The 90,439-nt window shown below is 63.4% G+C and carries 92 protein-coding genes and 4 pseudogenes; 48 read left to right on the top strand and 48 right to left on the bottom strand.

Going from position 1 to position 90,439, the window contains the following annotated elements; translation table 11 throughout:
• Nucleotides 1–54: 54 nt before the first annotated feature.
• Nucleotides 55–339 carry a hypothetical protein gene (locus QJT78_RS12755; RefSeq protein WP_249169964.1) on the bottom strand — a complete coding sequence of 95 codons (285 nt, stop codon included), beginning with the start codon at nt 337–339 and terminating at the stop codon, nt 55–57.
• An 895-nt stretch (nt 340–1,234) separates the two neighbouring features.
• A pseudogene (locus QJT78_RS12760) lies at nt 1,235–2,671 on the bottom strand (IS1182 family transposase).
• A gap of 381 nt (nt 2,672–3,052) precedes the next feature.
• Here QJT78_RS12760 and QJT78_RS12765 point away from each other — a divergent pair.
• From QJT78_RS12765 to QJT78_RS12805, 9 genes are all read left to right on the top strand, one after another.
• Nucleotides 3,053–3,316, top strand: coding sequence for a helix-turn-helix domain-containing protein (locus QJT78_RS12765; RefSeq protein ID WP_157791179.1), 264 nt, complete (start codon nt 3,053–3,055; stop codon nt 3,314–3,316).
• Nucleotides 3,317–3,731: 415 nt separating this feature from the next.
• Nucleotides 3,732–4,601, top strand: coding sequence for a helix-turn-helix domain-containing protein (locus tag QJT78_RS12770; protein ID WP_038944135.1), 870 nt, complete (start codon nt 3,732–3,734; stop codon nt 4,599–4,601).
• A 663-nt stretch (nt 4,602–5,264) separates the two neighbouring features.
• Nucleotides 5,265–5,891, top strand: coding sequence for a hypothetical protein (locus QJT78_RS12775; protein ID WP_157790272.1), 627 nt, complete (start codon nt 5,265–5,267; stop codon nt 5,889–5,891).
• A gap of 83 nt (nt 5,892–5,974) precedes the next feature.
• Nucleotides 5,975–6,232, top strand: a complete 258-nt coding sequence (locus QJT78_RS12780; RefSeq protein WP_038953482.1) for a hypothetical protein — start codon at nt 5,975–5,977, stop codon at nt 6,230–6,232.
• 12 nt (nt 6,233–6,244) lie between these two features.
• A complete protein-coding gene (locus QJT78_RS12785) occupies nt 6,245–6,646 on the top strand; it encodes a hypothetical protein (RefSeq protein ID WP_049807800.1) in 402 nt (133 codons plus the stop codon).
• Between the two features lie 11 nt (nt 6,647–6,657).
• The gene (locus QJT78_RS12790; RefSeq protein WP_038944138.1) at nt 6,658–6,870 is read left to right on the top strand and encodes a hypothetical protein; all 213 of its coding nucleotides are present in this window, start codon (nt 6,658–6,660) and stop codon (nt 6,868–6,870) included.
• Nucleotides 6,871–6,907: 37 nt separating this feature from the next.
• Nucleotides 6,908–7,408 carry a hypothetical protein gene (locus QJT78_RS12795; RefSeq protein WP_049807801.1) on the top strand — a complete coding sequence of 167 codons (501 nt, stop codon included), beginning with the start codon at nt 6,908–6,910 and terminating at the stop codon, nt 7,406–7,408.
• A gap of 733 nt (nt 7,409–8,141) precedes the next feature.
• A complete protein-coding gene (locus QJT78_RS12800) occupies nt 8,142–8,660 on the top strand; it encodes a hypothetical protein (protein ID WP_038937352.1) in 519 nt (172 codons plus the stop codon).
• The gene (locus QJT78_RS12805) at nt 8,653–9,885 is read left to right on the top strand and encodes a biotin/lipoyl-binding protein (RefSeq protein ID WP_038937351.1); all 1,233 of its coding nucleotides are present in this window, start codon (nt 8,653–8,655) and stop codon (nt 9,883–9,885) included. The genes QJT78_RS12800 and QJT78_RS12805 overlap by 8 nt, the downstream gene beginning before the upstream one ends.
• A 423-nt stretch (nt 9,886–10,308) precedes the next feature.
• On the opposite strand, the gene QJT78_RS12810 is transcribed toward QJT78_RS12805, so the two are convergent.
• The 3 genes from QJT78_RS12810 to QJT78_RS12820 form a co-directional block, all read right to left on the bottom strand.
• Entirely contained in the window at nt 10,309–10,500 is a 192-nt protein-coding gene (locus QJT78_RS12810; RefSeq protein WP_157790274.1) for a hypothetical protein, read from the bottom strand.
• Between the two features lie 119 nt (nt 10,501–10,619).
• A complete protein-coding gene (locus QJT78_RS12815) occupies nt 10,620–10,967 on the bottom strand; it encodes a hypothetical protein (protein ID WP_157790276.1) in 348 nt (115 codons plus the stop codon).
• A 63-nt stretch (nt 10,968–11,030) separates the two neighbouring features.
• Nucleotides 11,031–12,422 (bottom strand): site-specific integrase, encoded by a 1,392-nt coding sequence (locus tag QJT78_RS12820; protein WP_080586693.1) that lies wholly within the window; start codon nt 12,420–12,422, stop codon nt 11,031–11,033.
• Between the two features lie 601 nt (nt 12,423–13,023).
• Here QJT78_RS12820 and QJT78_RS12825 point away from each other — a divergent pair.
• Both QJT78_RS12825 and QJT78_RS12830 read left to right on the top strand, forming a co-directional pair.
• On the top strand, nt 13,024–14,526 hold the full coding sequence (locus QJT78_RS12825) for a multicopper oxidase family protein (protein ID WP_240537671.1): 1,503 nt from the start codon (nt 13,024–13,026) through the stop codon (nt 14,524–14,526).
• 48 nt (nt 14,527–14,574) lie between these two features.
• A pseudogene (locus QJT78_RS12830) lies at nt 14,575–14,704 on the top strand (transcriptional regulator); the annotation flags it as partial.
• Nucleotides 14,705–14,724: 20 nt separating this feature from the next.
• On the opposite strand, the gene QJT78_RS12835 reads toward QJT78_RS12830, so the two are convergent.
• Genes QJT78_RS12835 through QJT78_RS12860 form a run of 6 tightly spaced genes read right to left on the bottom strand, consistent with a single transcriptional unit; the run spans nt 14,725 to nt 19,574 of the window.
• Complete coding sequence (locus tag QJT78_RS12835; protein ID WP_028147819.1) at nt 14,725–15,414, bottom strand: MarC family protein; 690 nt, start codon at nt 15,412–15,414, stop codon at nt 14,725–14,727.
• A 24-nt stretch (nt 15,415–15,438) separates the two neighbouring features.
• Entirely contained in the window at nt 15,439–15,573 is a 135-nt protein-coding gene (locus tag QJT78_RS12840; RefSeq protein ID WP_264653542.1) for a hypothetical protein, read from the bottom strand.
• 16 nt (nt 15,574–15,589) lie between these two features.
• Nucleotides 15,590–15,766, bottom strand: coding sequence for a hypothetical protein (locus QJT78_RS12845; RefSeq protein ID WP_014495244.1), 177 nt, complete (start codon nt 15,764–15,766; stop codon nt 15,590–15,592).
• A 49-nt stretch (nt 15,767–15,815) separates the two neighbouring features.
• Nucleotides 15,816–16,166 (bottom strand): phasin, encoded by a 351-nt coding sequence (locus QJT78_RS12850; protein WP_028147820.1) that lies wholly within the window; start codon nt 16,164–16,166, stop codon nt 15,816–15,818.
• A 27-nt stretch (nt 16,167–16,193) separates the two neighbouring features.
• Nucleotides 16,194–17,057, bottom strand: coding sequence for an alpha/beta hydrolase (locus QJT78_RS12855; protein WP_028147821.1), 864 nt, complete (start codon nt 17,055–17,057; stop codon nt 16,194–16,196).
• Between the two features lie 9 nt (nt 17,058–17,066).
• Entirely contained in the window at nt 17,067–19,574 is a 2,508-nt protein-coding gene (locus QJT78_RS12860) for an alpha/beta hydrolase (protein WP_038944142.1), read from the bottom strand.
• A gap of 132 nt (nt 19,575–19,706) precedes the next feature.
• Here QJT78_RS12860 and QJT78_RS12865 point away from each other — a divergent pair, with 132 nt between their 5' ends.
• The 5 genes from QJT78_RS12865 to QJT78_RS12885 all read left to right on the top strand — a co-directional run bounded on the left by QJT78_RS12865 (nt 19,707) and on the right by QJT78_RS12885 (nt 23,094).
• Nucleotides 19,707–20,633: an alpha/beta hydrolase gene (locus QJT78_RS12865; RefSeq protein WP_028147823.1), complete on the top strand. Its 927-nt coding sequence runs from the start codon at nt 19,707–19,709 to the stop codon at nt 20,631–20,633.
• A complete protein-coding gene (locus tag QJT78_RS12870) occupies nt 20,630–21,226 on the top strand; it encodes a hypothetical protein (RefSeq protein WP_028147824.1) in 597 nt (198 codons plus the stop codon). The genes QJT78_RS12865 and QJT78_RS12870 overlap by 4 nt, the downstream gene beginning before the upstream one ends.
• Before the next feature lie 93 nt (nt 21,227–21,319).
• Nucleotides 21,320–21,967: a CoA transferase subunit A gene (locus QJT78_RS12875; RefSeq protein ID WP_038944143.1), complete on the top strand. Its 648-nt coding sequence runs from the start codon at nt 21,320–21,322 to the stop codon at nt 21,965–21,967.
• A gap of 4 nt (nt 21,968–21,971) precedes the next feature.
• Nucleotides 21,972–22,622, top strand: a complete 651-nt coding sequence (locus QJT78_RS12880) for a 3-oxoacid CoA-transferase subunit B (RefSeq protein WP_028147826.1) — start codon at nt 21,972–21,974, stop codon at nt 22,620–22,622.
• Between the two features lie 13 nt (nt 22,623–22,635).
• The gene (locus QJT78_RS12885) at nt 22,636–23,094 is read left to right on the top strand and encodes a MaoC family dehydratase (RefSeq protein WP_028147827.1); all 459 of its coding nucleotides are present in this window, start codon (nt 22,636–22,638) and stop codon (nt 23,092–23,094) included.
• A 6-nt stretch (nt 23,095–23,100) separates the two neighbouring features.
• On the opposite strand, the gene fabI is transcribed toward QJT78_RS12885, so the two are convergent.
• From fabI to QJT78_RS12905, 4 genes are read right to left on the bottom strand one after another with little or no spacing between them, the layout of a single operon-like run.
• Complete coding sequence (fabI, locus tag QJT78_RS12890) at nt 23,101–23,889, bottom strand: enoyl-ACP reductase FabI (protein WP_028147828.1); 789 nt, start codon at nt 23,887–23,889, stop codon at nt 23,101–23,103.
• Nucleotides 23,886–25,100 carry an acetate/propionate family kinase gene (locus QJT78_RS12895; RefSeq protein ID WP_028147829.1) on the bottom strand — a complete coding sequence of 405 codons (1,215 nt, stop codon included), beginning with the start codon at nt 25,098–25,100 and terminating at the stop codon, nt 23,886–23,888. Before QJT78_RS12895 ends, fabI begins: the two co-directional genes overlap by 4 nt.
• 5 nt (nt 25,101–25,105) lie before the next feature.
• Nucleotides 25,106–26,068, bottom strand: coding sequence for a phosphate acetyltransferase (locus QJT78_RS12900; RefSeq protein ID WP_028147830.1), 963 nt, complete (start codon nt 26,066–26,068; stop codon nt 25,106–25,108).
• Between the two features lie 29 nt (nt 26,069–26,097).
• On the bottom strand, nt 26,098–28,320 hold the full coding sequence (locus QJT78_RS12905) for a DUF3141 domain-containing protein (RefSeq protein ID WP_038944144.1): 2,223 nt from the start codon (nt 28,318–28,320) through the stop codon (nt 26,098–26,100).
• 130 nt (nt 28,321–28,450) lie between these two features.
• Here QJT78_RS12905 and QJT78_RS12910 point away from each other — a divergent pair, with 130 nt between their 5' ends.
• Entirely contained in the window at nt 28,451–28,972 is a 522-nt protein-coding gene (locus QJT78_RS12910; protein WP_028147831.1) for a GNAT family N-acetyltransferase, read from the top strand.
• Nucleotides 28,973–29,323: 351 nt separating this feature from the next.
• On the opposite strand, the gene QJT78_RS12915 is transcribed toward QJT78_RS12910, so the two are convergent.
• The 4 genes from QJT78_RS12915 to QJT78_RS12930 all read right to left on the bottom strand — a co-directional run bounded on the left by QJT78_RS12915 (nt 29,324) and on the right by QJT78_RS12930 (nt 33,538).
• Nucleotides 29,324–29,647, bottom strand: coding sequence for a hypothetical protein (locus tag QJT78_RS12915; RefSeq protein WP_014495230.1), 324 nt, complete (start codon nt 29,645–29,647; stop codon nt 29,324–29,326).
• Between the two features lie 223 nt (nt 29,648–29,870).
• Nucleotides 29,871–31,721, bottom strand: a complete 1,851-nt coding sequence (ilvD, locus tag QJT78_RS12920; RefSeq protein WP_028147832.1) for a dihydroxy-acid dehydratase — start codon at nt 31,719–31,721, stop codon at nt 29,871–29,873.
• Nucleotides 31,722–31,922: 201 nt separating this feature from the next.
• The gene (locus QJT78_RS12925) at nt 31,923–32,792 is read right to left on the bottom strand and encodes a VOC family protein (RefSeq protein WP_240537672.1); all 870 of its coding nucleotides are present in this window, start codon (nt 32,790–32,792) and stop codon (nt 31,923–31,925) included.
• 383 nt (nt 32,793–33,175) lie between these two features.
• Nucleotides 33,176–33,538, bottom strand: coding sequence for a hypothetical protein (locus QJT78_RS12930; RefSeq protein ID WP_157790278.1), 363 nt, complete (start codon nt 33,536–33,538; stop codon nt 33,176–33,178).
• 180 nt (nt 33,539–33,718) lie between these two features.
• Between QJT78_RS12930 and QJT78_RS12935 the strand changes: the two genes are divergently transcribed.
• Together QJT78_RS12935 and QJT78_RS12940 are read left to right on the top strand one after the other, a co-directional pair.
• Nucleotides 33,719–35,965, top strand: coding sequence for a TOMM precursor leader peptide-binding protein (locus QJT78_RS12935; RefSeq protein WP_028147834.1), 2,247 nt, complete (start codon nt 33,719–33,721; stop codon nt 35,963–35,965).
• Nucleotides 35,966–36,060: 95 nt separating this feature from the next.
• Nucleotides 36,061–37,437, top strand: a complete 1,377-nt coding sequence (locus QJT78_RS12940; RefSeq protein ID WP_049807803.1) for a SagB family peptide dehydrogenase — start codon at nt 36,061–36,063, stop codon at nt 37,435–37,437.
• Nucleotides 37,438–37,484: 47 nt separating this feature from the next.
• Here QJT78_RS12940 and QJT78_RS12945 read toward each other — a convergent pair whose 3' ends face one another.
• The 9 genes from QJT78_RS12945 to pncA form a co-directional block, all read right to left on the bottom strand.
• On the bottom strand, nt 37,485–38,345 hold the full coding sequence (locus QJT78_RS12945; protein ID WP_028147836.1) for an ABC transporter permease: 861 nt from the start codon (nt 38,343–38,345) through the stop codon (nt 37,485–37,487).
• The gene (locus tag QJT78_RS12950; protein ID WP_028147837.1) at nt 38,342–39,271 is read right to left on the bottom strand and encodes an ABC transporter permease; all 930 of its coding nucleotides are present in this window, start codon (nt 39,269–39,271) and stop codon (nt 38,342–38,344) included. Before QJT78_RS12950 ends, QJT78_RS12945 begins: the two co-directional genes overlap by 4 nt.
• Nucleotides 39,271–40,263, bottom strand: a complete 993-nt coding sequence (locus QJT78_RS12955) for an ABC transporter ATP-binding protein (protein WP_028147838.1) — start codon at nt 40,261–40,263, stop codon at nt 39,271–39,273. Before QJT78_RS12955 ends, QJT78_RS12950 begins: the two co-directional genes overlap by 1 nt.
• Entirely contained in the window at nt 40,260–41,246 is a 987-nt protein-coding gene (locus tag QJT78_RS12960; protein ID WP_028147839.1) for an ABC transporter ATP-binding protein, read from the bottom strand. Before QJT78_RS12960 ends, QJT78_RS12955 begins: the two co-directional genes overlap by 4 nt.
• Nucleotides 41,247–42,884 carry an ABC transporter substrate-binding protein gene (locus QJT78_RS12965; RefSeq protein ID WP_028147840.1) on the bottom strand — a complete coding sequence of 546 codons (1,638 nt, stop codon included), beginning with the start codon at nt 42,882–42,884 and terminating at the stop codon, nt 41,247–41,249. It abuts the gene before it with no gap.
• 30 nt (nt 42,885–42,914) lie between these two features.
• Entirely contained in the window at nt 42,915–43,730 is an 816-nt protein-coding gene (locus QJT78_RS12970; RefSeq protein ID WP_028147841.1) for a sugar phosphate isomerase/epimerase family protein, read from the bottom strand.
• Nucleotides 43,731–44,209: 479 nt separating this feature from the next.
• The gene (locus tag QJT78_RS12975) at nt 44,210–46,243 is read right to left on the bottom strand and encodes an NAD(+) synthase (protein ID WP_038953486.1); all 2,034 of its coding nucleotides are present in this window, start codon (nt 46,241–46,243) and stop codon (nt 44,210–44,212) included.
• Nucleotides 46,244–46,394: 151 nt separating this feature from the next.
• Nucleotides 46,395–47,510, bottom strand: a complete 1,116-nt coding sequence (locus tag QJT78_RS12980) for an alpha/beta fold hydrolase (RefSeq protein WP_028147843.1) — start codon at nt 47,508–47,510, stop codon at nt 46,395–46,397.
• A 16-nt stretch (nt 47,511–47,526) separates the two neighbouring features.
• Entirely contained in the window at nt 47,527–48,153 is a 627-nt protein-coding gene (pncA, locus tag QJT78_RS12985) for a bifunctional nicotinamidase/pyrazinamidase (RefSeq protein ID WP_038943562.1), read from the bottom strand.
• Between the two features lie 257 nt (nt 48,154–48,410).
• Here pncA and glk point away from each other — a divergent pair, with 257 nt between their 5' ends.
• The 3 genes from glk to QJT78_RS13000 all read left to right on the top strand — a co-directional run bounded on the left by glk (nt 48,411) and on the right by QJT78_RS13000 (nt 50,054).
• Nucleotides 48,411–49,397: a glucokinase gene (gene glk, locus QJT78_RS12990; RefSeq protein ID WP_028147844.1), complete on the top strand. Its 987-nt coding sequence runs from the start codon at nt 48,411–48,413 to the stop codon at nt 49,395–49,397.
• A 152-nt stretch (nt 49,398–49,549) separates the two neighbouring features.
• Nucleotides 49,550–49,753, top strand: coding sequence for a hypothetical protein (locus tag QJT78_RS12995; RefSeq protein ID WP_038943564.1), 204 nt, complete (start codon nt 49,550–49,552; stop codon nt 49,751–49,753).
• A gap of 145 nt (nt 49,754–49,898) precedes the next feature.
• Nucleotides 49,899–50,054 (top strand): hypothetical protein, encoded by a 156-nt coding sequence (locus tag QJT78_RS13000; protein WP_193375948.1) that lies wholly within the window; start codon nt 49,899–49,901, stop codon nt 50,052–50,054.
• Nucleotides 50,055–50,149: 95 nt separating this feature from the next.
• Here QJT78_RS13000 and QJT78_RS13005 read toward each other — a convergent pair whose 3' ends face one another.
• Together QJT78_RS13005 and QJT78_RS13010 are read right to left on the bottom strand one after the other, a co-directional pair.
• Nucleotides 50,150–50,527 (bottom strand): response regulator, encoded by a 378-nt coding sequence (locus QJT78_RS13005; RefSeq protein ID WP_014495213.1) that lies wholly within the window; start codon nt 50,525–50,527, stop codon nt 50,150–50,152.
• Nucleotides 50,528–50,638: 111 nt separating this feature from the next.
• Entirely contained in the window at nt 50,639–51,460 is an 822-nt protein-coding gene (locus tag QJT78_RS13010) for a Spy/CpxP family protein refolding chaperone (protein ID WP_028147845.1), read from the bottom strand.
• A 481-nt stretch (nt 51,461–51,941) separates the two neighbouring features.
• On the opposite strand from QJT78_RS13010, the gene QJT78_RS13015 reads away from it, so the two are divergent.
• The 6 genes from QJT78_RS13015 (at nt 51,942) to QJT78_RS13040 (ending at nt 58,078) form a co-directional block, all read left to right on the top strand.
• Nucleotides 51,942–53,282 (top strand): extracellular solute-binding protein, encoded by a 1,341-nt coding sequence (locus QJT78_RS13015; RefSeq protein WP_028147846.1) that lies wholly within the window; start codon nt 51,942–51,944, stop codon nt 53,280–53,282.
• Nucleotides 53,283–53,414: 132 nt separating this feature from the next.
• Nucleotides 53,415–54,353: a sugar ABC transporter permease gene (locus tag QJT78_RS13020; RefSeq protein ID WP_028147847.1), complete on the top strand. Its 939-nt coding sequence runs from the start codon at nt 53,415–53,417 to the stop codon at nt 54,351–54,353.
• Complete coding sequence (locus QJT78_RS13025; protein WP_028147848.1) at nt 54,353–55,264, top strand: carbohydrate ABC transporter permease; 912 nt, start codon at nt 54,353–54,355, stop codon at nt 55,262–55,264. The genes QJT78_RS13020 and QJT78_RS13025 overlap by 1 nt, the downstream gene beginning before the upstream one ends.
• 20 nt (nt 55,265–55,284) lie before the next feature.
• Nucleotides 55,285–56,385 carry a sn-glycerol-3-phosphate ABC transporter ATP-binding protein UgpC gene (gene ugpC / locus QJT78_RS13030; RefSeq protein ID WP_028147849.1) on the top strand — a complete coding sequence of 367 codons (1,101 nt, stop codon included), beginning with the start codon at nt 55,285–55,287 and terminating at the stop codon, nt 56,383–56,385.
• Between the two features lie 34 nt (nt 56,386–56,419).
• The gene (locus QJT78_RS13035) at nt 56,420–57,409 is read left to right on the top strand and encodes a hydroxyacid dehydrogenase (protein ID WP_028147850.1); all 990 of its coding nucleotides are present in this window, start codon (nt 56,420–56,422) and stop codon (nt 57,407–57,409) included.
• A 168-nt stretch (nt 57,410–57,577) separates the two neighbouring features.
• Complete coding sequence (locus QJT78_RS13040) at nt 57,578–58,078, top strand: hypothetical protein (protein WP_038943566.1); 501 nt, start codon at nt 57,578–57,580, stop codon at nt 58,076–58,078.
• Here the strand turns inward: QJT78_RS13040 and QJT78_RS13045 are convergent.
• On the bottom strand, nt 58,075–58,578 hold the full coding sequence (locus QJT78_RS13045; protein ID WP_038943567.1) for a DUF1993 domain-containing protein: 504 nt from the start codon (nt 58,576–58,578) through the stop codon (nt 58,075–58,077). The genes QJT78_RS13040 and QJT78_RS13045 overlap by 4 nt on opposite strands.
• Before the next feature lie 113 nt (nt 58,579–58,691).
• On the opposite strand from QJT78_RS13045, the gene QJT78_RS13050 reads away from it, so the two are divergent.
• The 3 genes from QJT78_RS13050 (at nt 58,692) to QJT78_RS13060 (ending at nt 61,153) form a co-directional block, all read left to right on the top strand.
• Nucleotides 58,692–59,474 carry a transporter substrate-binding domain-containing protein gene (locus tag QJT78_RS13050; protein ID WP_038943568.1) on the top strand — a complete coding sequence of 261 codons (783 nt, stop codon included), beginning with the start codon at nt 58,692–58,694 and terminating at the stop codon, nt 59,472–59,474.
• Nucleotides 59,475–59,734: 260 nt separating this feature from the next.
• The gene (locus QJT78_RS13055; protein ID WP_028147854.1) at nt 59,735–60,616 is read left to right on the top strand and encodes a DUF2147 domain-containing protein; all 882 of its coding nucleotides are present in this window, start codon (nt 59,735–59,737) and stop codon (nt 60,614–60,616) included.
• 180 nt (nt 60,617–60,796) lie between these two features.
• Nucleotides 60,797–61,153 carry a hypothetical protein gene (locus QJT78_RS13060; RefSeq protein ID WP_028147855.1) on the top strand — a complete coding sequence of 119 codons (357 nt, stop codon included), beginning with the start codon at nt 60,797–60,799 and terminating at the stop codon, nt 61,151–61,153.
• A gap of 142 nt (nt 61,154–61,295) precedes the next feature.
• On the opposite strand, the gene QJT78_RS13065 is transcribed toward QJT78_RS13060, so the two are convergent.
• Both QJT78_RS13065 and QJT78_RS13070 read right to left on the bottom strand, forming a co-directional pair.
• On the bottom strand, nt 61,296–61,700 hold the full coding sequence (locus QJT78_RS13065; protein ID WP_014495201.1) for a cupin domain-containing protein: 405 nt from the start codon (nt 61,698–61,700) through the stop codon (nt 61,296–61,298).
• An 18-nt stretch (nt 61,701–61,718) separates the two neighbouring features.
• On the bottom strand, nt 61,719–62,417 hold the full coding sequence (locus tag QJT78_RS13070; RefSeq protein WP_008129640.1) for a ribonuclease activity regulator RraA: 699 nt from the start codon (nt 62,415–62,417) through the stop codon (nt 61,719–61,721).
• Between the two features lie 258 nt (nt 62,418–62,675).
• On the opposite strand from QJT78_RS13070, the gene pxpB reads away from it, so the two are divergent.
• Genes pxpB through QJT78_RS13085 form a run of 3 tightly spaced genes read left to right on the top strand, consistent with a single transcriptional unit; the run spans nt 62,676 to nt 65,244 of the window.
• The gene (pxpB, locus tag QJT78_RS13075) at nt 62,676–63,407 is read left to right on the top strand and encodes a 5-oxoprolinase subunit PxpB (RefSeq protein WP_014495199.1); all 732 of its coding nucleotides are present in this window, start codon (nt 62,676–62,678) and stop codon (nt 63,405–63,407) included.
• On the top strand, nt 63,404–64,441 hold the full coding sequence (locus QJT78_RS13080; protein WP_038943575.1) for a biotin-dependent carboxyltransferase family protein: 1,038 nt from the start codon (nt 63,404–63,406) through the stop codon (nt 64,439–64,441). The genes pxpB and QJT78_RS13080 overlap by 4 nt, the downstream gene beginning before the upstream one ends.
• A gap of 32 nt (nt 64,442–64,473) precedes the next feature.
• Complete coding sequence (locus QJT78_RS13085) at nt 64,474–65,244, top strand: 5-oxoprolinase subunit PxpA (RefSeq protein WP_028147857.1); 771 nt, start codon at nt 64,474–64,476, stop codon at nt 65,242–65,244.
• Here QJT78_RS13085 and QJT78_RS13090 read toward each other — a convergent pair whose 3' ends face one another.
• From QJT78_RS13090 to QJT78_RS13115, 6 genes are all read right to left on the bottom strand, one after another.
• Nucleotides 65,245–65,397, bottom strand: a complete 153-nt coding sequence (locus QJT78_RS13090) for a hypothetical protein (RefSeq protein WP_014495196.1) — start codon at nt 65,395–65,397, stop codon at nt 65,245–65,247.
• A gap of 331 nt (nt 65,398–65,728) precedes the next feature.
• On the bottom strand, nt 65,729–67,336 hold the full coding sequence (locus QJT78_RS13095; protein WP_028147858.1) for a sulfite reductase subunit alpha: 1,608 nt from the start codon (nt 67,334–67,336) through the stop codon (nt 65,729–65,731).
• Nucleotides 67,333–69,114 carry a NirA family protein gene (locus tag QJT78_RS13100; RefSeq protein ID WP_028147859.1) on the bottom strand — a complete coding sequence of 594 codons (1,782 nt, stop codon included), beginning with the start codon at nt 69,112–69,114 and terminating at the stop codon, nt 67,333–67,335. Before QJT78_RS13100 ends, QJT78_RS13095 begins: the two co-directional genes overlap by 4 nt.
• Nucleotides 69,115–69,447: 333 nt before the next feature.
• Nucleotides 69,448–70,611, bottom strand: a complete 1,164-nt coding sequence (locus QJT78_RS13105; RefSeq protein ID WP_028147860.1) for a CmpA/NrtA family ABC transporter substrate-binding protein — start codon at nt 70,609–70,611, stop codon at nt 69,448–69,450.
• Nucleotides 70,608–71,198 (bottom strand): ANTAR domain-containing protein, encoded by a 591-nt coding sequence (locus QJT78_RS13110; RefSeq protein ID WP_027559205.1) that lies wholly within the window; start codon nt 71,196–71,198, stop codon nt 70,608–70,610. The genes QJT78_RS13105 and QJT78_RS13110 overlap by 4 nt, the downstream gene beginning before the upstream one ends.
• Nucleotides 71,199–71,334: 136 nt before the next feature.
• A complete protein-coding gene (locus QJT78_RS13115; protein WP_028147861.1) occupies nt 71,335–72,339 on the bottom strand; it encodes a LysR family transcriptional regulator in 1,005 nt (334 codons plus the stop codon).
• Between the two features lie 155 nt (nt 72,340–72,494).
• On the opposite strand from QJT78_RS13115, the gene QJT78_RS13120 reads away from it, so the two are divergent.
• The gene (locus QJT78_RS13120; protein WP_244433421.1) at nt 72,495–72,866 is read left to right on the top strand and encodes a DUF1330 domain-containing protein; all 372 of its coding nucleotides are present in this window, start codon (nt 72,495–72,497) and stop codon (nt 72,864–72,866) included.
• A gap of 168 nt (nt 72,867–73,034) precedes the next feature.
• Nucleotides 73,035–74,354 (top strand): 30S ribosomal protein S12 methylthiotransferase RimO, encoded by a 1,320-nt coding sequence (rimO, locus tag QJT78_RS13125; RefSeq protein ID WP_028147863.1) that lies wholly within the window; start codon nt 73,035–73,037, stop codon nt 74,352–74,354.
• Nucleotides 74,355–74,510: 156 nt separating this feature from the next.
• On the opposite strand, the gene QJT78_RS13130 is transcribed toward rimO, so the two are convergent.
• From QJT78_RS13130 to QJT78_RS13145, 4 genes are all read right to left on the bottom strand, one after another.
• Entirely contained in the window at nt 74,511–74,645 is a 135-nt protein-coding gene (locus tag QJT78_RS13130) for a hypothetical protein (protein ID WP_272481408.1), read from the bottom strand.
• 17 nt (nt 74,646–74,662) lie between these two features.
• Complete coding sequence (locus QJT78_RS13135) at nt 74,663–75,082, bottom strand: carboxymuconolactone decarboxylase family protein (RefSeq protein ID WP_028147864.1); 420 nt, start codon at nt 75,080–75,082, stop codon at nt 74,663–74,665.
• Nucleotides 75,015–75,446, bottom strand: a complete 432-nt coding sequence (locus QJT78_RS13140) for a MerR family transcriptional regulator (RefSeq protein WP_028147865.1) — start codon at nt 75,444–75,446, stop codon at nt 75,015–75,017. The genes QJT78_RS13135 and QJT78_RS13140 overlap by 68 nt, the downstream gene beginning before the upstream one ends.
• A 169-nt stretch (nt 75,447–75,615) precedes the next feature.
• The gene (locus tag QJT78_RS13145; protein WP_038943578.1) at nt 75,616–76,563 is read right to left on the bottom strand and encodes a hypothetical protein; all 948 of its coding nucleotides are present in this window, start codon (nt 76,561–76,563) and stop codon (nt 75,616–75,618) included.
• A 358-nt stretch (nt 76,564–76,921) separates the two neighbouring features.
• Here QJT78_RS13145 and QJT78_RS13150 point away from each other — a divergent pair.
• The 4 genes and pseudogenes from QJT78_RS13150 to QJT78_RS13165 form a co-directional block, all read left to right on the top strand.
• Nucleotides 76,922–77,154: pseudogene (locus tag QJT78_RS13150) on the top strand (tetratricopeptide repeat protein); the annotation flags it as partial.
• A gap of 48 nt (nt 77,155–77,202) precedes the next feature.
• Nucleotides 77,203–77,343 (top strand): annotated as a pseudogene (locus QJT78_RS13155) (tetratricopeptide repeat protein); the annotation flags it as partial.
• 87 nt (nt 77,344–77,430) lie between these two features.
• On the top strand, nt 77,431–77,844 hold the full coding sequence (locus QJT78_RS13160) for a tetratricopeptide repeat protein (protein WP_240537610.1): 414 nt from the start codon (nt 77,431–77,433) through the stop codon (nt 77,842–77,844).
• A 285-nt stretch (nt 77,845–78,129) separates the two neighbouring features.
• On the top strand, nt 78,130–79,320 hold the full coding sequence (locus QJT78_RS13165) for an acetylornithine transaminase (protein ID WP_028147867.1): 1,191 nt from the start codon (nt 78,130–78,132) through the stop codon (nt 79,318–79,320).
• Between the two features lie 115 nt (nt 79,321–79,435).
• On the opposite strand, the gene QJT78_RS13170 is transcribed toward QJT78_RS13165, so the two are convergent.
• The 3 genes from QJT78_RS13170 to pcsA all read right to left on the bottom strand — a co-directional run bounded on the left by QJT78_RS13170 (nt 79,436) and on the right by pcsA (nt 81,984).
• Nucleotides 79,436–80,410: a quinone oxidoreductase gene (locus tag QJT78_RS13170; protein WP_014495182.1), complete on the bottom strand. Its 975-nt coding sequence runs from the start codon at nt 80,408–80,410 to the stop codon at nt 79,436–79,438.
• A gap of 75 nt (nt 80,411–80,485) precedes the next feature.
• A complete protein-coding gene (locus QJT78_RS13175) occupies nt 80,486–81,220 on the bottom strand; it encodes a TerC family protein (RefSeq protein WP_028147869.1) in 735 nt (244 codons plus the stop codon).
• The gene (gene pcsA, locus QJT78_RS13180) at nt 81,217–81,984 is read right to left on the bottom strand and encodes a phosphatidylcholine synthase (RefSeq protein WP_281460246.1); all 768 of its coding nucleotides are present in this window, start codon (nt 81,982–81,984) and stop codon (nt 81,217–81,219) included. Before pcsA ends, QJT78_RS13175 begins: the two co-directional genes overlap by 4 nt.
• Before the next feature lie 87 nt (nt 81,985–82,071).
• Here pcsA and QJT78_RS13185 point away from each other — a divergent pair, with 87 nt between their 5' ends.
• Nucleotides 82,072–83,256: a UbiH/UbiF family hydroxylase gene (locus tag QJT78_RS13185; RefSeq protein WP_028147871.1), complete on the top strand. Its 1,185-nt coding sequence runs from the start codon at nt 82,072–82,074 to the stop codon at nt 83,254–83,256.
• A 6-nt stretch (nt 83,257–83,262) separates the two neighbouring features.
• Here QJT78_RS13185 and QJT78_RS13190 read toward each other — a convergent pair whose 3' ends face one another.
• Nucleotides 83,263–84,216 (bottom strand): AEC family transporter, encoded by a 954-nt coding sequence (locus QJT78_RS13190; RefSeq protein ID WP_028147872.1) that lies wholly within the window; start codon nt 84,214–84,216, stop codon nt 83,263–83,265.
• A 106-nt stretch (nt 84,217–84,322) separates the two neighbouring features.
• On the opposite strand from QJT78_RS13190, the gene hspQ reads away from it, so the two are divergent.
• The gene (hspQ, locus tag QJT78_RS13195; protein WP_014495177.1) at nt 84,323–84,655 is read left to right on the top strand and encodes a heat shock protein HspQ; all 333 of its coding nucleotides are present in this window, start codon (nt 84,323–84,325) and stop codon (nt 84,653–84,655) included.
• A gap of 97 nt (nt 84,656–84,752) precedes the next feature.
• On the opposite strand, the gene QJT78_RS13200 is transcribed toward hspQ, so the two are convergent.
• Nucleotides 84,753–85,577 (bottom strand): invasion associated locus B family protein, encoded by an 825-nt coding sequence (locus tag QJT78_RS13200; protein WP_028147873.1) that lies wholly within the window; start codon nt 85,575–85,577, stop codon nt 84,753–84,755.
• Between the two features lie 177 nt (nt 85,578–85,754).
• On the opposite strand from QJT78_RS13200, the gene QJT78_RS13205 reads away from it, so the two are divergent.
• The 6 genes from QJT78_RS13205 to QJT78_RS13230 all read left to right on the top strand — a co-directional run bounded on the left by QJT78_RS13205 (nt 85,755) and on the right by QJT78_RS13230 (nt 89,800).
• Nucleotides 85,755–87,104, top strand: coding sequence for an integrase family protein (locus tag QJT78_RS13205; protein ID WP_038943579.1), 1,350 nt, complete (start codon nt 85,755–85,757; stop codon nt 87,102–87,104).
• Between the two features lie 302 nt (nt 87,105–87,406).
• Entirely contained in the window at nt 87,407–87,757 is a 351-nt protein-coding gene (locus QJT78_RS13210; protein WP_038943580.1) for a helix-turn-helix domain-containing protein, read from the top strand.
• Between the two features lie 254 nt (nt 87,758–88,011).
• Entirely contained in the window at nt 88,012–88,395 is a 384-nt protein-coding gene (locus QJT78_RS13215; protein ID WP_049807671.1) for a helix-turn-helix transcriptional regulator, read from the top strand.
• Complete coding sequence (locus tag QJT78_RS13220; protein ID WP_038943582.1) at nt 88,392–88,655, top strand: hypothetical protein; 264 nt, start codon at nt 88,392–88,394, stop codon at nt 88,653–88,655. The genes QJT78_RS13215 and QJT78_RS13220 overlap by 4 nt, the downstream gene beginning before the upstream one ends.
• Entirely contained in the window at nt 88,655–89,002 is a 348-nt protein-coding gene (locus QJT78_RS13225) for a hypothetical protein (RefSeq protein ID WP_281460247.1), read from the top strand. Before QJT78_RS13220 ends, QJT78_RS13225 begins: the two co-directional genes overlap by 1 nt.
• An 18-nt stretch (nt 89,003–89,020) precedes the next feature.
• Nucleotides 89,021–89,800 (top strand): hypothetical protein, encoded by a 780-nt coding sequence (locus QJT78_RS13230; RefSeq protein ID WP_049807672.1) that lies wholly within the window; start codon nt 89,021–89,023, stop codon nt 89,798–89,800.
• Nucleotides 89,801–90,439 lie beyond the last annotated feature (639 nt).

Genomic DNA, 90,439 nt, shown 5'->3' on the forward strand with positions numbered 1-90,439 from the left:
GTTCGAACGCTCAGGTCAACCAAGCCGTTCCGATGACACTGCTGGGGCCCGGCGTCACGCGACGCCGCGGCCAGCCGCGCGCGTAGCCTGTGCGGTAAAATACGCGCTTACGTTTAAGTTGCCACCGGCATTATGACGGACTGCAGCGCGCGCTACAGGTCGAGGCCTAAGCACGACACCGGCCCGCGCGACGCAGCCCGCCGGATAACCAACATACGTGCAGTAAATCACCGCGTGAGCCGGTTCCGCGGAGAGAGAGAGACCTGCGAGCCCCAACAGAGCGCTGGCCGCAATCCCTGCAACTGTGCTCGATCCAATCCATAGACGCTTCCCATTCATGGTAATCCTCCCAGCTGACATTGCATGAGCGTCGAGGAATAGTTGACGTTGATCTGGATCAAGGGCGGATGTGAAGCCAAGTCGCCGGTATCGGGGTGCTCGCCTAACGTCGCGTCACTCCAACGGGAGACACGCCGTAGCTATGCGCGTGCATGCCGGGCGGTGTCAGCCTGAGAGTGCTGCCGCCCAATGACATAGATCAAGACGAAGGCGGCAAAGGCGAGTAGACTTTTGAACTTGGGGCAGTCCAGCAAGGGAGGCAGTCATGATTTCTCGACGAAAGCTTCTTTCTTCCTTGGGCTTGGCGACCACAGTAGCCGCGCTCCCGAGTATGCTGATGGTACCCGACGCCGAGGCGCAGACCGCTGGCATGGAGAGGCGTCAAGATCGACGTGAGGGACGCCACGAGCGCCGCGAAAATCGTCGTGACGCGCGCCAAGTGCGCCGGGAGGGTCGCCGAGACGCGCGCGACGTGCGGCGAGGAGGCGCACCGGGGACGGCAGACACGACTGCGACAGGAGTTACGACGGGAACAGCTAAGTAGCTGAGCCTGGTGTACTGCCAGGTCATCATCTTGCTCACAGTCCCCGCAGCCTCGCTGAGTAGGTCGCGTGCGTGAAGGGAATCTGGTCGAGACGAGTGGCACGCTGCTTGCCCTTTACCCAGCGAGCCGCGCTCGCTTCGCCGTGAACCTTTCGGCGCGCGCTCCGCACGGTCGTTGGGGACTGTGGAGCGTATGAGACCAGCGGGTACCGAACGACCGCTACCCACTAATCGAGAATGGCTCAAGTTCCGCGTTCTTAGTGAAATGCTCTTCTTGAGTCCGGTAAGGGTCTTGGTCGTGTAAAAACACCGTTCCTGGGGAAGTCGGTGAGAAGCCAAGATCGGTTCGGGCTCAGGCCACGATCGCCGCCATCAGCGGCTTTGTCCCGACGATGTTGATGACCCGCGTCAGATTATAGGCCAGGACCGAGAGAGCCATCTCGGCGGCTACTTTTGGAAGCGTTTTGGTGAGGAAGTGCGTCGCCCCCATGCGGGCTTCATCGTGCCGAACGGATGCTCGACCGTCTCGCGACGCAGGCGCATGGCTTGTGGGTTTGCATCAAGGCGCTGCTGCACAGCTTCGAGCAGATGCTCATGCTCCCATCGCGGAATCCGTCGCTCTGGTCCTGTCGTACACTGTGGTTTAAGCGAACAGTCTTGACAGGCTGTGGTCCAGTAGCGCCGTAGCCGCTTGCCGTCCTCCTCGCTCGTAAAGCGATATGGCAATTGCTCCCCGGCTGGACAGCGATAGGCGTCCTCCTCTGGCAGATAGAAGTCCTGCTTGCCGAAGCGGCCATCCGACTTGGCACCCGACGTCTGGGGCTTGGGCAGAGTTACCGTGATCTCCAGCCTCGTGACACGCGAGGATCTCCAGGCTGCTGAAGTAGCCGCGATCGGCAACGGCCTCGAGCGTCGCGCTCTCGAGAACAGCCTTCGCCTGCCTGGCCATATTGGCCAGCTGAGCCCGATCCGAGCCGCTGTTCGTTACCTCATGCGTGACAATCAGATGGTGCTCGGTATCCACGGCGACTTGCACGTTGTATCCGACAACGCCGGACCCGCGGCCGCTAGTTGCCATCGAGCGGCTATCGGGATCAGTCAGGGAGATTTGCTGGTCGGGCGAAGCCAGCATCTGCTTCTCGTAAACAGCAAGCTTGCCCATTTCCTCCTTCAGCTTCGTCAGTTTCTCGGTCAGCCTCGTCACCTTCGCGGCCAGTGCCTCTGTCGGCTCTTGCCGGTCGGCCGTGTCAAGTTGGCTCAAATAGCGCGCGACGCTCTCCTCCAGCTGGGCACGCCGTCGTTGCACCTTCGCCCGCGTGAAGTTCTTGTCTCGGTTGTTCACGGCCTTGAACTTGCGGCCATCGATGGCAACGCTCGCCGTCGCGAGGAGGCCCATCTCGCGGCAGAGTTCGACGAAGCGAGCGCATACCCTGCGCAGCGCCAGGCTATTGTCTTTGCGGAAGTCCGCGATCGTCTTGTGATCAGGGGCGAGCCGACCCAACAGCCACATGACCTCGACATTGCGTCCGGCTTCTCGTTCGAGCCGCCGGCTCGACTGCACCCGGTTCAGATAGCCGTAGATATAAAGCTTGAGGAGAACTGAAGGATGGTACGACGGCCGACCAGTTGCCGCCGGTTCCACCCCCTCAAAGCTCATCTCAACCAAATCGAGCGCATCGGCAAACACGTCGATCACGCGAACAGGGCTGCTCTCGTCAATGAAATCATCGAGGCATTCCGGCAATAGCGCGCATTGCCCACGATCCGCCTGCTCAACGAAGCGCCTCATCAGCTTCCCCCGCAGAATCACGAGGGAATCACAGCAGCACGGCGTTTTCACACAGCCAGGGTCACAAGCCGCCGATCACGCTCAAGATGGCAGACTTCCGCTTTGCGTTCGTAATCCGACCTTTATGAGTACGCGCTCTCGACGATCCCAGAACCGTTGACATTGCGAAAGACCTCGCCACAAGTTTTTTGCTTGTTACCGACTGGCGCGCGCTCCAATTTTATGGTTGTTTGTCCCCGTCCGAAAAGCAGTGTGCTGATAATCATGAGCCGCCGGTTTTGGCCGCGCGGCGGAGGCAATGCTATGGACAACCAACCGAAGCGATCAATATCGCGGCGCATTGCGCCCCTAGCATCGCAGCACTTAGTACCTATGGCGCTCATGATCGACGAAGCCTGCGTGGTTGCGAGGGTTGGGCGAAACAGCCTTTATCTCGCACTTCAGGGAGGCGCCCTGCGTGCGCGCAAGCTCCGCACAAAGACCGTGATATTAGTCGACGACTTGCGCGCCTGGCTGGAAAGCCTTCCGCTCGCTTCATTTAGCAATGCCTGCGAACCCCGAAAAACCTTTCCCCGGGAAAGCTCGCCCCCGGTTAGAACGGCCGCCGCGCCTTCGCCCAAGCGTCGACTGATCGCCGCCGAGTAAAGTCGTGACCAGTTGCAACCTAGTCGCGCAGCTGAATGCGCGCTGGCGCGTCGTCATGGCGCGCGACCATCGTTCGGGAATTAGAGCAAGCGCAGTGCTGCATGACCCACGCACCCTCTCTATGTTGGGGCATAAGTTGGGGCATAAGTTGGGGCAGGATCATCAGACATGCGATTTGCTGCGGGATTTCGCAGCTTCGTGGCGGAGACAGTCTCCGCCGCGCCATCCTTGCGACCCAGAAACCGCCGCGTCGGGAGCGGCACAAAGAGAAACGCCCGCCCCGCTGTGAACCGGGACGGGCGCGAAACAACGAGGAGCAAACCCCTCTCACAAGTGGGTTGCACCATGCCGGACACGCTGATGAAAAGCAAGAGTCGCGTTCGTTGCTCCTCGACAGATCTAGGAGCCAAGCGAAATGACCATCGCGAGCTATACCCCTACCAGTAACTTCACCATGATCGCTAACGACTGCTTCCGCGATGAGCGCCTTAGCTACGAGGCGCTGGCCATCTTTACCTATCTCCGGAGTAAACCGCGCGACTGGAAGGTGATGCAGACCGAGCTAGCGAAGCGGTTCAAATCCGGCCGGGACCGTGTTCGCAACGCAATCAACGAATTGGTCGCGGCCGGCTACATCCGGAAGGTTCAGGAGCGCGTAGCCAAGACGGGGCGATGGAGCACGGTCGACTATGACGTGCTCGCCCTGCCCGATGCGCCGTCGCCTGAGCGACCGATGCCTGAAGCACCGCTGCCTGAAAACAGGTCACTACTAAGTACTGATCTTCTACCAAGTACGGATTCAACCAAGGAACAATCTAACATTCGTCTCGCAGCTGACGCTGCGGACGCAAGCGCGGTTGATGAACCGCAGAAGGCCGCGCCAAGCCCGATCACTGCCAACCCCCTTCCCGCGTCCAGCGATCGCAGCCCGCGGATCTTCCGACAGAGCCAAGTGGAGGCGGCACAAGCGTGGGAAGAACTGCGGCGCATGGACTGGCAAAGCGTTTGGGGTGATGACGAGTTGCCCCATTGGCACGCGCTGCTTCGCAAGGGGCATGCTGCCGACGACATCGTCAACACGGCGGCCGCCTTTCTCCGCGAGACTCCCTTCCCCGACGTGCCATCGCTTGGTGACTGGCTGGCATGCTTCGAGAGCTATCTGGAGGACGAGGCCGGCGGCGTGACAGCGCTGCGGCCGATGCCGCGCGTGCCCGTCACCGCACCATACTCAGGATCAATGGAGATTCACGCAAATGGCCGGCGTAAAGCAGATCGCGTTCAATGATCTGATCGGTCAGCCCACGTGGATTCAGGCACCGTCGATCGCATTCAAAACCATGACGCGCGGACCTGAAAATCGGTGATGAAATCCAGATGCCGAAGACGCTGATCAACAACTCGCAGCAGGCTATGTCGTCACTGATAAAACCAGAACGCCGCGCAGCAAGGCACCTTCATTGTGACGTCGGTACACCACATCGGCAATTATAGGCAGCCGGACGGTTATGCCTGGATAAGCGAGTTCAACGCCGTCCCGAAAACAATACAGAGCGCGTCGCAATGACGCTGGGGCCGATGCGCCACGAGTCGTAGACGTCGACCCCAGCGCGCATCGGCACACGCGCCGGGGCCGTGGCTGATCGAGTACATCCGTCGCTCAGCCGTACAAAAAACCGCCCACCGGTTTTTGGGAACGCGGTGGGCGGTCTCGACGCTGACCACCACTGTCAGGAGATTTCCAGCGCGATGATCATAACAACATGTGCGCAGAGAGATCAACCTGCGAGGGTAACAAGGGATGTTCACAGCCAAACTTTGGCTTTCCAATAATCCGATGTAGGTTCAATCCGTCAGGGACGCCCACAACACCACTAAAGGGAAAAATCAGATGACCCCCGAAGAACTCCTGAAAGCTATCACGGAAGTCGCCGACGGCCTGCGCACCGACATGGCGGCGATCGGCAAGAAGTGCGACGCGATCGGCGCGAGGCACGACGAGCTTGCCGGCGAACTGAAGCAGCTCAAGTCCGACGCCAAGAAGGACGACGATCGGACGATGGCTGAGCGCGTCGCAGCGGACAGTATCGACGATTTCCGACACGATGTCCGCGCGCTGACGTCGGCCGTCGCCGATCTGCGGAAGAACCAAACGAGACCGATGGCTGATCTCAATAAATTTGCCGATGTCCAAAGCAAGGCCGACTCCGTCATGCGCGCATTGGGTAGCGCGGCCGAGCCGCCCATGGCCGGTGAAGACCTCGTGGCGTACAAAATTCGGACGCATAGGAAGATGCAGCCCTACTCACCGCGTTGGAAGGGAGTGGAGTTGCAGATCATTGCAGCGGACCAAGCCGCGCTCGACATCGCGCTCGACGGCATCCGCGCCGACGCGATGGCAGCAGCTACGAGCCCGGTCGGCATGCCGGAGTTTCAGCACCGGATGATCACCAAAACGATGCCCGGCGGCCATATCTCTCGCGAGTTCATCGGCAACGGTACGATCTTCAAGCAGCTCTCGCGCCCCGTCCGTCACGTCCAGAGCATTGGTCCAAGATGGGCCGGCGCTGGAGCGTAACCGAGCGGCGATGACGAAACGTTCCGCCGCTGCAACGCAGTGGCGGAACAGGCAGGCGCGAGAAAAGACACCCTGAGGCGAAAATGAATGATGAAGCGCTGGAGCTGGATATCTCGATAGCCCGCGACTGCCTCGATCGCACCTACATCCAGCGCGGTCGTCGAATGCGCGACTTGAGCGACGCGGACCTGTGTGACGCCTGGGTGCGCGGAATGCTGAAGTGGCTCAATTGCCGCACGGACTGCCGGTTGCTGGACGATGCCGGAAGCGAGCTTCGACTGCGCCGACTTGAGCCGCCTCACCAGCAGGCAGGGTCAACGATCCTCGCCAGCCCCGGTTGAAAAAGAATCAACATGGCGCACGGCGGCAAGCGGCCCGGCGCTGGTCGCAAGAGAGGAATTCCCAACAAAGCCAGCGCGGCGCGGGAGTTGGAAGCCCAGGCGAGCGGCGAGACACCAGCCGACGTATTGCTGGGCGCGATGAGGGAGTTTTGGCGGCTCGCCAACAAGAGCACGAGCGCTCGAAAGCGGAGCGAACACCTTCGGGCAGCCGCCGCCATCGCACGGGATGCGGCGCCCTACTTTCACGCCAAACGCCTTCCGACCACGGACGCCCCGGCGGAAAGAACGCACATCACCGTTGAGGTCATCGGTGGATTGCCGCGTGGTTCGACACCTGAGAAGCCCGAGGGTGACGAATACGCGGACGTTCCGGAAGAACAGCCGGCCTGGACCACATCGGCCTGCCGCGATTGAGAGGCGCAATCATGCTCAAAAAGCCTGGCCATATTTTCAGGGACCCTGGCGCACCAATCGTCGAGGCCGACTTCAGGCCGATCGCCGTCCAGAGGGACCCGGAGGAGATCCTCGCTCTGATCTTCGCCCGGCTTGGCCGCGACTATGGCGGCCCATTGGTCGACCCGTCGCCGGTTGTGGGGGCAGCCGCTAGGGCACCGATGCCGCCCCGTCAGAATTGCTGATTGATTTCATTGTCCTGCGGTCAAGATGCGGCGGAGAGTGGATCCGCCAAGCCCAAGAGAGCGCAGCGGGATCATTTGCAACCGCTTCCAATCGAGCAAGACGCACTGCCCCCAAGGCCACGCATACACGCCAGAAAATACGAAGCTCGCGAAATCGACGAAGCCGGGCCACTTCAAGCGGCAGTGCCGGAAGTGCCAGTCGGAGGTAGCAAAGCGTCTGCGCGCCCGCGACAAGCTGGCCAAGCTGGTAGCATCGGGCGTCGCGCACCAGGCACACGACCGGGCGCCCGCCGCGGCCTTCAGTGAGGTCGCCAGCCAGCCCGGCGCGAGCACACCTCCAGCCGCCGCCGATCTCGCGCAGCTCAGCGACGCGCTCGCCAGCGCCGCCGGCGAAGCAGTCACCGCAGCCACTGCGCCGGCCGAGGCCGCGGCAATCATCGCGCCGCCGGTCACTATGGTGCGCGCACCGAACGCGCCGCGCCCCTTCCAGCAATTGGCACTCCGATTCCTCAAATATACCGGGCGACTGCGACCTTGACCGCATGCATCACCAGCCTGGCTGCCAAATAGATCGCGCAAAAGCATCAAATCCGGATACGAGGGCGTTTCTTGGAATCGGCAGCGCAATAAGTGGACCGCCAAGATCAAAATCGGATCGAAGCGCCGCCATGTTGGCCTATTCGATGATCCCGCTCATGCTGCCCAGGCGATCGAGCAGGCCCGCGCCCAACCTGAAGCTTACTTTGAAAATCGCCGTCGTCGCGTCCGGCGTCGCCAACGATCGCGCCAGCCGGCGAGTGCTGTGGCAGCCATTGGGCACGGGCACCGTCGGATCTGAGCCGCGCGGGTACTTCCGCTTTTGGCGGCATAGCGGGCCCGGCCGGACTTGCTACTGGCTCGACCCGGTCGCGAATGACCCATAGCGGCCCTCCGTTCAAACGGCCCCGCCTAATGGCCGCGAGATTGTTTCGGCCAGTGCCGCCTCTTTCCAACCCATCCAGATTCGGATCTTCTTTTATTGACTTATCTCAAAGGCGTCCTCTTGGTTCACCCCCACCGTCAGGGCAAGACATCGTCCGAAGAGAAACCGAACCAGGACAAAGAGGCGGCGAAGGCCACACTGTCACACTCACGGAGATTCGAAGCCCGCTAGTTCCTAGCGAACCTCCGGCAAGGTCGTTGCCCCTGCGCTGCAAGCCGGGCTTGCCAAGTTCCTTCATTGTGCAAGGATGCAGGGAACCAAGCCCGGTGTTCGGGAGGAGGAGGAGTACGTGAGCGACCTGCATCCGGCCGGACCCCATCACCTACCCGGCTTCATCACTGCTCCCAGCGACACAGATCCCCTTATGGTGGGCGTCGGCATTTTTCTGATCTTCGCCGTTCTCATGGTCGGTATCTTCTATTTGCACCTGCACTCGCTGCCCGAGCGGATGGCCCACAAGTCGCAGAAGTTCCAATTTGAAATCGTGGCTGTGTTGTGCCTGCTGGCGCTGTTTACGCACAACCACCTTTTTTGGGTGATCGGGCTTTTTCTTGCCATGGTTGACCTGCCGGATTTCAGCTCGCCGCTGCGCAGGATTGCGGGATCGGTCGAAAAGATGGCGGGCGTTCCGCCTGAGGAAGACCCGACTGAGCCGCCAAGTGAGACCGCTGCTCACGCTGGTACCGGCGTGCCTGACGCGACGAAGCCGGGCGCCGCCAACAGCACACTGAAGACCACCGCTGCCGTGGACGAGATCAAGAGCAAGATCCAGCGCGATCTTAAGCGAGGGGGACCCGGCCATGCTTGAACTTCTCCTCTGCGCCACCCTCACGATCCTTCCGGACTATCTCTATCGCCGCTATCGGCAGGGCAAGCGGATCGGCCACGAGATCACGCTCTATTCCGTCTGGTACGAGCTGCGATTTGGCATCGTCGCTTGCCTGATGCTCACGGTCTCGCTGATCACGATGATCTTCTACTTTCATCCGTCGACTACGTCGGCGACGTTGTACTATCGGACCGTCCCGATTATGTCCGAAGTAACCGGCCGGGTCGCTGAGGTTCACATCGATGTCAACGGGCCCGTCAAGCAAGGCGAAGTGCTTTTCCGACTTGACAGCACCAAGCAGGAAGCAACGCTGTCGACAGCCAAACGAAAAGTCGCCGAAATCGATGCCGCCATGCTGTCGGCGCAGGCCGATGTCATGAAGGCGGAAGGTCAGCTTCAGGAGGCAAAAGGCTCGCTGCAGCAGGCGCAGGACGAACTCGACACCAAAAGCGAATTGCAGAAGCGTAATCCCGGCATTGTTCCTCAACGCGACATCGAAAAGCTTGGTGTGGCCGTCGCGGGTCGCCAGGGCGCTCTCGACGCTGCGACTGCTTCCAAACAATCCGCGATGACGCGGCTGAGCGCTCTACTGCCGGCGGAGAAGGCGACCGCAGAGGCGGCACTGGCCGAAGCGCAGGTTGATCTGGACAAGACCTTTATTCGCGCCGGTGTCGATGGGCGGGTCGAGCAGTTCGGACTGAGGCCGGGTGATATCGTCAATCCAATGATACGGACGGCCGGCGTTCTGATTCCGGAGGGCGCGGGACGGAGGGCTCTCATGGCAGGGTTTGGGCAGATCGAGGCTCAGGTCATGAAGGTCGGAATGGTGGCCGAGGCCACCTGTATTTCCAAGCCGTGGGTCGTTATTCCGATGGTGGTTACCAACGTGCAGGACTACATCGCGGCGGGCCAGTTCAGGGGCGGCGAACAACTGATTGAGGCGCAGAACAATGTGCGTCCGGGCAGCATTCTCGTTTTCATGGAGCCGCTCTACAAGGGCGGCCTGGAAGGCGTGACGCCCGGCAGCAGTTGTATCGCCAATGCCTACACCAGTAATCACGAACTGATCTCGTCTGGGAAACTCGGTTCGTTCAAGAGCTTCGCGTTGCATGTCGTCGATGCGACCGGATTTGTCCACGCGTTGCTGTTGCGGATTCAGGCCCTGGTGCTGCCGATCAAGACGCTGGTGTTGAGCGGACATTGAGTTTGTGTATGAACGCTGCTGGCAACAACGTAGCCGCGATCTGCAAAATCAGTCTGATTTGAGTGGTGGTAATGCGACGCAATTAAAATTGCGTCGTTTATGACGCGTTTGCGCGGTGGATGTCTGGAAATGGCCCATCGCGTCATTTAGCTGCGCTGCAAACTTTGGTCGCTATCGGCGCATAGCGGACTCCGGCAAGCCCTCTGAACGGCAGATATGGAGTCGCAGCCCAAATGAGCGCGGCAGAGCGGCCATCAGTCGGCGCTAGGACAGCCGTTAGGGCGGCGGTGCGCTGTCGACAGGATTATCGATCGAATTCAGTAGCCTGGGTCTCCGCTGCGGCGGATGGAGCGTCCGCCCTCAGGGAGTGACCGCAAGAACGAGGCGCTGTCTGAACCCGGTTGGATGCCCCGTTCCTCACTTCTACGACCTCGAAACTTCGGCGGTCGGCGGCGCGAGCGAGAAGCGTGCACGCTGGCCGCCGTAGCTCGCCAAAAGCCGTTTGGCGCGGACCACCGTGTCATCGTTCGCCCGCATGGCTGCCAGCTCGCGCTCCAGCCGGTCGTAGATCGGCGTGAGGCGATCGCCATATTGCACGATCAAGTATGCACACACCGCGAGCGCTCGCTCGAGGCGATCGATGGTCAGAGGCTCGTGCTGTCTCGCTGAGCGGGCGCTATTCGGCGCGTGCCTCTTCGTGGGGGCCCAGCCCTTCGGGGGACGATACGACTTTGTCACCCTCCCCGGCTCCTTTTGGAAATGCGCTCGTCCTTCTCCGAGGCGATCGCGTCGACCAAGGCCGCATTGTAGGCGCGACGAAATTCCGGCGTCGTCGGATTGCTGGGCAGCGGAGTGCGCGGGCTGCCTGGGTACACGCGAAACGCCAGCTTCCCATTACGAGGGTTCCGCTCGACATACCTCGGCAATCGCCCAGTCGCCGACGCGCGCCGTCTGATCGGTGCGCGCTGGCGGGCGAGAAGCTCATTGCGGAATGAATTCAGAAAGACGAACAGGGAGAGCACCGGTCGAATGGGTGGATAAAACGGGTGTTCGTCCGTATTGTCGTCGGCAGCTTGGGTCATGATCACCTCATGGTTTGAGCTAGGGCCCTGGCCGGTGTTGCAAGCGCCGGCCGGGCCCGCCGTTCATAGCGCGGATCGCGCGCAATCCAAAATTTCGACGTCCAACACGACTCCCCGACCGTCAGCGGTCATTTTCTTGCCGCTGAACTGCACCACTTTGCTGGCCTTCGGCGTTGAGCAAAACGTCGCCCAGGCCGCCATCATTTGCCGGCGCTTCTCCCGCATGTCGCCGCGCCGATAGGCAGCTTCGACCTTGTCGGGCAGCGTGTGCGACAGCGCCATTTCGGACATGTCGTTAGGATACGACGTCACCTCGCTGCACCAATCCTTGAAGGTCGAGCGGAAGCCATGAGGGACAACCTCTCGATTGCCTTGCTGCGGATCGACCCATTTAGGTAACCCCGCCTTGGCGCGGTCTTCGTTCATGCGGTCGATAACAGCGGCCATAGCGGCGTTGCTCAGTGCCTCGCCCTGATTACCACCCGGAAACAGGTAATCGGCATCCGTGGGCAGATCGTCGAGGATCGCGATGGCCTGACGGGTGAGTGGGACGACGTGATCGCGCTTGCGCGCTCCCTTCTTGCCCTTCATGCGCTCCTTGGGGACCGTCCAGAGCTTTTCTTTCGGCTCAATCTCGGTCCGTGTTGCGCCGACCGTCTCGCTCGTCCGGGCGGCGGTCAGGATCGTGTATTCGAGTGCGCGCGCGGCAATACCCTCGCGCTGGCGCAGCTCCGTCATAAACTCCGGCATCTGCTGATAGGGCAGCGCCGGGTAGTTCTTGACGGGCGCGACCTGAGACTTCTTCGGCAAGAGCTGATCGAGATGCCCAACCCACCGTGCCGGGTTCTCCCCCGAGCGCAGCTTCAAAGCCTTGGCCCGGTCGAGCACCTTTTCGATCCGTCCCCGAATCCGGTTTGCGGTCTCTGTCTTGGTGTTCCAGATCGGTTGCAGGATCTTCATCACGTGAACGTCGGTGACCGCGTCAACGGCAAGGCCGCGGATCGACTTGCAGTAGTCGTTTTTCGCCGGCTCCCCCTTGGGTCCGATGCCCAACAATGTCATGCGCCACTGGTCGAGATGCTTGTCATTCTTCCAGCCGGCTCGGTTGGCCTCGATGTAGTCCTCGGCGCACTCACCAAATGTAGAGCCTGCGGTGGCCTTCCGCGCGTCCTTTGGATTGACACCTTTCGCCAGCTGCGCGCGTGCCTGGGCGGCAAGCTCCCGCGCATCCGCCAGCGTGACGCCGGCACGCGCGGGAACGTCAGGCGCGGCCGCGCGAGGGGCCGATCCGAAGCCGATCTCAGTCGGCTTGCCGTGCCAGCGATACAGGAACACCCACCGCCGGCCACCGTTCGGTGAGATCGACAGGTACAGGCCGCCACCGTCGGCGTGCCGTCCAAATTGGTTCATAGTTGCCGCTGATCTGGCGTTCAGCCTGTTGATTTTCCGCACCATCGCTCCCCTAACCTGCCCTAGCACCTGCCCTAGCACTTGTGCCGGATTGTAGCGGACGACAGCAAACGGAGAAAGACCGTAGCAACAAGAATACCCTATAAAATAAGCGCCGCCGCAAACATCTACGGACCCAGGCAAACCGCCTTAAAGGCTAGTTCGGCGGACACCCCTTCCGCCAAACCTTAAGCACAATCAACAAGTTATACCGACAGTTTCGATCCGGTCCCCCGGCTTGGCACCGGGCGAGGAAAGTCGCGCGCCAAGTGCTGCATCTGGCGGGCAAGAAGACATGGCAAATGGCGAGCGCCCAGAGATTGGAAGTCGGTGGAAGCCGGCGTCCAGTAAAGAGGCGTGCTGCTTTGCGGCCGAAATTGTTGATGTCCGCTTGTCCCCCGTAACGGCGCAAAAGCAGACGTGCGGGTCCCAGCAAGGCCAGGGCAAATTGCGAGGGGAGGCTACAAGAAGCTGTGACAAGCGGTAAGTCTCGGCACGTGCTAACTGGCCACCGCCATCCGGCTCACACGCAGATGGCAGAATACAATTTGGCCCGATAGAGACCTAAGATCGTCTTCCGGTAGCCATGCGCGTGATGAGGGACGCAATGCGCCAGTCCTCGACGCTCGACCGCCGCCTGTTCATCAAGACCGCCGGTCGTTTCTTTGGCGCGACGGCTGCGGCCGGAGGTCTGCTATCGCTTGGCCCATCGATGCCGGGGGCGCGTTCGCAGCCTAGAGCGCCAACGCCCGAGCCGCTCATCCAGCCGCCCGAGATGCACAGCGTCAACGGCGTCCTCGATACGACGATTGCGGCAGCGCCCGGATCGGTGCAACTCGGCGATCGCGCGTTTACCGGACTGCTCTACAATGGTGCTTATGTGCCGCCGACGCTACGCGCACGCCTGGGCGACACGCTGCGGATCTCTTTCCGTAACAATTTGAACTCCGAGCTCGATCGCCCTGGCTATCTGGGTCCTATTTGTGCCGGTGTCGGCACCGCGTCGAACCTGCACTTTCACGGCATGAGCGTCTCGCCGCAAGGCAACAGCGATAATGTATTCGTCCACGTTCAACCCGGCGAAACATTCCAATACCAGGTGCGCATTCCGGCGTTCGGCCGGCAAAGTCCGGGCTTGTTCTGGTACCACCCCCATGCGCACGGGTTCGTCAATAATCAAATCATTGGCGGCATGTCCGGTGCTCTGGTCGTCGATGGCATTGACGAACTTTTCCCGCTGCTGCACGGATTGCCGGAACGCTTCCTTCTGATCAAGCACTTCAAGTGTGACGACGAAAGCGAAATAGTTTCGATCAATGGTCAGATCAATCCCGCCATCTCCATGCGCGCCGGCGAAATGCAGTTTTGGCGCATTGCGCACATCGGAGCATCGGATTTCTACAAATTGCGTATTGAGGGCATGCCGCTTTACGTCGTGGCAACCGATGGGCACGCCTTGTCGCAGCCACGCAAGATGACCGAACTTTTCATTGGCCCCGGCGAGCGGATTGACGCCATTGTCATCGGTCCGTCCGCAGGCGAATACCCGATGCGAACCATTTCTTTTCAGAACGAAGCCTGGCGGCCGCCGGAACCGGTGCGGCAACTGGCAGTCATCCATTCCAGCGGTTTGTTGCAGAGTGCGAAGATCGACGATGATATCTTTCGCCAGCGGGGCACTGGGCCGCAATGGATCAACGACGTTCGTATCGCGTCGATCGCGCGGCGCCGAACGCTATCTTATTCGCGCACCACCGACCGCAAGATATTCATGATTGATGGCCGCGTTGTCGACGAGGCGCGCACCGACCAAACTGTCAAGTTCGGCGATACCGAAGAGTGGACGGTGATCAACACGGATCAGCAGTATCACAGCTTCCATATTCACCAGACACCCTTCCTGGTGACGGAAGTAGGCGGCGCTTCCTGGCACGATGACAGTCTGCGCGACACTTTTTCGGTGCCGCCAGCAACGGACCAGAGACCTGGCACCCTCAAGGTCGTCATTCCGTTCACCGATCCAGCAATCGTCGGCCGATTTGTCTACCATTGTCATGCAGTCGATCACGAAGACAAGGGCATGATGGGCGTCATCGAAGTCGTCGCTTGAAAGCCCGGAATTCGGCGATTAGGTCACCAACACATCTTCCGTTTCGGGGCCAACTATCTCGGCCTGACCTTGGAGACTGTATCGCGCGCCCGGCATTCTCGACTTCGTCGGCAATACCCAGCGTCAGATCGTGCTGCTCAACCGGCGCCAGTTGGCGGGCCTCGACCTACAGGCTTAACCTGCAATCTTGAGCAGCGCCTATTGGATAGCGCGCGGAGCGCTGTCCAATATGGACCGCGCGACCTCGGAAACGCCGGTGAGGATGATCTGCACGCCGATGCAGATCAGCAGGAAAGCTGACAGTTTCGTCACCACGCTGGTGCCCTCCTCGCCGAACAGGCGCGCCATTGCGCTCGATTTCCGGTAGGCGTGGTAGATCGCCGCGGTGACGGCGAACGCCACCAGAAGCGAAACGATCGATGACTGGAACATCGCATCGAGGCTGCTGGTCCGGCTAATCCCGATCGCGATGGCTGTCGCGATCGTTCCCGGCCCGGTCGTCAGCGGAATTGTGAGGGGAAAGAAGGCCATGCGTTTCATGGTCGCATGATCTGGGGACGAGACCTCGTGAGGTCCGGCCGGGCCCGAGGGCGCGTGGAGCATGGACCAGCCTGTCGCTGCGACTACGAGGCCGCCGGCAATCCGAAGCGCCGGGATGGTCACGCCGAAGAAGTTGAGGATCTGGCTGCCCAGAAACAGCGACACCAGCAGGACCGCGAAGGCATACCCGGCAACCCGCAGCGCAAGGCTCGCGCGCTCGTCTTCCGAAAGACCTCTCGTCTTGTCGAGGAAGATGAAGGCCAGTCCATAGGGATTGATGATCGCGAACAGCGCGCCGAAGCCGAACAGGAAATCGGCAACGAGCCTCGATGTGGCGATATCACGCATGCTGCGCCCGCTCCGCTCTTCGGCTTACGGGCATGTGAAGCCGGGCGCTTTGAAATCGGCCAAATTGTCGAGCGTCTTGCGCAGAACCTCGAACAGCACGGCCACCGACCAGCGGTTGGCGACACTGGCCAGCATGCCGACGAAAAACCGGGACATCATCCGATCAAACCGGATCTCACTTGCCCTTGCCGGGTGATCGCTCAAGACGCGATCTCTGCGCGCGCATGCGCTTGATCTCCTCCCTGAGCGCCTCGGCTTTTTCGTCTCGTTGCTCGCTCGCCGTTTCCAAGGGTTCGTCGCGAAGCAACTTCTGGAGTGCCTTTTCGACAGAAAGCTTGTTGGTCTCGGCCATACCAGACCTTTCTGACGCTACCGCGTCTGTCGGTACCGTGGTTGCAGTCTCAGCTCTTCGGACTGAACATGCCGCCGGCCGCCTTCATCGCCGCCTCACCCATGGTCTTGGTCTGGTCGGTCAGGGCCCGCATCTGCTCCTGGAAGAAATCGGCTTGAAGCTTGAGCGCGTCCTGTACGTCCTTGGCATGGATCAGCTTGTCGCTGAGGTCCAGGGTCGCTGTGACATTGCGCTGCATGAAACTGCAAAACTCCTTCGCCTGGTTCGCGATCGGCAGTGGCGACGAACTGATCCCTTTCTCAAGCATCTCGAAATAGTCGGCGTTGGCCTTGCGCAGGCGGCCAAGTGCCTCGGTCATCGCCGCACGGACGTTATCTGCCGATAGATTGATGTCTGCCATGACGTCTCTCCCTTCAGGTGTTAGCAGTTATGCGGTAAGTCCTCCGAACCAGGCGCCGAAATAGCCGGCGTAGAGCGCGGGTACTTCGAGATTCATCGAGTGCCCGACGCGAGGCACGATCACGAGGCGGCAATCCGGCATCGCATCGGCCATGACGTGAAGATCGGCTGGCAGAATCCAGCCGTCCCATTCGCCCCATAGCACCAGATGCGGATGCTTCAGCTCCGGCATGCGGCGCTCGAGCTCTCTGCTCTCTCTTTCCTTCGTGAGGTTGACCGGCGTTCCGATCCAGATGCCCTCGGAGACGCCAAAGGTCTGCTCGATGATGCGGTCGAACAACGCCTGGATGTCCTTCAATCCGTCCCGAAATCGAGGCACGGCGTTCGGCGCCATGCTCTCGGGCACGAACAGCGAGGACGCCGCGGTCGCCATGATCGTCCGTGTCAGGTCCTTGCTCGCCATCATTGCCCGAAACAGGCCGATCTGATCGGCATTGAAAGACATGCCGAGCGGCGTCACCGGATCGAGCGCGAACACGCGCCCGAAACGCTGCGGCTGCATCAAGAGCATGCGGGCGGCGATGATGCCGCCGGTCGAATGCGTCGCGAGATGGCAATAGCCGATGTCGAGCCTGTCGAGTGCCGCCAGCATGTCCTCGGCATGCTGCTGCATGGAGTAGTTCGAATAATCGGCGGCAGGCTTCGGCCGGTCGCTGTCCCCGCAGCCGCGCCAGTCGATGGCGATGACGCGCAGGCCCGTTGGAAACAGCGGCGCGGCGAGCTCGATCCAGTCCTTGCTGGCGAGATTGCCGTGGATGAAGACGACGGTCACTTCGCCTCGGCCCCACTCCCGCCAGCCAAGCTCGATTTCACCCGCCTGCACCCGTGGCATAGACCGATCCTATTTGTTGAGACCGGCGGTTGGTGCCGCACCGGGAGGTGTCGGCGCCACTGGCAGGGCGGATACCAAGGACCCCTTGATCATGCGATCTGTGCCAAGGGGCGAAGAGGTATCGACCGTTCCCTTCGTGACGAAGTCCACGACATCGGCGGAATATTCCACCGGATTGTCGGTATGGATGAAGTGCCCGGTTTCCGGATAGATCTTGAGCATCGGCCGGTTGCCGGCATTGCTCATGCGCGTCATGAACGGCGTGATGACGTCGCGTCCGAGATCGGTCAGCCCGTTGAAAGCGGGCGTCGGGATGAACGGCTCCTTGTCACCGAAGGCGAGGAAGATCGGCGCCTTGATCTGGGTGACCCGCTCGTAAAGGTTCTTCGGATCATCCTGCTGGAGCTCGGCCCCGATCGTGTAGATGTCGAAGATGAAGACGTTGCACCACTGTTCGAGCTCCTTGGGGTTGCCCTTGGTAAGCCCGACGCGCTGCTCGGTATGGAATCGCGCATATTCGCTGTCGCTGAAGAAGTAGCCGCTCTTCGCCGCCGACACCACGCCGGTGTCGGGGTCGCGCTTCTTGAAATAGAAAAAGTCGCGAATGTTCTGCTCGTCGCGGGCCTTCTCCGCCGCCAGGATGCCGGTCTGGTCCCAGATCTGCTTCCACTTGTCGAAGTCGCGACCGAGTCCCGGTTGGAACAGAGGTGCCTTCTTGTCTTTCGCGATCGTAATGTCGCGCGGGTATTCCTCGAGTCCGGATGGTGCTTCGAGCGCGAGGCCCTGCACCGCATCCGGCCAGGTCAGGGCGTACCCCGTGACGAACTGACCGCCCAGCGAGTGGCCGAGATAATAGGCTTTCTTGACGCCAAGCTGGTTTACGACGAGGTCGTAGATGACCTCGCGCATATCCTGCATGGTGCGCGCCGGGCTCTTATCGAGATTACCGGGCCCGGACATGCCGTAGTTCGGCAAGTCCGGCACGATCACACGCAAGCCACTCCGCAGCGCATATTGCATGATGTTGCCATAGTGCCCGCCGAATGCGCCCTTGCCGTGGATGATGACGAGGACCTTGGGATCCTTGTCGGCGCCGGCATACTCATCCATGTAACCGATCTGCCAGGTGTTGCCGATCTTGTCCTTGGCGTTGGCGTATTTGACCGGATAGGGATAGGTCACGAAGTCCTTCCAGAAGGACTTGCTCGGATCGATGTTTTGGGCGACGCCCGGCACGCGATAATTCTTGTCGACGAACATCCCCGCGCGATCGAGAGCCGCGACGTCGTCCATGAAAGCGACGAACTTCGGATCGTTCTTGCGCTGGTTGATGATCGGGAACACGCCGTAATGGGCGACCGGGCTCTCCTGCGCGATCAGATCCGCGCCCGGCACGCGATCAACGGCTTCTTGGGCCAGCTTGAAGTTCAGCCAGAGATCGTTGGTGATGTGCATCACCAGCGTACGCGACTGGATGCGGCCGAGATAGGGATTGACGTTATGGGTCTCACCGACCCGGTTGCGCCAGACGAGATCAACGGCGTCGTAGATCTTGGCGCGATTGATGACGTTCAGTCCCGCCTTCTCGTTCGGCGCATCCCAGTAAAATATCTCAGGCTGCACTGCGGCCCAATTCTGGGTGGTCCGGTAGGCAAAGTCGTAGCCTGTCATTCCGAGGATCGACCAACCGAACGCCACGCCCGGCACCGGATGCTTCTCTTTGGGCAGCTTGTAATAGTCGCCCTTGGTCGCCTGCCAGACCGGATCGCCCTCGATCGCGGCCGTCATCATCTGGAAGGTCCAGTTGCCGACGGGGTCGTCGCCGTCCGACTGCGTGGTGCCGCCGATCGGCATCAGGGCGCCGATATATTCGGGATGCATGACCCCCCACACATAGGTCTGGGTGCCGCCCATGGAGACGCCCGTGACAAGCGCGACACGCGCGACCTTCAACTCGTCGCGCAGCAGGCGGTAGTTCGCCTGCACCATGTCGTAGTAGCTGTACTGCGGAAACTTGATGCCGAGGCCGTCGGACGGTTTGCTGGCGCCCCACGTGCCGAGCGGGTCGACCATGATGACGTAGTAGCGATCGGTGTCGATCGGCCGTCCAGGGCCGATGATCGGGACGCCGCCCGACAGGGCAGCGCCCTTGACCCACTGTTCGTACATGTCGGTGGAATCGCCGGAATAATAGGAATTGATCACGACCGCATTGGTGATCTCGCCGGCGGCATTGCGCCGCGCGTTGCCGATCGCGATGTATCCGGTACGCAGCTTGCCCGCTCCGAGCGATTCCAGCGTCACGCCGCCCTCGCCGCCATTCTCCCATTTGGAGGGATTGGCCAGGTCGTACTTGCCGCCGAGCCGGAAGTTCGCGAGCTCATAGGTCTTTTTGAGCCCGTCATGCTGCATCTGTGACGAGCGCCGCGTGAACGGCTGGGCGACCGCGAGCGCGGTGCCGACCAGCAACAACACGAGGCTGACGAGGCAACGCTTGAGTGCGCTTCTCCCGTTCATGACGAACTCCCTCCTGGCGGTGTTTTGCGCGAACGCTAGGCTGGGCCTCCTCCTGAGGCTTGATTTAGCTCAATGGAATCCTCAGGCCTGCGTTGAGGATCGTGGTCATCGTCACGCTGGCCGGTCCACGCAATGCCCTTCCTCAGTCATGGCTCATATCGTATCCGCTATGAGCTCGACGGACCGGCGAATGCGCCTGCCTATGTGCTGGTCAACGGTCTGACGCAGTATTCCGAGCTTTGGGGCGCGTATCGCGACACCCTGATCGCACGGCGGTTCCGGGTGGCTACCTTCGACCTGCTCGGCCAGGGTGTCTCCGACAAGCCCGCGTTGTTCATTAATCAGGACGACCACATCGCCGTGCTGCATCGCTTGATCGGCGAACTTGGAGACGGTCCGGTCTTCCTCAGCGGCATCAGTTTCGGTGGCTTGATCGCGCTGCGCTACGCCATCGAGCATGGCACGCGGCTGTCGGGCCTTGTGCCGATGAGCTGCTTTGCCGAGCTTTCGCCACAACTGCTACTGATCGGCAACGCCTTGCGCACCGGCCTCATTCTGGGCGGTACCGGCTACCTCCAGGATCTGTTGCTGCCGATGAACCTGTCCGATCAGTGGCTGAAGCCGCTGCTGGACAAGCTCGACAGCGTGAAGCGGCAGGGCTGGCTGGTCAACGACGTCTACGCCCTTCAGAACCTGATGGAGTCCTTTCTCGACTTCAAGCCGCTGACGCCGCAGCTCTCCTCAATATCCGTCCCGACCATGATCCTGAACGGCGAGTTCGACTTCCTCACGCCGCGAGCGCTGCACGAGACGTTGCGTGTGGAAATTCCTAACAGTGCGCTCGTCATCATTCCGAGGGCCTATCACGCCTTCACGCTCGAAAAGGCTGCCTTAACAGCCGACCTGCTGGCGCGCTTCGCCGAGGACGTGTTGGCTGGCCGCTGGCAGGGCAAAAAGCAGGTCTTGATCGCGCCGGAAGATGCCGGCGGAGACTTTTCGCCGTTTCCCGCCGGCTATGACCATCTGCGCGCGATCCCGGTGCAGAGGCCAGCGACATGAGCGCGTTCCTCGGACCGTTGCAAGCCGACGGGCGCGTGCCGCCGCGCCAGCAGACGCGGGTCGCCGCGTTCCTGGTTTCTGCGCATGGTGCGCTGGCACGGCAATTCGCGGTCGCCCTGCCCGCGAGATTCGATGCCGCCTGGCAGACCGAATTGAACGCGCAGTTCTACCGCGAGAGCGAGATCGTCTCGCTTCTCATGCGCGCGACCGCCTGGGTCCCGGACCTCGCGCTGGGCCCGATGGCGGCATCCTGGGAGATGGCCTGGCTCCCCGCCCCGATCGATGGCATCGCCGATCACATCCGCGCGCAGACCATTCACCTCGCGACGCTCGCACATGCGATTCATGCCGGAATCCGGCCGGCGGCCCTGCTGCCGACGGAAGCGAACGCGAGCGATCCCTTCGTGACGGCGCTGCGCCGCATCGAGTTCGAAAGCGGCCGGCTGTTGCAGGCGCAGATTCTGTTCCTGAAGGGCCCGGACCTCCTACCTTACCGGGACGCCGTCAGCGCGACGCTCGAACGGCGGCACGCCGAGGTGCGCAAGCTCTGGCACGAGACCCTAGCAGGCGTCGGCGTTGGCCTGCGCGAATGACCCGGCAACCTTGACGCAGATCAAAGCCGAGAGTCTGCCCGCCCCCAACATCGATCCAGTATTCACCTGCGCCTGCCGACCGGAGTTCCGCCCATGAAGGCCGTTTCCGTCGAAGAAGCCGTTGCGATGATCCCGGCCGGTGCGAGCGTCATGGTCGGAGGCTTCATGGGCGTCGGAACCCCGGAGCGCCTGCTTGACGAACTCGTGCGGCAGAACAAGACCGGCCTGTCTCTGATCTGCAATGACGCCGCCACCCCCGGCAAGGGCGTCGGCAAGCTGTTCGACGCTACGCTGGTCTCAAGGCTGACGGCAACGCATATCGGCCTCAATCCGAAGGCGCAGCAGCAGATGCTCGCGAACCAGATCGCCGTCGATCTCGTGCCGCAAGGCACCTTCGTCGAACGCATCCGCGCAGGCGGATGTGGCCTCGGCGGCGTGCTGACGCCGACGGGCGTCGGAACGCTGGTTGCCGAAGGCAAGCGTCAGATCGAGGTGGATGGCAAGCCGTTCCTGCTGGAGACGGCATTGCGGGCGCAGTACGCGCTGGTTCACGCGTTTCTCGCCGACTATCTCGGCAATCTCGCTTACGCACTGACCTCCCGCAACTTCAACCCGGTCATGGCGATGGCTGCCGACACGGTCATCGTCACTGCAGAGAACATCGTGCCCGTCGGTGTCATCGCGCCCGATCACGTCGTGACCCCGGCGCCGCTCGTCGATTACCTCATTACCAACGGGTGAGATCATGGACCCGCAGATCATCATCGCCCGACGCGTCGCCAGGGAGTTGAAGAGCGGAAACCTCGTCAATCTCGGCATCGGCATTCCGACCTTGGTTGCGAATTACGTTCCGGCCGATTTGAAAGTCTTTTTTCAGTCGGAGAACGGACTGATCGGCACCGGGCCGATTCCCGAACAAGGCATGGCGCATCCGACGCTGACAGACGCCGGCGGCCGCCCCATTAGCGCGCTCCCGGGTGCGGCGACCTTCGACAGCGCGATGTCGTTCGGACTGATCCGCGGCGGCCATGTCGACGTCACCGTGCTCGGCGGCCTCCAGGTCGATGCGCATGGGCTTCTCGCCAACTGGATGATCCCGGGCAAGATGGTGCCGGGCATGGGCGGGGCGATGGACCTCGTCAGCGGCGCCAAGCGAGTCATCGTCGCCATGCAACATGCCGCGAAGGGAAAGTCGAAGATCGTCAAGACATGCAACCTGCCTCTGACCTCGGCGCGCCCGGTCCATCTGGTCGTGACCGACATGGCGGTCATCGGTTTTGCGGACGGCAAGGCGACGCTGCTCGAGACCGCCCCAGGTGTCAGCGTTGGCGAGGTTATGGCGGTGACAGAGGCCGAATTGGTCGTTCCTGACCACATCCCGGAAATGACGATCTGACGAGGTCACGACCATGCGGATATTCAGCGACTTCAACGAGATCAAATCCGCGGTCGGCACCGAGATCGGCGCGAGCGACTGGATCGAAGTGACCCAGGATCGGATCAATAAATTCGCCGAAGCAACCTGTGACGAGCAATGGATCCATGTCGACCAGGACCGCGCCAGGAAGGAAGCGCCCGGCGGCACCACCATCGCTCACGGCCTGCTGTCGCTCTCGCTTGCCCCACTGTTCATTCGATCCGTGATGGGCTTGAAAGGGCTGCGCAGTACGCTGAATTACGGCGCGGATCGCATCCGGTATCTGGCGCCGGTGCCGGCCGGCTCAAAGCTCCGCGGCCGGGTCACCGTCGCTGAAACCGAGGACGTGCCGCCGGACGGCTTGCGCGTCAACTATCATCTCGTGATCGAGATCGAGGGCGGCAAGAAGCCCGCTTGTGTCGCCGAGCTGATCGCCCTGCACTATCGCTGAGGGCGGTCAGTCGATGATGTGATACCCACCATCGATATAGAGAACGCCCCCGGTGATCAGCTTGGCGCCATCAAGCGCCAGGAACGCGGTGGCATTACCGACGTCGTCGATGCTGACCAGGCTGCGCGCCGGCGCTTTGGACTGCGCCTTGTCCATGAGCTCGTCGAATTCCGGGATACCTGACGCCGCGCGGGTGGCGAGCGGGCCGGGCGAGATCGCGTGCACGCGGATCCCCTTTGGGCCAAGTTCCGCAGCCGCATAGCGGACGGCCGCTTCAAGCGCCGCTTTGGCCACGCCCATGATATTGTAGTTCTCCACCACCATCTGGCTGCCATAATAGGTCATGGTGAACATCGTGCCGCCGTTCTTCATCAGCGGCTCGGCGAGATGCGCCATGCGCAGGAATGACCAGCAAGAGACGTCCATCGTCTTAAGGAAGCCATCGCGGCCGACGTCCACCACGCGGCCATGGAGCGCCTCCTTCGGCGAGAAGGCGATCGAATGCAGCAGGAAATCGAGCTGTCCCCATTCCTTCGTGATCCGCTCGAACACCGCCTCGGTCTGCCCCTCCGTCATCACGTCCAGCGGCATGAAGATCGGCGCTTCCAGCGCCTGCGCCAGCGGTTCGACGTGTTTCTTGGCGCGATCATTGAGGTAGGTGACGGCCAGATCGGCCCCAAGCGCACGAAATGCCCTCGCGCACCCCCAGGCAATGGACTGGTCGTTCGCGATGCCGACGACGAGGCCCTTCTTGCCCTTCAGGGCAACCTTCGTATCCGGGAACACGGGGATCATGACACCCTCTCTTGCCTTGGATTGGTCGATTGTCCGTTCATCAACAGCGCCAGCGTATGCTGTGCGATCATCAGTTCCTCGTCGGTCGGCACGACGTAGACGGGGATGCGGCTGTCGGAACGCGAGATCAGTCTCGAATTGCGGGAGTTCTCGACGGGATCGAGCGTGGCGCCGAGCCATCCGAGCTGCTCGACCACGCGCGCGCGAATGTTCGCCGAATTCTCGCCGATCCCGGCCGTGAAGACGAAGGCGTCGAGGCCCTGCGAGGCGGCCGCGAGCATGCCGGCACTGAGACCGATCCGGTAGACGAAATAGTCGACCGCGAGCTTCGCCTTGGGGTCGGCGCTCGCCTCCAACTCGCGCATGTCATTGCTGACACCGGAGAGCCCCTTCAATCCGCAGTCGCGATAAAGGAAGTTCTGCACGTTTGAGGCGGACATCCCTTTCTCGGAGATGAGATAGATCACCACCCCGGGATCAATCTGCCCAGGACGCGATCCCATCGGGAGGCCATCGAGCGCTGTGAAACCCATGGTGCTCTCGACGCTGCGCCCGTCCTTGAGCGCGCACATCGACGCGCCGCTGCCGAGATGGGCAACGATCACGCGCCGCTTTGCGATATCGGGCGCCACGCCCGGCAACGTCCGGGCGATATATTCGTAGGACAGCCCATGAAAGCCATAGCGCCTGACACCCTCGGCATGAAGTTGATGCGGAATAGCATAATGGTCGGCGACAGCATCATGCGTGCGGTGAAATGCGGTGTCGAAGCAGGCAACCTGTGGCAGCGTCGGGAAATTCGCCAGCAGCGAACGGATCGGCGCCAGATTGTGGGGCTGGTGCAGCGGCGCCAGGGGCACAAATCGTTCGAGACGGGACACGACGCCATGGTCGATCAGGACCGGCCGCGAATAGTCCGGTCCGCCATGGACGACCCGGTGACCGACCGCGATCGGCGTGACGCGAAGTTCGTCCCGCAGCCAGTCGCCGGCAACGGCCATCGCCGCCGGAACATCAGGCACAGCCTCGATCGGATAGGCCCGATCGGCCATTGGATCGCCGCTCGGGCCACTTGCCCGCAGACGCGGTCGGCTGCCGATACCGTCCATCTGTCCCTTGATCTGACGACGAAGCGCACCGTCGCCCTCGATCGCGTAGACCTGAAACTTCACACTGGACGAGCCGGCATTGACGACGAGGATCGTATCCATGGCGATCACGCGGCAACCGTCGGCGCCTTCTGACGCCGGGCATGAGCATAGAGCGCGGCGACCGCACAGGACGCCATCCGCGCACGTGGCGAATCCGCGCGCGAGGTCAGCACGACGGGCACGCGCGCACCGAGCACGATCCCGGCGCTATCGGCCTTGGCGAAATAGGCGAGATTCTTGGCGAGCATGTTGCCGGACTCGAGGTCCGGAACCATCAGGATCTGAGCCCGCCCGGCGACCTCGGATGTGATGCCCTTGATCCGCGCGGCTTCCAGATCGATGGCATTGTCGAAAGCCAGCGGGCCGTCGAGGATGCCGCCGGTGATCTGGCCGCGATCGGCCATCTTGCACAGGGCAGCGGCTTCGATGGTCGAGGGGATTTTCGAGGTCACCGTCTCGACGGCAGACAGAATCGCGACCCGCGGCGTCTTGCCGAACCCTGCCTGGTTGTAGAGGTCGATTGCGTTCTGAATGATGTCGCGTTTGGCGTCGAGATCGGGGAAGATGTTGATCGCCGCATCCGTCACGAAGATGGTCTCTGCATAGGCAGGCACATCCATCACGAAGACATGGCTGATACGCCGGTCGGTGCGCAAGCCACCGGTCTTGGCCGTGACGGCGCGCATCAATTCGTCGGTGTGCAGGCTGCCCTTCATCAACAGCTCGCCTTTGGCGGCATGGATGAGCTCGACGCCCTTGGCCGCGGATTCGTCGCTGTGCGCGGCATCAACGATCTCGAAACCGGATACATCGAGATCGCACCGGGCGGCAGTATCCTTGATCTTCCGCGCGGGCCCGACGAGCACAGGCCGGATAATGCCGGCGCTTGCGCTATCGATGGCGCCGCGCAGCGAGGTCTCGTCGCAAGGATGCACCACGATGGTCGCCGTTGGCGGCGCGCGCTTCGCCGCCGCAATCAAGCGATCGTACTTGCTACCGGGCTGGGTTTGCGTTGTGTCGGCCGACATGATGTCACTCCCGATCCTGCCAATCCGCGTTACGACGCCCGTGCCTTGGGATCGAAAGGGGCGACGTTCGATGTCAACTCCGCCTCTCCGTCCAGACCGAAGAGCGCGGCGACGCGCTTCAGGCGATTGGCCCGCTCGCCGGTGATGTCCTCACTCGCCGACAGCACCTCGCGCATCGCCGCGAAGGCCGCACGCCGCTGGCTGGTGTCGTCGGGCAACAACTTCGGGATCGCAGCGAGAGCACCTTCGCGATCGAGAAGCAGCATGAAGAACTGCTCGCGCACCAGCTTCTTGAATTCCGACAGCGTCATGCGGGCGCCGGCATGATCACGCCGAACCTGCCGCAACGCCTCGATGCTCCGCTCGTCCACCATGCCGCGTGCGGAGCCAACATAAAGCAGCGCGCGGAGCGCCGCTTCGCGGAGACCGCCCTCACCGATGTGCGATTTTAGCTCGGCGATCCGCGCCGCGAGCATGGCGCGATGCTCCGGCGACATCTCCCGGTGGCGCGAGGGCACGGAATTGGGGTCTACGCCGACCGCGGCTTGGAGCAGTGGCGAGCCGTAGAGGTTGAGGAAGACGGCCTCGCTCAGCGCCTCCTGCGCGTCGCGCCAGCTATCCAGCGCGTGCACGATCTGCTTCGACATTTGTTCCTGAAATACCAGGAATGGATTGTCCTTTGAAACCGGCTTGCGGTCTGTCTCGACACGATCTGCAGCCGATTTGACCGTGGACATCCAGGGGTTCTGGCTGCTGAACGCCTCGTATTGCAGCCGCAGCGGATGCATGTTGCGGGCCCATTCCGCGAGTTGGGGCGACACCATGCCCTTCACCCACGGCCGCAAGAACTTCTGATAGGCCGCGAGATTGAGCTCCGAGACACGCTTGGCGGCAGCGAAGCGCCGCTCATCCTCCGGTGAATTGCCGCCCATCGCGCGGATATCGTCCAGCGTGCGGGCCTCGCACCGCATCACCCACTGGCCTGCCGCAAGATCCGCATTGAGCGTCTCGTTGCCACGGGCCTCGAACGTGGCCTCGTAGAGTCCTGGCGGCAGCACGTCGATCAGGTCGATGTTGCTGGAGAACTCAGCGTGCTCCTTCTTCGCCACACCGCCGGATACGAAGATGCCGAGATGGCCGATGCCCTCGTGAACGGTATAGACGATGGTCTGGCCATAAGCTCTGATCTCGTCGACGTCGGCGTAGCAGTCCAGGATCCAGTCCAACGCCTGCTGCGGCGGGGTGACGTTGTCGCCCTTGGAGCAGAACACAACGATCGGCGAGCGAACGTTGCGCAGATCGACCTTCTGGCCATCGGACATCTCGATCTTGCCGGCTGCGAGATTGTTGCCGATGAAGAGTTCGTCGACGATGAACTGGATTTCCTCGGCATTGAGATTGACATGTCCGCCCCACCAGCGCTCGAAATCGAGATAGCGTTCCGCCTCGGTATCGACCTTGGAGTAGACGTTGTACGGCTTGGTCCAGAGCGTATTCGACGGGTTCTGGTTCTCGAAATTCTGTACCAGCCAGGCGCCGTCGAACTTGCCGGCCCCGAGATCGCTCGTGAGCGCCGTGAGCCAGCTTCCGCCCAGCAGGCCGCCGGAATAACGCATGGGGTATTTGCCATGCACGCCTGCCCAGTAAGCCAGCGGCGCACCGGCGATGATCAGCGGCCCGAATAATTCCGGCCGCAGTGACGCCAGGATCATGACCGCCCAGCCGGCCTGACAATTGCCGATCACGCAGGGCTTTCCGTCGGCGTCCGGATGACGACTGATGACAGTCTCGATAAAGATGGCTTCCGCGCGTGCAATGCGTTCGATGGTCTGCCCGGGCATCGGCTCCGGAAGGAAGCCGATGAAGTAGCAGGGATGCCCCGCCTTCATGGCGACGCCGATCTCGCTATCGGCCTTGAAGCCGCCGATTCCGGGCCCATGGCCGGCGCGCGGATCGACCACGACGAACGGACGCCGGCTCATGTCGATCTCAACATCCTTCGGCGGAATGATGCGCACCAGCGCGTAGTTGACCGGTTCGTCCAGCTTCCGGCCGTCCGTGATCAATTCAGCAGCATATTGCAGCACATGCGGCGCGGTCTGGGCGACGTGCTCGCGATACTGGTCGCCACGCTGGCGCATGATGTCCAGGAACAGGACGCTGCGCTGTCCTGCATCGACCATGTATTCCACGGCCGAGGCGACCAGCCCCGACATCGGGCCATCAGGCAGCTTTAAGTCTTTGATCGCCATGTTCGACCTCGTCGTCGCGCGAGGTCATTCAAAAAGGTCGGCGGTCGCTGATGTTGATTTAGGTCAACGGTTGGCGACGGTGTTCGCGTCAATCGGGATCCACGCCGCAATCGGGCCGCGGGAGGCTTAAGTGCCGGATGCCTCAAATTATAGCCGCCAGGAGAGATTACGCGACGGACGACTGGTCGATATCCGGGCGCTTCGTCCCGAGGACGAGCCCGACATGCTTGCCGCGCTCAAGGAGACAAGCGCTCAATCGCTCCAACGCCGCTTCTTTGTGACGAAGCGTCATTTTTCGGAACGAGAGCGCGCTTTCTTCATGGAACCCGATTTCAGAAACCACGTGGCACTGGTTGCGTGCACGGAAGAGGCGAGCCGCAGCGTGATCATCGGCGGTGGTCGCTACGTCATATTCGAGCCTGGACGGGCCGAAGTAGCTTTCGTCGTGATCGATACCTGGCAGGGACGCGGCGTTGGCGGGCTGCTGACGCGCCATCTGATCGCTATCGCCCGCGAGGCCGGATTGACGGAGTTGACCGCGGAAGTGTTACCGCAGAACGCGGCGATGCTCCGCGTCTTCGACAAGTTTGGCTTCAAGCCAGCAACGACCCGCGAACCCGGTGTAATTCACATGGCATTGAAGCTGTCCTAATACGCGGCCGGCACGAGAGCTCCAGCATCGGGAGAAATGGCGGCGGCGCCTTGCGCCACCGTCCGTTGGTACCGGCACCTCCAAACGCGCACCCTCACCCCAAGCCTGAATTTTGCGCCGCGCACGATCTGTCAGGCGAGCGTCAGCCTGTTCGTCTAGCTTCGCAACATGTCGGCGCCGACACACGCCGCCCCTCAGCAATCCCGGACACTGGCGACACCGCCCAGGGCGTCGCTGGTTGCGAGGCCCGGTTGGATTCGCGTCCATTTCCGGGCCTCGTTTGCTGGTGCGCAAAAGAAAACGGCGCCCCAAGAGGGAGCGCCGCCCGAGACTCTTCATTGCTGCGTTGGCTCAGTAGCCGCAGGACGCGCAGCCCATCTGCACCGGCGCGTAATAGGAATAGCCCGGCGAAACCATCTCGACGCGCTGGCGCGTAGCGTATTGCGGCGGGATGCGTTCGTACTGGACGCTCGGCGGTGCCACCATCACGGTCTGCGGCACCATCACGGTGCGGTACTGCGCCGGCGTGCGGTGCGCGACGGTCGCGCCGGGAGAAACCATCACGGTCTCATCGACGGTGCGGTATTGCGGCTGCACGTATTGCTGCTGGTAGCAGGTCTGGCACGGCGGCGGCGCGTAGCAATTGTAGCAGCCTGCGGAGGCCGCGCTCGTCATGGAAATCGCGGCGACGACTGTTGAGAAAGCGACAGCGAGAGTACGAGACATTGTTGGTGGTGCCCCAGTTGCCCAAAATGGATTTGCGAAGGTCGCGCGCAGTATACGCTGCAATATCCCGAGTTGCCGAACTTCGTCGAGGCATCCTTAATGCGAACGGCCGGCTTTCGCCGGCCGTTCAGAACTTGTTGACCATGCGCGCGAGGCGCGGAAGGTGCAGCGCTTACTTCGCGCGCCGCTTCACCTCGCGCACGGCACCGCGCGCAGCGCTGGTGGTGAGTGCTGCGTAAGCCTGGAGCGCGGTCGAGACGTTGCGCTTGCGGCCCACAGCCTGCCAGGCGGCATCGCCCTTCGCCTCTTCCGCGGCGCGGCGCTCGGCGAGCTCCTCGTCGGAGACTTCCAGCGTGATGCTGCGGTTCGGGATGTCGATGGCGATGCGGTCGCCGGTGCGCACCAGACCGATGTTGCCGCCTTCCGCCGCTTCCGGCGACAGATGGCCGATCGACAGGCCGGACGAGCCGCCGGAGAAGCGTCCGTCGGTGACGAGCGCGCAGGCTTTGCCGAGGCCCATCGATTTCAGGTAGCTGGTCGGATACAGCATCTCCTGCATGCCGGGGCCGCCGCGCGGACCTTCGTAAATGATGACCACGACCTCGCCGGCGACGACCTTGCCGCCCAGAATGCCTTCAACGGCCGCGTCCTGGCTCTCGAACACGCGTGCCGGGCCGGAGAATTTCAGGATCGAGGCGTCGACGCCCGCGGTTTTCACGATGCAGCCGTCCTGCGCGAGGTTGCCGTAGAGCACGGCGAGACCGCCATCCTTGCTGAAGGCATGCTCGAGGTTGCGGACCACACCCTTCTCGCGATCGCTATCGAGCTCGTCGTAGCGGCGCTCCTGGCTGAAGGCGACCTGGGTCGGAATGCCGCCGGGCGACGCGCGGAAGAAGGTACGGACCGACTCGCTCCTGGAGCGCTTGATGTCCCAGCGCTCCAGCGCGTCGTTCATGGTCGGCGCGTGCACGGTCGAAACCGAGGTATCGATCAGGCCGGCGCGATCGAGCTCGCCCAGAATGCCCATGATGCCGCCGGCGCGATGCACGTCCTCGACATGGACGTCGGCGACCGATGGTGCGACCTTGCAGAGCACGGGTACGCGGCGCGACAGCCGGTCGATGTCCTGCATGGTGAACTCCACCTGCCCTTCATGGGCCGCCGCCAGCAGATGCAGCACGGTGTTGGTCGAGCCGCCCATGGCGATATCCAGCGTCATCGCGTTCTCGAACGCCTTGAAGTTGGCGACGTTGCGCGGCAGCACGGAGGCATCGTCCTGCTCGTAATAGCGGCGCACGATATCGACGATGGTGTGGCCGGCCTCGACGAACAGGCGCTTGCGGTCGGCATGGGTGGCGACCACGGTGCCATTGCCGGGCAGCGCCAGGCCGAGCGCCTCGGTCAGGCAGTTCATCGAATTCGCCGTGAACATGCCCGAGCAGGAGCCGCAGGTCGGGCACGCCGAGCGCTCGATCACTTTCACGTCCTCGTCGCTGACCTTGGAGTCGGCAGCCGCCACCATGGCGTCGATGAGGTCGACGGCCTTGGTCTTGCCCTGCAGCGTGACCTTGCCGGCCTCCATCGGGCCGCCCGAAACGAACACGGCGGGGATGTTGAGCCGCAGGGCGGCCATCAGCATGCCGGGCGTGATCTTGTCGCAGTTGGAGATGCAGACGAGGCCGTCGGCGCAGTGCGCGTTGGCCATATATTCGACGCTGTCGGCGATCAGCTCGCGCGACGGCAGGCTGTAGAGCATGCCGTCATGGCCCATGGCGATGCCGTCATCGACCGCGATGGTGTTGAATTCCTTGGCGACGCCGCCGGCCTGCTCGATCTCGCGCGCCACGAGCTGGCCAAGGTCCTTGAGGTGGACGTGGCCGGGGACGAACTGGGTGAAGGAGTTGACGACCGCGATGATCGGCTTGCCGAAATCGGCATCCTTCATGCCCGTCGCGCGCCAGAGGCCGCGGGCGCCCGCCATGTTGCGGCCGTGGGTGGTGGTGCGGGAGCGATAGGCTGGCATGGCGGTTTCCGTCCTCGATTGGGTCAGCCGGGCGGAAAAATGGAAGCCGCCTCAGGCCTTTCCGGCCGGATAGCGCACGGGCTGGGCGCGCGCAACGGGAACTTGCCCCGAAACGGCCCGGATCGGCCCCGCGCAGGCCTCCCCTGCTCCCGGCGCGGGTTATTGCAGGGTCGCGCCAGCGCCCGACGGACGCCGCAGTAGCTAGCGCTTCGGCTTGGGCAGCACAATTCTCCCCTGGGAGGCAATGCCACCCCACTTGGCGGACCACCCGACTTCCGAGGCTGAGAATGGCTCGATGCCTGCATGACCCCGGGCACCCTGCAGTGCAAACAGGGCGCCTTGGGGATCCACACATCGTGCGATCCAGCAGCCATCAGGCAATTCGATCGGACCCTGGAGGATCCGGCCTCCACCAGCATTCACATGCTTCGTCGCAGCGCCGATGTCGTCGACATTGAAGTAATGCAGCCAACATGGCTGCGCTACGCTCGAAAGTTTCGTCAGCATGCCGCCGGCCGTTTGCCCCCCCGCCGAAAACAATTGATACCAGTCCCCTGGATCGGTTTGAGCGTCGGCTTTCTGCCAACCAAATAGTTCTCTGTAGAAATCGAAGATCACGGTCCGGTCGGCGGCCAATAGCTCATGCCAGCCTACGCGCCCGGGCTCGTCCAGCCGGCCCGGTATCCATCGGCCATATGTCGGTTTCTCGATCAGCCCGAACGTCGCTTTCTGCGGATCGGCAGCGACTGCTATTCGGCCAATATTGGTGTCGGTCGGCGGCACAAAGATCATGCCTTCGAGACGCCTGATCTGCGCGGCAGCCCCGTCCAGGTCGTCGACAGCGACGTAACCCATCCATCTCGGCGTTGCCCCTGATCTCCGCCCCTCTTCCGGGATGTCCATAAGGCCGCCCAGCGGGGTGCCGCCGCTACGAAGCACCGTGTAAGGCAGTTCCGGAGTCGATTCATCCGTCACGCCCCAGCCGACGACCTTGCGATAGAATGCGCCCGCCGCCGCGACGTCCGTGGTCAGCAGTTCGTACCAGGCGAAACGTCCGAGTTGATCCGCCACGCCGATCTCTCCGTTCAAACTTGGTTCAAACTTGGAAGCGATTGCGGCACTGCACCAAGTTGCACTCGCACCGAGAGCGCGGATCGTTGACGCGTTGTGTCAACCGGCCGTGCTGATTGCCGTTCATGAAGATGAATACATCCCGAACGTGCAGCGCCGCGCTTTTGTGCGCGTAATTGTTGCCCGCGTTATTTCCTGGGCGTAGACTTACCGCGGCTGGGATACTTCTTGCAATGCTCGGAGGTTCGACCATGCGGCAGGCGAAGAAGACTTCTAAAGGGAAGAAGCGGGTAAGCAAAGTCGCCGTGCCGGCGTTCGGAGCCGCAGGGTTGACGTTCTCGCTGGCGGGAGGCGCATCGGCGTCCGCCGTACCGACACCCGACCTACAACAATTGCCGCACCTTGGAACGGGCCAGGCAATCACGCTCGATGAAGAGGAAATGGCTGACGTCAGCCTGGCCACCTTCCATCTCTTCGACAAGGAAAACGCCGGTAGCCGCGTGCAGCTGGCATGGCGCGGATGCGGCGGTTGCCGCGGCTGCGGAGGCTGTCGGGCTTGCCGTGGTTGCCGATGTGGCGTCGGTTGCCGATGTGCGGGTTGTGCAGTTGGCTGTGCTGTCGGCTGTGGCGTTGGTGTGGTGGGATGCGCCGTAACATGCGCGGGTTGCTGCGCATCGTGGGGCCGCTGCCGCATCTGCTAGACCCCGGCGCGTTCCGAATGTCAAATTCACGGGTTGATAGGTCATTGGCCGGCCTCGAGAAAGGGTCCGGCCAATTGCTTGATTTCGCTACGACGCTTGCATCGGCGGCTTGCGGGTGACGGCAGAATTCGTTTCAATTCTCTGGGAAAATGGCGGCGCGGTCGCGACGATCCATCTTGCGCCGGGGATCTAGCGTGACGGCAACAGGATCAGCGTGCTGACTCAATGACTGCAACTCGCAAGACCCGCGTTGCGCGGCAGACCCGCAAAGACATACTCCGATTTGCACCGAACTTCACCGCTTACGTACTGCCTCCCGATGCGGTTTGCCTCTATTCCGAGAACCGCAAATTCTTCCTGCACGGCGAGCTCTACCGCGCCCTCGCCAGTGCGATCGGGCAACACGGCAAGGCTAGGCCGGAGATCACTCGCCAGCTTTCGAAGCGCTTCCCGGCCGACAAGATCGAGGAAGCAATCAAGCGGCTGCTCGATCGCCGATATGTCGTTGCGCGGACCCCGAAAGCGTTCGACGACGCCGTCGGCGGCTTCCTGGCAAGCCTCGGCATGCCCTTGGAGATCGCGGAACAAAATCTTCGCAATTGCCCCGTGCAGGTCGAGTCGATTGACGTCAAAGGCGCCAAGGAGCTGACCGCGGCGTTGAGCAAGCTCGGTGTTCAAATCGCCAAGCGCTCGCCGAAGCTCACGATCACGCTGGTGAACGATTATCTTGACGGGCGACTTGCTGAACTGAACCAGGAACGCGTGGCCGGCAAGACGTCCTGGTTGCTGGTACAGCCATCCGGCGCGTTTCCGCTGGTCGGGCCCATGTTCAAACCGGGCGAGAGCGCCTGCTGGACCTGCCTGTTCGATCGTATGATCCGCAACCGGGAGATCAAGGGGTTTCTTGACCGGGGACCGGCGCGTGCGGTTGCCATATCGCCTCTCGTCAGAGCGAGCGTCGGCAAGACTGGAATCCATTTTGCGGCCGTCGAGATCGCCAAGGCAATTGCCTCGGATTTTCGCACCGATTTGTGCGATCACATCGCAAGCTTCGACCTGACCGGCGCCGCCATCGCCAAGCACTACGTGACGCGACGTCCGCAATGTCCGACCTGCGGCAGCAGGAAGCTGAACAACCCGCGCCGATCTCCGGCCCTGGTCGAGATTGCCGAGGGCAAGAGGCTCGTCATGACCAGCGGTGGATATCGCACCGTGACATCGCGGTCGACGGTGTCGCGCTTCCGCAAGCATGTGAGCCCGCTGACCGGCGTGGTCACCCGGCTCGAGCGGATCGACGTTGATCTGCCGATGAACACCAACTACTTCGCCCAACACAATTTCTCCGCGCCGGCCCACAGCATCGACCAGCTCAGGTCCGGATTGAGCGGGGGCAGCTTTGGCAAGGGCTCGACGGCTGAACAGGGCGAGGCAAGCGCGCTGATGGAGTCGATCGAACGCTATTCGGGCATTTTCCAGGGCGATGAGATCAGGACGACGCGCAGCTTTGCCGATTTCGCGCCTGGCGACGCGCTTCTTCCCAACGACGTCCAGCTCTTCAGCGAAGCGCAGTTCAAGAACAGGTTTCTGCAGCAGCCGGACGATCCCCATCCGGTGCCCGAGCCGTTCGATCCCTCGACGAGGACCGAGTGGTCGCCGGTCTCGTCGTTGCGCGACAAACGCTTCAAATATCTGCCGACCGGCCTCCTGTACTTCTTCTATGGCGGCTTTCATACGGATTCCAACGGCTGCGCGGCCGGCAACACCCGCGACGAAGCCATCGTTCAGGGCTTCCTCGAACTGATCGAGCGCGATGCCTACGCGATCTGGTGGTATAACCGGGTGCAGCGCGCCGAGGTCGATCTCGGGCAATTCGACGATTTCTATGTCCGGGATCTCCAGGCTCAATTTGCGGAAGCCGGGCGCAGGCTATGGGTGCTCGACATCACCACGGATCTCGGCATTCCGACTTACGTGGCGATCATGCACTGGATGCAGAATGGACACGAGAATATCGAGTTCGGTTCCGGGGCGCATTTCGACCGCCATATAGCGCTGCTGCGATCCCTCACCGAACTGACCCAATTTATGTCCGTCGGCATGATGGGCGGCGCAAGCGGCGAGAAGCCGACCCTCGACGGTGTCACGCCGCTACGCCTGGAAGACTACCCGTTCCTGACACCGAGCGACCACCCGATCGTCCCCCCAGCGTCGAGCCTCAAGCTTCACGACAATACGCGTGACCAGGTCATCGCCTGCGTCGAGATCGCCGCCCGTGCAGGCTACGATTTCCTCGTCCTCGACCAGACACGTCCCGACGTCGAGGTTCCGGTCGTCAGAGTGCTCGTTCCCGGCCTGCGTCATTTCTATCGCCGTTTCGCACCGGGTCGCCTTTACGATGTGCCGGTGAAGCTCGGATTGTTGGACCGGCCGCGACCGGAAAGCGATCTGACTTCATTCCTTCCACACACCTGAAGGGCTGGTCTTTCGTGCGCGCCCCCCGGAAAAAGCCGACCAGGAAGATCGCGCCAGACATTGCCGCCCGGTTGAGCCGTCATTTCTCCCTCCAGATGCAGCCGGACGGAAACATCGCCGCCATTCTGGGCGACTATTCCGTCAACCTCGGACAATTCAGCGCAGCCGCGATGGACTGCGCGCGACATCTGAGCACCGGCCTTCCGCTTGCGTCCTTTGCAGGCAAGAGCGCCCTCGCGAGAGACGTCGACGCCCTGGTGCGTCGCTTGGCCCGGCAGGGGCTTCTGGAATACCGCCTCTCCTCTTCGCGCAACACGCAGGACTTCGTGGTCATCGAGCCCCAAGTCCCCGAATATTGGCCGCAGCGCGCGAAGCTGGGCAGTCGTGACACCATTGTGCTATCGCGCTTTGCCTTTCTGCGCCGGCGCGGCAACGAGTTGGTGCTGGAATCGCCACGCGCCGGCGCGTTGTTCCGGATTGGCGATCCCGCCATCGCCGCCACCCTCGCTGCGCTGTCGCAGCCTCGGAAGATCGGCAAGCTCAACCAGAAGGTAGCTTCCTCCACCCTCCATCTGCTCGAACTGTTGCTGGACAGCCAGATCCTGCTCAAGCTCGATGCGAAAGACGAACAAGGCCTGCGGGTGAACGAAGGCGACGGCAACCTCGTACTCTGGGATTTCCACGATCTGATGTTTCACACGCGGAGCACGGAGGGTCGGCAAGCCAATCCGGTCGGCGCCGCCTTCACCTATGCCGGCGTCGTTCCGCCGTCGCCGGCAGTGCGTCCGCCCTGGGCCGGCAGCAAGATTGACCTGCGCAAATTCTCCTCCCCTGAGCCGAACTCCCGCTTCCCGAAGCTATTGCGCGAACGCCATTCAACGCGGGAATTCGACGACAAGAATCCGGTCACGCTCGGCGAACTCGCGCAGTTTCTCGACACCAGCGCGCGCGTCTTGTCCGAATGGACGAGCGAGCCGTATTTCGAAGGCGGTTCCGACGTCACCTACAGCACAAGGCCTTATCCGTCGGCGGGCAGCGCGTACGAGCTGGAATTATACCTTACCGTCGCGAACTGCGACGGGCTTGCGCCCGGACTCTACCACTACGATGCAGGGAGCCACGCGCTAGTTGCGATCAGCGCCTCCCCCCAACAACTCCAGGCGCAGTTGGCAGCTGCCCAGTTCGCCATGGACGCGCCGGGTCAGCCGCAAATCCTCATCACGATCGCGGCGCGTTTTGGGCGGATCTCCTGGAAATACAGCTCAATCGCATATTCGCTGATCCTGAAGGATGTCGGCAGCCTGATTCAGACGCTTTACCTGGCGGCGACCGATATGGGCCTCGGCGGCTGCGCAATTGGCAGCACCAACATCGATCTGTTCGCGAAAATGACGGAGTTGGAATTCCATATCGAGGGCCCGGTCGGTCAATTCGCGCTCGGGCGCGGCAGGACGCCGGAGGTCCAAGGCTAGAAGCGGGTGTCCGACGGCAAATCGGCGCACGCGTCAGGCCCGTCGCCCTATTGCAGGGTCGGGTCGAGCCGGTCGCGCAGCCAGTCGCCGATCACGGAGACGGCCAGCGTGGTGATCACGATGGTGGTCGCCGGCGCCAGCATGATCCAGGGCGCCCGGGTCAGGTACTCGCGGCCATAGCCGACCATGTTGCCGAGGCTGGTCATCGGCGGCTGCACGCCGAGGCCGAGGAAGGACAGGCCGGATTCCATCAGGATCACCTCGGGGAAGACGAGCGTGGTCGAGACGATCAGGGTCGAGGCGATGTTGGGCAGGATGTGGCGCAAGTAAATCCGCGACGGCGTCGCACCGAGCTGGCGGACGGCGGCGGCATAGCCTTGCGCATTGGCGGAGATGGCGAGGCCTCGCGCGATGCGGGCATAGCGCTCCCAGCCGAACAGGCCCATCAGGCCGATCAGCAGCGGCAGCGAATTGCCGAAGAAGGCAAGCACCGCGAGCGCCATGATCAGGAAGGGCATGCTGGCCTGGAAGTCAGTCAGCATCAGCACGAGCTGCTCGACGGCTCCGCGAAAGTGCGCGGCGAGGAAGCCAAGCGTGGTGCCGACGATCGCCGAGATCGCGGTCGCACCGAAAGCGATCAACAGCGAGATGCGGATCGAGACGAGGAGCCGCGACAGCACGTCGCGGCCGAGCTCGTCGGTGCCGAGCCAGTGCGCGACATTGCCGGGCGCAGCCAGCCGGTTGCGCAGGTCGAGCTGGGTAAAGCTGTAAGGTGCGATTTTCTCGGCGAACGCCGCGATCACCAGCATGGCGACGATCCAGCTGATCGCGAGCGCGACCGAGACAGGGATCGCGGGAAGGCTGATGCGGCGGCGGACAGCCGTATCCTTCAGCGTTGCGTCGGTCATGCGTGCGCTCCCTTCGCGCGGAGCCGCGGATCGAGGAAGCCGTAGAGGAAGTCGACGATCAGATTGGACGTGACCATGGTCATCGCGACCAGCAACAGGATGCACTGCACGACGGCGAGGTCGCGGTTGGCGACGGCGACGACCAGCAGGCGCCCTACTCCCGGCCAGGCAAATACGCTCTCGACCACGACCGCGCCCGCGATCAGCGTGCCGACCATGAAGCCGAGGATGGTGACGGTCGGGATCGCCGCGTTTGGCAGCGCATGCGACGTCACCACCTTACGCCACGACACGCCCTTGGCCGAGGCGGTACGGATATAGGGCTGGCCCAGCACCTCCAGCATGGCGCTGCGGGTGAAGCGCGCCAGCACCGCGGCGCCGCCGAGGCTGAGTGTCACGATTGGCAGGATGGCGTGACGCCAGCTGTCCTGCCCGCCCGACGGCAGCCAGCCGAGCTGCACGGCAAAGACGAGCACGAGCAGCAGCGCAAGGACAAAACTCGGCACGGTGAAGCCGGCGACCGCCGTCATCATCACCGCGCGATCGATTCCCGAGCCGCGGTGCAGCGCCGCGTAGATGCCGGCGGGAATGCCGAGCGCGACCTTGAAGAAGAAGGCCGGCAGCGTCAGCGCCAGCGTTGCCGGAATCCGCTCCAGCACGAGCTCGATCGCCGGTCGCCCGTCGCGCATGGAGCGGCCGAGCTCACCCTTGGCGATGGCGCCGAAATAGTCGAGGTACTGGAACCAGATGGGATCATCGAGCCCCCAGGCCTTGCGGAAAGCAGCGAGCACTTCCGGTGGCGCCTCCGGTCCCAGGATCATCAGCGCGGGGTCGCCGGAGAGGCGCAGCACTACGAAGGCGAAGGTGACGACGAGCACGATCGTCAGCGCCGCGCGTCCGATCCGAATGGCAAGATAGCGTCCCATCAGGCCGCGTCCCGCGTCTCGGCCTGCGGCCCCGTCACGAGATGGCAGGCGACTTGCCTGTCACCGCCGACCGCCGACAGCGCCGGCACCTCGCTCGCGCAGCGTGCGATAGCGCGCGGGCAGCGCGGATGGAAGGCACAGCCTTGCGGCCGCGCCGCCGGGTTCGGCGGATCGCCTGCCAGCACGATGCGGCCCGCACTGCGGCGGCCGGGCGCGGGTGACGCCGAGACCAGCGCCTGCGTATAGGGGTGTTCGGGACGCGCGAAGAGATCGTCGGCGCTGCCGATCTCGACGATGCGGCCGAGATACATCACGGCGACGACATTGCTGATCTGCCTGACAACGCGCAGATCGTGGCTGATGAACAGCAGCGTTAGCCCGAGCTGCGCCTGGAGATCGCAAAGCAGGTTCACCACCTGCGCCTGGATCGAGACGTCGAGCGCGCTGACCGGCTCGTCGCAGACGAGGAAATCGGGCTTTGTCGCCAGTGCCCGCGCCAGCACGATACGCTGACGCTGGCCGCCGGAGAGCGCGCCCGGATAGCGCGCGCCATGCGCCAGCGTCAGCTCGACGGCGCGCAGTAATTCGCGGACACGCTCCTCGCGTTCGGCCGCCGTGCCGAGGCCGTGAATGTCCAGGGGCTCGCGGATTTGGGCTGCGACCGGCAACCGCCGGTCCAGCGCCCCCAGCGGATCCTGGAAGATCATCTGCATGCGCGCCCGCTGCGCGCGCCACGCCTTCGTGCCTGGCGCGGCCATCGCCTTGCCGTCGAACCGCACCTCGCCGCGATCCGGCGGCTCGAGACCGAGCACGATGCGGCCGGTGGTCGACTTGCCCGAGCCGGACTCGCCGACGAGGCCCAGTGTTTCGCCTTTGGGGATCATCAGAGACACGCCATCGACCGCGTGAACCGCTGTGCTGCGGCCAAACATCCCGGAGCGCATCGCGTAGCTGCGCGAGATCGAGGACACCTCGACAAGCGGCCCGCTCATTCGGCGGCGATCCCGAGCAGCGCGCAGCGCGAAGCTTCAGCACGGATGCAGGCAACCACGCGATCGTTCGCGATCGGCGCGAGGCTCGGCACGGCAAGTCCGCACGGCTCGGCCGCCAGCGCGCAACGCGGCGCGAAGGCGCAGCCGCTTGGCATGTGCGCGGGATCGGGAACGGTCCCCGGAATGGCCGTTAGACGCCGACGCGGTCCGTCGAGCGGCGGCAGTGCGCCGATCAGGCCCTGCGCGTAGGGATGCACCGGATCGGCAAAGAGCTGGTTGGCGGGCGCCTGCTCAATGATGCGGCCGGCATACATCACGGCGACGCGGTCGCAGTTTTCCGCGACGACACCGAGATCATGGCTGATCAGCACCATCGCCATGCTCATCTCACGGCGGATGGTCGAGAGCAGCTCCAAGATCTGCGCCTGGATGGTGGCGTCGAGCGCCGTGGTCGGCTCGTCCGCGACGAGGAGATCGGGATTTCCGGCCAGCGCCATCGCGATCATGATGCGCTGGACCTGGCCGCCCGAGAATTCGTGCGGATAGGCTTCGAGCCGCCGCGCCGCATCGGGAATGCCGACGAGATCGAGCAGCCGCCGCGCTTCGGCCTTCACCGCCTCGCCCGAGAGATCGCGAAGCAGCGCCAAAGCCTCGCAGAGCTGCTTGCGAATGGTGAGCACCGGATTGAGTGCGCTTGCGGGATCCTGAAAAATCATGGCGACCCGCCCGCCCCGCACCCGGTCCAGCTCACCCGCGGCTGCGCCGAGGATTTCGTGTCCGTCGAGTCGCACGGAGCCCGAGACTTTTGCATGCCGCGGCAAGAGGCCGAGCGCAGCAAGCCACGTCACCGACTTGCCGGAGCCGGACTCGCCGACGAGGCCGAGGGCCTCGCCCTTCCGCAAAGCGAGATCGACGCCGCGCAGGACCGCTACGCCGTTGAAGGCGACGCTGAGGCCCTGGATGCTGACCAGCGGCGTCGCCACTTACGCCTCGAAATTGCCGGCGCGGAAATCCATCGCGAATGCCGGCGACGCCTTCCACTTGATCGACTTCGGCTTCGCGGTGAAGGTCGCGTTCTGGTGCAGCACCGTATAGGCGGGATCCTCGCGCTCGGCGATCTCGAGCATGCGGCGGAACGCCTTCTTGCGGGCGGCCCGGTCGGTCGAGGTTTCCAGGAACTCCGAAAGCTTGTTCAGTTCGGCGTTGGTCCACTCGCCGATCTGCTGCTGCTGACCGTTTGGGCCGTGCTGTGCGACCAGCGACGAGACGGGATCGTTGAAGGCAGCCGAATTCGACCAGTCGCGTACCGCGCGGGTCGGCGCGCGTTCCATGATCTGCGACCAGTTCTCCTTGGTCTCGATCTGGACGTTGAGGCCGACCGACTTCCACATCTCGACCAGCACCTGCGCGGTCGCGACCTGGTTGGTGTAATAGTTGTTGAGCAGGCGATAGGGAATCGGATCGCCCTTGTAGTTGGCCTGCTTCAACAGATCCTGCGCGAGCTTCGGATCGTAGGCCGGCACGCTCCAGTCGGCGTTGAACATGTCGCCGTAGAATTCCCACTGCAGGCCTTTCGGCACGCGGGTACGGCCCGCCCACAGGCTGTCGACGATCGCCTGGCGGTCGATCGCGTGGGTGAAGGCGCGCCGCACCAGCGGATTGGCGAGCTGGGCGTGGTTCTTGTCGAATACGGTCAGGCGGTGATTGAGGATCGTGCCGCCCTGCACTTCGAACGCTGCGTTCTTCTCGATGCCGGCAATCTGGTCCGGCGGGATGTCGCAGGCGAACTGGTATTCGCCCGACAGCAGCCCGTTGATGCGGCTCGCGACCTCGGGCACTTCGAGGAAACGGATGCGCTTGAGCGGCGGCCGGCCGCCCCAATATTCGTCATGCGCTTCGAGGGTCAGCGCCACGTCGGGCTTGAGCTCGACGACCTTGTACGGGCCCGTCGTGATCGGCTTGCGCGCCCAGTCGAGATAGCTCGCGGACTGCTCCCAGGCGCGACGGTTCATGATGTCGGAACCGTAGCGCGACAGCCGGCCCTCGATCGTGACGTCGGGCGTCGCGTTGTAGAAGCGCACCGTGTACTTGTCGACGGCATCGACGCGCACGAGGTCCGGCCAGATGCGGCGGGCAACCGCCGGCACGTCAGGCGGCAATTCCTTGCCCGGGCGCGGCGTCGGGATCTTCTCGAAGGCCTGGATGGTGGAGCGGCTCTTGGCCTCGGTCTCGCCGAACATGCGCTCGCGGCTGAAGGTGAAGACGACGTCTTCGGCCGTCAGCTCGTCGCCATTGTGGAACTTCACGCCCTGGCGCAGCTTCACCTCGACGGTCTGGTCATCGATGCGGCGCCACTCGGTGGCGAGGCCCGGCACGGCCTCCAGGCTGCCGCGCCAATTCTTGGAGATCAGGCCCTCCCAGATCGAGGAGAAGAACACGCGCTCGCCGACATTCGATTGCTCGCGCAGCACGTCGAGCACGTTCGAATTCGTCACCTTCTGCACGGCGATGGTCACCGACGGACGGTTGTCTGCCTGCCCGATCGCAAAGCGCGGCAGGAGAAGCGTGCCTGCGGCAGCGCCGCCGGACTTCAGGATGGTGCGACGGGTGAGTTTGCTCATGACGATAAGCCCTGACCTTTGTGATGCCGGTTATTCAGCGAGACCGAGCGCGGCCAGATGGGCTGCGCCGGCGCGAACGTCGTCGTGATTGCGGAGTTCGAGGATCAGCCGCGGGTCGGAGGTCAGCCGGCCCAGAGCGCGGAACACGGCCACCCACGGGATGTTCCCCTCGCCCGGCGCCCAGTGCCGGTCGGCAAAGCCGTCGGTGTCCTGGAGGTGCACATGCGTCAGCATGTCGCCGGCGGTTTCGACGTAGTAATCGACCGGCGGTGCGCCGGTGGAGATGTGGGCATAGTTGGCGTGGCCGGTGTCGAGGGAGACGCGGACCTTGCTGCTTTCGAGCGCCTTGGCGAGGCGCACGCGGTCGCGCGGATCCTTGTCCTCGATGTTCTCGATGACGACCTCGCAGCCGATCGTCTCGGCGCGCGCGATCACCTCGGCAAGCGTCGTCTTGACGCGTTCGACGAGATTGCTGCGGTTATCGGGATAGAGGTCGAGATTGTTGTGGTCCCAGGTCGTGAACGGTGAATGGATCACCATCTGCGTCGCGCCGAGGAACTCTGCGGCATCGAGGCCCTGAAGCAGGCGCTTCGTCACCGCCTTGCGGATCAAGGGATCATGGCTGTCGATCTTGAAGCCCCAGAACGGGCCGTGAATGCCGAGCCGGCCGGTATGGCCCGAGAGCATCTGCTTGATCTCGCTGGCCGCACTCCGCCAATCGCCGTCGAGCAAATCCGCGCGGAAAAAATCCTGAATTTCGAGATCGCGCTGCCGTTCCAGAAGCCAGTCGCGGTGGGCGGGGATCGATTTGATGGATAGTGCGGCGCCCAACACCGGCTTCGACATGGCTTGATCCTTGACCGTCAGCGATGACGGGAGCAGCGCTAGACCAGTTAAGTGACAGGCCCGTGAAATGCAGGTGCCGCGGCGATGCGCCGATGTGGACATCCCCGCCGATCGCCTGCATCGAATTCAGGCAGCAGCGATCGCAGCAGATGCGGACAAATGCGCCAGTGTGCAGCATCAAGCGCGTTCGTGTCCGTAGTGACACGGAATGGAATCCTAACCATACTTCGCGTACATCGCGCGCATCGATCGGCGGCCTTCCAGGGGCATCACCCTCTGATCGCGCTACATGGGGTTGGGGGACCGCATGGGGCGGGGGGGGGATCAAAGGCTGGGGCAAGGTGACGAGGTCCGGACTCCTAGGCACTCCGGACCTCGGAACTTTCTAGATTGAACGCAATTTCGCGCCGCCGGCTGTATGAGCCGCGCGGCGCGAAATCGTTCTGGAGCCACCCTGCCCGATCAGCAGCCTTGCTCAATCACTTCGGAACGTTCCGCTCGAGATCCTCGAGCCATGCCGCCGCGCTGGAATCCGACGGCGCGCGCCAGTCGCCGCGCGGCGACAATGAGCCGCCGGCCGAAACCTTCGGCCCGTTCGGCATCGCCGAGCGCTTGAACTGGCTGAAGGCGAAGAAGCGGCGCAGAAACACTTCCAGCCAGCGCCGGATTTCCGGCAGATCATAAGCCCTGCGCTGATCGGTCGGGAACGCCGGCGGCCATTCGCCCTTGGCGACATCATTCCAGGCGTGCTGCGCCATGAACGCGATCTTGGACGGCCGCATGCCGAACCGCAGCGTGTAGAACAGGTTGAAATCCTGCAGCTCGTAGGGCCCGACGGAAGCTTCCGTGCTCTGCGGCTTCTCGCCGGGCTTGACCGGAACCAGCTCGGGCGAGATTTCGGCCGACAGGATCGACGTAAGCGTCCGGTTGACGTCGTCGCTGAACTGTTTTGAGGCGATCACCCAGCGGATCAGGTGCTGGATCAGCGTCTTCGGCACCCCGGCGTTGACATTATAATGCGCCATCTGGTCGCCGACGCCGTAGGTGCACCAGCCGAGCGCGAGCTCCGAGAGATCGCCGGTTCCGATGACGATGCCGCCATGATGGTTGGCGAGCCGGAACAGATAGTCGGTCCGCAGGCCCGCCTGCACGTTCTCGAACGTGATGTCGTAGACCTTCTCGCCTTTGCCGAAGGGATGGCCGATGTCCTTCAGCATTTGCGTCGCCGTGGGGCGGATGTCGAGCTCCTGCCACTCCGTCTGCAATGCCTTCATCAACGCCAGTGCGTTGGTCTTGCTCTCGCGGCCGGTGGCAAAGCCCGGCATCGTGTAGGCTAGGATGTTGCTGCGCGGCAGTCCGAGCAGGTCGACCGCCTTGGCGGCGACGATCAGGGCGTGGGTGGAATCGAGCCCGCCCGAGACGCCGATCACCACGCGCTTGGTTCCGGTCGCGCGCATGCGCTGCACGAGGCCGGCGACCTGGATGTTGTAGGCCTCGTAGCAATCCTGCTCGAGCAGGGCTTCGTCGCTCGGCACGAAGGGGAAGCGCTCGATCTTGCGCAGGAAGCCGATGTCGGTGGCCGGCGCCTTCAGGGCGAAGGTGATCCTCCGGAAAAAGGCTTCGCGTTGCCGGCGATTATCGTCGAACGTGCCCATCAGCGCGCGTTCCTGCCTGAGCAGATCGAGATCGACGTCGGCCAGCGTGATCTGGCCGTCCTGGCGGAACCGCTCGCCCTCGGCCAGCAGCACGCCGTTCTCGTAGATCGAGGTCTGGCCGTCCCAGGCCAGGTCCGTGGTCGATTCCCCTGCCCCCGCGGCTGAATAGACGTAGGCTGCAAGACAACGCGCCGACGTCGATTGGCACAGCAGTGCGCGCGAGCGCGCCCGACCGATCGTGATCGGGCTGCCGGATAGGTTGATCAGTACGCTGGCGCCGGCAAGCGCGAGTTCGGAAGCCGGCGTCACCGGAATCCACATGTCCTCGCAGATCTCGACGCCGATGATCAGGCCTGGAACATCCTCGGCCGCGAACAGGAGGTCAACGCCGAACGGTGCGTGCAGCCCGCCAAACGCGATCGTCTCTCCGGCCATGCCGGCGCCGGAGGCGAAATGCCGTCCCTCGTAGAATTCGCGATAGGTCGGCAGATAAGACTTGGGCACGACGCCAAGGACGTTGCCGCGATGAATGACGACGGCGCAATTGTAGATGCGATGACCGAAGCGCAGCGGCGCGCCGACGATCAGGACGGTCATCAAGGCCGAGGAGGCCTCGACGATTGAGGCGAGCCCGCGCTCGACCGCATCGAGCAGCGGGTCCTGCTTGACGAGATCCTCGATCGCGTAGCCGGACAGGCACAGCTCCGGAAACACGGCAACCGCCACCGACTGTTCATGGCAAGCGCCTGCCGCCGCCAGGATCGCCTTCGCATTGGCCGTGGGATCGGCCACATGGGAGGTGGTGACGCAGGCCGCCACGCGCGCAAATCCGTGGGCGTAGATCGAGTGGAAGCTCATCGAGCGCGGTACCCTTAATCTTGTCGCGGCCGCAGCCGCCAGTTCCCCATGATATGTAACCCATCGACCGGGCCCCGTGCAGGCCATCCGCCGTCATGCATAACGGATTTGCGTGTTCGCCGGCCCGGCCGGGCCAAGGCACCTGACAAGGTCAGGCGCTGCGGGCCAGCACTCCGGAGAGGTCGTTGCGCAGCCACTCGGCGATCCGGGGCCAGGCATGGGCGTGGGTGCGCGCCCCCATGAACAGGCCGAGATGATTGCTGGGCTCGGAGGCCGCGGCAATGAAGGCCGGCGGCGTTCCGAGCAGACTTGCGGTCGCAAGCGCCTGTCTGGCCGGCACGACGTCGTCATCGAGCCCGGCCAGCAGGAAGACCGGCACCTTGACGTCCCTCAGATCAACCTCGCGGCCGAGCGCCGTGAAGTCGCCGCCGGCAATCCGATTCTCTCTGAAGATCCGGTTGACGATCTCCAGATAATAGGTGCCGGGCAGGTTGAGCGTCTCGGTATTCCAGCGATCGAAACGCGCGAGCAGTGCCGCGCCCTCCTCGTCCGAGAGATCCCTCTGCAATGCCGCCGCAATGTCATCGCGGCTCGGCGCCTTCGTCCAGAAGCGCAGCATCTCGTCGCCGCTGACATTGCCGCCGCCGCGCGCCACGAGCTGGTCGTAGAGCGCCTCAGGCGCATTGCGAGCGAGCTGGGACAGCGCGGAATCGATCGAGAGATCGACGGGCGCCCCCACCAGTACCAGCCGCCGCGCCTTGGCGGGAAAGCGCGCCGCATAGAGCAGCGACAGCCAGCCGCCCTGGCACAGGCCGACGAGATCGACCGGCGCGCCGATTTCGTCAACGGCGACGTTGAGATCGCCGAGATAGCTGTCGATCGAGAGATAGCGCATGTCCGGCGAGGCCGAGCGCCAGTCGGTGAGGTACACCCGATCGATGCCGCCATTCTGCAGGGACTGCACCACGCTGTGGCCCGGTGCGAAGTCGGCGATCAGGGCCCGATGCAGCGCATAGGGCGCGCAGATCAGTGCCGGCTGGCCGGATTGCGTCCGCGTGCAATCGCGCAGCCGCATGGTCGCAAGCTCCAGGGCGACCGTGTTGGGTGTCGTCCACGGCAGATTGCTCGCGTCCTGTTCCGGCGGATCGCGCTCCAGCCACCAGAAGCAGGCGTCCATCGCGAGCCGCGCCGCCGCAAATGGCAATAGCAGCGGATCATTCGGAGGACGATCCGATCCACCCAGCGGTTTGCCGCCCTTCTCCACCATGACTATCTCAAGGTCCTCACAGCAAGGCCTCCAGGCTGACGATCGAAATGCCGCGCTCGCGAAAACTCCGATGGGTCGCGACCACAGAGCCGTCGAGATCAATGCCGCGGCATGCATCCTCGATGACGGCGACCTCGAACCCCGCCTTGCGGGCATCCTCCGCCGAGAAGCGAACACAGAAATCCAGCGCGAGGCCGGCGACGAAGACGGTCTTCAGCTCGCGCTCGCGCAAATAGCCGAGCAGCCCGGTCGGCGTCCGGTGGTCGTTCTCGAACAGCGCCGAATAGGAATCGATGCCGCGACGAAAGCCTTTGCGCACCACGAGGTTTGCCCTGGTAATTTCGAGCTCCCCATGGAATTCAGCGCCCACCGTGCCTTGCACGCAGTGCGTCGGCCACAGCACCTGGGTGCCGTAGTCGAGCTCGATGGTCTGGAACGGCTGCTTGCCCGCATGGTTCGGTGCGAACGAGACGTGATCGCCCGGATGCCAGTCCTGAGTCAGCACCACATTGGTGAATTTTGCGGCAATTCGGTTGATCGCCGGGACAACCTTCTCGCCGCCGGGAACGGCGAGCGCTCCGCCGGTGCAAAAGTCGTTCTGCACGTCGATCACCAGCAGCACGTCGCGGTCGGAAATCTGCATCGCAAGGTCCCGTTCCAGCCGTCCGGCGCGACGGGCGCCGAACGATCCGTCCAATGTCGATCTTCCCGCGCTGCTTCGCAACCATCGACACATGCGGCGATATCGCGCCCGTCGCACCTGGGATGCAACGGTTTGGCGTTGTCCGAGTTGACTAGGCTCACCCAAGGACGGATTCTAGAGACGTTCGCAAATTGCGGATCGGATGGAGCGGAGGGAACGGTTCCCGCGAGCCTGCAGGCCGCGGCAGCCACAAGGTCATGAGTATCGGCAAGACAGGACAGATTCTTCTCGCCGATATCGGCGGCACCAATGCGCGCTTTGCGCTGAGCGAAAGCGCATCGGACAGCGGCGACCAGGCCGGGCCCATCGACTATGTGAAGGTCGCTGACTTCCCGACCGTCCGGGAAGCCATCGCCGACGTCCTTGCGCGCCGGTCCGGCGGCAAGCAGCCCAAACGAGCCGTGCTGGCCGTCGCGGGTCCCGTGACCAATAACCGCTGCGTCATGACCAACAGTCCGTGGGTCATCGACGGCAACGAGCTCCAGCCGGCCCTCGGCTTCGAGAGCGTGCATGTGCTCAATGATTTTGAGGTCGTGGCCTGGTCCCTGCCCGCCCTGAAGCCTGCCGATTTGATCCCGCTCGGGGGGCAGGACGGCCTCCTCGGAGAACCGCTGCTGGTGGTTGGGCCTGGAACCGGTTTTGGCGTCTCCTGTCTGGTCGAACGCCACGGCGCCCGGCTGGCGGTCGTCACCGAGGCAGGCCACGCCACTTTGCCGGCGGAAAACGAGCGCGAGGAACGCGTGATCGCGTGCTTGCGCCGACGTTTTGGCCATGTCTCCATCGAGCGCGGGGCGCTTTCGGGCTCCGGTCTGCAAAGCCTCTACGAGGCGCTGGCCGAGGTCGACGGCGCCCAGGTGCCGCACCGCGACGCCGCCGCCATCACCAAGGCCGCCCTGGAGGGCAGTTGCGAACTCAGCCGCGCGACGCTGGAGATGTTTTGCGCCATCCTCGGCTCGGTCGCGGGCAATCTCGCGGTGACCTTCGGCGCCCGCGGCGGCGTCTATATCGCCGGCGGGATCGCGCCGCGCTTCCCGAAGTTCCTTGCCGCTTCCGCGTTCCGGGCGCGCTTCGAAGCCAAGGGACGCTTCCAGGACTATTTGCGCAACATCCCGACCAGGCTGGTGACGAAACCCGACGCGAGCTTCGTCGGCCTGAAGATGTTCGCCGACCACAATCCGGATTGATGAGCCGCGATCGGCTCCGACGCCGTCCAGTCCGTTAACTATACACAGCTGATTGCAGCCAAGGCGCGGTTCCACGCAGGATCGTGCTTGCCCGACTGTGTCCGATGGGAAACAATTCCCTTGAGTGTGTGGCGTAGTTGCGGGGGCGTGACATGCGTAAGCAGGACTTCGGTTTCGACTATCACCGCTATCACCGCCTGCTGACCGAGGCGGACGACGATGACAAGCGGCTGGCCCTGATCGAGCTCCTGATCGAGGAAAAGGCGCGCGACCGGCTGGCCGCGCAGCGCGCCTCTGATCGCGCCGCCATGCCGGCCCATACCATCGCCACCGTGCTAAAGAACGGCCGCAACTGAGACTTGCGGGACCGCATGGTACTCGCGCAAACGCGCGAGCGATGGCGATTCCGTTAACGATCCCTCGCAAGCTCGCGTCAAACTTTTTGCTCTAAGAGCTTCCCCTACCTGATGCAATTCAGGGGTCAACAAGGGGGGAATGAACATGAGCATGATTTCGCTTGCCGCGATCCCGGCCACCGTCGAAACCCGTTTTGCCGATTCTTCGTTCAAGATCATCTTGCTGTTCTGCTGCATGGGCCTGGTCGCCTCGTTCGGCGTGATGGCGCGCGGCATCGACCTCAGCGCCGGTCTGATCTGAGAGCACGACACATTCCTTCGCCAAATGGCCGCCCCTCACGGGCGGCCATTTTCGTTGGCGATCTCAGTACGGCGCCTTCTCGGTGAGGAGCCTTCTCAGTGAGGAGTTTTGGCGACCGCGTCCGGAAACAACGAATCGATCATCACCTTGAGCTGGTCGAGGGAAATCGGCTTGCGCAGGATCGGCCGCCGCCGGAGCAAGGACGGCAGCAGTTCCGGCCCGTAGCCGGTGGCGAACAGAAACGGCTTGCCGCGGCGCTCGATCAGGTCGGCGACCGGATCGACGTAGAGGCCCTTCAGGTTGATGTCGAGGATGGCGAAATCGTATTGCGCGGTCATCGCAAAGGCGCTCGCGTCCCGGACATTGTCCGCTTCTGCGACGACATGGTGGCCGAGTTCCTCCACCATGTCGGCGATCATCATCCGGATCAACGCCTCGTCTTCGACCAGGAAAACGGAGAGTCCGTCCGCCATATCAACCCCGCAGTCAGCTTACGAAGCTAATCATACCCGAAATGCGGAGAGGATTCACGAATTCGTGGCGGGCGCCGTTAATTCAGACGCCCGCAATCGGATTCAACTTGATTAATCCAGCCCGCGCTCGTGGCTGAGGCGCACCATCTCCTGGATGAAGACCTGCTTCTGCTTGTCGTCGAGGCTCGAATAAAGCGGCTCGGCGGCATCGGCGACGTTGCGCTGGTCGGCGGCGCGGTCGATCAGGAATTGAGATTCGTTGCGCATCTGCTCGATGATGTCGTCGGGCGGATCGCGCTTGGCGCGGGCGATCCGCAGGTTGAGCCGCTCCGCGCCATTATGCCCCAGATAGTGCATCGCGCTCGAGAAGCCGAACCAGTGCTTCTCCTGATCGGGCGTCAGGTTCAACTCGGTCTTGATCCGCTCGATATAGGAATCGCTGTTGGCGACGATCTGCTCGGCGGTCTGTTGCGGCGCGCCGGGCTGGGTGAGGACGGTGACGTCCTTATTGTCCTTATTGTCCTTATTGTCCTTGTTGTCCTTGTTGTCCTGCGGCGCATTCTTGGCTTCCTTGCTCACCTTGGCGCCCTTGCCCGCCTTGGCGGTCTCCTTGGCGCTCTTGGCATCCTTGTCCTTGCCGGCGCCCGGCTGCTTGGAATCCTTGCTCGCGTCCTTGGCAGCCGGAGCCGGCTGGTTGTTGTTATTGACGCCGAGCACGCCGGTGAAGACACCGACCACGCCGCCGATCGCACCGCCCAGCACGCCGCCAACGGGTCCGGCCGCCTTGTTGCCGGCCGCGGCTCCATCCTGAACACCCTTGACCAGGCCTTGCGCCTGCGCAACCGCGGCGGCGCCGAGCAGCACCGCGAGCACGGAGCCCAGCGCGAACCATCGCCGCAGGTGAAGCCGCGCAGGCGGCGCCGGGTTGATCATTCTGGTCTCCATCGTCGATCCGATTGTCCTGTCCCGGCGGGGGCCACCCGCCGGTTGCAACTCTATCGTTTTCGCCGCTTCGCGGTCCAGCCGCAGCCAATTGCTGTCCACGCCCGAAAACTGTTTGGCCCGAAGCGGTTATGAAGGCTTATTCGAAACTGCGGCGTAATTGCGCACGAGATGTCCCGCGCTCCTTGCCCCGAAGTGTGCGTCGCAAAATGCGCCTCCGAGGTTTACCTCCGGTGCGCGTCGCGAGACGGCGCTGCCGCGTTCCCGGACGCAACGTTAGTTCTAGACGGCGAGCCGTTCGGCTTCCTCGACAGACGGGATCAATCATGATCTGATCGCGCTACCAATTTGCTGCACTTCGCGCGATTTCACGCGAGGCGTAGCGCCAAGAAACGCGAACAAAAAATCAAAAACAAAACTCGGAATGCCAGAGGAAACGCCAGAACAATAAAACACCAAGCGAGGAAACGAGATGTCACGCAAGAAACTGACGCGACGTCAATTTGTAGCTGCCACTGCAATGTCCTCCGCGGCGCTGATCACGGCGCCCTACGTCCGCGGCGCCTACGCCGCCGGCAAACTCTCGATCGGCTTCTGGGACCACTGGGTCCCCGGCGCCAACGACGCCTCCAGGGCTCTTGTCAACGAGTGGGCCGCGAAGGAGAAGGTCGAGGTTTCCATCGACTACATCACCAGCAACAACAAGAAGATCGAGTTGACCGTTGCAGCCGAAGCGCAGGCGAAGTCCGGTCACGATATTCTTCAGATGTACACTTGGTGGCCGCACGCCTACGCCGAACAGCTCGAGCCGGTCAATGACGTCGTGGAGCCGGCGATCAAGCAGAACGGTGAAGTGAACGGCACCGTGAAATATCTCGGACAGGCGGCCGGCAAATGGCTTGCCGTCCCCGCCACCCCCGGGAGCCAGATCAAGGGGCCCTGCACCCGCATTGATCTGATGAAGAAGTACGCGGGTATCGATGTTCAGGAACTGTACCCCGCAGGCGCACCGCCGAAAGCGGACAGCTGGACCATGGAGACATTCCTCAAGGCCGCCGAAGCTTGTCAGAAAGGCGGCTTCGCCTTCGGCATCGGCCTCGGCGAAACCACCGACAGTGTCGATACGGCGGGTGCGATCTTCCAGTCGTTCGGCGCCGAACTCGTCAACGCCAAAGGCGAGCCCACGGTGAAGACCGATCAGGTCCGTCAGGCGCTCGAATATTACAAGAAGCTGATCGCTTTCCTGCCACCTGACGCACCATCCTGGGATGACGCCTCGAACAACAAATGGCTGATCTCTGGCCGGGGCGCCCTCATCATGAATCCGCCAAGCGCCTGGGCGGTGGCCAAGCGCGACGCACCGCAGGTCGCCGAGCAATGCTGGACGCACGGCTTCCCGGCCGGCCCGAAAGGCCGCTTTGCGCCCTATCTGCCGTACTACTGGGGCCTCTGGAACTTCTCCAAGAACAAGGAAGCTGCCAAGAGCCTGCTCACCCATTTGTCGCAGGCGTCGTCGATCGAGAAGTTCGTCTCTGCCAGTGGCGGCTACGACCTGCCCGCCTATGCGAACATGACGACGTTGAAGACGTGGGCCGAGGTAGAGCCGCCGAAAGGAACGCTCTATCACTATCCCAACCCCCACAATCATCAGACGCTGTCGATTGCGGCCTCTCCTGCACCGCCAAAGATCGCCCAGCAGATCTACGCACAGGCGATCCTGACCAAGATGGCGCTTCGCTTTGCGCAGGGAGAGAAGATGGACACCACGCTCGCCTGGGCCGAGGGCGAGTGCGAAGGCTTCATGCGAACCTGAACCGGAATGTGCAACGGCGGTTCACGCCTCCGGCGTGAGCCGCCAGCACAATCCGCCGTTCGATGTATGATCCGATGAAGCCGACCGAACGGCCGGCTTCGCGAACAGACATTCTGCAGGGAAGGTTTGGTCATGGCCGATGTCGTCGTTCAGCACGGTCGCGCCGTTCGAACAACGAGCGCACGCAAGGGAGGGAGCCTGCACAATGCGTTGAGGCGAAAATCGACCGTGGCGTTTTTCCTGACGCTGCCGCTGATCCTGCTGATCGCGTTGCTCGTGCTCTACCCTGCCCTTTACTCGGCTCACCTGTCGACGCTGAACAAGTCGATGCAGAAGTTCGTCGGCTTCGGCAATTTCACCTTCCTGTTCAAGCGCGAAACGTTCTGGATGGTGGTGAAGCAATCCTGCATCTTCGCGATTACGGCCGTCGTCTTCAAAGCGCTGATCGGCTTCATCGTCGCGCATTTCGTTCACAACATTCCGGCCAAGGGCCAGCGCAAATGGCGCGGCATGCTGCTTGTGCCCTGGGTCATTCCGCCGGCGATGAGCACGCTGGCCTGGCTCTGGCTGTTCGACCCCTCCTACAGCGCATTGAACTACACGCTTTCCTTCTTCGGCATCGGTCCCATTCCCTGGCTTGGCGACGCCGCCTGGGCGCGCTTCTCCGTCATTCTCGTCAATGTCTGGTATGGCGCACCGTTCTTCATGATCATGTATCTGGCGGCGCTGAAATCGGTGCCCGATCAGCTCTACGAGGCGGCAGCGATCGACGGCGCCAATTGGTGGCAGCGCATCTGGTACGTGACGCTGCCGATGATGCGCAACATCATCGCGATCACGACGCTGTTCTCGCTGATCGTCACCTTCGCCAATTTCGACATCGTGCGCATCCTGACCTCGGGTGGCCCGCTCGACCAGACCCAGATCTTTGCAACCTACGCATTCCGGGTCGGCATCGAGAGCAGCGATATTCCGCTCGGCGCCAGCGTCTCGCTGTTCATGGTCCCAATCCTCGCCGTCGCGGCCATCTTCATCCTGCGCGACGTCTCCAAACGCGGGAATGAAGCCTGATGAGCACAGTCGCGATCGATAAGGCCGGCCCCCGGCGCAAGGTCAAATACGGCAGCATGAGCCGCGACCGCACCTGGGCGCTGCGTTGGTCCTATTTCTTCCTGGTGCTGTTTGCGATCTTCTCGCTGACGCCGCCGCTCTACATGCTGATCACTTCGCTGAAGACGAGCGCAGAAATCTCTGCGGCCACCAATCCCTGGTGGGTTTTCCATCCAACGCTCTCAAACTACGTCGAGTTGCTGACCTCCAACCAGTTCCTTCGATTCTTCTGGAATTCGGCCATGGTGTCGATCGTGGTGGTGATCGTGACCATGTTGATCAGCATCCCTGCGGCATTTGCGCTGGCGCGGATGAAGTTCTGGGGCTCGGCGACGCTGGCGACCGGGGTCTTCCTGACCTACCTGGTCCCGGACAGCCTGCTGTTCATCCCGCTCTTCAAGGTGTTCGCGACCGTTCAGGAGTGGACGGGGATCCCCCTGCTCAACCGGTGGTACGTGCTGCTGTTCATCTACCCGACCCTGACCGTGCCGTTCTGCACGTGGATCATGATCGGCTACTTCGCCTCGATCCCGAAGGAGCTCGACGAGGCCGCCATTATCGACGGTGCTTCCTGGCTCCAGACCCTGACGCGGATCTTCATTCCCGTGGCGCTGCCCGGGCTGATCGCCGCGACCATCTTCGCCTTCACCGTCTCCTGGGCCCAGTTCCTCTATCCCCTCGTGTTCACGACGTCGGTGGACCAGTTCGTGCTGCCGGTCGGCATCACCACCACGCTGATCAAGGGCGACGTCTTCAACTGGGGGCAGATCATGACCGGGGCGCTGCTCGGCGCAGCTCCGCCGCTGGTCATCTACGCCTTCCTGATGGACTACTACATCGCCGGCCTGACCGCCGGTGCGACGAAGGGTTGATATCGAGGGGTTGAAGTTCAATGGCCGACGTTTCCCTGCGCAAGGTGATCAAGCGTTACGACGATGTCGAAGCCGTGCGCGGCATCGATCTCGATATCTCCGACCACGAATTCATCGTGCTCGTCGGCCCCTCGGGCTGCGGCAAGTCGACGACGTTGCGCATGATCGCGGGACTGGAGGATATCACCGACGGCGACATCATGATCGGCGGCGACGTCGTGAACGACGTGCCGCCCAAGGACCGCGACATCGCAATGGTGTTCCAGAACTACGCGCTGTACCCGCACATGACGGTCGCGGAGAACATGTCGTTCGGGCTGCGCTTGAAGCACTATCCCAAGGCCGAGATCAAGGCGCGGGTGACGGAAGCCGCCCGCCTCCTCGACATCACCGACCTGATCGACCGCAAGCCGAAGCAGCTCTCCGGCGGTCAGCGCCAGCGCGTCGCAATGGGCCGCGCCATCGTGCGCAATCCGAAAGTGTTCCTGTTCGACGAGCCGCTGTCCAATCTCGACGCCAAGCTGCGCGTGCAGATGCGGATCGAGATCAAGAAGGTGCACCAGAAGGTGCGCACCACCACGGTCTACGTCACTCACGACCAGGTCGAGGCGATGACGTTGGCTGACCGCGTCGTTGTGATGAACAAGGGCCGCATCGAGCAGATCGGCACGCCCAACGAGCTCTACCACAAGCCGGCGACGCGCTTCGTCGCCGGCTTCATCGGCTCGCCCGCGATGAATTTCATCCCGTGCCGGCTGGAGGACGTCGGCGGCGCGCTCCAGATCCGCCTCACCGATCGCATCGCTTTTGCGCTGCCACCGGCTCGCGCCGCGCGCTACAACGCGTTGCCGCGCGCCGACAAGCTGCTGCTCGGCCTCCGGCCCGAGCACCTCACCGAGTCGCATGCGCATCTCGGGCCCGGCGTCGAGACCTTCGACACCGTGCTCGACGTCACCGAGCCGATGGGGATGGAGACCCTGGTCTATTTCGGCCTCGACGGCACGCCGGTCTGTGGCCGCGTCGACCCCAACGCCGGCGCCAAGGACGGGGCACCCATGCGTTTGGCGATGGACCTCAACAATATGCACCTGCTAAACGAAGAGACCGGCGTCGTGCTGTGACGCCGTCTCAAGAAACGCAAGCAGGCGGGGAGCGATGGCGACCAACAAGAAGAAGATTTTCGTTACACAAACTTTGTCGCAAGGGGCACGCGCCCTCCTCACCCAGCGGGACGATATCGAGCTCGTCGAGTTTCCGAACCTGATCTCGGCCAAGGATTTCGAAGCCTTGCTGAAGGACCACGCGCCGGTTCACGGCGTGGCGCTTGGTGCCACCGCCTTCGGTGAGACCGAGCTCGAGGCCTCGAAGGACATGAAGGTGGTGACCCGCATCGGCGTGGGTTACGACGCCGTCGACGTGCCCGCCCTCTCCCGCCGCAAGGTGCCGCTGATGGTGGCGGGCAGCGCCAACTCGCCCTCGGTCGCCGAGCAGGCGCTGTTCATGATGCTGACGCTGGCCAAGCGCGCCAACGAGATGCACGCCTGCGTCAAGGATGGCCAATGGGCCAACCGGCTCGGCATGCTGCCGTTCGACCTCTACGGCAAGACCGTGCTGATCATCGGCTTCGGCCGCATCGGCAGTCGCACCGCCAAGCGCTGCCTGGCGATGGAAATGAAGGTGCAGGTCTACGATCCCTACAAGCCTGCCGCCGAGATCAAGGCCGCGGGCTGCGAGCCCGTCGGTGACCTCGACGCCGCACTGCCCAACGCCGACTTCGTCACCATCCATTGCCCGAAGACCCCGGAAACCGTCGGCCTGTTCGATGCGGCGCGGATCGGCCGGATGAAGCCGAAATCCTACCTCATCAACACCGCACGCGGCGGCATCGTGAAGGAGGCCGCGCTATACGACGCCCTGGTCTCCGGCAGGATTGCCGGTGCCGGGATCGACGTGTTCGAGGTGGAGCCGCCGCCGGTCAGCAACGCGCTGTTCGCGCTGCCCAACGTCATCATGGCCCCGCATGTCGCCGGCGTCACCGTCGAGGCGGTGAGCCGCATGAGCGAGCAGACCGCTCGCAATATCCTGAGTGTGCTGGACGGCGATCCCATCCGGCAGAACATTATCAACCAGGACGTGCTCGGCTGAGCCGACCTCCGGGCGGGCGGTTATCCGCCCGCCTCCGGAACGCCAGAATGCGTCCCATTTTGGTGCAGATCGAGCCCCAACTCAGCCTTAATCAAACCCGCGTAATAAGTCCGGCCGCGGCGGCAGTGGGACAGACTTGCCGGCCGCGTCGAGCTGGAGGATGCACCCTTGTCAGAGATCGACCCGACCGACCACGCGCTGGCAACCATCGCCAGCATTTTGGAGCACCCCGAGCCCGTCCGCGAGACCGAGACCGAAATGGTGGTCGCCGGTGAGCAGGTCGTCGCCGACGAGCATCCGATCGCCGACGAGCATGCGACGGTCGACGAGCATGCGGTGCTCGACGAGCACGAGCATCCCGTGGTCGAGGAGCAGCCGCTGGTGCCGGAGCTCACCGATGCCGACGGCTACAGCAAGGTCGGTCCTGGACCGATGGTTGCGATCCGTCTGAAATGGACGGTCCATCGCGGCGATGACGGCCAGTTCTACGTCCACGAGACCATCGGCGAGCAGTCCGCGCCCGTGATCAGCGGCCCGATGACGAGCGAAGCCGCGGTGCATTTCGTCGACGCGCACGAGGACGAGGCACATCGGCGCTTCGAGGAGCTGCGCAGCGAGATCGCCGGCCGCAGCTCGCTCGCCGATTACGAGCGCAGGGGCGAAGCCTAGCGCTCGCGGGGGCCGAGAAAATCCCGCTTCACGAGCTCGACGCCGGCATGCCGGAGCAAGTCGTAGGACGTCGTGACGTGAAAGAAGAATTGCGGGACGCTGAACGTCAGCAGCAGCGTCCGCCCGGTAAAGGGCAGCTCGGTCCCGTTTTTCAGCCTGAAGAAGACATTCCGTTCCGCCGCACTATCGATCTCGGCGCGCGACAGGCTTTCGATGAACTCGAGTGACGTCGCAATGCGCGCCTGAAGCCCGGCGATGTCGTGCTCCAGCGCCGGCAGCGCCACCGGCTCCTGGTCGGCCAGCAAGGCCGGCGCGACCGTGGCATGGCGGCACGCCTCCCCTATCTGCTGCGCCAAATCGTACATATTCGGCGCCATGCGCATGCCGAGCAGGACGGCCGGATTGAACTTCCGGCTTTCGGCATAGGCGACGCCCTTGTCCAGCAGTGCCGACAGGTTGCGCAGATACGGCACGAAGACACCGACCGAGGCGTCATACATCGAGATCGTCACCCTAATTTCCCTTCAATTCCGCCTCGCCAGCGACGGGCATCTGGTCTAAATCCAGGTTTCAAGAGCTGCACAATGACAGCTCGGGCATGGGTGGAAAAGAGATGATCGTTCGAATCGTGGCGGCTTTGGCCGCGGTCCTGCTGGCGAACTTTTCGGCATATGCGCAGCAGCCGGCGCCGTCGCGCCTCGACGAGATCGTCAAGCGCGGCACTTTGCGCGTCGGCATGACCGGCGACTACAAGCCTTTCACCTATCTGGACAAGGCGACACAGCAGTTCAGCGGCTTCGACGTCGACATGGCGGAGGCGCTCGGCAAGGCGCTCGGCGTCAAGGTCGAATTCGTGCCGACGGCCTGGCCAAAGCTCATGAAGGACTTTGAGGCCGACCAGTTCGACATCGCCATGGGCGGCGTCTCGGTCACGCTCGACCGGCAGAGGAAGGGCTTCTTCTCGACGCCGATCATGCGCGAAGGCAAGACGCCGATCGCGCGCTGCGCCGACGTCGGCAAGTACCAGAGCATCGCCGACATCGACAAGAAGGGCACCCGCATCATCGTCAATCCCGGCGGCACCAACGAGCGGTTCGCGCGCGCCAACATCAAGGACGCCGAGATCAACGTCTTCCCCGACAACACCGTGATCTTCGACGAGATCGCCAAGGGCAACGCCGATTTGATGATGACGGACGCCTCCGAGACCCGCTACCAGCAGAAGCAGCATTCCGGCGTGCTCTGCGCGGTGCATCCCGACAAGCCGTTCGACTTCTCGGAGAAGGCCTACTGGCTCCAGCGCGACATGGCGCTGAAGGCTTTCGTCGACCAGTGGCTGCACATCTCGATGGAGGACGGCAGCTACAGGAAGATCTACGCCGCCTGGTTCGACTAGGGCGTTTTCGAGCGTAGTGGATATCGGTTCGCGTAAGGAAGGAAGAAGGAATCTAGAGCCTCGTTCCGATCTGAACGGAACGACGCTCCAGGCCGCGTCCTCCTGTCGCTAGTCTCGGCCAAATTGTGGACGGGTTCCGGGCATATTGAACCCGGACCAGCCGGACCACGACTCATACGGTGAGAGTGATCTAGATCACTTTTTGCGATCGAACCGGCGCGTAAGCGTTGGTACGGGGACCAGCTGTTCAGGAGACGGAAATGAGGAAGCTGTTGGCCACGGCCGCATTCCTTTTGGCGAGCACCGCTGCGCAGGCGCAGTACACGTTCGAATATGGCGGGCGCACCATCCGCATCGATCCGGACCGCGGCACGGTGCAGATCCCCGGCGTCTACGACAACACCGGCCAGGGCAAGGCGAAGAAAGCCAAGAAGAACGAGACGACCCCGGGCCAGCAGGCGCCCCAACAGGCCAAGGTTGATCCGCAACCGCCGGCCGCTCCGGCGCCAGCTCCCGCCCCTGTCGCGGCGCCGCCCGCAGCCGAACGGGCGCCGGCCGCAGCAGTTCCGCCCCCGCCCGCTCCGCCGCCGTCCGCAACCGCCAGCAACGCGCCGGCCGAGACGGCCATCCTGCCACCGCCCGCACCGCCTCCGGCGCCCGCTCCGGTGGAGCAGCAGGCAGCGCCCGCCGTGGCGCCGCCGCCGGCCCCGACCGTGGCTGCTGCACCTCCGGCGCCGCCTCCAGCCCCCGCTCCGGCGCCGGCCCCCGCACCCGTTCAGGCGGCTGCCGTCGCGCCGCCGGCTCCCACAGCCGCGCCCGCGCGCGATCTCAATTCACCGCTCGGCATCTGGCTGACCGAGGAAAAGGAAGGCAAGGTCCGCATCGAACAGTGCGGCAGCAATCTCTGCGGCTATTCGGTCGACAGCAAATCGAACCAGAACGGCGAACAGGTGCTCATCAACATGAAACCCGCCAAGGACCAGAACAAGGATCAGAAATGGTCCGGCCGCATCCTCGATCCCAACACCGGCTCGACCTACGATTCCACGATCGCGATGAAGGGCACCGACCGCCTGCGCGTGCAGGGTTGCGCCTTTGGCGGCATGTTCTGCGGCGGCCAGACCTGGACGCGCGTGAACTGAGTCCGACTTCGACGTTCGAACCGAGACAAGGGGCCCGCGATCCGGGCCCCTTTGCTTTTGTCCGCGATCTCTTTGCGGAGTGCGCCACCTCACTGAGCCCCTTGCGCACGCGACAGCCCTCACATCGCGGGTTCCGCGCTCATGCCACGATCCCCCCATGGTCGACCAACGGGGCGTGTCATGAATGGATTTCGCAAAGGTCTCTTCGCCAGCATTGTCGCCATCGCCGTCCCGCTGACGCAGGCGGGCGCGGCGACCTCCACCTTCGACGGCGCATGGAATGTCCGCATCTCATCATCGAGCGAGACTTGCGGTAACGGCGCAACGGTCTCGATCGGCATCAGCAACGGTCAGATCGCATCGAGCAGCGCTGCGGTTTCAGCATCCGGCCGCGTTGCCGATGCCGGCAGCATCAACGTCACCTTGAGCACCGGGATCAAACGCGCCGTCGGCTTCGGCCGGCTCAGTGGCACTTCGGGCTCCGGCACATGGCGCGGCACCCTGTGCACGGGCACGTGGACGGCGGAGCTGATGTGATTTGCCGTGTCCCGGACGCGCTGCAACGCGCAGCGTTGCTCCGCAGAGCCGGGACCCAAGGGCACTTGCTTTGAGGAAGCTTGTGGGCCCTGGATCGGCAACGCAGCGCTTACGCGCTGCATTGCATCCGGGGCACGAGAGATTAGCCGAGCGCCGCGCCGTACTCCGCGTCGGTCACCGGCTCCAGCCAGGTCGAATAGACGCCGTCGAGCGCTTCCTGCATGGCGATGTGGCACATGCTGTTGTTGGGCGAGGCGCCGTGCCAGTGCAGTTCACCCGGCGGAATCCAGACGGTGTCACCGGGACGGATCTCCTTGACGGGGCCACCCTTGGTCTGGACGCGGCCGACGCCCGAAATCACGTAGAGCGTCTGCCCAAGCGGATGGTGGTGCCAGTTGGTGCGCGCGCCCGGCTCAAAGGTGACGCGCGAGCAGTTCAGCCGCGCCGGCGCCGGCGCCATGATCACGGGGTCCTGCAACACGGTGCCCGTAAAATTTTCCTTGGGCGCGCGGCGGGTCGGCCGCGTGCCTGCGACGGTGATTTCCATGGGATACCTCGTTTCCTGTTACTTCTTGCTGGCGGCGTAGCGCGCCTTGGTTTCGGCGTTCATGGGATAGAGGCCCGGCAACACCGCGCCGTTGTTCACCTCGTTGACGATCCAGGCTTCCATCCGCTCCTGCTCGACGCCCTCATTGAGCACGTGATCGAGCATCGCCTGCGGGATCAGCACGCAGCCGTCCTGGTCGGCGACCACGATGTCGTTCGGGAACACCGCAACACCGCCGCAGCCGATCGGCTCGCCCCAGCCGACGAAGGTGAGGCCTGCAACCGACGGCGGCGCGGCATAGCCGTCGCACCACACCGGAAGATTGGTGCCGAGCACGCCCTCGACGTCACGTACCACGCCGTCCGTGACGAGTGCGGTCACGCCGCGCTTCATCATGCGCGCGCAAAGAATGTCGCCGAAAATGCCGGCATCGGTGATGCCCATGGCATCGACCACGGCAATACAGCCGTCCGGCATCGCCTCGATCGCGGTGCGGGTCGAGATCGGCGACGACCAGGATTCCGGCGTCGCCAGATCCTCGCGCGCCGGCACGAAGCGCAGCGTGAAGGCGGGCCCGACCAGCCGCGGCAGGCCCGGACGCAGCGGACGCGCGCCGCGCATCCACACGTTGCGCAGGCCCTTCTTCAGCAGGACCGTGGTGATGGTGGCAGTGGTGATGCCGGCGAGGGTCTTGCGGGCTTCGGGGGACAGCGACATGGACGAGAACGAGCTCCGGATGGGCGGGAAAGAACGCGCGCATCTTGCGAGCCGCAGCCCTTGCGTCAAGGGCCAAAGAGCCAGCAAGAACGCAGGGCCGCTGGGCTGTTATGCGACGCGATAACAACGCTTTATCGTTTCCCCTTGCATTAATTTATTGGACTTGCGGGCGCATTTACGCGAAGCAGGGAAAAGCGGAACTCAAGGCTGAGCCCGCATTTCCTGAGAAGCCCGATTTCGACAGCCCTTCGACAGCTCATGGCCGCGACGCTTCCCCCGCCCCGCCTTCTGCCCAGTGGCGACAGCGCCGTCACGGTCGAATTCAGCCGCACCATCGATGACGCCGCCAACGAGCGCGTGCTCGCGCTCGACAAGGCGCTCGCGGCAAGCCCCATCGACGGCATCACCGAGACCGTTCCCACCTATCGCTCGCTGCTGGTGCATTACGATCCCGGCAAGATCGGCTTCGACGCGCTCGGCGAAAAGCTGCTTGCGCTCGCCAGCCAGCCGCTGCCGCCGGCCACGAAGGCGCGGCGCTGGCGCATTCCCGTCGCCTATGGCGGCGAACACGGTATCGACCTCGAGGATGTCGCCAAGGCGCTGAACACCACGCCCGACGACATCGTCGCCCGTCACGTCGCCGGCGACTACCGCGTCGCCATGATCGGTTTCACCCCGGGCTGGTCCTATCTCAGCGGCCTCGACAAATCGCTGCACATGTCGCGGCGGCAGAGCCCGCGGCTGTTCACGCCCGCCGGCACGATCTCGATCGGCGGCATCCAGGCCGGCATCCAGTGCCTGGCCGCGCCAAGCGGCTGGCACCTGCTCGGCCGCACGCCTGTCAGAACCTATCAACTCCACCGGAATCCGACCTTTCTCACCGAACCCGGTGATCGCGTGACGTTTTTCGCCATCGACCACAAGACCTTCGAGGAACAGGATCGCGCCGCCGAGGCCGGCGAGATCATTGCCGAGCAGGTGGTCGCATGAGCCGGCTCGTGATCGCCAGCATCGGTCCCGCAAGCTCCGTCCAGGACGGCGGCCGCCACGGCGCGCAGCGCTACGGCCTGACGGTCAGCGGTGCGATGGACCGTCTGTCGCTGGCGGCAGCGAACACGCTGGTCGGCAACGAGCCGTTCGCGGCCGTGGTCGAGATCGGCCCTTTCGGCGCCACGTTCACCGCCAAAGACGGCGCCGTGCGCGTCGCGATATCAGGCGCGCCGCGCAATGCAGACGTCGCCGGTAAGCCGGTGGCCATGGACACGTCAGTGACGCTCAGGGACGGCGAGACGCTGACGCTGGGCTTTGCCCGCGGCGGCGCGTTCACGTATCTGGCGATCGAAGGCGGGATCAAAGGCGAACTGGTGTTCGGCAGCCTTGCGGTGAACGCCCGCGCCGGCCTCGGCAGCCCCTACCCACGCCCGCTGCAGGCCGGCGATGAATTCGCGGTCGATACGGCGAGCGGCACGCCCGAGCTGCGCATCGAGCTGCCGAAGCCTGCAACAGGCCCGATCCGCGTCCTGCTCGGACCGCAGGACGACGAGTTCGACGACACCAACAAGGCGCTGTTCCTCGATAGCGAGTGGAAGATCTCGGCGACCTCCGACCGCATGGGCTACCGGCTCGAGGGGCCGGCGATCAAGCATCTGCATGGCCACAACATCGTCTCCGACGGCACCGTCAACGGCAGCATCCAGGTCCCCGGCAACGGCTCGCCGATCGCGCTGATGATGGATCGCGGCACGTCCGGCGGCTATCCGAAGATCGCAACCGTGATCACGGCCGATGTCGGCCGCCTCGCGCAGACCTCGGCGGGAACCGCGTTCCGCTTCCTCGAGGTCACGATGGCCGAGGCGCAGGAGGAGGCGCGCAAGTTCGCGCAACTCATCCGCAACCTGCCCGATCGCCTGCGCTCTTCCGATACCGTCGAGCTCAACATCGAGGCGCTGAGCGATGCTAATGTCGCGGGCTATGCGGTGAGCGCCATGGATGCCGGGACCTGGCAGGTCACGGCGGAGCCGTAAGCCACAAGACGACCAGAGGCGGAGAGCACCCCATGAAGACGATCGATCTCAATTGCGACCTCGGCGAAGGTTTTGGCGCGTGGGAGATGGGCAACGACGCTGCGATGATCGACTTGGCCAGCTCGGTCAACGTCGCCTGCGGCTTCCATGCCGGCGACCCCGACATCATGCGCCGGACGGTCGAGCTCGCGAAGGCGCGCGGCGTCTCGATCGGCGCCCATCCCGGCTATCGCGACCTGCACGGTTTCGGCCGGCATCCGATCGCGGGCCTGAAGGCCTCCGAGATCGAGAACCTTGTCGCCTACCAGATCGGCGCCCTGCAGGCGATCGCGACCGCGGCCGGCCACAAGGTTACGCATGTGAAGGCGCACGGCGCGCTCTCCAACGTCGCCTGCGAGGACGACATGACGGCCAAGGCGATCGCCGCCGGCATCAGGGCGGTCGATCCGAGCCTGATCTTCGTCGTGCTCGCCAACTCAAAACTGGTGAAGGCCGGCGAAGACGCCAATCTGCCGATGGTGCACGAGGTGTTCGCCGACCGCGCCTATGAGGACGACGGCAACCTCGTCTCGCGCAAGAAGCCCGGCGCGGTGCTGCACGATGCCAAGGCGATTGCCGATCGCGTGGTGCGCATGGTGCAGGACGGCGCGGTGGTCTCGGTGACAGGCAAGGTGATCAAGATGCGCACGGACACGGTGTGCATCCACGGTGACACGCACGGCGCCGTCGAGATCGCGCGCACGCTACGTCAGGCGTTGAAGGATGCGGGGATCGAGGTCGCGCCGTTCAAGCGCGGGGCGTGATCAGAACGGGTGCACCGAGAGCGTGCCGAACACGATGGCCGCGATGACCGCGAAGGCGCTGTAGAGCCCAACGTGATGCATGCTCGCCCCGGTCCGACGCGAGAGCGAGCGCGCGTAGAAGTGCAGCCTGGCTTCCGCCGATAGTTCGCGCATGGTCGATCTCCAACGCCCCATTTGTGTGAGTATGAAGGATCAACCCTGGCGGGAGGCAAGATGGCGGCGAAAATAGCGATGGAGGTTCTCTGAAGGCGCCCCGTCGCAGGTGCAAATTCTCTTCACCCGAGGGTTCCGAGAATTTTATTCGTTAAGATCCGAGCCAGCTGGAACCGGCCCGGATGACGGTGGAATGACAGTCGGGCGAAGGCATTCAGACCCCCTCCAAACAAAATTGTCGAAAACAACCCCATGCACAGTAGAAACGGCCCAGCGGCGCGACGCCCGGCGGTTGCGCCGCCGGGACGATTTGCGCTGATCCGAACGCGCCTTAGTAGACGTCAGCCTGGAAGCGGCCCGTCTTCTTGAGCTCGGCGACAAAACTGACGGCCTCATCCGTCGAACGTGCCCCGAACTGCGCGACGATGTCGACCAGTGCGCGCTCGACGTCCTTGGCCATGCGCTTGGCATCGCCGCAGATGTAGAGATGCGCGCCTTCCGCGAGCCAGGTCCACACCTCGCGGCCAACCTCGCGCATGCGGTCCTGCACGTAGAACTTCTTCTCGCCGTCGCGCGACCAGGCCAGCGACATGCGCGTCAGCAGCCCCGAGGTCTTCATCGCATTGAGCTCTTCCTGGTAGAAGAAATCGCAATCGCTGCGCTGATGGCCGAAGAACAGCCAGTTCTTGCCGGGCGCGCCGGTCGCCTTGCGATCGAGCAGGAAGGCGCGGAACGGCGCGATGCCGGTGCCGGGGCCGATCATGATGACAGGCGTCTTCGGATCCTGCGGCAAGCCGAAAGCATGTGCCTTCTGCACATAGACCTTGAGCTTCTCGCCCTCGGCGATGCGTTCGCCGAGGAAGGTCGAGGCCACGCCGATCCGCTTGCGCTTGCCGATGACGTAACGCACGGAGTCCACCGTCAGCGACAGTTTTCCCGGCGTCGCATTGTGCGAGGAGGAGATCGAATAGAGCCGTGGCTGGAGCGGCTCCAGCGCCTCGACGAAGGCCTCCGGATGCGGCCGCGTGCCCGAAAACTTCTGGAGCGCCGCCATGACGTCGAGCGTGGCGGCGTCGCCATCGGGATCCTCGCCCTGCGCCAGCGCCCGCGCCTTCTCGCGCTGCGCCCCGCCGGTGATGAAGGAGATCAGCTCGAACAGCGTGTCGGGCGCCGGCGACAGCGAGACGTCGTCGATCAGCACCTCGCGCAGCGTCTTGCCGTTGACCTTGGTGGTGTGGGAGGCGCCGAGCAGCGCGATGATCTGATCGACGAGGCCGACCTCGTTGCGTGCGAACACGCCGAAGCTGTCGCCGACGACATAGTCGAGCTTGCTCTCGGCGAGATCGAACTCGACGTGATAGGTCTCTTTCTCCGACTTCCCCTTGTTGAGCAGGCGCCGCGACAGGAACGTCGCCGCGACCGGATTGTCGCGCGAGCGGCCGGGCTCGGCGATCGTCACCGTCACGGCCGGCGCCGCCACCGCATCCACCTTGTCAGCCGCCTTGGCCGCCGGCGCCTTGTCCAGCTCCTCGTACAGCGACTTCAGCATCCGCGCGGTTTCCTTGCCGCCGGGGACGCAGAGATTGAGCCGTGCTTCGCTGCGGGTGGCGATCGCCTCCGAATAGTCGTGGCAATTGTAGCCGCACTGGCCGCAATCCTGCTGCGCCATCGCCGCCATCATCTTGCGGCGCACGGGACGGCCTTCGGCGAGCTTCATCCGGTCCGCGATCGGCATGGTCTGGTCGTGCCATGGCGCTTCACCGTCGTCGCCGTCGCCGGCTTGCATGACGGCTGCGCCCTGCTCCGCCGACAGCGGCGTGGCCACATCAGGCGACAACAGCCCGGCAAAGAAGCCGTTGAGCCAGGAGCGCTGCGCATCGGAGAACGGGGCGCTGGCGGGAATGATGTCGAGTTTTGGCGGAGGCGTGATCTGGTTCATGCGGACACCTGTGCATCGGCAAGCTTGCGCAGCGTTTCGCCGTCATGGCGGCGCGCAAAGGACAGGAAGGTCTCGTCGGGCGACGAGCGGTGGGCGATATATGCCTTGAGCAGTCCCTCGACCGTCTTCGGCGCGTCCTCAGCCTTGAGGTCGTGATAAACCTCCTGCCCGACATCCGCATCGGGACCGAACCCGCCGCCGGTGAAGAGGTGATAGCCCTCCACCGTGTCTTCGTCGTTGATCGGCACGCGCGCTCCGATCAGGCCGATGTCGCTGATGTAATGCTGCGCGCAGGAATGATGGCAGCCGGTGACGTGGATGTTGACCGGCTTGTCCATGGCGACGCGCGGCTCGCACCAGTCGCCGATCTCGGCGGCATTGCGCTTGGTATTGGAAGCCGCGAAACGGCAGCCGGCACTGCCGGTGCAGGCGATCAGGCCGGCGCGGATGTGCGAGGCCTCGACCGCGAGCCCGATCTGCTTGATCGCTGCAACAGCGAGCTCGACATTCTCGTCGCGCACGCCCGATATCAGCAGGTTCTGCCAGACGGTCAGGCGGATCTCACCGTCGCCAAGGTCGCGCGAGACCTTGGCCAAACCCCGCATCTGATCGCAGCTGATCTTGCCGAGCGTCAACGAGACGCCGATCCAGTTCAAGCCGTCCTGCTTCTGCTTGTGCACGCCGATATGCGCCATGCGGTCCGCGGCTGGCCGCGGCGCAAACGCCTCTTCCGGCACGCGCGTGAACGGTGTCTTCAGCCGCTCCTCGACGAGTTTAAGGAAACCGTCGTGGCCCATGGCATCGAGCACGTATTTCAAACGCGCCTTGTTGCGGTTGGTGCGGTCACCGTGATCGATGAACACGCGCACGATGGCGTCGGCGACGGCGGTGGCCTGCTCCGGCTTGACGATGATGTTGGAGTATTTTGCAAAGTCCTTGTGGCCGGTGATGCCGCCGAGGCCGAGGCGGAACCAGACACCGGGCTCGACGCCAAATCCATCCTTCACCTCGAACGCGGTGAAGGCGATGTCGTTGGTTTCCTCCAGGACCGCGATCCTGCCGGCGCCGTCGAAGGCGACGTTGAACTTGCGCGGCAGGCCGTAGAGCGAGCGGTCGTTGAGGATGTGGTAGTGCCACTCGCGAGCATAGGGGCGCGTGTCGATCAGTTCCTGCGGGTCGATTCCGGCCGTCGGCGTCCCCGTCACGTTGCGGATGTTGTCGGCGCCAGAGCCGCGCGAGCACAGGCCGAGGTCCTGGATGCCCTCGATCAGCCTGATCGCGTTCTTCGGCGGGATCTCGCGGAGCTGGAGATTGGCGCGCGTCGTGACGTGACTATAGGGACCGCACAGCTCGTCGGCGAGATCGGCAAGGCCGGACAGCTGCCAGTGCTTCATGATCCCGTTCGGGATGCGCAGCCGGCACATGTAGGAGTCCTGCGTCGGCGCGACGTAGAAGATGCCGTAATAGCGCCAGCGGAAATTGTCCGCAGGGCTCGGCGGCGTGTTGTCGAGCGCCTGCCGCCGCAGTCGCGGATAGGCATCGAAGGGATGCTCGTCGCGCTTGAACTTCTCCTGGTCGGCGAGCTTCTTGCCGGCTGCGATGACCTTGTCCTGCGCCTTGATGTGGACGGCGTCGGGGCCCGTGGGCTCGGCATTGGCCTTGCCGGCGCTGCCGCCGAGACCGCGACCGACCCGGCTGATCTGCAAACCGGTCGTGAAGCCTTCGAGATAGCGTTTCTGCTCGTCGGAGAAGTCGACTGAGAGCGTATCGATTTTCATGGTCGGTAACGAAGCTCCTGCGGCCACCGGGTGGCATCGACGGAAAATTGCGCGACCCGCGAGGAACTCGGCTGGCTCAAGAAGCCGGCTGCGCACCCAACGGTCCGGTCAGCTTCGTTGCTGCGGGACTCGGCTCAGCAGGCGTCTGTGACAAGCTGGCCGCACTGCAACATACAAATTGCGTGCCAGCTTCGATGAAATGAAAATTTCTTTGATTTCAGATGGATACAGACGAGCCCGGAAAATCGCGGTCCGGAACTCTCATGAAATTCGAGCGGGCGGCCCAAAATTTAGCCGATGATCTCTTTCGCACAAAAACAGTGCAGGGTCGAATCAGGCCTTCCAGCGTCCGACCTCGAAGGCCTCAAGGTGCCCCCGGATGTTGCTGGGATCGAAGGCCGGGCCCGCAAATGCCCCGAACGCCGCGGGGGCTTCAGCAGGCGATTGCTGACCGAGGGCTGCGTCGTAGAGGTCGGGCCTGAACACGGCCATCGCCGTCTTGACGCCGTCCGGCGTCAGTGCGGTCTGCCCCCAGCGCACCATCTGCGCATAGAGCCAGGCCGCCTGGACAGGGTCTGGGCGCCCTGCCCCTTCGCGTCCGACCAGGAGATAGCGACCGCTCTCGCGGAGGGTGCCGTCGGGAGAAATCTTCAGGCGCCCGGTGAGGGTTCGCTGAATGACTTCGGCATCGACGCCGATCCGTTCCGGCTGCGCCAGGATCCGCGCCGCCTCAGGCAGGTTCGCGGGGTTCTCGATGAACTCGGCGCCCTTCACGGCCGCGCGCACCAGCGCTGCCACCACATCCGGATGCTTGTCGGCCCAGACCTGACGAACCGCCAGCACCTTCTCTGCCGCGCGCACGAGAATGTCGGAGACGAAATGCAGGATGTGGCCGATGCCGAGATCGACCGCGACCGAGTTCCAGGGCGCGCCGACGCAGAACGCATCGACATGGCCATTGGCGAGGCTATCGACCATGTAGGGCGGCGGCAGCACCACGAGGCGCACATCCTCGTCCGGATCGACGCCGGCCGCCGCCATCCAGAACCGCAGCTGGTAATTGTGGGTCGAGAACGGGAAAGTCATGCCGAAGGTCAGCGGATCGGCACCTAGCTTGCGCCGCTTCGCGACGACCTTCGCCAGCGCTTTCGCCGTGACCAGCGGATCAAAGCGGTCGCCGTCGATCTCCTCCATCAGCGCGGCATGGAGCGCCGGCGAGACCGTGATCGCGTTACCGTTGATGCCGAGGTTGAAGGGCGCCGCGATCGGCACCTTGACGTGGCCAAGCCCAAGCGAGGACGCGATCGCCACCGGCGCCAGCAGATGCGCGGCGTCGAACAGGCCGATATTGAGCTTGTCGCGCACGTTGGACCAGGAGACCTCGCGCACCAGCTCGACCTCGAGCCCTTCGGCGGCGGCAAAGCCCTTGTCGACGGCCACGATCAGGGCGGCGGCATCGACCAGCGGGATGAACCCGATGCGGAGGGGACCGGTCATTTCAGCATCTCCGACGCGGTGATGATCGACTGCGCGATCTCGCCGATTTTCTTCTTCTCGCGCATCGCCGTGGAGCGCAGCAGCACGTAGGCCTCGTCCTCGGTGAGGCCCTTGACCTTCATCAAAATTCCCTTGGCCTTCTCGATGATCTTGCGGTCCTCGAGCTGCGACTTGGTGCGCTCCAGCTCCTCCTGGAGTTTTGCGAAGGCGTTGAAGCGGGACACGCAGAGGTCGAGGATCGGCTTGATGCGCTCCTTCTTCAACCCGTCGACGATGTAGGCGGATACGCCCGCCTCCACGGACGCCTGGATTGAGGCTGAATCGCTCTGGTCCACGAACATCGCGATCGGCCGCTTCACGGCGCGGCTAACCTGGAACATCGCCTCAAGCACGTCGCGGCTGGGGTTTTCCAGATCGATCAGGATGATGTCGGGATCCACCGCATAAATACGGGCGAGCAGGCTCTGCATCTCGCGGATATGGACGACCTGCGTGAATCCGGCCTCCCGCAACCCTTCCTCGAGGATCGCAGCCCGGATCGGGCTTTCGTCGACAATCACGATTTTAGGCGACTGTTCGGCGCTCATAGCTCACTCACCACCCGGCGATTCATCCATAGCATGCCGGGGGGCGATGCAAAGGGTTGTAATTATGGGCAATTGGGACTAGCTCACGCCTGTCAATCAGGCAGATGAGATCTGGATCAGACAGCTGCGCCCAAGCTCAGCTTCGACCAGCCAGGGTGTTTCTGGACGCCTGCAGCGAGACGCGCTTTCCTCGGGAGCGAACGCTCCTTTTTGCCGTGACCGGCTCCGTCGGGCGCGTGATCGGAAACGTCTCGCGCATATGCGCGGCGAGCATTACACAATAATCAGTCGCGAAACGCGGCAACGAGCGCCGCTTATCCCATGAGATGGTCAGGGGCTCCTGCAAGGGGCGTCGTCTATGCGTGAGACCGACAATCCTCAATCGGTAACGCCAGCACTGGAGTTGGGAAGGAACGATCGCCACGCCATGGCCAGCCTCGGCGAGTGCCAACAAAGTATGCGGATTACGACTCTCGAACGCGATCGTGGGTTTGAGCCCCGCCATACGGCTTGCCGCATCGAAAGCGCGACGAAATCCGAACCCGCCGTCCAGCAGCAGCAACGGAAACTGAGCGAGATCGGCTATCTCGATGGTACGGTTCGGACCGAGGGCCACCGAGGGGTGGCATCCAGCCAGCAACTGCACAGATCCAAGCGGAAGACTGCCGAAGTGCTGCTCGTCCAACCTGACCGCGTGCAGCAGGTTTTGGCCGAGATGGATTTCGCCACGTTCGAGCATCATCAGTATTTCGCTGCCCGTACCCTCCCTGATCCTTATCTCGACCTTGGGATATCGCTTCGCGTACAGGTGAAGAAATTGCGATAGCACGCTCTCGATGTGCTGCGGCGACCCGGCGATCTTGAGAACTCCCGTGTCGCCTTGACGGAGCAGCTGAGCCTGCTCTTGCAGCGAGCTGACGCTGTTGAGCAGCAGCCGGCAACCTGCAATCAGCTGCTCGCCCTCACCGGTCAACAGAAGACGGCGCCCGACCCGGTCGAACAGCCGCAAGCCGAGCTCCTGCTCGAGACCGATGATTTGCCTGGACAAGGCCGGCTGGGCAACCCGCAGCCGCAGAGCAGCCTTCGAGACGGTGCCGAGCTCGGCCACGGTCAGAAATGTCAGGGCCTGTCGAAGGTTCATGCCCGCTTATACCACCGGAGCATAATCCTTGAGAGAATATATGTATTGGACGCACCTTGAACTCCCGTGGAGAGTCCGGCGCGGCTACCGCTTGCGGCAGTGGCAAAGCATGAAAGGAGGTCCACATGAATTCTCGATGCAGGATCAGTCTCGTCATGTTGACGTGTACCGCATTAGGCGCCTTTGGCAGCCGTGCGCTCCATGGTGAAACGACTCCGCCCGCTTACCTGATCGGCCAAATCGACATCTCCGATCCCGACGGCTACGCCAGGGAATATCTCCCCAAGGCGCGGGAGATCATCAAGGCCCATGGCGGGAAACTGGTTGCTGCCGCGGGCGCGGCGGCGACCGGTGCACAGGTCATTGCCGTTGATGGAAATCCACCCAAACGCGTGGTGATCTACATGTATCCGAGCATGGAGGCGCTTCAGGACTGGCGAAACGATCCGGCCTACGTGCAAGTTCGAGCCGTGGGCGAGAAATACGCCACGTACCATACCTTTGCCGTCGAGGGCGCCGCCAACTAGCCCGATCGTCAACAGCAGGCGACGTCCAGGCACACAGCCTGACGCGGCTGCCGCCAGCCATGTCTCATTTTACCGCCGCCGGAACAGCCGAAGCGGTTGAATTTTGTCTTCGGATCAATTAGTTGGAACGCAATTCCGAACAATTCAGCTACAGGTTCCAGGCGATACATGGAAAAAGCGCCGCGTATTTCTTTTACCAGCCTCGGGTGTCCCAAGGCATTGGTGGATTCCGAGCGCATCATCACGCGCCTGCGCGCCGAGGGCTATGAGCTCGCCCGCAGGCATGACGGGGCCGACATCGTCATCGTCAATACGTGCGGCTTCCTCGACAGTGCCAAGCAGGAATCGCTCTCTGCGATCGGCGAGGCCATGGCCGAGAACGGCAAGGTGATCGTGACCGGTTGCATGGGCGCGGAACCCGAGCAGATCGAGCAAGCCTATCCCGGCGTGCTCTCCATCACCGGCCCGCAGCAATATGAGAGCGTGCTGGACGCCGTGCACCGCGCGCTGCCGCCCGCCCACAATCCGCATCTCGATCTGGTGCCGCCGCAGGGCATCAAGCTGACGCCGCGCCACTACGCGTACTTGAAGATCTCCGAGGGCTGCAACAACCGCTGCACCTTCTGCATCATCCCGAAGCTGCGCGGCGATCTCGTCTCGCGTCCGGCCAATGACGTGCTGCGCGAGGCCGAGCGCCTCGTCGGCGCCGGCGTCAAGGAGCTGCTGGTGATCTCGCAGGACACCTCGGCCTACGGCGTCGATCTCAAATACGCCGAGAGCCCGTGGAAGGATCGCCAGGTCCGCGCCAAATTCCTCGACCTCGCGCGCGAGCTCGGCGAACTCGGCGCCTGGGTCCGGCTGCAATATGTCTACCCCTACCCGCATGTCGACGAGGTCATCGCGCTGATGAACGAGGGCAAGGTGCTGCCCTATCTCGACATCCCGTTCCAGCATGCAAGCCCCGAGGTGCTGAAGGCGATGAAGCGCCCGGCGGCGCAGGACAAGACGCTGGCGCGGATCAAGCGCTGGCGCGAGGAATGTCCCGATCTCGCTTTGCGCTCGACCTTCATCGTCGGCTTCCCCGGCGAGACCGATGCCGACTTCGCCTATCTGCTCGACTGGCTCGATGAAGCTGAGATCGATCGCCTCGGCTGCTTCAAATACGAACCGGTTGCCGGTGCGACATCGAATGCGATCGAGAACCCCGTGCCCGAAGAGATCAAGCAGGAGCGCTACAACGCGCTGATGGCCCGCCAGCAGAAGATTTCCGCGCGCCGGCTGAAGCGCAAGGTCGGCACGCGCCAGCAGATCATCATCGACGAGGTCGGCCCGACGGTTTCAAAAGGCCGCTCCAAGGCCGACGCGCCCGAGATCGACGGCGCGGTTTACCTGTCGAGCCGCCGCCCGTTGCGCGTCGGCGAGATCGTCACCGCGAAGATCGAGCGCGCGGACCAATACGACCTGCACGGCAGCGTCGCGGGATTCTGACGGCGCCAACGATCGCGTCACCTCTCTTGCGGGTCGCTGCAACCGGATATGAAGAAGGTCGTCATGCCCGGGCTTGTCCCGGGCATCCACGTTCTTCGTGCCACTGGGCAATGCGTGGATGGCCGGGACAAGCCCGGCCATGACGCTGTGGAAGCCTCAGTGCCTCAAGCTTGCAGGGAGCAGACCGTCGCTCGGCCATTTCGGCACCCAGCGCTCCGGGCGCCGGGCCCGCGCGAGATCGGCCTGCGCTTCGGTCAGTTTTGCGGGCTCGCCGTCGATGATCGGGCGCACATCCTATTCGAAATTCGTCATGACGCTTCTCCCGACGCCTGCCGTCCGTCATGCGCGGAAAACACCTCCTTGGCTGCGAACAGCCCGTTCACCGCTGCCGGGAAGCCCGCATAGACGGCCATCTGCATGATGATCTCCACGATCTCGTCGCGAGACAGCCCGACGTTCAGACCCGCCTCGATATGCACCTTGAGCTGGGGCGCGGCATTTCCGAGCGCCGTCAGCGCGGCGATCGTCGCGATCTCTCGATCGCGCAGGCCGAGGTCCGGGCGGCTGTAAATGTCGCCGAAGGGAAACTCGATCACGTATCGTGCGAAATCCGGAGCGATGTCGGCGAGTGAGGCGACGACCTTTTCGCCGGCTCTGCCGTCAATGCGTGACAGGGCCCGCTGGCCGCGATCGAAGCGGCTTTCGGCTTGTGTTTGGGCGTGCGTCATTTTCCTTCGTCCTCTGTTCGTCGCCGGCATAGCCGGCGATCTTGGTATCAAGGACGAGCAGGCATTCCTGGAGTTCGGCAATCTGCGTGCGAACCTGTTCCCGGTGGATTTCCAGCATCTGCCGCCGGGCTGGCCCGGTGGCTTCGCCTTCATCACGAAGCGCCGCATAACGCAACATGTCCCGGATCGGCATTCCCGTGGTCTTGAGCCGATCGAGGAATGCGATCCATGTGAGAATCGATGCGTCGAAGTCACGCTGGCCGGAACGATCCCGGTCTGCGTATGGCAGCAACCCGATGCGCTCATAATAACGCAACGTGTGAGCCGACAAGCCGGTCCGTTTTGCGAGGTCGCCGATCTTCATGTGTGCCCGTTCTCGTACTGACGCACGTACAGATACCCCTTCGAGCGCACTCTAAGTCAAGGGGGATCGCAAGGGGAATCGAAGGCGCCGTTCCCGCGCGGTCAAGATGGCACGACAGCAGAAGATTTCGGCGCGCCGGCTGGGCGGCAGCATCGCGGGATTCCGAGCTTCAGGATGCCACCAGCCATTTCGGCACCCAGCGCTCCGGCCTTGGTGCGCGCGCGAGGTCGGCCTTTGCTTCGGAGAGCTGCGCCGGCTCCCCGTCGATGATCGGGCGCACATCGTATTCGAAGTTCGGCATGACGCGGCCGTCGGCATAGAGGCCGAATTTCATCGCGTACCACAGCCCGAGCTCGGGCTGTGCCTTGCGCATCCCCTCGCGCAGATCGCGCAGCAGGGATTCGATCGAGGCGGCCTCCTCGAACGGCTGCGGGCCGAGGGTCAGGACGCGGGCCTCGTACTGCTTGCCGACGATCGCGACCTCGAAGCGCGTCTTGTCCCAGGGCTTCTTGCCCTTGGGCAGATGCGCGGCGAGCCGCCAGCCGAGCTCGGCCATCAAGCGATGATTGGCCCAATAGTCTTCGCGATCCCGGCTCCATTTTTCCACGAAGCCGCGAAAGTCGGGAAGCTCCGCGGCGCCGTCGTCACACGCCGCCTTGTCGCCGATCGGCTGTCCCGCAAGCCATTTCGCGAGCTCGTCGGTCTGGCACTCGACCTCGTCATGCGGCTTGAGATCGCTCCAGGCCTTGTCGAATTGCTGCGACGTCAGCTTCGCCAGCAAACCGTCGAGGCTCGGCGCGAGCAGCTCGTAGTCGCCCTCGGAGCCCAGCCCCACGATCGGCGGATTGTCGCGATCAAGACCTGCGCCATACCAGCCGCCGACGGCCGAGCCATCCGGCAGCCGCATGAACAGTGAAAACCTGTCGCGCAAGGGACTGCCATCGAAGATCGGCGCCTGATCGGAGAACTGGCCTTGCAGGGAGAAACGGCCGACGCTGCCCCACGGGCGCCCGTTCAGCCAATCGGCAAAGTCGACCAGCAGGGATGGCGCCTCGATGCCCGGCGGAAACGCGCCGCGAATGCTGTCGAGGTCGATCGGGTAAGGCGTATCGGACAAGGTCTTCAAACTATCTGGTTGGTCCCGCCTTCTTGGTCTGATCCGTGATGCATTCGGTTCGAACCAAGTCGCGTCCTTCGATCACAAACGCGCTAGAGGCGCAATGGTTTCGATGTGGAAAACAATGAAACACGCTGAAACATCAAGGATTCTCTTCAAGCTGTCTGCGATCGGCATCGAAATGGCCGTCTTCGCCCTGTCCGCCCCCGCCACTGCGCGATCGCCGTCGGCCGCGCAGGCACGCCAATGGTGCTATGACGATGACGACGGGGACCGCGAGGACCAGCGCATCGCCGGGTGCTCGGCCATGCTCAAGGCCGATCCCTCGAATGTGCGGGCGCTGGCCAATCGCGGCGAGATGTTTCGGCGAAAAGGCGACACCGAGCGTGCCCTGGCGGACTTCAACCGCGCCATCGATCTCGATCCGAAAGACGCCGACCTCTGGTACAATCGCGGCATCGCCCATGACGATCTCGGCGACACCGACCACGCCATTGCCGACTACACGCGCGCCATTCGGCTGAATGCCCGCGACGCGCTCTACTACAACAACCGCGGCAATTCCCACATCCACAAGAACGACTACAAGCGTGCGATGGCCGACCACGATCAGGCCATCAAGCTCGACCCTAATTTGCGCTGGTATATTTCAATCGCGGCACTGCCTATCGCAACCATGGCGACGACGCTCGCGCGCTGTCGGATTTCGATCAGTCAATCAAGCTCGACCCGAATTACGGCGCGGCCTACGGCAACCGCGCACGCGTCTTCCGCGACCGCGGCGACCGCGCGCGTGCGCTGGCCGACTTCGCAAAATCGCTTCAGCTCAGTCCGAACAACGATCGCGATTTCTTTGCGCGCGCGAACATGTATTTCGACACCCACGACTATGCGCAGGCGCTGGAGGATTACGATCGCTCGATCAAGGCCAATGCGAGCTATCCGGGCGTGTTCAATTCGCGCTGCATGACGCGTGCGATCCTTGGCCGCCTGCAGGAGGCGCTGGCCGATTGCGAGCAGTCGCTGCGGATGGCTCCCAACGACCCCTATACGCTGTACAGCCGCGCCCTCACGTATCTGAAGCTCGGCAATCTCGACGCGGCGATTGCGGATTACGACGCGGCGCTGAGCGCAAAGCCCGAGCTCGACGGCTCCCTCTACGGCCGCGGACTGGCGAAGCGAAAGAAGGGCGACAGCGAAGGCGCCGAGCAAGACCTCGCGGCCGCCAAGGCTATCAACGCCGGCATCGCGGACAGTTTTGCGCGCTACGGCGTTCAGTGACGTGCTCCGGTCTCGCCGATGCACGCCGGACAGGTGTTCTTCAAAACGCCCGCTTGACAAGCCCTGCCCTTCGGCTGTAGGGACCCGCCCCATGATCAACGCTCGGACCCATCAGCGCACCGAAATGCTCCGCCGTCGCTTCCGCGACGACGAGAGGGTGCGCCATGTCCGACGACGCCGCTGAACCACTGAATTCAGCCGAGTTTTCGCAAAGGCCGCACCCGCAAGGTGCGGCCTTTCTGCTTTTTGCGCCCCTTTTCCACCCCGTCCCCACAGGAGTTCGACATGACCACGCATCCGTATGACGCGCTGATGGACATCACCGCACGGCCCAAGGCCGTGTTCGTCCGCGGCGCAGGCTCCTACCTCTGGGACGACAGCCGCAAGCGCTATCTCGATTTCGTGCAGGGCTGGGCCGTCAACTGCCTCGGTCACTCCCCGCCCGCAATCGCCGATGCGCTTTCAGCGCAGGCCAAGCGGCTGCTGACGCCGAGCCCGGCGTTCTACAACGAAACGAGCCTGAAGCTTGCCGAGCGGCTTGTCGCAAACAGCGCGTTCGACCAGGTGTTCTTTGCCAACTCGGGCGCGGAAGCCAATGAGGGCGCGATCAAGCTCGCGCGCAAATACGGCAGCCTGCACAGGAACGGCGCGTTCGAGATCATCAGCTTCGCAGGCGGCTTCCACGGCCGGACGCTGGCGACGATGTCCGCCTCGGGCAAGAAGGCGTTCGAGCCGCTGTTCGAGCCGAAGGTTGCCGGCTTCAAGAAGGCGAAGCTGAACGACATCGCCTCGGTCGAGAAGCTGATCAACGACAACACCGTCGCGGTGATGCTGGAGCCGATTCAGGGTGAATCCGGCGTGTGGCCCGCGACCGATCAGTTCCTGAAGGAGCTGCGCGCGCTCACCGACGCGCACGGCCTGCTGCTCATTTTTGACGAGATCCAGACCGGCATGGGCCGGACCGGAAAACTCTTCCACCACGAGCACACCGGCATAGCGCCCGACATCATGACGCTCGGCAAAGGCATCGGCGGCGGCGTGCCGCTCGCGGCCCTGCTGGCAACCGAACGCGCGTCCTGCTTCGAGCACGGCGATCAGGGCGGAACCTTCAACGGCAACCCGATCATGTGCGCGGCGGGGCTCGCGGTACTGGAGGAGATCAGCAAGCCGGACTTCCTGAAGACGGTCACCGAGACCGGCCTACTGCTCGAAAGCGAGTTGCAGAAGGTCTCGGCCCGGCACGGCCTCGGCGGCGTGCGGGGACGTGGCCTGCTGCTCGCGCTCGACCTCAAGCTGCCGATCGCGCCAGGCATCGTGGCGCAGGCGTTCGAGGCCGGCGTGCTCCTGAACGCACCGCAGCTCGACACGCTGCGCTTCATGCCGGCGCTGAACGTCATGAAGGGAGAGATCGCCGAGATGATCGATTGTCTCGACGGGATTTTGACCAGGGCCGGCGCGGCAAGACGCGTGGCGTAAACGCCCTCGCCGTCATGGCCGGGCTTGTCCCGGCCATCCACGCCTTGAGGCGCGGCACAAAGAACGTGGATGCCCGGGACAAGCCCGGGCATGACGACTTTGACGGAGCAACTTGCTACGGCTTCAGGATCGACGCGCCGGTGGTCTTGCGGCTTTCGAGATCGATATGCGCCTTGGCGGCGTCCTTGAGCGCGTAGGCGTGGTTGATCGGCACGTGCAGCTTGCCGTTGATGACGGCGGCGAACAGCGTGTCGGCGCCTTCCAGCAGCTCCTTGCGCGTGCCGACGTAGTCGTTCAGCTTCGGCCGCGTCGCAAACAGCGAGCCGTGATTGTTGAGCTCGGCGATCGAGAACGGCGGCACGGGCCCCGAGGCATTGCCGAACGAGACAAACATGCCGCGCGGCTTCAGGCAGGACAGCGAGCCCGGGAAGGTCGCCTTGCCGACGCCGTCATAGACCACGTCGCAGCCCTCGTTGCGGCTGATCTGCTTCACGCGCGCGACGAAATCCTCCTCATTGTAGAGGATGACGTGGTCGCAGCCATTGGCCTCCGCAAGCTCCGCCTTCTCGCGCGAGCCGACCGTGCCGATGACATGGGCCCCGAGCGCCCTCGCCCATTGGCAGGCGAGCAAGCCGATGCCGCCGGCCGCGGCATGGATCAGCACGCGATGATGCGGCTCGACCTTGAAGGTCTTGTGCAGGAGATACCAGACCGTCAGCCCCTTCAGCATCAGCACGGCGCCCTGCTCGTGCGTGATGTGGTCGGGCAGCTTGACCAGCTTCTCCCAGGGGATGTTGCGCTCGCCGGTATAGGCACCGAGATTGTGGTAGTAGGCCACGCGGTCGCCGGGATGAAAATGCGTCACGCCGGGCCCGACGGCGATGACCTCGCCCGACGCCTCGTTGCCGGCGATGAAGGGCAGCCCCGGCGCCTTGTAGAGGCCGGTGCGATAATAGACGTCGATGAAGTTCAGCCCGACCGCATGCTGGCGGATGCGCACCTCGCCGGAAGCCGGCGCCGGGACATCGACGCTCTCATAGACCAGGGCTTCGGGGCCTCCGACCTTGTGCACACGGACGGCTTTGGTCATCACCTGACCTCCTCTTCTCGCGGCTCAACGAAAGACATCGCGCCGTCCTTGTCAACTCGGCGCCGGCTGGAACGGCTAAACGGACGGCTTGCGGACTTTCCTGCGGTTGCGCTTCGCCAGCACGTTGAAGAATTCCACCGCTGCCGAGAACGCTATTGCGAAATAGATGTAGCCGCGCGGAATGTGGAATTGGAATCCGTCCGCGACCAGGGCGACGCCGATCAGCACCAGGAACGCCAGCGCCAGCATCTTGGTGGTCGGATGCTCGGCGACGAACCGCGACACCGGCCCCGACGAAATGTACATGATCAGGCAGGCGATCACGACCGCCGCGATCATGATCTCGATGTCCTGTGCCATGCCGATCGCGGTGATGATCGAGTCCAGCGAGAACACGATGTCGATGACGATGATCTGGACGATCACCCAGAAGAACGCGCTGCCGCCGGACTCCCGGTCACCCTCACCGTCATCGGCTTCGACCTCGGCGTGGATCTCGTGCGTCGCCTTGGCGATCAGGAACAGGCCGCCGCCGATCAGGATGAGATCGCGCCAGGAGAAGCCGTAACCTGAAAATGAAAACACCGGCGCGGTCAGGCCGATCAGCCAGACCAGCAGGCTGAGCAGGATGATGCGGAAGATCAGTGCCAGCGCGAGCCCGATCTGGCGGGCGCGGTGGGCCTGCTTCTCGGGGATGCGCGAGACGATCACCGACAGGAAGATGACGTTGTCGATGCCGAGCACGATCTCGAGCGCGGTCAAGGTGAGCAGCGCGGCCCAGGCTTCAGGACTAGTGAGGAGGTGCATCATGCGAAGGATCTTGCCAGGCGGATCAATGCGTCGCTGAAGCTGATCCAGAGCGCGATGGCGCAGAGCACGATGGTCACGCCGGTGCCGACGCGAAAATCCATCTCCAGCACATAGATGCCGAGCACGGCCCAGATCGCGATCAGCGACATCGTCAGCCAGCGCAGCCGAACCACCCGCACCGGATGCAGCACGCGGAACGGCACGAAGGTCAGCACGACAAGCGCCGCGACCAGCAGCGTCGATACCAGCGGCGGCCAGTGCAGCAGGAACAGGTAGAACGCCGCCGCATTCCACAGCGCCGGAAAGCCGCGGAAATGATTGTCGTCCGCCTTCATGCGCAGATCGGCGAAATATAGTGCGCTGGTGACGATGATGGCGATGCCGAGCAGCGGCGCGGCCACCGGCAGCAACAGCCCGCTCGCCACGATCGCATAGGCCGGCACGAACACATAGGTGACGAAGTCGACCACGAGATCGAGCACGTCTCCCGACCAGTTCGGCTGCACGTCCTTGACGTTGAGCCGGCGGGCGATCGGCCCGTCGATCGCATCGATGATCAGGGCGACGCCCAGCCACTGAAACATCGCCGCCCAATGCTCGCGCACGGCCTCCAGCATCGCCAGCAGCGCGATGGCCGCGCCGAATGCGGTGAAGATGTGCACCGAGAAGGCCGCGGCGCGGATCGCCGGTCTCGGCTTCAGGGAATCCTCTTGGGTATCCATGGCTTCTGCTATCAGAATGAGACCGGTTTGCACATCCGCCATTGCGGCGCGCGGTCGCACAATTCGCCACAAAATCAAGGAAATATAGCCGGGCTTGAATTTGCCGCGCAGCATGTCAATTGTCGTTCCATGACAGATGCATCGACACTCCATGACGCGGCCGTGATCGGCGGCGGACCGGCGGGACTGGCGGCCGCCATCGCACTGGCGCAGGCCGGCGCGCGGACCGCGCTGGTGGCGCGGCGCGTGCCCTATGCCGACAACCGCACCACCGCCCTGCTCGGCGCCTCCGTCGATCTCCTGGAGAGCCTCGACGTCTGGCCGCGCTGCAAGGGCAAGGCGGCCGCGCTCGAGATCATGCGCCTCGTCGACGACACCGGCCGGCTGTTCCGGGCCCCGGAGGTCCGGTTCTCTTGCCACGAAATCGCGCTCGACGCCTTCGGCTACAATATCGACAACCGCTCGCTGATGCTGGCGATGGAAGAACGCGCGGCCGAGTTGCCCAACCTCGTCCGTTGCGATGACGAGGCCGAAAGCGTCGTCATCGAAGCCGACGACGTGGCGGTCCGCACGGCGTCCGCTCAATTCCTTTCGGCCCGGCTCGTGGTCGGCGCCGACGGCCGGCACTCGCTGTGCCGGGAAGCCGCCGGCATCGCGGTGACGCGGCGCGACCTGACGCAGACCGCGCTGACCTTCAACGTCGGCCACGCGCGCCCGCATCGCAACGTCTCGACCGAGTTCCACACGCCGCATGGCCCCTGCGTGTTCGTGCCCCTGCCCGGCGACCGCTCCAGCATCGTCTGGGTCTCGGCCCCCGCCGAGGCCGAGCGGCTTCGCGGCCTGAGCGACGCGGACCTGTCCGCCGCGATCGAGAAGCAGTCGCATTCCATTTTGGGACGCATGACGGTCGAGCCGGGCCGCAACCTATTCCCGCTGGCGATCGAACGTCCAAAATCCTTCGGGCGCGACCGCATCGCGCTGGTCGGCGAAGCCGCCCATGTGGTCCCGCCGATCGGCGCCCAGGGCCTCAACCTTGGTCTGCGCGATGCCGCTGACATCGCCAGGCTCGCGGGCGAAGCCATCGCCGCGGGCCAGGATCCCGGCGCACCCGACGTGCTCAAGCGCTACGACCGGGCGCGGCGTCCGGACATTCTGAGCCGCACGTTTGCGATCGACATCGCCAACCGCTCCCTGCTCAACGATTTCCTGCCGCTCCAGCCGGTCCGCGCGGTCGGCATGCACCTGCTCGGCGCCATCGGCCCGCTCAGGCGCTTCGCCATGCGCGAGGGCCTGACCCCGACGTGGCGGCGGTAGGCTCGCTTACGGAAACGCCAGCCGGCCGGTCTGGATCGCCCACATCACGCTGGTCAGCGTGACGACGGACGCGAAGGTCCCGAGCAGCACCGCGACGGAGGCGGATTCGATCCAGGCGTCGTTCTGCCGGGCGATCACGAACACGTTCAGCGCCGGCGGCAGCGAGGCCATCAGCACGGCGGTCGCGGCCCAGGGCTGCGCGAACGGTCCGAACGCCAGCATCAGGCCGAACGCGGCGAGCGGGTGGATCAAGAGCTTCACTGCGATCACGCCCGGCACCTCCCACGGCACCCGGTTGAACGGGCGGAGCGCCACGGTCACACCGAGCACGAACAGCGCGGTCGGTGCGGCTGCGTTCTGAAGGAACGTGATGGTGCGATCGAGCGCGACCGGCAGCTCGATATGAAGCGCCGCCACGGCCGCGCCAAAGCAGGCCGACATGATCAGCGGGTTGAGCACGATCTGCTTCAGCACGACGCCGAAGGCATGGACCAGCGAGGGATGGTCGCGGTCGGAGAGCTCGATCAGCAGCGGCACGATCGTGAAAAGGAAAATGCTGTCGCAGCAGAAGATCAGCGCGGTCGGCGCCGAGGCCTTCGGTCCAAGCACGGCGAGCGCCAGCCCCGGCCCCATGTAGCCGATATTGCCATAGCCGCCGGAGAGGCCCGCAAGCGTCGCTTCGCGCAGCGTCAGCCGTCCCAGAACCTTGCCGACGACCAGCGCCAGGGTGAACGCCGCAACCGTCGACAGCGTGGTCGCGACCAGGAACGGCGGGTTGTTCAATTCCGCAAACGGCGTCTTCGACATGATCGCGAACAACAGCGCCGGCAGCGATACGTAGAGCAGGAAGAAGTTCATCCAGGCGAGGCCCGATTCCGGCAGCGACTTGGCCTTGCCACACGCAAATCCGACAAAGATCAAGCCGAAATAAGGTAGCGCCAGATTGAGGATATCGATCATTGATGAAGTGTTTTCTGAAGATTTGGGGGCTATCCACCCCTTAGTCGAAGGTTAATTCCAGGTCAGGGCACTAGCATCGGCCACAATCCTGGTCTATCGACGGGGAATGATTAAAGCGAGGACCGCCAAATTCCAGATCGGACAGGTCGTTCGCCACCGGATCTTCTCGTTCCGGGGGGTGATCTTCGACATCGATCCGGAATTCAACAACACCGAGGAGTGGTGGCTGTCGATTCCCGAAGAGGTGCGGCCTCACAAGGACCAGCCGTTTTATCACCTGCTCGCGGAGAACGCGGAGTCGGAATACGTCGCCTATGTCTCCGAGCAGAACCTGGTGCCGGACGATTCCGGCGAGCCGATCCGTCATTCCCAGGTTGCCGAGATCTTCATCAAGGACAAGACCGGCGGCTATCGCCCGCGCAATCCGTCGCTGAACTGAGCCGACCGCGCTTGAACTGAGTTTTGCCGCCATCAAGCGGCCAGCAAAAAAGGCGCTCGAACCGAGCGCCTTTTTCATGTCCGGGATTTTAGCCCGCTTACTTCTGGCCGGTCGGAGCCGCGCCGGGCGCGCCACCGTTCTGCTCGAGCTTCTTGCGCTGCTCGTCGGCCTTCTTCTGAAGCTCTTCCTGAAGCTTCTTCTGGGTTTCCTCGAACACCTTTGGATCGGTCGGCGGACCGTCATAGGCCTTCTGGAATTCGCCGGCGAGCGGCAGCGGCAGCGTCAAGGGCGCACCGTTCGCATTGATCGCCTGGACAACGAGGTTCTGGCCCTTCTTCATGTTGCCGATGAGCTCGGGCGTGGCCTCGTAGTCGGACATGCAGCCATTCTGGAAGCAGATCACGTAGGGGCTCTGCAACGGCGCATTGTTGTCGACGATGATCCGGGTGCCGTGCACGAGTTGCATGCCGAGCGGCAGCGTCACGCGCAGGATCTTCTTGGGCTCGCCTTCCGGCTCGATGATCACGGCCGCGATGACCGGCTGGCCCGACTCGATACGGCCGTCCTTGCCGGTGAAGCAGACCTGCTTGGCGTTGGCGTCCTGGCCCTTGAGGCAGAACTTGGTCCAGGGGGCGTAGATCAGCTGGATCTGCTGATCGGCCGGCTGGGCCGCGGCGCCCTGCTGCGCCGGAGCGCCCTGCGCGGGAGCCGGCTGGGCGGGAGCCTGGGCAGCCGGTGCCGGAGCCTTGGGGGCAGCCTTCGGAGCAGCTTTCGGGGCCGCCTTGGGTGCGGCGGGGGCACCGGGGGCCGGCGCCGGGGTCTGGGCCTCGGCGGCAAACGGGACGACCAACGCCGTCGCCGTCAACAAGGCGAGAAGTCGCCCGCGCGGCCGGACGGACGCGGCCAAGTAACGGAAATTCATTGCGGAAAACCCTTTCTGAACGGGCCTTAAGATGGAAAGCGAGACCGGTAGAAAAAAGCCAGAACGCCATAGAAAACAGTGAGTTGGCTCTATCATCCGTTTCTCGTTTTTCACCAGTTAGCCTGCGTTTTTCTTCATCCGATTAGCCCGGGCTAACCGACAAACACAAGGTCAAACATGCCCGTATTCATCACGAAGCATCACCTCGTCGCCGGAACCAAGCGCGAGACCTATAGCGATGGCGGCCCGAAGGGTCAAAAGGGTTTCGTCCTGCGTACAACGCCGAACGGCGTGTTCACTTTCTACTACCAACACCTCAACAAGAAGACCGGAAAGCGGGACTGGCATGTGATCGGAACTCACCCCGAGTGGACGCCGGAGCGCGCCCGCGTCGAAGCCACCCGGCTTGCCGGGCTGGTCGCCGACAACCAGAGCATCAAGGTGGAGCGGGCACAGAGGGCGATCAAGGACCGCGCCGAGGGCACCACCCTGCAGCAGCTCGTCGATGAGTATATCGACTACTGCAAGCAGCCGGTGATGCGCCGCTTCGGCATGGCCCCCCGGAAGGAGACGTGGCAGGACATCGCCTACTGCTTCAAGCGCCCCCTCCAATGGTGGGGCGGCTGGGCGGTCGGCGAGATCACCAGCTCAGAACTCAAGAAGCTGTACGACACCTATGTCGCCGAGGGTCACCCGGCCCAAGCGAACAACGTGCGCAAACAGCTGCGCGTCATGTTCAACTGGGCCATGCACGAGGACCGCAAGTACCTCGCCACCAACCCCATCAAGCCGCTGGACGAGGACGACAAGGCTGTCGAGCGTTACGAGACTGAGGACGGCCGCGTGCTGACGGCGGACGAGCTGCGCACGTTCTGGCACGGCCTCGATGACCCGAGCTGCCCCGGTGATCGCCTCCAGCGGCTCGCGCTGAAGCTGTCGCTCGTCACGCTACTGCGCACGGGTGAGTGTCTCCAGATTACCCGCGACGGCATCGCGGACAACACGGTGACGATCCCGCTGAGGGGGCTCAAGAGCCGCCGCTCCAAGAAGGCGCGTGATGTGGTGCAGCCGCTCAACAGTCTCGCCCGCGAGATCATCGACGAGGTGTTCTCCATCGGCAGCGCCGAGCGTCACTTCGCCTTCCCCGGTCGCGGCGGCAAGACACCGCTGACGCAAAAGCGGCTTGGCTTCCTGATGCGCGGTCGCGAGGATCAGTTTGTCGGCATCTGCGAGTATCTCGGACTGACGGATGTCACGCCGCATGATCTGCGGCGTACCGGAGCCTGCATCCTCGAACAGCTTGGCTACGACGAAGCACTGATCGGCAAGGTGATGACGCACAAGGCACCTAGCAAGGAAGCCGCGCCAGTCACGCGCAAGCACTACCTCGTGCCGGTCCAGATCATCGCGCGTCCAGTCGATCCGCGCGTGAAGGCGCTCGACGATCTCGACGCGGCGCTGCGCGAAATACTCAGCCAGTCGTCAATGCCGCGAGGCGCTGGAGTGAAGTTTCAGCTCGTCGCATAGCGGGCTGCGCGTCGTCGCATAGCTCTATGCAGTTTGTGCCAACAAAGGCCGGTGCCACCCGCACCGGCCTTTCTCGATTGCATGGATGGCTGGCGTCCATACATTTGCCTCCTGCAAAAAAAAGGAGCCGGTTGACAGCTCGCGCTGCTTGAACAATTCGCGCGCTTGCGCCCGACACCGTGCAAAGCGCTCGCAACATTGTCACTGGATCGCGCGCGCAGAGCAGCTACCTCCCCGCCGTGCAAGCAAGTGAAACGCCGATCCCGCTAAGACTGTCGAACGCCCGCCGTGCGCTGGCAGAAATGTTCATCGACCTTTGCTTGGCGTTTCACGCCACCACGGTGCCGCTGGATCAGGAGCCGGGCGAGACCGATGCCAACCGCGCGTTGGTCGCAGTTGCAGCGATGCTGGGTCACGCCGAAGGTCGTCCGATGAACGCCAGCGAGATCGCTGTCCGCCTCCGCATGCCGCGCACGTCCGTCATGCGACGGCTCAAAGTGTTGCGGAAGCAAGGCCTGCTGCAGCGGATCAAGGGCAGATACTATCTTGAACCGCATCGCGCGGATCAGGTGCCACACCAAGACAAATTCACACTGATCCTGGCAAAGGGCTTCAAGGAGATCGCGCCGATACTGTCCGAAATGGACACTTGATTTTCGCAATGCAGAAAAGTGTTTCCGCGCATTCGCGATTTTGCGGGAAATTTTCTCCGACCGACCATTCTTCGCACCTTATGCGATAGTCTTTGTGACGGTTTTACAGTAACTCCCGCCACATTTTGGTCGAACTATGTACGCCCTGTTGACTCCGGGGGGATTCGAATGTTGATTAACAATCGAGCCCCGGTTGAAAACTGAGAAGGCGATTGTGTCGCAAACATCGCGACACCAACAGGAGGACGGGGACCGTGGCGAAGAAAAAGCGGGCGGCAAAGCTGGGCCCGACAAAAGTGAACGCCGACACTGAACGGGAATTTGGTACGCGTCTGCGACTGGCGCGGCTCGCGAAGGACATGAGCCAGGAACAACTGGCTACTCAGTTCGGCCTCTCCTTCCAGCAGATACAGAAGTACGAGAAGGGCACCAACCGCATGTCCGGCTCCCGGCTGATCCAGTTCAGCAAGGCGCTCGACACTACGCCGCACCAGCTGCTGGGCTGGGACAAGACCGAGAGCGCGGCGATCATCGACGCCGAGGTGTACCGGATGGCGCAGGTGTTCATGCAAATTCCGGCGCTGCTGCGCCCGCTCGTGCTGCGGCTGCTCAACGGCATCGTGGAGCTGGTCGCGTGAGCAACGTGGTCCGCAGGGAGCAGCCGCTCGTCCTGGTCTGTGCGCGGGTCATGCGTGGCAGACTGCTGCTGCCCGACAACAGGGTCGGTTATTGCGCCTCCTGCGGCATGGGCGTGCAGTACCGGCCGCCCCCGCCGACGCCGCACGAGCTGCGCTGCGTGGACTGCACGATCAAGCTGGCGAAGCCAGACGATCAGCTGGTGACCACGGCGCAGATGCTGCACGATTGGCATGCCTACGTGAGGCGGGGCCGCCACTGATGAGCACCGCGCGCCGCAGGATCAATACCGCACAACTCGGCTTCGACACCGAGGCTTATCTTCGGCGCTTGCGGCTACTGCGCCACATCGTCAGCGGCGAGAACCAGAAAGAGTTTGGCCGCCGACTCGGCATCAGCGCCACGCGCTGGAACAATCTGGAGCAAGGCTACCCAATGAGCCGCGGCATGGCGCTGCTGCTGATACAGCGCCTGCCCCGCATGAGCGTCGAGTGGCTCTCGCTGGGCAAGACCGGCAACCTGTCACACCACCATGCGACACAGGTGATGCGGTTCGAGAGCATCGAAGCATCGAGCCGCCGCGAAATGCTGCAGCACCTTCCTGATTAGCAATCAAGGACAACAACCATGGCCCATCAGAACGAACTCACCGAGATCGCGCTCAGCGAACTGAAGGCGCACGGCATTCGAGGTCACATCCGCGACACCAACGGCGGACACATCGAAATTTCCTGGCAGGTCGTCCCCGAGAAGGAGGTGCGCAGGATCATCGTTGCGAAAAGCGCCAGCGATTGGCGGTCACGCATGAATACTCGGGCTGACGTTCGTCGCTTCCTGCGCGCCGACAACGTCAGCCTGAAAATGTCCACCCAACCGAAGAAGCAGACGCAGCTGCAGGCCGAGAAGGCGATGTCGCTGCCGCAGCCCGACGTGCTGCCGATACCCGACCAAATTGCAGCGATGCGCGGCGAAATGTCCGACCTCAGCGAGCTGGTGATGCGGCTCTATAAAATCGTCGCGGGTGTGCGCGACAACATCGCCTCCTACGTGCCCAAGCCGGTCGAAGCCGCGCCGAAGCCGACCTCGTCGCGCAGCGTCAAGCTGGTCGAGTATCTCGCGCACGACAGATGGGTGACCATCGACACGCTGCCGCGCGACACCGGGCTCACGGCCGAGCAGATCAAGTTGAAGCTGCAATATCTGAAGAACCACGACGAGGTCGAGATTTTCCGAGGACAGGCCAAGCTGAAGCCGCCGAAGCCCCGCGAGGCGGCGCCGAAGAAGCTGCACTGGAAGACCGCGCAGAAGATGGCGAGGGAAGCCGCCGCAGCCAAGGAAGCGACGACACCAGCAAGGAAGGATGCAAAGCATGGGAAGACCGCCAAGGGAGCACTTCGTGCGGCTTAGTTCATAAACCCGCGCTGCACTTCGTATGAGGTCCACTCTGCCTCTGATAGCGGCGCGTTGGCGCACTTCGCCCTAGGTCCGAGATGGGCCACAAGCGGCCATTCAAGCGTTGCATTCCGCGACACCAGCGCATCGTGCCGGCGGCGGGTAGCTAGTTCCAACCATCCTTGAGGATCAAATTGACCGGCGCAACGGCCTCGTGGATTAATAAGTCGAGGTGGTGGAAGCCCCAGGCAAATTTTGGCTTGGGTGACATCTGCTTCCCGTGTGGATAGAGGCTAGCCATATAGGCCAAGTCATCGAGCTTAGGCCCCAAGTCGCGGATGATCTTAGCGCAATCTTGGGCGTAGCGGACGACGGTAAAGGTATGCCCCGAGTTAGCCCGTCCTATTCGTGAGAGTGCGGCTTTTGGGCCCGATTGATGCGGCCGCACATCTTGTCTGACGAGGCGCACAGGATTGCCTTCGGCTTTTCACCGCCTGACGACCGGTACTTTGCAACGCGCTTGAGGGATGGGTTGGGCGAACGGGGGGCGGACGCCCCGCCGGTCAAGGACCGAGCGGCAGCAGCGCGCCGGGCAAGCCGCAGATCAGGTCGGCTTCGGGACATGCCGCGGCAAACGCAAGGCGAATGCGGCTC

Origin of the sequence: Bradyrhizobium sp. Mp27 (genome assembly GCF_029953005.1) — a bacterium.
Classification (GTDB): domain Bacteria; phylum Pseudomonadota; class Alphaproteobacteria; order Rhizobiales; family Xanthobacteraceae; genus Bradyrhizobium; species Bradyrhizobium barranii.

Coding starts and splice junctions, on each gene's coding strand:
- QJT78_RS12755 (WP_249169964.1), bottom strand. CDS start 339: ATGAATGGGAAGCGTCTATGGATTGGATCGAGCACAGTTGCAGGGATT.
- QJT78_RS12765 (WP_157791179.1), top strand. CDS start 3,053: ATGATCGACGAAGCCTGCGTGGTTGCGAGGGTTGGGCGAAACAGCCTT.
- QJT78_RS12770 (WP_038944135.1), top strand. CDS start 3,732: ATGACCATCGCGAGCTATACCCCTACCAGTAACTTCACCATGATCGCT.
- QJT78_RS12775 (WP_157790272.1), top strand. CDS start 5,265: ATGGCGGCGATCGGCAAGAAGTGCGACGCGATCGGCGCGAGGCACGAC.
- QJT78_RS12780 (WP_038953482.1), top strand. CDS start 5,975: ATGAATGATGAAGCGCTGGAGCTGGATATCTCGATAGCCCGCGACTGC.
- QJT78_RS12785 (WP_049807800.1), top strand. CDS start 6,245: ATGGCGCACGGCGGCAAGCGGCCCGGCGCTGGTCGCAAGAGAGGAATT.
- QJT78_RS12790 (WP_038944138.1), top strand. CDS start 6,658: ATGCTCAAAAAGCCTGGCCATATTTTCAGGGACCCTGGCGCACCAATC.
- QJT78_RS12805 (WP_038937351.1), top strand. CDS start 8,653: ATGCTTGAACTTCTCCTCTGCGCCACCCTCACGATCCTTCCGGACTAT.
- QJT78_RS12815 (WP_157790276.1), bottom strand. CDS start 10,967: ATGACCCAAGCTGCCGACGACAATACGGACGAACACCCGTTTTATCCA.
- QJT78_RS12820 (WP_080586693.1), bottom strand. CDS start 12,422: ATGGTGCGGAAAATCAACAGGCTGAACGCCAGATCAGCGGCAACTATG.
- QJT78_RS12825 (WP_240537671.1), top strand. CDS start 13,024: ATGCGCCAGTCCTCGACGCTCGACCGCCGCCTGTTCATCAAGACCGCC.
- QJT78_RS12835 (WP_028147819.1), bottom strand. CDS start 15,414: ATGCGTGATATCGCCACATCGAGGCTCGTTGCCGATTTCCTGTTCGGC.
- QJT78_RS12840 (WP_264653542.1), bottom strand. CDS start 15,573: ATGATGTCCCGGTTTTTCGTCGGCATGCTGGCCAGTGTCGCCAACCGC.
- QJT78_RS12845 (WP_014495244.1), bottom strand. CDS start 15,766: ATGGCCGAGACCAACAAGCTTTCTGTCGAAAAGGCACTCCAGAAGTTG.
- QJT78_RS12850 (WP_028147820.1), bottom strand. CDS start 16,166: ATGGCAGACATCAATCTATCGGCAGATAACGTCCGTGCGGCGATGACC.
- QJT78_RS12855 (WP_028147821.1), bottom strand. CDS start 17,057: ATGCCACGGGTGCAGGCGGGTGAAATCGAGCTTGGCTGGCGGGAGTGG.
- QJT78_RS12860 (WP_038944142.1), bottom strand. CDS start 19,574: ATGAACGGGAGAAGCGCACTCAAGCGTTGCCTCGTCAGCCTCGTGTTG.
- QJT78_RS12865 (WP_028147823.1), top strand. CDS start 19,707: ATGCCCTTCCTCAGTCATGGCTCATATCGTATCCGCTATGAGCTCGAC.
- QJT78_RS12870 (WP_028147824.1), top strand. CDS start 20,630: ATGAGCGCGTTCCTCGGACCGTTGCAAGCCGACGGGCGCGTGCCGCCG.
- QJT78_RS12875 (WP_038944143.1), top strand. CDS start 21,320: ATGAAGGCCGTTTCCGTCGAAGAAGCCGTTGCGATGATCCCGGCCGGT.
- QJT78_RS12880 (WP_028147826.1), top strand. CDS start 21,972: ATGGACCCGCAGATCATCATCGCCCGACGCGTCGCCAGGGAGTTGAAG.
- QJT78_RS12885 (WP_028147827.1), top strand. CDS start 22,636: ATGCGGATATTCAGCGACTTCAACGAGATCAAATCCGCGGTCGGCACC.
- fabI (WP_028147828.1), bottom strand. CDS start 23,889: ATGATCCCCGTGTTCCCGGATACGAAGGTTGCCCTGAAGGGCAAGAAG.
- QJT78_RS12895 (WP_028147829.1), bottom strand. CDS start 25,100: ATGGATACGATCCTCGTCGTCAATGCCGGCTCGTCCAGTGTGAAGTTT.
- QJT78_RS12900 (WP_028147830.1), bottom strand. CDS start 26,068: ATGTCGGCCGACACAACGCAAACCCAGCCCGGTAGCAAGTACGATCGC.
- QJT78_RS12905 (WP_038944144.1), bottom strand. CDS start 28,320: ATGGCGATCAAAGACTTAAAGCTGCCTGATGGCCCGATGTCGGGGCTG.
- QJT78_RS12915 (WP_014495230.1), bottom strand. CDS start 29,647: ATGACGAGCGCGGCCTCCGCAGGCTGCTACAATTGCTACGCGCCGCCG.
- ilvD (WP_028147832.1), bottom strand. CDS start 31,721: ATGCCAGCCTATCGCTCCCGCACCACCACCCACGGCCGCAACATGGCG.
- QJT78_RS12930 (WP_157790278.1), bottom strand. CDS start 33,538: ATGACCTATCAACCCGTGAATTTGACATTCGGAACGCGCCGGGGTCTA.
- QJT78_RS12935 (WP_028147834.1), top strand. CDS start 33,719: ATGACTGCAACTCGCAAGACCCGCGTTGCGCGGCAGACCCGCAAAGAC.
- QJT78_RS12940 (WP_049807803.1), top strand. CDS start 36,061: ATGCAGCCGGACGGAAACATCGCCGCCATTCTGGGCGACTATTCCGTC.
- QJT78_RS12945 (WP_028147836.1), bottom strand. CDS start 38,345: ATGACCGACGCAACGCTGAAGGATACGGCTGTCCGCCGCCGCATCAGC.
- QJT78_RS12950 (WP_028147837.1), bottom strand. CDS start 39,271: ATGGGACGCTATCTTGCCATTCGGATCGGACGCGCGGCGCTGACGATC.
- QJT78_RS12955 (WP_028147838.1), bottom strand. CDS start 40,263: ATGAGCGGGCCGCTTGTCGAGGTGTCCTCGATCTCGCGCAGCTACGCG.
- QJT78_RS12965 (WP_028147840.1), bottom strand. CDS start 42,884: ATGAGCAAACTCACCCGTCGCACCATCCTGAAGTCCGGCGGCGCTGCC.
- QJT78_RS12970 (WP_028147841.1), bottom strand. CDS start 43,730: ATGTCGAAGCCGGTGTTGGGCGCCGCACTATCCATCAAATCGATCCCC.
- QJT78_RS12975 (WP_038953486.1), bottom strand. CDS start 46,243: ATGAGCTTCCACTCGATCTACGCCCACGGATTTGCGCGCGTGGCGGCC.
- QJT78_RS12980 (WP_028147843.1), bottom strand. CDS start 47,510: ATGGTGGAGAAGGGCGGCAAACCGCTGGGTGGATCGGATCGTCCTCCG.
- pncA (WP_038943562.1), bottom strand. CDS start 48,153: ATGCAGATTTCCGACCGCGACGTGCTGCTGGTGATCGACGTGCAGAAC.
- glk (WP_028147844.1), top strand. CDS start 48,411: ATGAGTATCGGCAAGACAGGACAGATTCTTCTCGCCGATATCGGCGGC.
- QJT78_RS12995 (WP_038943564.1), top strand. CDS start 49,550: ATGCGTAAGCAGGACTTCGGTTTCGACTATCACCGCTATCACCGCCTG.
- QJT78_RS13000 (WP_193375948.1), top strand. CDS start 49,899: ATGAGCATGATTTCGCTTGCCGCGATCCCGGCCACCGTCGAAACCCGT.
- QJT78_RS13005 (WP_014495213.1), bottom strand. CDS start 50,527: ATGGCGGACGGACTCTCCGTTTTCCTGGTCGAAGACGAGGCGTTGATC.
- QJT78_RS13010 (WP_028147845.1), bottom strand. CDS start 51,460: ATGATCAACCCGGCGCCGCCTGCGCGGCTTCACCTGCGGCGATGGTTC.
- QJT78_RS13015 (WP_028147846.1), top strand. CDS start 51,942: ATGTCACGCAAGAAACTGACGCGACGTCAATTTGTAGCTGCCACTGCA.
- QJT78_RS13020 (WP_028147847.1), top strand. CDS start 53,415: ATGGCCGATGTCGTCGTTCAGCACGGTCGCGCCGTTCGAACAACGAGC.
- QJT78_RS13025 (WP_028147848.1), top strand. CDS start 54,353: ATGAGCACAGTCGCGATCGATAAGGCCGGCCCCCGGCGCAAGGTCAAA.
- ugpC (WP_028147849.1), top strand. CDS start 55,285: ATGGCCGACGTTTCCCTGCGCAAGGTGATCAAGCGTTACGACGATGTC.
- QJT78_RS13035 (WP_028147850.1), top strand. CDS start 56,420: ATGGCGACCAACAAGAAGAAGATTTTCGTTACACAAACTTTGTCGCAA.
- QJT78_RS13045 (WP_038943567.1), bottom strand. CDS start 58,578: ATGTATGACGCCTCGGTCGGTGTCTTCGTGCCGTATCTGCGCAACCTG.
- QJT78_RS13050 (WP_038943568.1), top strand. CDS start 58,692: ATGATCGTTCGAATCGTGGCGGCTTTGGCCGCGGTCCTGCTGGCGAAC.
- QJT78_RS13055 (WP_028147854.1), top strand. CDS start 59,735: ATGAGGAAGCTGTTGGCCACGGCCGCATTCCTTTTGGCGAGCACCGCT.
- QJT78_RS13060 (WP_028147855.1), top strand. CDS start 60,797: ATGAATGGATTTCGCAAAGGTCTCTTCGCCAGCATTGTCGCCATCGCC.
- QJT78_RS13065 (WP_014495201.1), bottom strand. CDS start 61,700: ATGGAAATCACCGTCGCAGGCACGCGGCCGACCCGCCGCGCGCCCAAG.
- QJT78_RS13070 (WP_008129640.1), bottom strand. CDS start 62,417: ATGTCGCTGTCCCCCGAAGCCCGCAAGACCCTCGCCGGCATCACCACT.
- pxpB (WP_014495199.1), top strand. CDS start 62,676: ATGGCCGCGACGCTTCCCCCGCCCCGCCTTCTGCCCAGTGGCGACAGC.
- QJT78_RS13080 (WP_038943575.1), top strand. CDS start 63,404: ATGAGCCGGCTCGTGATCGCCAGCATCGGTCCCGCAAGCTCCGTCCAG.
- QJT78_RS13085 (WP_028147857.1), top strand. CDS start 64,474: ATGAAGACGATCGATCTCAATTGCGACCTCGGCGAAGGTTTTGGCGCG.
- QJT78_RS13090 (WP_014495196.1), bottom strand. CDS start 65,397: ATGCGCGAACTATCGGCGGAAGCCAGGCTGCACTTCTACGCGCGCTCG.
- QJT78_RS13095 (WP_028147858.1), bottom strand. CDS start 67,336: ATGAACCAGATCACGCCTCCGCCAAAACTCGACATCATTCCCGCCAGC.
- QJT78_RS13100 (WP_028147859.1), bottom strand. CDS start 69,114: ATGAAAATCGATACGCTCTCAGTCGACTTCTCCGACGAGCAGAAACGC.
- QJT78_RS13105 (WP_028147860.1), bottom strand. CDS start 70,611: ATGACCGGTCCCCTCCGCATCGGGTTCATCCCGCTGGTCGATGCCGCC.
- QJT78_RS13110 (WP_027559205.1), bottom strand. CDS start 71,198: ATGAGCGCCGAACAGTCGCCTAAAATCGTGATTGTCGACGAAAGCCCG.
- QJT78_RS13115 (WP_028147861.1), bottom strand. CDS start 72,339: ATGAACCTTCGACAGGCCCTGACATTTCTGACCGTGGCCGAGCTCGGC.
- QJT78_RS13120 (WP_244433421.1), top strand. CDS start 72,495: ATGTTGACGTGTACCGCATTAGGCGCCTTTGGCAGCCGTGCGCTCCAT.
- rimO (WP_028147863.1), top strand. CDS start 73,035: ATGGAAAAAGCGCCGCGTATTTCTTTTACCAGCCTCGGGTGTCCCAAG.
- QJT78_RS13135 (WP_028147864.1), bottom strand. CDS start 75,082: ATGACGCACGCCCAAACACAAGCCGAAAGCCGCTTCGATCGCGGCCAG.
- QJT78_RS13140 (WP_028147865.1), bottom strand. CDS start 75,446: ATGAAGATCGGCGACCTCGCAAAACGGACCGGCTTGTCGGCTCACACG.
- QJT78_RS13160 (WP_240537610.1), top strand. CDS start 77,431: ATGTATTTCGACACCCACGACTATGCGCAGGCGCTGGAGGATTACGAT.
- QJT78_RS13165 (WP_028147867.1), top strand. CDS start 78,130: ATGACCACGCATCCGTATGACGCGCTGATGGACATCACCGCACGGCCC.
- QJT78_RS13170 (WP_014495182.1), bottom strand. CDS start 80,410: ATGACCAAAGCCGTCCGTGTGCACAAGGTCGGAGGCCCCGAAGCCCTG.
- QJT78_RS13175 (WP_028147869.1), bottom strand. CDS start 81,220: ATGATGCACCTCCTCACTAGTCCTGAAGCCTGGGCCGCGCTGCTCACC.
- pcsA (WP_281460246.1), bottom strand. CDS start 81,984: ATGGCGGATGTGCAAACCGGTCTCATTCTGATAGCAGAAGCCATGGAT.
- QJT78_RS13185 (WP_028147871.1), top strand. CDS start 82,072: ATGACAGATGCATCGACACTCCATGACGCGGCCGTGATCGGCGGCGGA.
- QJT78_RS13190 (WP_028147872.1), bottom strand. CDS start 84,216: ATGATCGATATCCTCAATCTGGCGCTACCTTATTTCGGCTTGATCTTT.
- hspQ (WP_014495177.1), top strand. CDS start 84,323: ATGATTAAAGCGAGGACCGCCAAATTCCAGATCGGACAGGTCGTTCGC.
- QJT78_RS13200 (WP_028147873.1), bottom strand. CDS start 85,577: ATGAATTTCCGTTACTTGGCCGCGTCCGTCCGGCCGCGCGGGCGACTT.
- QJT78_RS13205 (WP_038943579.1), top strand. CDS start 85,755: ATGCCCGTATTCATCACGAAGCATCACCTCGTCGCCGGAACCAAGCGC.
- QJT78_RS13210 (WP_038943580.1), top strand. CDS start 87,407: ATGTTCATCGACCTTTGCTTGGCGTTTCACGCCACCACGGTGCCGCTG.
- QJT78_RS13225 (WP_281460247.1), top strand. CDS start 88,655: ATGAGCACCGCGCGCCGCAGGATCAATACCGCACAACTCGGCTTCGAC.
- QJT78_RS13230 (WP_049807672.1), top strand. CDS start 89,021: ATGGCCCATCAGAACGAACTCACCGAGATCGCGCTCAGCGAACTGAAG.